The sequence below is a fragment of the Streptomyces sp. NPDC054770 genome (genome assembly GCF_053611985.1).
This window is the reverse complement of sequence record NZ_JBSHBL010000044.1, coordinates 1-97604: the sequence shown is the minus strand read 5'-3', so window position 1 is coordinate 97604 and position 97604 is coordinate 1. Positions and strand designations below refer to the sequence as shown.

General features: G+C 70.2%; 76 protein-coding genes and 10 pseudogenes. 41 read left to right on the top strand and 45 right to left on the bottom strand.

The annotated features are described in order from the left end of the window. The 3 genes from ACWGKQ_RS32140 to ACWGKQ_RS32130 all read right to left on the bottom strand — a co-directional run. Window positions 1-1603, bottom strand: a 1603-nt coding sequence (locus tag ACWGKQ_RS32140) for an MFS transporter (RefSeq protein ID WP_453295516.1), incomplete at its 3' end; no start/stop codon positions are given. 158 nt (window positions 1604-1761) lie between these two features. Next, window positions 1762-2760 carry a ketol-acid reductoisomerase gene (gene ilvC / locus ACWGKQ_RS32135; RefSeq protein WP_453295515.1) on the bottom strand — a complete coding sequence of 333 codons (999 nt, stop codon included), beginning with the start codon at window positions 2758-2760 and terminating at the stop codon, window positions 1762-1764. Window positions 2761-2833: 73 nt separating this feature from the next. Next, window positions 2834-4036 (bottom strand): PucR family transcriptional regulator, encoded by a 1203-nt coding sequence (locus ACWGKQ_RS32130; RefSeq protein WP_453295514.1) that lies wholly within the window; start codon window positions 4034-4036, stop codon window positions 2834-2836. A 385-nt stretch (window positions 4037-4421) separates the two neighbouring features. On the opposite strand from ACWGKQ_RS32130, the gene ACWGKQ_RS32125 reads away from it, so the two are divergent. After that, complete coding sequence (locus ACWGKQ_RS32125; RefSeq protein WP_453295513.1) at window positions 4422-5804, top strand: aldehyde dehydrogenase family protein; 1383 nt, start codon at window positions 4422-4424, stop codon at window positions 5802-5804. A gap of 44 nt (window positions 5805-5848) precedes the next feature. On the opposite strand, the gene ACWGKQ_RS32120 is transcribed toward ACWGKQ_RS32125, so the two are convergent. The 7 genes from ACWGKQ_RS32120 to ACWGKQ_RS32090 form a co-directional block, all read right to left on the bottom strand. Further along, window positions 5849-8719 carry a glycosyl hydrolase family 95 catalytic domain-containing protein gene (locus tag ACWGKQ_RS32120; RefSeq protein ID WP_453295512.1) on the bottom strand — a complete coding sequence of 957 codons (2871 nt, stop codon included), beginning with the start codon at window positions 8717-8719 and terminating at the stop codon, window positions 5849-5851. A 52-nt stretch (window positions 8720-8771) separates the two neighbouring features. Next, window positions 8772-9707 (bottom strand): ROK family protein, encoded by a 936-nt coding sequence (locus ACWGKQ_RS32115; protein ID WP_453295511.1) that lies wholly within the window; start codon window positions 9705-9707, stop codon window positions 8772-8774. After that, window positions 9704-9856: a hypothetical protein gene (locus tag ACWGKQ_RS32110; RefSeq protein ID WP_453295510.1), complete on the bottom strand. Its 153-nt coding sequence runs from the start codon at window positions 9854-9856 to the stop codon at window positions 9704-9706. The genes ACWGKQ_RS32115 and ACWGKQ_RS32110 overlap by 4 nt, the downstream gene beginning before the upstream one ends. Before the next feature lie 55 nt (window positions 9857-9911). Continuing rightward, window positions 9912-12566, bottom strand: coding sequence for a hypothetical protein (locus ACWGKQ_RS32105; protein ID WP_453295509.1), 2655 nt, complete (start codon window positions 12564-12566; stop codon window positions 9912-9914). After that, complete coding sequence (locus ACWGKQ_RS32100) at window positions 12563-13474, bottom strand: carbohydrate ABC transporter permease (RefSeq protein ID WP_453295508.1); 912 nt, start codon at window positions 13472-13474, stop codon at window positions 12563-12565. The genes ACWGKQ_RS32105 and ACWGKQ_RS32100 overlap by 4 nt, the downstream gene beginning before the upstream one ends. Next, the gene (locus ACWGKQ_RS32095; RefSeq protein ID WP_453295507.1) at window positions 13471-14376 is read right to left on the bottom strand and encodes a carbohydrate ABC transporter permease; all 906 of its coding nucleotides are present in this window, start codon (window positions 14374-14376) and stop codon (window positions 13471-13473) included. The genes ACWGKQ_RS32100 and ACWGKQ_RS32095 overlap by 4 nt, the downstream gene beginning before the upstream one ends. Before the next feature lie 67 nt (window positions 14377-14443). Then, window positions 14444-15718 carry an ABC transporter substrate-binding protein gene (locus tag ACWGKQ_RS32090; protein ID WP_453295506.1) on the bottom strand — a complete coding sequence of 425 codons (1275 nt, stop codon included), beginning with the start codon at window positions 15716-15718 and terminating at the stop codon, window positions 14444-14446. A gap of 167 nt (window positions 15719-15885) precedes the next feature. Here ACWGKQ_RS32090 and ACWGKQ_RS32085 point away from each other — a divergent pair, with 167 nt between their 5' ends. After that, window positions 15886-16908: a LacI family DNA-binding transcriptional regulator gene (locus tag ACWGKQ_RS32085; protein WP_453295505.1), complete on the top strand. Its 1023-nt coding sequence runs from the start codon at window positions 15886-15888 to the stop codon at window positions 16906-16908. A gap of 674 nt (window positions 16909-17582) precedes the next feature. Beyond that, on the top strand, window positions 17583-19490 hold the full coding sequence (locus ACWGKQ_RS32080; protein WP_453295504.1) for an FHA domain-containing protein: 1908 nt from the start codon (window positions 17583-17585) through the stop codon (window positions 19488-19490). A gap of 96 nt (window positions 19491-19586) precedes the next feature. Here ACWGKQ_RS32080 and ACWGKQ_RS32075 read toward each other — a convergent pair whose 3' ends face one another. The 3 genes from ACWGKQ_RS32075 to ACWGKQ_RS32065 all read right to left on the bottom strand — a co-directional run bounded on the left by ACWGKQ_RS32075 (window position 19587) and on the right by ACWGKQ_RS32065 (window position 23728). Next, window positions 19587-21014 (bottom strand): alkaline phosphatase family protein, encoded by a 1428-nt coding sequence (locus ACWGKQ_RS32075; protein WP_453295503.1) that lies wholly within the window; start codon window positions 21012-21014, stop codon window positions 19587-19589. A gap of 405 nt (window positions 21015-21419) precedes the next feature. Continuing rightward, window positions 21420-22304, bottom strand: a complete 885-nt coding sequence (locus ACWGKQ_RS32070) for a TetR family transcriptional regulator C-terminal domain-containing protein (protein ID WP_453295502.1) — start codon at window positions 22302-22304, stop codon at window positions 21420-21422. A 29-nt stretch (window positions 22305-22333) separates the two neighbouring features. Beyond that, complete coding sequence (locus ACWGKQ_RS32065; protein ID WP_453295501.1) at window positions 22334-23728, bottom strand: flavin monoamine oxidase family protein; 1395 nt, start codon at window positions 23726-23728, stop codon at window positions 22334-22336. Between the two features lie 203 nt (window positions 23729-23931). Here ACWGKQ_RS32065 and ACWGKQ_RS32060 point away from each other — a divergent pair, with 203 nt between their 5' ends. From ACWGKQ_RS32060 to ACWGKQ_RS32040, 5 genes are all read left to right on the top strand, one after another. Further along, window positions 23932-25488, top strand: coding sequence for an APC family permease (locus tag ACWGKQ_RS32060; RefSeq protein WP_453295500.1), 1557 nt, complete (start codon window positions 23932-23934; stop codon window positions 25486-25488). Window positions 25489-25610: 122 nt separating this feature from the next. Continuing rightward, the gene (locus ACWGKQ_RS32055; protein WP_453295499.1) at window positions 25611-27761 is read left to right on the top strand and encodes an acetate--CoA ligase family protein; all 2151 of its coding nucleotides are present in this window, start codon (window positions 25611-25613) and stop codon (window positions 27759-27761) included. Then, window positions 27751-28899 carry an acyl-CoA dehydrogenase family protein gene (locus tag ACWGKQ_RS32050; RefSeq protein WP_453295520.1) on the top strand — a complete coding sequence of 383 codons (1149 nt, stop codon included), beginning with the start codon at window positions 27751-27753 and terminating at the stop codon, window positions 28897-28899. Before ACWGKQ_RS32055 ends, ACWGKQ_RS32050 begins: the two co-directional genes overlap by 11 nt. A gap of 112 nt (window positions 28900-29011) precedes the next feature. Continuing rightward, window positions 29012-30025, top strand: a complete 1014-nt coding sequence (locus tag ACWGKQ_RS32045; RefSeq protein ID WP_453295498.1) for an NAD(P)H-dependent flavin oxidoreductase — start codon at window positions 29012-29014, stop codon at window positions 30023-30025. Between the two features lie 260 nt (window positions 30026-30285). Beyond that, complete coding sequence (locus tag ACWGKQ_RS32040; protein WP_453295519.1) at window positions 30286-31224, top strand: L,D-transpeptidase; 939 nt, start codon at window positions 30286-30288, stop codon at window positions 31222-31224. On the opposite strand, the gene ACWGKQ_RS32035 is transcribed toward ACWGKQ_RS32040, so the two are convergent. Beyond that, entirely contained in the window at window positions 31195-32115 is a 921-nt protein-coding gene (locus tag ACWGKQ_RS32035) for an EamA family transporter (protein ID WP_453295497.1), read from the bottom strand. The genes ACWGKQ_RS32040 and ACWGKQ_RS32035 overlap by 30 nt on opposite strands. A gap of 39 nt (window positions 32116-32154) precedes the next feature. Between ACWGKQ_RS32035 and ACWGKQ_RS32030 the strand changes: the two genes are divergently transcribed. The 3 genes from ACWGKQ_RS32030 to ACWGKQ_RS32020 all read left to right on the top strand — a co-directional run bounded on the left by ACWGKQ_RS32030 (window position 32155) and on the right by ACWGKQ_RS32020 (window position 34869). After that, entirely contained in the window at window positions 32155-32679 is a 525-nt protein-coding gene (locus ACWGKQ_RS32030; protein ID WP_453295496.1) for a MarR family winged helix-turn-helix transcriptional regulator, read from the top strand. A 146-nt stretch (window positions 32680-32825) separates the two neighbouring features. Beyond that, on the top strand, window positions 32826-33878 hold the full coding sequence (locus ACWGKQ_RS32025) for an ATP-binding protein (protein ID WP_453295495.1): 1053 nt from the start codon (window positions 32826-32828) through the stop codon (window positions 33876-33878). After that, a complete protein-coding gene (locus tag ACWGKQ_RS32020; RefSeq protein ID WP_453295494.1) occupies window positions 33760-34869 on the top strand; it encodes a hypothetical protein in 1110 nt (369 codons plus the stop codon). Before ACWGKQ_RS32025 ends, ACWGKQ_RS32020 begins: the two co-directional genes overlap by 119 nt. 59 nt (window positions 34870-34928) lie before the next feature. On the opposite strand, the gene ACWGKQ_RS32015 is transcribed toward ACWGKQ_RS32020, so the two are convergent. Next, window positions 34929-36389 (bottom strand): catalase, encoded by a 1461-nt coding sequence (locus ACWGKQ_RS32015; protein ID WP_453295493.1) that lies wholly within the window; start codon window positions 36387-36389, stop codon window positions 34929-34931. Window positions 36390-36800: 411 nt separating this feature from the next. On the opposite strand from ACWGKQ_RS32015, the gene ACWGKQ_RS32010 reads away from it, so the two are divergent. Further along, on the top strand, window positions 36801-37007 hold the full coding sequence (locus ACWGKQ_RS32010) for a hypothetical protein (protein WP_453295492.1): 207 nt from the start codon (window positions 36801-36803) through the stop codon (window positions 37005-37007). Between the two features lie 80 nt (window positions 37008-37087). Here the strand turns inward: ACWGKQ_RS32010 and ACWGKQ_RS32005 are convergent, their stop codons facing one another. Beyond that, entirely contained in the window at window positions 37088-38704 is a 1617-nt protein-coding gene (locus ACWGKQ_RS32005; RefSeq protein WP_453295491.1) for a sodium/solute symporter, read from the bottom strand. Next, on the bottom strand, window positions 38701-39177 hold the full coding sequence (locus tag ACWGKQ_RS32000) for a DUF485 domain-containing protein (protein WP_453295490.1): 477 nt from the start codon (window positions 39175-39177) through the stop codon (window positions 38701-38703). The genes ACWGKQ_RS32005 and ACWGKQ_RS32000 overlap by 4 nt, the downstream gene beginning before the upstream one ends. 671 nt (window positions 39178-39848) lie before the next feature. On the opposite strand from ACWGKQ_RS32000, the gene ACWGKQ_RS31995 reads away from it, so the two are divergent. Further along, the gene (locus ACWGKQ_RS31995) at window positions 39849-41033 is read left to right on the top strand and encodes a type III polyketide synthase (RefSeq protein ID WP_453295489.1); all 1185 of its coding nucleotides are present in this window, start codon (window positions 39849-39851) and stop codon (window positions 41031-41033) included. 34 nt (window positions 41034-41067) lie between these two features. Here the strand turns inward: ACWGKQ_RS31995 and ACWGKQ_RS31990 are convergent, their stop codons facing one another. After that, window positions 41068-43206, bottom strand: coding sequence for a SpoIIE family protein phosphatase (locus ACWGKQ_RS31990; RefSeq protein WP_453295488.1), 2139 nt, complete (start codon window positions 43204-43206; stop codon window positions 41068-41070). A gap of 200 nt (window positions 43207-43406) precedes the next feature. Between ACWGKQ_RS31990 and ACWGKQ_RS31985 the strand changes: the two genes are divergently transcribed. The 4 genes from ACWGKQ_RS31985 to ACWGKQ_RS31970 all read left to right on the top strand — a co-directional run bounded on the left by ACWGKQ_RS31985 (window position 43407) and on the right by ACWGKQ_RS31970 (window position 49533). Next, window positions 43407-43910, top strand: a complete 504-nt coding sequence (locus ACWGKQ_RS31985; protein WP_453295487.1) for a hypothetical protein — start codon at window positions 43407-43409, stop codon at window positions 43908-43910. Window positions 43911-43983: 73 nt separating this feature from the next. After that, complete coding sequence (locus ACWGKQ_RS31980; protein ID WP_453295486.1) at window positions 43984-44487, top strand: DUF1203 domain-containing protein; 504 nt, start codon at window positions 43984-43986, stop codon at window positions 44485-44487. 106 nt (window positions 44488-44593) lie between these two features. Beyond that, on the top strand, window positions 44594-44809 hold the full coding sequence (locus tag ACWGKQ_RS31975; RefSeq protein ID WP_189261894.1) for a DUF4177 domain-containing protein: 216 nt from the start codon (window positions 44594-44596) through the stop codon (window positions 44807-44809). 449 nt (window positions 44810-45258) lie between these two features. Continuing rightward, window positions 45259-49533 carry a discoidin domain-containing protein gene (locus tag ACWGKQ_RS31970; RefSeq protein WP_453295485.1) on the top strand — a complete coding sequence of 1425 codons (4275 nt, stop codon included), beginning with the start codon at window positions 45259-45261 and terminating at the stop codon, window positions 49531-49533. A 66-nt stretch (window positions 49534-49599) separates the two neighbouring features. Here ACWGKQ_RS31970 and ACWGKQ_RS31965 read toward each other — a convergent pair whose 3' ends face one another. Then, complete coding sequence (locus ACWGKQ_RS31965; RefSeq protein WP_453295484.1) at window positions 49600-50340, bottom strand: SDR family NAD(P)-dependent oxidoreductase; 741 nt, start codon at window positions 50338-50340, stop codon at window positions 49600-49602. Between the two features lie 119 nt (window positions 50341-50459). Here ACWGKQ_RS31965 and ACWGKQ_RS31960 point away from each other — a divergent pair, with 119 nt between their 5' ends. Then, window positions 50460-50951, top strand: a complete 492-nt coding sequence (locus ACWGKQ_RS31960; protein WP_453295483.1) for a MarR family winged helix-turn-helix transcriptional regulator — start codon at window positions 50460-50462, stop codon at window positions 50949-50951. Here ACWGKQ_RS31960 and ACWGKQ_RS31955 read toward each other — a convergent pair. The 4 genes from ACWGKQ_RS31955 to ACWGKQ_RS31940 form a co-directional block, all read right to left on the bottom strand. Then, complete coding sequence (locus ACWGKQ_RS31955) at window positions 50866-51093, bottom strand: VOC family protein (RefSeq protein ID WP_453295482.1); 228 nt, start codon at window positions 51091-51093, stop codon at window positions 50866-50868. The two genes, ACWGKQ_RS31960 and ACWGKQ_RS31955, sit on opposite strands and share 86 nt — an antisense overlap. A gap of 58 nt (window positions 51094-51151) precedes the next feature. After that, window positions 51152-51496 (bottom strand): hypothetical protein, encoded by a 345-nt coding sequence (locus tag ACWGKQ_RS31950; RefSeq protein WP_453295481.1) that lies wholly within the window; start codon window positions 51494-51496, stop codon window positions 51152-51154. Window positions 51497-51915: 419 nt separating this feature from the next. After that, window positions 51916-52446 carry an orotate phosphoribosyltransferase gene (gene pyrE / locus ACWGKQ_RS31945; RefSeq protein ID WP_453295480.1) on the bottom strand — a complete coding sequence of 177 codons (531 nt, stop codon included), beginning with the start codon at window positions 52444-52446 and terminating at the stop codon, window positions 51916-51918. A 104-nt stretch (window positions 52447-52550) separates the two neighbouring features. Continuing rightward, window positions 52551-53189, bottom strand: coding sequence for a hypothetical protein (locus ACWGKQ_RS31940; protein ID WP_453295479.1), 639 nt, complete (start codon window positions 53187-53189; stop codon window positions 52551-52553). Window positions 53190-53487: 298 nt separating this feature from the next. Here ACWGKQ_RS31940 and ACWGKQ_RS31935 point away from each other — a divergent pair, with 298 nt between their 5' ends. After that, the gene (locus ACWGKQ_RS31935; RefSeq protein WP_453295478.1) at window positions 53488-54849 is read left to right on the top strand and encodes a cytochrome P450; all 1362 of its coding nucleotides are present in this window, start codon (window positions 53488-53490) and stop codon (window positions 54847-54849) included. 334 nt (window positions 54850-55183) lie between these two features. Beyond that, window positions 55184-56800, top strand: a complete 1617-nt coding sequence (locus ACWGKQ_RS31930; protein WP_453295477.1) for an eCIS core domain-containing protein — start codon at window positions 55184-55186, stop codon at window positions 56798-56800. Between the two features lie 269 nt (window positions 56801-57069). On the opposite strand, the gene ACWGKQ_RS31925 is transcribed toward ACWGKQ_RS31930, so the two are convergent. Further along, a complete protein-coding gene (locus tag ACWGKQ_RS31925) occupies window positions 57070-57537 on the bottom strand; it encodes a hypothetical protein (RefSeq protein ID WP_356145419.1) in 468 nt (155 codons plus the stop codon). Between the two features lie 86 nt (window positions 57538-57623). Then, window positions 57624-58687, bottom strand: a protein-coding gene (locus ACWGKQ_RS31920; RefSeq protein WP_453295476.1) for an IS630 family transposase whose coding sequence is annotated in 2 segments (ribosomal slippage) — window positions 57624-58240 and window positions 58240-58687 — 1065 coding nt in all. Because the reading frame shifts where the segments join, the coding sequence is not laid out codon by codon here. A gap of 349 nt (window positions 58688-59036) precedes the next feature. Between ACWGKQ_RS31920 and ACWGKQ_RS31915 the strand changes: the two genes are divergently transcribed. The 3 genes from ACWGKQ_RS31915 to ACWGKQ_RS31905 all read left to right on the top strand — a co-directional run bounded on the left by ACWGKQ_RS31915 (window position 59037) and on the right by ACWGKQ_RS31905 (window position 60965). After that, a complete protein-coding gene (locus tag ACWGKQ_RS31915; protein ID WP_453295475.1) occupies window positions 59037-59633 on the top strand; it encodes a hypothetical protein in 597 nt (198 codons plus the stop codon). A 149-nt stretch (window positions 59634-59782) separates the two neighbouring features. Beyond that, the gene (locus tag ACWGKQ_RS31910) at window positions 59783-60238 is read left to right on the top strand and encodes a hypothetical protein (RefSeq protein WP_453295474.1); all 456 of its coding nucleotides are present in this window, start codon (window positions 59783-59785) and stop codon (window positions 60236-60238) included. A 157-nt stretch (window positions 60239-60395) separates the two neighbouring features. Then, on the top strand, window positions 60396-60965 hold the full coding sequence (locus ACWGKQ_RS31905) for a hypothetical protein (RefSeq protein WP_453295473.1): 570 nt from the start codon (window positions 60396-60398) through the stop codon (window positions 60963-60965). Between the two features lie 267 nt (window positions 60966-61232). Here ACWGKQ_RS31905 and ACWGKQ_RS31900 read toward each other — a convergent pair whose 3' ends face one another. Next, complete coding sequence (locus ACWGKQ_RS31900) at window positions 61233-62240, bottom strand: S66 peptidase family protein (protein WP_453295518.1); 1008 nt, start codon at window positions 62238-62240, stop codon at window positions 61233-61235. A 546-nt stretch (window positions 62241-62786) separates the two neighbouring features. Between ACWGKQ_RS31900 and ACWGKQ_RS31895 the strand changes: the two genes are divergently transcribed. Both ACWGKQ_RS31895 and ACWGKQ_RS31890 read left to right on the top strand, forming a co-directional pair. After that, window positions 62787-63275 (top strand): hypothetical protein, encoded by a 489-nt coding sequence (locus ACWGKQ_RS31895; protein ID WP_453295472.1) that lies wholly within the window; start codon window positions 62787-62789, stop codon window positions 63273-63275. Window positions 63276-63859: 584 nt separating this feature from the next. Beyond that, a pseudogene (locus ACWGKQ_RS31890) lies at window positions 63860-64090 on the top strand (ATP-binding protein); the annotation flags it as partial. Between the two features lie 104 nt (window positions 64091-64194). On the opposite strand, the gene ACWGKQ_RS31885 reads toward ACWGKQ_RS31890, so the two are convergent. Together ACWGKQ_RS31885 and ACWGKQ_RS31880 are read right to left on the bottom strand one after the other, a co-directional pair. Then, complete coding sequence (locus tag ACWGKQ_RS31885) at window positions 64195-64599, bottom strand: hypothetical protein (RefSeq protein WP_453295471.1); 405 nt, start codon at window positions 64597-64599, stop codon at window positions 64195-64197. A 41-nt stretch (window positions 64600-64640) separates the two neighbouring features. Beyond that, entirely contained in the window at window positions 64641-65066 is a 426-nt protein-coding gene (locus ACWGKQ_RS31880) for a DUF4259 domain-containing protein (protein WP_453295470.1), read from the bottom strand. A gap of 229 nt (window positions 65067-65295) precedes the next feature. Here ACWGKQ_RS31880 and ACWGKQ_RS31875 point away from each other — a divergent pair. Beyond that, a pseudogene (locus ACWGKQ_RS31875) lies at window positions 65296-65430 on the top strand (IS5-like element ISNeu3 family transposase); the annotation flags it as partial. Between the two features lie 184 nt (window positions 65431-65614). On the opposite strand, the gene ACWGKQ_RS31870 reads toward ACWGKQ_RS31875, so the two are convergent. The 3 genes and pseudogenes from ACWGKQ_RS31870 to pdxR all read right to left on the bottom strand — a co-directional run bounded on the left by ACWGKQ_RS31870 (window position 65615) and on the right by pdxR (window position 69373). Continuing rightward, window positions 65615-66277 carry a class I SAM-dependent methyltransferase gene (locus tag ACWGKQ_RS31870; RefSeq protein WP_453295469.1) on the bottom strand — a complete coding sequence of 221 codons (663 nt, stop codon included), beginning with the start codon at window positions 66275-66277 and terminating at the stop codon, window positions 65615-65617. Between the two features lie 471 nt (window positions 66278-66748). After that, window positions 66749-67529 (bottom strand): annotated as a pseudogene (locus tag ACWGKQ_RS31865) (IS5 family transposase). Between the two features lie 392 nt (window positions 67530-67921). Next, window positions 67922-69373: a MocR-like pyridoxine biosynthesis transcription factor PdxR gene (gene pdxR / locus ACWGKQ_RS31860; RefSeq protein WP_453295468.1), complete on the bottom strand. Its 1452-nt coding sequence runs from the start codon at window positions 69371-69373 to the stop codon at window positions 67922-67924. 116 nt (window positions 69374-69489) lie between these two features. Here pdxR and ACWGKQ_RS31855 point away from each other — a divergent pair, with 116 nt between their 5' ends. Next, complete coding sequence (locus tag ACWGKQ_RS31855; RefSeq protein WP_453295467.1) at window positions 69490-70083, top strand: TIGR03086 family metal-binding protein; 594 nt, start codon at window positions 69490-69492, stop codon at window positions 70081-70083. Between the two features lie 1334 nt (window positions 70084-71417). Here ACWGKQ_RS31855 and ACWGKQ_RS31850 read toward each other — a convergent pair. Continuing rightward, a complete protein-coding gene (locus ACWGKQ_RS31850) occupies window positions 71418-72407 on the bottom strand; it encodes a pyridoxal-phosphate dependent enzyme (protein WP_453295466.1) in 990 nt (329 codons plus the stop codon). Window positions 72408-72721: 314 nt separating this feature from the next. On the opposite strand from ACWGKQ_RS31850, the gene ACWGKQ_RS31845 reads away from it, so the two are divergent. Then, window positions 72722-73897 carry a cytochrome P450 gene (locus tag ACWGKQ_RS31845; RefSeq protein WP_453295465.1) on the top strand — a complete coding sequence of 392 codons (1176 nt, stop codon included), beginning with the start codon at window positions 72722-72724 and terminating at the stop codon, window positions 73895-73897. 579 nt (window positions 73898-74476) lie between these two features. Here the strand turns inward: ACWGKQ_RS31845 and ACWGKQ_RS31840 are convergent. Then, window positions 74477-75811, bottom strand: a complete 1335-nt coding sequence (locus ACWGKQ_RS31840) for an NAD-dependent succinate-semialdehyde dehydrogenase (protein ID WP_453295464.1) — start codon at window positions 75809-75811, stop codon at window positions 74477-74479. A gap of 134 nt (window positions 75812-75945) precedes the next feature. Further along, on the bottom strand, window positions 75946-76344 hold the full coding sequence (locus ACWGKQ_RS31835; RefSeq protein WP_453295463.1) for a hypothetical protein: 399 nt from the start codon (window positions 76342-76344) through the stop codon (window positions 75946-75948). A 189-nt stretch (window positions 76345-76533) separates the two neighbouring features. On the opposite strand from ACWGKQ_RS31835, the gene ACWGKQ_RS31830 reads away from it, so the two are divergent. Further along, window positions 76534-77157, top strand: a complete 624-nt coding sequence (locus ACWGKQ_RS31830; RefSeq protein ID WP_453295462.1) for a TetR family transcriptional regulator C-terminal domain-containing protein — start codon at window positions 76534-76536, stop codon at window positions 77155-77157. 103 nt (window positions 77158-77260) lie between these two features. Here the strand turns inward: ACWGKQ_RS31830 and ACWGKQ_RS31825 are convergent, their stop codons facing one another. The 3 genes from ACWGKQ_RS31825 to ACWGKQ_RS31815 all read right to left on the bottom strand — a co-directional run bounded on the left by ACWGKQ_RS31825 (window position 77261) and on the right by ACWGKQ_RS31815 (window position 81999). Beyond that, window positions 77261-78967: an MFS transporter gene (locus ACWGKQ_RS31825; RefSeq protein WP_453295461.1), complete on the bottom strand. Its 1707-nt coding sequence runs from the start codon at window positions 78965-78967 to the stop codon at window positions 77261-77263. Window positions 78968-79707: 740 nt separating this feature from the next. Then, complete coding sequence (locus ACWGKQ_RS31820; RefSeq protein ID WP_453295460.1) at window positions 79708-81162, bottom strand: WGR domain-containing protein; 1455 nt, start codon at window positions 81160-81162, stop codon at window positions 79708-79710. 336 nt (window positions 81163-81498) lie between these two features. Beyond that, window positions 81499-81999, bottom strand: coding sequence for a GNAT family N-acetyltransferase (locus ACWGKQ_RS31815; RefSeq protein WP_453295459.1), 501 nt, complete (start codon window positions 81997-81999; stop codon window positions 81499-81501). A 754-nt stretch (window positions 82000-82753) separates the two neighbouring features. Between ACWGKQ_RS31815 and ACWGKQ_RS31810 the strand changes: the two genes are divergently transcribed. From ACWGKQ_RS31810 to ACWGKQ_RS31775, 8 genes and pseudogenes are all read left to right on the top strand, one after another. Next, entirely contained in the window at window positions 82754-83122 is a 369-nt protein-coding gene (locus ACWGKQ_RS31810) for a hypothetical protein (protein WP_453295458.1), read from the top strand. Window positions 83123-83211: 89 nt separating this feature from the next. Next, on the top strand, window positions 83212-83508 hold the full coding sequence (locus tag ACWGKQ_RS31805; protein WP_453295457.1) for a hypothetical protein: 297 nt from the start codon (window positions 83212-83214) through the stop codon (window positions 83506-83508). Window positions 83509-83641: 133 nt separating this feature from the next. Further along, a complete protein-coding gene (locus ACWGKQ_RS31800) occupies window positions 83642-83956 on the top strand; it encodes a helix-turn-helix transcriptional regulator (RefSeq protein ID WP_453295456.1) in 315 nt (104 codons plus the stop codon). Beyond that, window positions 83953-85425 (top strand): helix-turn-helix domain-containing protein, encoded by a 1473-nt coding sequence (locus tag ACWGKQ_RS31795; protein WP_453295455.1) that lies wholly within the window; start codon window positions 83953-83955, stop codon window positions 85423-85425. The genes ACWGKQ_RS31800 and ACWGKQ_RS31795 overlap by 4 nt, the downstream gene beginning before the upstream one ends. A gap of 9 nt (window positions 85426-85434) precedes the next feature. Further along, on the top strand, window positions 85435-86004 hold the full coding sequence (locus ACWGKQ_RS31790) for a transcriptional regulator (protein WP_453295454.1): 570 nt from the start codon (window positions 85435-85437) through the stop codon (window positions 86002-86004). A 238-nt stretch (window positions 86005-86242) separates the two neighbouring features. Beyond that, window positions 86243-86620: a fic family toxin-antitoxin system, toxin component gene (locus ACWGKQ_RS31785; RefSeq protein ID WP_453295453.1), complete on the top strand. Its 378-nt coding sequence runs from the start codon at window positions 86243-86245 to the stop codon at window positions 86618-86620. A gap of 360 nt (window positions 86621-86980) precedes the next feature. Then, a pseudogene (locus ACWGKQ_RS31780) lies at window positions 86981-87103 on the top strand (ATP-binding protein); the annotation flags it as partial. Between the two features lie 126 nt (window positions 87104-87229). Continuing rightward, the gene (locus ACWGKQ_RS31775; RefSeq protein WP_453295452.1) at window positions 87230-87802 is read left to right on the top strand and encodes a hypothetical protein; all 573 of its coding nucleotides are present in this window, start codon (window positions 87230-87232) and stop codon (window positions 87800-87802) included. A gap of 295 nt (window positions 87803-88097) precedes the next feature. Here ACWGKQ_RS31775 and ACWGKQ_RS31770 read toward each other — a convergent pair whose 3' ends face one another. Together ACWGKQ_RS31770 and ACWGKQ_RS31765 are read right to left on the bottom strand one after the other, a co-directional pair. Beyond that, window positions 88098-88940, bottom strand: coding sequence for a DUF6461 domain-containing protein (locus ACWGKQ_RS31770; RefSeq protein WP_453295451.1), 843 nt, complete (start codon window positions 88938-88940; stop codon window positions 88098-88100). A gap of 267 nt (window positions 88941-89207) precedes the next feature. Then, window positions 89208-89300, bottom strand: a pseudogene (locus tag ACWGKQ_RS31765) (IS5/IS1182 family transposase); the annotation flags it as partial. 94 nt (window positions 89301-89394) lie between these two features. Between ACWGKQ_RS31765 and ACWGKQ_RS31760 the strand changes: the two are divergent. Then, window positions 89395-89775 carry a DUF6221 family protein gene (locus ACWGKQ_RS31760; RefSeq protein WP_453295450.1) on the top strand — a complete coding sequence of 127 codons (381 nt, stop codon included), beginning with the start codon at window positions 89395-89397 and terminating at the stop codon, window positions 89773-89775. Window positions 89776-89817: 42 nt separating this feature from the next. On the opposite strand, the gene ACWGKQ_RS31755 is transcribed toward ACWGKQ_RS31760, so the two are convergent. From ACWGKQ_RS31755 to ACWGKQ_RS31740, 4 genes and pseudogenes are all read right to left on the bottom strand, one after another. Continuing rightward, window positions 89818-91260, bottom strand: coding sequence for an NF041680 family putative transposase (locus ACWGKQ_RS31755; RefSeq protein WP_453295517.1), 1443 nt, complete (start codon window positions 91258-91260; stop codon window positions 89818-89820). Between the two features lie 133 nt (window positions 91261-91393). Continuing rightward, a pseudogene (locus ACWGKQ_RS31750) lies at window positions 91394-91672 on the bottom strand (AAA family ATPase); the annotation flags it as partial. 215 nt (window positions 91673-91887) lie between these two features. Next, window positions 91888-93081, bottom strand: coding sequence for a pentapeptide repeat-containing protein (locus ACWGKQ_RS31745; protein ID WP_453295449.1), 1194 nt, complete (start codon window positions 93079-93081; stop codon window positions 91888-91890). Window positions 93082-93259: 178 nt separating this feature from the next. Next, window positions 93260-93493 (bottom strand): annotated as a pseudogene (locus ACWGKQ_RS31740) (transposase); the annotation flags it as partial. A gap of 273 nt (window positions 93494-93766) precedes the next feature. Here ACWGKQ_RS31740 and ACWGKQ_RS31735 point away from each other — a divergent pair. Next, window positions 93767-94114, top strand: a pseudogene (locus tag ACWGKQ_RS31735) (transposase); the annotation flags it as partial. Here the strand turns inward: ACWGKQ_RS31735 and ACWGKQ_RS31730 are convergent. After that, the gene (locus tag ACWGKQ_RS31730; RefSeq protein WP_453295448.1) at window positions 94115-94285 is read right to left on the bottom strand and encodes a hypothetical protein; all 171 of its coding nucleotides are present in this window, start codon (window positions 94283-94285) and stop codon (window positions 94115-94117) included. Window positions 94286-94606: 321 nt separating this feature from the next. On the opposite strand from ACWGKQ_RS31730, the gene ACWGKQ_RS31725 reads away from it, so the two are divergent. Next, window positions 94607-95191: a hypothetical protein gene (locus tag ACWGKQ_RS31725; protein WP_453295447.1), complete on the top strand. Its 585-nt coding sequence runs from the start codon at window positions 94607-94609 to the stop codon at window positions 95189-95191. A 134-nt stretch (window positions 95192-95325) separates the two neighbouring features. Beyond that, a pseudogene (locus tag ACWGKQ_RS31720) lies at window positions 95326-96781 on the top strand (NF041680 family putative transposase). A 7-nt stretch (window positions 96782-96788) separates the two neighbouring features. Here ACWGKQ_RS31720 and ACWGKQ_RS31715 read toward each other — a convergent pair. Next, window positions 96789-97234, bottom strand: a pseudogene (locus ACWGKQ_RS31715) (IS5 family transposase); the annotation flags it as partial. Window positions 97235-97604 lie beyond the last annotated feature (370 nt).

The following is a 97604-nucleotide window of genomic DNA, read 5'->3' as shown; positions in this document are numbered from 1 at the left end:
CCCGTACGGCACCCTCGACGCCGTCCGTCGCGCCCGCCGCACCGCCGGTCCGGGCCGGCGCCACCGGGACATCGGCCTCCGCCACCGGCGGCTCCCGCCGGATCGTCAGGAACGCGACCACCGCGCAGACGCCCGCGGCCACCGCCCCGATGCGCAGGATGTCGTCGAGCCCCGAGGCGGTGGCCACCCGGGCCGCCTCGGCGACCGCCGGCCGCAGCGGTCCGGGTACCCCGGCCGCGGCCCGGACACCCGCGCCGGAACCGACCGCGTCGGACAGCGCGGCGATCGCGTCGTGCGGCAGCCCGGTGGCGGCGAGCCGCTCGCTCGTCGCGTCGGTGACCCGCCGCTGGAAGACGGAGCCGAGCACGGCGACTCCGGTGGCCAGGCCGATCTGGCGCATGGTGTTGACCGTGCCGGTCGCCATGCCGGCGCGCGAGGGCTCGGCCAGGGACAGCGCCGCGTTGGAGGTCGCCGCGCTCCCCGCGCCGAGGCCGACGCCGGCCACGACGAACCCGGCGACCAGCGCGGTCCACCCGGAACCGCCGTCGAGCCGGGCGGTCAGCGCCAGCCCGGCCGCCGTCACAGCGAGACTCCCGCCTATGGTCAGCCGCGGCGGGACGCGGTCGGCGAGGGCGGCGGTCACCGGCGCGGCGACGAAGGAGGCGACGGTCAGCGGCAGGAAACGCAGCCCCGTGGCCGACGGGCCGTAGCCCAGCGTGTTGGCGACATAGAGGGCCGCGTAGTTCATGGCCGCGACCAGCGTGGCCATCATGGCGAACACGGCGACCGAGACCCCCACGAACGACGGACGGGCGAACAGCCGCAGGTCCAGCATGGGTTCGGCGGTCCGCGACTCCCTGACGAGCAGCGCGGCCAGCAGGACCGCCGCCGCCGCGAAGAGCGCGAGGATCGGCGCCGACGCCCACCCCTCGTCGTTCCCGCGGATGACGGCCAGCAGCAGCGCGAACAGCCCCACGGTGAGCAGCACGGCCCCCGGCGCGTCGGTGCCGCGGACGGTGGCGGAGCGGGACTCCCGCAGCCGCAGCCGGCCCCCGGCCAGCATCGCCAGCCCGATCGGCACGTTGACCAGGAAGATCCAGCGCCAGCCCGGCCCCTGCACGAGGTAGCCGCCGACCAGCGGGCCCACCGCGGTGGCGGCGGCCATGGTGGCGCCGAACGCCCCGATCGCCCCGGCCCGCTCCCGTGGCCGCGGGAAGGCCTCGCCGAGCAGCGGCAGCGCCACCCCGAACAGCAGGGCGCCGCCCGCACCTTGAACGGCACGCGTGAGGTCGAGGGAGAGCGACGACCAGGCGAGCGCGCAGCCGAGCGAGCCGGCGGTGAACAGGGTCATCCCGGCGAGGAAGACCCGGCGCCGGCCGATGCGGTCGCCCAGGGTGCCCGCGGTGAGCAGCAGTCCGGCGAGCGGCACCGTATAGGCGTCGACGACCCATTGCAGGGAGCCCAGGCCGGCGTGGAAGTCCTCCTGGATGCTGCTGAGGGCCACGAAGACGACGGTGAGGTCGAGGAGGAGCATGAACGTCGCCGTGCAGACCACGACGAGGGTCCAGCGTCGGACGTTCCAGGTGGGGGGATTGTCGGACATGGCGGTCTGGTGTCTTCCGTTTCTTTCGGTCGGTGGGCCCGGGACGCGGGCAGGCGTCATCGCGCGAAGCGGTGTGCGCGTGCGGGGACGCGCGGCACCGGTCCGCGGGATCCGGGACGGTCAGGGGTGCTTCGGCCCGGGAGCACCGGGCCGGCGGCTCAGCGGCTCTGGTCCTCCCAGCTCATGAGCTTGCGCAGCTCACGGCCCGTGGTCTCCAGGAGATGCTCGCTGTCCGCCTTCTTGTACTCGTTGTACCGGGGCAGGCCCGCCCGGTACTCGGTCATCCACGCGGCCGCGAAGGACCCGTCCTGGATCTCCGCGAGGATCTCCTGCATCTCGTCCTTGACCGCGTCCGTGATGATGCGCGGCCCGGCGACGAAGTCGCCCCACTCCGCGGTCTCGGAGATGGACCGGCACATCTTCTCCAGACCGCCCTCGTACATGAGGTCGACGATCAGCTTGAGTTCGTGCAGGCACTCGAAGTACGCGACCTCCGGCTGGTAGCCGGCGTTGACCAGCGTCTCGAACCCGGCCTTCACCAACGCGCTGGTCCCGCCCGCCAGTACGGCCTGCTCGCCGAACAGGTTCGTCTCGGTCTCCTCGGTGAAGGTGCTCCGGACGACTCCGGCGCGGGTGCCGCCGATGGCCTTGGCGTAGGAGAGCCCGAGGGCCAGCGCGCCCCCGGTGGCGTCGTGGTCGACGGCCACCAGGCACGGCACGCCCAACCCGGCCTTGTACTGGCGGCGCACCAGGTGCCCCGGCCCCTTCGGCGCCACCATCACCACGTCCACGTACGCCGGCGGATCGATGAACCCGTAGCTGACGTTGAACCCGTGGGCGAACAGCAGCGCGTCGCCGGGCCGGAGCAGGGGCTCCACCACCGCGGTGTAGACCTCGGCCTGCACCGGGTCCGGTACCAGCATCATGACGACGTCGGCCTCGGTGGCGGCCTGCTCCGGGGTGACCACCCGCAGGCCCCGGGCCTCGGCCCGCACCCGCGAGGCGGAGCCCTCCTTCAGCCCGACACGGACGTCCGCGCCGGAGTCCCGCAGGGACAGGGCGTGGGCGCGCCCCTGGCTGCCGTATCCGATCACGGCGACCTTCCGGCCCTGGATGACGGACAGGTCCGCATCATCGTCGTAGAACAGTTCGGCCATGGCCGACTCGCCTTTCCTGGGAGTGGGGGTGGGAGGGGGAGTGGCAGGTGTTGGAGGTGCGCCAGGCCCGCGGTCAGGGGGTCTCCACCGTGCGCTGCGGGTTCTGCCGGAGCGCGTAGAGCGCGATGCAGAGCTCGGCGATCCCGTGCGGTTCGGAGGTCGAGCGGCCGGTGTACTCGGTGATCCGGCGGAAGCGCTGGCGCACGGTGTTCGGATGGCAGTACATGCGCCGGGCGGTCTCCTCGGTCGAGCCGCCGCAGGCCAGCCAGGTCTCCAGGGTGTCGAGCAGGACGTCCCGTTCGGCCTGCTGGAGGGCGTCGAGCGGGCCGAAGACATTGCGGGCCAGGCGCAGGCTGATCTCCGGCGCGGCCGCCGCGGCGACCGCCACCAGGCAGTCGTCGAACACGGTGACGGCGCAGCCGTCCGCGCGTCCGCCCTGCATGGCGGTCTTCGCGTACCAGAGGCTGGTCCCGGTGTCGTACAGGTCGTCGTACGGCGGGCTGACGCCGGTCCTGCTGACCGCCTCGCCCTCCAGCACCTCGACCAGCTGCTCGTACTGCCGGGCCGTGCCGAGCTGGACGATGCCGACGTGGGTGTCGGGACGCAGGTGCCAGACCGAGTGGATACCGCTTCTGCGCAGGGCCTGTTCGGTCCTCGCGAGCGGGTGGCGGCCGAACGAGGACACCTCGGCCGCGACCACCGCGAACCGGCCGTAGCGCGGCATCCGCAGCACGTCGATGGCCGCCATCAGCGTGCCGGCGTCGAGGCTGCGGTGGGTGAGGAGGGCTTCGAGCAGCGCGGAGCGCTCCTGCTCGGCGCTGCGGAGCAGCTCGGTGGTGGCCTCGCGGTGACCGGCGATGGTCTCCTCGATCAGCCGGTCCTGCACGGCCCAGATCGAGGACACCGCCGTGACCAGGCCCTCGTGGCCGACCAGGCCGGTCTCGGCCGCCTCCGAGATCAGCAGCTCCCAGATGAACCTGATGCCCACCCGGTAGCTGGCGATCAGCGTGGACTCCGGCACGTTCTGCCGGGCGCGCCTGCGACCGGTGTCGGCGCCGAGCTCGGGGTCGAGGGGGGCCTCCCCGGCGAGCGCCAGCAGGACGTTGCGCAGTTCCACTCGGCACGACTCGCGCAGTTCCTCCAGCGGAACGCAATTGCCGCCGTGGTCGCTGGCCTCGGACCGGATGCGGTCGGCCATGGCGTCGCCGAGCCCGTCCGCCCGCTCCAGGAGACCCGCGACCAGCTTGGCGAGACCCTCGGCCGGTCCGTCCGTCACCTTCACACCTCAGTTCAGTCCTGCCGCTCCGGTCCCGGGCGGTCGCCGGGTCGCCGTTCCCAGGATGATCGGCCGTACGTCCGGCTGTCGATGTGCCCCGCAACAGGCTTGTCCTGCACAGACAGTGGATTCTCACTGCGCCGCCGGGGCGTCGTCCTGGCCCTGTGCCCCGCTGCCATACTCCACCAAGATTTGCTTTACAAAGCAAGTACAGGCCTCCTAGGCTCTCGCCGGGAGGGGTACACAACTCGGTGTGGAGCCCGGTGCCGTGGAGGTAGCGACGCTATGTACGACAACGACGGGACGGCCCGGCACTGGATAGGGGGGGACGTGGCGGGGCTCGGCCGCTGTCTCCGAGTCGGTCAATCCGGCCAACGGCGAGGTCGTGGGGGAGTACGCGGACGGCGGGCGGCCGGAAGCGCTGGCGGCCGTGGTCGCGGCCCGCCGCGCCTTCGCCTCGACCGCCTGGTCCCTGGACCGGGACCTGCGCCGCACGGCGCTCTCCGAGACGGCGGCCGCCTTCGAGGCACATGCCGAGGAACTGGCCCGGGTCCTCACCGCGGAGAACGGCAAACTGCTCCGCGAGGCCCGGCTGGAGGCGCGGTCCGCGGTCGGCGCGCTGAGATACGCGATCGCGGGCCTGACCACCGACACGGGATCGATCGTGCAGACCGACCGGCACGTCTGGTTCAGCAGCCTGCGCGAACCGCTGGGCGTCGTGGCGATCATCGTGCCGTGGGAGTCGCCGATCGCGCTGTTCCTGCGTGCGCTCGGTCCCGCCCTGGCCGCGGGCAACACCGTGGCGGTGAAGCTGCCCGGGCAGACGGCACTGACCAACGCGCTGATGGCGCGCATCCTCTCCGAGGTGCCCTCGCTGCCCGCCGGGGTCGTCAACATGTTCACCGAGTCCGGCGACACCGGGGCCCCGTTCCTGGTTGCCTCGCCCGAGGTGGACGCGGTCAGCTACACCGGCAGCACCGCCGTCGGCCGGCTGATCGCCGCCACGGGCGCGACCACCCTGAAGCGGATGAACATGGCACTGGGCGGCAAGACCCCCATGATCCTCTTCGAGGACGCCGACCTGGACCACGCCCTGCCCCTGCTCACCCTGGGCCTCACCCTGGACGCCGGCCAGTTCTGCATGGCCGGCAGCCGCATCCTCGTCCACCGCTCCATCGCCGACCAGGTCCGCGAACGGCTCGGCGCCGCCCTGGAGTCGGTCGTCGTCGGTCCCGGGACCGACGAAGCCTCCCAGATGGGCCCGCTCATCGACCGGAACGCCGTGCGCCGGGCCGACGTCCTCGTCGAGGAGTCCCTCGAACAGGGCGGCAAGGCCGTCGTGCGCGGCGGACCGGTCACCGAAGGACCGCTCGCCGAGGGCGCGTTCTACCGCCCCAGCCTGATCGAGATCTCCGATCTCGACGCCGACCTCGTCCAGCAGGAGGTCTTCGCACCGGTCGCCACCTTCGAGGTCTTCGACGACGAGGCCGAGGCGGTGCACCGCGCGAACGCCACCGAGTTCGGCCTGTCGGCCGCCGTCTTCACCCGTGACGGGGACCGCGCCCGACGCGTCAGCCGCGCGATACGGGCGGGCACCGTCTGGACCAACTCCTGGTTCGTGCTGGACGAGGGCTTCCCCGAGGGCGGCTTCAAGCAGAGCGGCATCGGCCGGCTGCGCGGACCGCTGTCCCTCGCCGAGTTCCAGGAGAGCAAGACCTACGTGCACGTGACCCTTCCCGAGGCCGTCCGACCGCCGGTGCACCGCTGAGGTGGGCCGGCGGCAGCCGCCGGCCCACCCTCGGATCCCCGGTGTCAGCCGATGCTCACGTCGTCGACGTAACCGCGGTAACCGCCCGTGGCCCCCGAGTGGTCGAAGCCGAGGAGCACCTTGGCGACCGCCTGCCCCGCCTTGACCGCACCGAGGTCCACGGTCACGTGATTCCAGGTGTCCGGCGTGAGGTGACCGCACTGCTGGGCCGGATGGATCCCGTTGCCGGACTGGTCGGTGGCGCCGGAGTCCCGCAGGTCGCTGCCGTCGGTGAAGACCAGGTCGACGGCGACACAGGTGCTGTTGTCCGAACCGGCGTCCACCCATGGCGTGGTGGCGTCGGACTGCGGGAAGATCCAGTAGCTGAGCTCGGTGTCCTTGCGGACGGCGAGCGGCGCGCCGTTGAAGCCGTAGACCTGAAGGTAGGCGTGGTCGTACGAACCGCCGTTGGCGTAGCCCGAGTACATCAGCGCGGCGTCGCCCGTATGGGCCTGCTCGCCGGTGCGCACGGCCGCCTGGGGACCCGTGAGGCCGCAGCACAGGCCGGTGATGCCGTAGTTGCCGTCACCCTTGGTGTCGACGTTGTCGACGGTGTCGGTCCAGGTCGGCTGGGTCTGCCCGGTCTCGAAGCCGGTGGTCAGTGAGCTGGTCGTGGCGGCCTTGGCCGGCTGGGACAGCTCGTGCTGGATGGTGGCCCGGCTGGTTCCGGCCGGGGCGAGGTCGATGGTCTCGCCGACCGTGGTGTGCAGCTTGATCGTGGTGCCCGAGAGGGTTCCCCTGTGGACGCCGTCCGCGTAGTACTCCACGGCCTTGCCGGGCCAGGGGTTGGTGAAGGTGAGGTTCCGGCCCGACCGGCTGGTGATCCGGACGTATTCGACGGCGTTGTCGCGGATGCTGCTGGAGACCAGGAAGTCGTCGTAGGCGAGGAGGCCGCCGAACTTGGCGTTGGAGTTCGCGGGCCAGTTCGGGAACACCTTGATGTCGTGCTGGTAGGACTGGAGGAGCATCTCGTCGAGCCCCGAGGTGGTGACGTTGAGGTTCTCGACGCCGCCGCCGTAGTGGTGCACCGCCATGTTCGGGTACGAGTAGGCGGTGGCCTCGGAGTGCAGTTCCTCCATCAGGGTGCTGGGGTTGTAGCCGACCGCCGCGGCGGCCGCGTACAGCGTGGCCGGGGAGTTGTCGCTGTGCCAGTTGTTGAGCTGCGCGACGGTGTTCTGCGCGGTCTGGAGCAGGTCGGCGGAGCTGTTCAGCCCGACCTGGAGGCCGGGGTAGACGGCCTGGACGGCGACGTCGTTGCCGTCGGTGACCCAGCCGGAGCCCTCGGAGGTCTGCCGGAAGACGGTCTGCCCGTTCCTTGACATCGTGGGCAGCGGCGCCAGGTTGCTGTCGATGTGCTGCCAGGTGGGCACCAGCGAGCCGTTGGTGTGCAGGTCCTTGCTCATGTCGATCAGGCCCTGGAACAGCAGGTGCACCAGGCCGAGCGAGAGGATGCTGTTGGTCTGCGGGTAGACGCCGCCCTCCTGCGGCGCGTCGTTCTCGATGTTGTACGTTCCCGTGGCCGCGTCCCAGGTGAGGTAGTTCTGCCAGAACAGCCCGACCTGTTCGAGGTAGGGAAGGACCTTGCGCGCGTAGGACGCGCTACGGGTGTACTCGTACTTCATGACCATGTCGCTGGCGAAGTTCACGGCGTCGGACTTCTGGTTGTACAGGTCGTCGGCGGCGCTGGTGCCGTTGGGCGATATGCCCACGGGGTAGAGGACGCCCTGGTAGCCGGCCGCGGCGGCCTTCGCCTTGCCTCTCGGCATCCAGTCGAGGATCGGGTCGTCGTAGTTGCCCATCTGGGCCACGTGGTTGGTCGACAGCGTCGGGTAGAACGCCGCCTCGTAGTTGTAGTTGGCGTGGTAGTCGCCGTACCAGTTCATGGCCCCGGTGGTCCAGTTGCCCCACAGGCCCGGGGCGTACTTCCCGGCGCGCGAGACCGAGCCCAGCAGGTAGAGCGAGCCGTACCAGCTCTTCTCCACGGCCTGGTCGGGGATCTGCACGAACGACCGGGACCAGTACTCCCGCCACCAGGACTCGTGGGCGGCGTACAGCTTGGCCAGCGAGCCGCCGGTCAGCGCGGTCGCCTGCGAGTGGGCGACGGACTGATAGCGGGGGGTGTCGTGGCTGCTCTGGATCGCCGCGGCGACGGTGTAGGTCACGCCGGGCTTGAGGGTCAGGCTGATCCGGTTGCCCGACACGCTCGCGGCGGTGCCGCGCACGCTCGTGGCGATCCGGGCGTGCGGGTTGCCCGGCGCGTCCGTGGTGCCGGCCTGCACGTCGGCGTCGAGAACGCCGTCCTTGCTCGACGTCGCCGGGGACTTCCCGAGACCGTCCTGCACGGTGACGCTCGCCTGCTGGGTGTGCGAGCCGGACAGCCGCAGGGTGGTGACGAACAGGTTCCGGGTCGCCGAGACCCAGCTCGTGGACGACAGCTTCTCGCCGCCGAGCGTGTAGGTGCCCTCGACCTGCGCCTGCGCGATGTTCTGTACGACGTGATAGTCCGAGCCGGCCAGGCCCGGAACGGACAGCACGATCCGGCCCAGCGGTTCGATGCCGTTGGTGGCGGTGGAGAAGAAGTCGTTCTTGCCGAGGTAGAAGGTCTGGTCGTCGACGGAGCCGCCGACCGCGACGCCGACATCGCCGTTGCCCAGCAGCGGGGCGTCGACGGTCTCGCCGTTCGCCAGGTTGGTGGGCGGGGAGTTCCAGACGCCCTGGAACCCGGCCACGGTCGAAAGGGCCTGGGCCGCGGTGGGATCGCCGAGGGGTTGCGCGGCGGCGGATGCGCCGCTTTGGAGGGTGGTCAGGCCGAGGGCCACGAGGGCCGAGGCCATCAGGGCGCTGATGCGTCTCCGGTGGCGGGGTGAGGTTGTCACGGCGTGGTGACCTTTCTCTTGCGGTGTCCCGCTCCGCTTGGGCGGGGGTGTTTCAGTGGGGGTTGGCTGGGCCGTCCGGCCGGCCGCCGGTGGTGGCGAGGTAGGCGGCACCGAGCAGGGGTGCCTGGGACGGCTGGTGCGCCGGAGTGATGACGAGGCGCCCGGTGAGGGCCGGATCGGTGTCGGTGAGCCCCGCGCGCAGGGGCCGGGCGATGAGGTCCCAGGCGCCCGCGATGGCGCCTCCGACCACGAGGACGGTCGGTTCGAAGGCGGTGAGGATCGGTCCCAGCACGCGTCCCAGGGCGGTGAAGGCGCCGGTGAACACGCTTGCCGCGGCCCGGTCGCCGTGGCGGGCGCGGCGGGCGATGTCGCGGACGTCGGGCGGCGACGCGCCGGACGCCCGGCCGTAGGCGTGCCGCAGGGCACGTCGGGAGACCGTGTCCTCCAGCGGTCTGCCCGCGTACCGCAGGGTGTGGATGCGGCCTTCGGGCGGGACTCCGGGCCCGTGCCGCAGGATGCGGCCGTCGTGCAGGAAGCAGGAGCCCACACCGGTTCCCAGGGTGATCCCGGCGGCCCTGCGGTGCCCGCGCGCGGCCCCGGCCCACCATTCGCCGAGGACGAACGCGTCGGCGTCGTTGCAGAAGTGGACGGCGGTCGCGCCGGGCAGTGCCGCTGTCAGGGCGGCCCCCAGGTCGAAGCCGCGCAGGGCGTCGAACTTGCCGACTCCTTCGTAGTGCCCGATCCCGCTGTGGTAGTCGAAGGGTCCGGGCAGCGCCACGGCCCACCGGTGCGCGGACCGGCCGGTCAGGGGAGTGGCACAGCGTACGAGGGCGGCCAGTATCTCCTCGGCACTGCCCTGGCCGTCCACGGCCTCGCCGAAGGCCCGGCCGGCCACGAGCGTGCGGGTCACGGTGTCCACGTCGGCCGCGGTCACATGGGTGCCGCCGATCTCCAGTACCGATACGACGGCCGTGTCGCCGGCTCTCATCGCACCGGCGCCTTGTCGACGGCCACCGGGCCGCCCATGGCGAGGACCGGCCCCGGAGCGAGGCCGGCGAGCGCGTCCCGGTATCCGGTGCAGGCCTGCCCGGTGAAGCGGTGGCAGGGCTCGGGTGCGTGGCCACGGACTGCCGGCATGGCGATGTCAGCCTTTCTGCGGTGCGGTTCCTCGGACGGGTCGGTTTCGGGTCGCTCAGGCGACCGGGCCGAGATGCGTGAGCGTTCCAATGCCCTCGACGGACAGGTCGGCGGGCAGTCCGGCGGTGCGGCCGGTCCCGAACGCCGGGTTGATGTCGAACAGGGCCGAGAGCACCGCCTCGGCTCCGGCCGCGCCCGCGATGTTGTCGCGGACGGAGGTACCGCGTTCGGCCACGCGGGCCCGGAGCCGGCCGTCCGGCCCGGTGACGATCTCCATGGCCTGACCCCACAGCCCGCCCGAGGCGGCCGAGGACAGGTCGCGCAGGAGAGCGATCGCCCGGTCCCGACGGCCGAGGCGCGCCAGGCCGTGGGCGGTGATGCCGGGCCAGGCCGGGAAGGCACCGGCCGCGCCGTGGTCGGGACGGTCGGAGGCGGCGGCGATCGGATCGTCGGGACTCAGCGCCCGCATCCAGCCGCCCGCCAGCAGCCGGCCGGTGACGAAGTCGACCATCTCCCGCCGTACCCCCTCCGGGAGTTCGCGGTGCAGGGCCGCCGCGACCAGACCGAAGTCCAGACAGTGCCCGATGGTGTCGGTCCCGTCCGGACGGAGGATCCGCCAGCGGCCGGAACCGGCGTACAGGTCCAGCAGCGCGTCGGCCAGCCTGCCGGCCTCGGCCTCGGCCCGCTCGGCGTCCTCGGGCCAGCCGAGCCGCCGGTACAGCCCGGCCAGCGAGCGCGTCGAGGCGACGTAGGCGGCGTTGAAGGAGGCGACGACACCGGTGTAGGTGGGCACACACTCCAGCAGCTGCCACGGATCGGCACCGAAGTCGGCGAGCACGCCCCCGGTGGCCGCACTGCGCCGCTCGCGCCACCCCAGCCCGAGCCGCTCGGCATGCGCCAGGACGGTCGCCCCGCCGGTCGTCTCGTCCAGGAAGGCCAGGTCGCCGGTGATGCAGACGTAGTGCTCGATGAGCCTGAACAGGGCGTAGTCGGTGGAGCTGTAGGCGTTGCCCAGGGGCCCGCCGCTGAGATTCTCGACGCCGAAGGAGTCACCGTAGGGCCCGGCCAGGACCCGCAGCAGCCAGGAGCGCAGTCCGGCCGGTTCCAGCAGGGCGTACAGGCGGCTCCACTCGCAGTGGTCCCAGAAGTAGGTGGTGGTCGGTCCGAGCCGGGGGCCGCCGGTGAGGAACACCGGCTCACCGGGCCGGATCCGGGTGGTGCGCAGGTACAGCGCCTGCAGGGCCCCCATGTAGTAGGTGCGCGCGAGGCCGGCGTCCTCGGTGGTGAAGGTGGGCAGGTGCCCGGAGAAGTCGGAGTTGCCCGGGGTGAACATGGCGGCCCACAGCCGCTGCCAGCCGTCCCGGCCGGCCCGCAGCGTCGCCTCGAAGTCCTCGGCGGCGGTACGGGCCTGTGCCGCGACGGCGTCGGCGTCGGTTCCGTACGCGCACGCGATCCCGATGACCACGCTCTGCCCGGGCTCGATCCGGCAGGTCCAGGTCGCCCGGCGCCCGGCGCCCTCCGCCCGCAGCTCGCCGGCCGGCCCGGCGAAGGCGTAGGCGGCGCGGGCCGGCGACCGGGTGTCCGCGAAGGCGACCGTGCCGTCCCCGGTGCCGGACACCCAGCGGCGCGACTCGGTCCAGTGCCGGGTACGGGCGATCTCGACACCGGCGAGGAACATCACGACCTCGTCCGCCGCCACCTGTATACGAACGCGGTGCCAGCTCCCGACGGCGGGTTCGGTGTCGGTGAGCTCCCGCTCCCCGGTGATGCCGAGCCACAGCCGGCCGTCCTCGACACCGATCTGGAGCGAGTCGGGGTGGTTGCCATGGGTCAGCACGGTCCCGGACTGCCCCGCCGCGTCGAGCCGCAGCTCGAACTCGATCGTCAGGCCGGGGGAGAGCACGAAGGCGTCCAGGTTCGTCTCGCCGTCGGGAGTCAGCGCGATCGTCCCGTCGGCCCGCAGGATCACATCACCGCCGGCCCCCGCCACCCCGAGCCCGCGTACGGCCCCGGCCACGCCGGCCCGCGGCTCCGGCTCCTTGTCGTGGCTGACGTGCGCCGGGAGCGCGTCGTCCAGGAGCATCGGACCGTGGTCCTCGTCGCGCTGGATCCCCGGCACCCGGGGCCTGCCCAGCCTGAGCCGCCGCGCCGCCGGCGAGAGCAGGTAGTGCGGCTCGCCGCCGCCCGTGGTGGCCCGGATGCGCTCCAGCGCCATGAAGTCGTGGTGCATGCCGTGGTTCCACGGGCCGTCGTACAGCCAGCCGTATCCGACCTCGGCGTGGGCGGCCATCGCGAACAGGTCCTGGGCCAGCTCGACCGTCCTGGCCTCGTCGCTCTCGTTGGCGACCTCGATCCGCCACAGGAGCAGGTCCCGGGAGAGCGCCATCCGGGTGTCGGTGGTCAGCAGCAGCCCGTCCGGGCGACGGTGCTCGCGCAGCACGCCCCACGGCTTCCACAGGAAGCGCTGCGCGGCCGGGACCACGCCGTCCACGTGCAGTTCACCGGTGTGGTAGCCGAAGGTGAACGGCGGCGCGGCCAGCCAGGACAGGGAGGTCAGGTCGTGGTTCACGTGCGCCTGCCCCTGCTGGTTGCGCAGGGAGGGCAGGTGCGCGATCTCGTCCGCGCCGACCCAGTGCCCGGCGACATCCTCCAGGTCCGGCACTCCGGTCCGGCCGATGTCCACGGGTCCGGCGGCGGTTTCGACGGTCACTTGGTGGCTCCCGAGGTCAGTCCGGCGATGAACTGCTTCTGCAACGCGAGGTATCCGGCGACGGGAACGACCGCTGCCAGCAGCATCACGCCGAACAACTGGGCGTAGTTGGTGGAGAACTGACCGACCGACTGGTAGATCCCGGTGGTGATCGTCTGGCCGTGCAGCGGCCCGAGGATGAACTGCGGATTCATGAAGTCGTTCCAGATCCACAGCGACAGGAAGATCGCGACGGTCGCGGTGGCCGGGCGCAGCAGGGGCATGACGATCGTCCACCAGACCCGCAGGCTCCGGGCGCCGTCCACGGTCGCGGCCTCGACGATCTCGGCCGGGATCGACCGCAGGAAGCCGGAGTAGACGAACACCGCGAACGACAGGTAGCCGCCGCCGACGTTGGCGAGGACCAGCCCCGGATAGGTGTGGTCCAGGTGCAGGAAGGCCAGGATGCGGATGGTCGGCAGCAGCACCACCGCGGGCGGGATCATCAGGCCGGCGCCGAAGCACGCCAGCACGATCCGGCGCAGCCCGGCCGGGCGCCGGGAGAGCCAGAAGCTGAGGGCCGCGCCCAGCGGGATGATCAGCAGCACCGAGGCGACGACGGTGACCGCGGAGTTGGTCAGCCCGATCTGGACGATCCGGTCGGGCCGCGCGAGGGCGTCCGTGAGGTTGCCCGTCGTCGGCGGGGCGGGCGGCGCCGCCGGGTTCCGGATGATCTGGTCCTGCGACTTGAAGGCGTTGACGACCGTCAGGTAGACGGGACTGACGAAGGCCAGCGTGAGCAGCCCGGCCGCCACCAGATGTCCCCGTGAGGTCCAGGCACGGCGGCGGTCCCTGCCCGGTACCGGCACGGCCCCCGGCGCGGCTGCCCGCCCCCGGACGACGGGCCGTTGCGAAGTCGACGTGCTCACAGGTCCACCTCCCGGCGGCGCAGCACGGCGGTCACGGACAGCGCGATGACGATCGAGACGACGAGCAGGAGCATCGCGACCGCCGAGGCATAGCCGTAGCGGTCGTCCGTGAAGGCGAGCTGGATGATGTACAGAGCGGTGGACTGGGTGGAGTCGGCCGGGCCGCCCGAGGTGAGCACGGCGATGATGTCGTACAGCTTGAGCATCGTGATCAGCGAGATGGTGACGCTGATCGTGGTGCCCGGGGCCAGCATCGGGAGCGTGATCCGCCTGAACCGCTGCCACCGGCCGGCGCCGTCGACCATCGCGGCCTGGTACAGCTCGACGGGGATCGACTGCAAGGCGGCCAGGTGGACGACGGTGGTGAACCCCGTCAGCACCCAGGCGGCCACGATCCCGACGGACAGCACGGCCAGGTGCGGACTGCCCAGCCAGGTGATCGGCTTGTCGATGACGCCCAGCGAGAGCAGGACGTTGTCGAGGATGCCGTCCCGGGCCAGGATGTAGCGCCAGACGTAGCCGACGATGACACCGGACAGCACCTGCGGCAGGAACGCGACGGTCCGCATCAGCCGGAAGCTCAGCGACGTCCTGTTGAGCAGCATCGCGAACCCGATGCCGGCGGCGTTGGCCACCAGCGTCACCGCGCCGGCCAGCAGGAGGGTGAAGCCGAGACTTCCGGCCAGCGCGCTGTCGTGCGCCATCTCCCTGTAGTTGGACAGGCCGACGAAGTCGGCCCGCGCCAGCAGCGGGTTCTCGTTCGTGAGGCTCTTCCAGGCGCTCATGATCACGGGCACCACGATGAACAGGACGTACAGGCCCAGCGCGACGAACGCGATCGACCCCAGGGCGGGGTCGCCACGGCGCGGGCGGACTCGAATGGACACGGCTCGGGTGGTCATGGCTCTTTCCTCGGAGAAGATCGGCGGCCCCGGAACCGGCGGGCGGGCCCGGGGCCGCCGAGGTGGCTTACTTGGTCGCCGAGTCCCAGGCGGCGTCCAGCTTGGCCAGCTGGCCGTCGACGTCGTCCGACGAGAACAGCGCCTGACTGGCCGAGTAGAAGGCGTTGTTGAGCCCGGAGGGCATGGAGTCGTCGTTGGTCGCCCAGCCGATCGCCGAGACCTTCGTGTTCTTCTGGGTGACGTAGGAGTACGAGTCCTTGAAGACCTTGGTGACGTTGACGCCGTAGTCGTCCAGGGTCTTGTTCTTGAGCATCGGGAACGCGCCGTCACCCTCGATCAGCGCCTTGTAGTTGGCCGGGTCCAGCGACCAGGCCTCGGCGAACGCGGTCGCCTTGGCGGGGTCGGGGGTCTTGGCGCTGATCGCCATGGAGCCGCCCACCGAGAACGGCACCACGAGCGACCCGTCCTCGGTGGGGGTGAGGAAGGCGCCGAAGTCGTCGGCGTGGTCCTTGGGCACCGAACCGAGGAACCAGCTGCCCATCATGTACATCCCGGTCTTGCCGGACGTGAAGTTCGTGATGGAGTCGGCGTACTTGACGCCGAGGGCGCCGTCCTCGAAGTAGCCCTTCTTCACCATCGTCCGGTACTTGGTCACCGCGCCCTTGACGTTGGCGTCGGTGAAGTGGACCTGGCCGGCGTAGCGCTTCTTCAGCCAGTTCGGGTCCTTGCCCAGCACGTCGGCGGAGAGGATGCCCACCAGCGGCATGGACGCCGCGAACGGGTCGCCGCCGCCCAGCTCCACCGGGGTGATACCGGCGGCCTTGAGCTTGGCGCACACGGTCATGAACTGCGACCAGGTCTTCGGGGCCGCGCCGATGTGCGCCTTGGCGAACAGCTTCTTGTTGTAGAAGACCTCGGGGATGATCTGCGAGTTGGTCGGCGGGATGTAGACCTTGCCCTTGTAGGCGTTGCCCTGCGGCAGCAGGAAGTTGGCGTCCACCCACTTCTGGTCGTACGGCTTGAGCAGCCCCGCCGTCGCGAACGTCGACGGGGTGATCGACTGGAGCAGATCCGGGAACTGGCCCGACGCCTGCAGCTGCTTGGCGTACGCGTCCCGGTCCGTGCTCGGCGCGACGATCTTCTTCACCGTCACGCCCGGCACCTTCTTCTCGGCGTTGGCGATCGAGGTGTCCCAGAACTTGGCGGTCAGACTGGGGGTTTCGAAGGTGAGGTAGGTCAGGGAGCTGCCGCCGCCCTTCCCGCTCCCGGTCGACGCGGCAGAGCATCCGGTGAGGGCGAGCGCTGCGGCGAGGCAGACAACAGTAGGACGTTTGCGCCTCATGGAAGTCTCCTGAACGGACGATGCGGCCCGGCGGACGGGGCGGACCGGGGAGGATCGACGCCGCGGCATCCTTCGGGATAACGTTATCGCGAGGATAGAAGCGCGTTGCGGGAATGTGTCAAGGGCCGGTCTGATATCGGTCCGATGTTTCGAGGAGGAGCTGCCGGATGACGCGAGCACGGCGTGAGAGCGCGGGACGGCCCAAGCGCCCGACGATGGTCGACGTGGCGCGCGAGGCCGGGGTGGCCCTGCGGACCGTCTCACGGGTGGTTAACAACGACCCCACGGTGGGGCCGGAGTACGTCGCCAAGGTCGAGGCCGCGATCGCCGCGCTGAACTACGCCCCGGACGAGCGCGCCCGGCAGCTGCGCACCGGCGTCACCGGAACCATCGGCGCCGCGGTCCGCCGGATCGCCGAGGTCAACCCCGAACTGGCCGCCATCGAGCGCACCGCCCGCGACTCGGGGCTCACCCTCCTCGCCGCCTCCACGGACTTCGACGAGACCAGGGAACGCGACATACTGATCTCCATGTGCCGGCAGCGCCTCGACGGCATCATCGTCGAGCCGTTCGGCGAGAACCACGCCTACCTCCAGCCGGAGCTGGACGCGGGCATGCCGCTGGTGGCCATGGACCGCCCGATGAGCGGGATATCCGTCGACTGCGTCATGTCCGACAACGCCTCCGGCATCGGCATCGCCTTCCACCACCTGCACCAGCACGGCCACCGCCGTATCGCATACATCGGCGACAGCGAACGCGTCTTCTCGGGCCGGGAGCGCGCCGCCGCCTTCCGCGCCGCCCTGCGGGCCCACGGCGAAGGCGTGGAAGGGCTGGTGCACCCCGGGGAGATCACCCCCGAACGAGTGGCCGCCGCCCTGGACACCGCGCTGCGCGGCCCGGAGCCGGCGACCGCCCTGGTCACCGGCAACATGGACACCACGCTCACGGTCCTGCGGCGGCTCGGCCCGCAGGCGGCCTCCCGGCTGGCCCTCGTGGGTTTCGACGAGGTGCCCCTGGCCGACCTCCTGCAACCCGCCCTCACCGTCGTCGCCCAGCAGACCGCCGAGATCGGCCAGACGGCCGTCGAACTGCTCCGCGCCCGAATAGCCGACCCCGGACGCCCGGTGCAGACCGTGATCGTCCCGGTCACCTTGAAGGTCCGCGGCTCCGGCGAGATACGCGCCTGACGCACGGCCGCACGGCCCCACGGACGCCCTTTCGGGAGGCGGTGGCAGCTGCGTACGGAACGCCACCCGCCCGCCGTGCCCCCTGCGTGCGCCACGGTGAACAGCGCCCCGGGGCGTCCCGCACCGCCCGCCGGCGGCACTCCGATGGGTAGATAACGTTATCTCATCGAGTCCGGTCGGAAACCTTCTCGCTGCCCCCCGAGCGTTCGTTTCTCCGCCGCCCCGTGCAGGCCGCACGAGCCCACGCATCAGCCCGCACCGGGAGCGTCGTCCCGATCGCGGACGGCGCCGCGGCACCCGTCGAGGACTGGCAGCGCGGCCGATACGGCCCCGGGAGACGATGCCTGCGCTCCACGCTCATCTGCCCGTACCGCCCAGGGGGCTCTCCCGCGCACCGGCCGCCGTCCCACGCCGGCGCCGCCGAGCGCTGCCGCGGACCACTGGCCGAAAGTCGACCAAGTTCCCCCAGATCGGAAGGGATTGTACCGATGTGCACACTGGAAATACTTGGCTAAGCAACTATATGCTCCCTCATGGGGGCGGTTGGCGAACGAAGCCGTACGCCACCGTGCGGAACTGTGCCGCCGGTTGACTGCCGTCCGGCGTGGACTGGTCGACAGCGTCCGGTGGTGCCGCAGTGATGTCGAGATCATCCACTCCTGGAAGGAAGTGCCGTGGCACCGGTGCTCGTCGGGCTCGAAGGTCTGCTGGCGGGGGAGCGCATCCCGATCCTGGACACCCGCGTCACCTTCGGACGTAACGCGGAGAACACTGTCGTCATCTCCAGCCTCAGTGTCTCCCGCTTCCATGCGGAGATCGTCTTCGACCAGGACGAGGGCTACGTCCTGAACGACCTGGCCAGCAGCAACGGCACGCTGGTCAACGGGGACGAGGTGGAGTCCCGGCTGCTCCAGCCGGGGGACGAGATCACCCTGGGCGACCAGGAGTTCCGCTTCGAAGTGGCGGACGCGATGGAGACGCTGATGGCGCTCTCCCTGCCCCGCTCCGTCACGCACGCCGGGCAGGAGAGCGAACAGGGACCCGTACTGCAGGTCACCGTCGCCGGAGGCGGCCCCGTCGGCCTGTCCCTCGCCCTGCTCCTGGAGCACTTCCTCGGGCCCCAGGTGAAGATCACCGTCTACGACGGCAGGTGGCGCAAGCAGGGCCGTAGCGTCGTCTGGAAGAGCCAGGACGAGGGCAACGTACGGCGCCAGCAGGTGGTGACCGTACAGAGCCGCCAGTACCTCGCGTGGCCGGAGGAGGTCCAGGCGCGCCTCTTCGACCCGGAGCACTACACGGAGATGTGGCCCTCCGGCCCGGACTCGGTCGGCGACCACAGCCCGCGCAACATGCGCATCGCCTACATCGAGGACCGGCTGCTGGAACTGGCCAACGAGAAGCGGGACCGGATCCGCCTCATACCCGCCCGGTTCGACGCGGCGAAGGAGCAGGAGGCGCTCGCCAGCCAGCACGTGCTCGCGATCTGCGACGGCGGCCGGTCCCGCACCCGGGACCACTTCGCCGCCCGGTTCGGCAAGGCCGACGAGTCGATCTACTCCCTCGACGGCCGCCACCTCCAGGACGTCGTCCTCGGCCTGCGCGTGAAGTCCGGCCTGACCGACCCCATGGCAGTCCTGATGACGGTCGCCCAGAACCGCTTCCTGCTCAACTCGCTGCGCGGTGAGGGCTTCCTCAACATGCGGCTCACCGACGCCGAGGCGGCCGAGGTGATCGGCCTGGACCCGGTCCGCCGCGTGTTCGAGGAGTGCATTGCCTCGCGCCCGTGCCTGATGGACCGCGACGAGTTCGGCGACTTCCAGTGCTCGACGCACGGCACGCTGTTCCTGCCCGCCCTGGTCAAGGGGTCGGCCCTGTGGCGGCGGGTGCAGGAGGGGCTGCTGCTGTTCGGCGTCGAGGCCGACGACCTGTCGGCGGTCACCAGCTTCCGCCTGGACATGGTGCAACGCCCCCGGTTCTCCGCCGAGTTGCTGCCGCCCACCACCACCTCGCCGGGCACCTACGGCTTCCTGCTCGGCGACGCCGCGAACGCGATCCACTTCTGGCCCGGCCGCGGCCTCAACAGCGGCCTCGCCTCCGCCATCTCGCTGGCCCGCTCCCTCAACGGGGCATGGAACGGCAGGTCGTTCCGGGACGCGGACTTCCTGAGGCACGAGGCGGCGATGTCGATGCTGCAGTACCGGCACAAGAGCCGGGCGTGGAAGGCGATGGTCACCACCGACGACCGGGGCGTCACCTGGGCGATCAAGGACATCATCGGCCACGGCATCGACGGGATCCCCGAGGAGCCCGACCGCGAGGCGGACACCAAGACCCTGCTGGAGCGCATGCAGGCCATCCGCGACCGCCTGGCCCCCCGCCTGCCCGGCATGCCGGACGACGAGGCGATCCTGGAACGCCTGCGCACACTCCAGCCCGCCACGCTGCGCATGCTCGTCCTCAGCGGCGCCTGGGACACGCTGACGATGGGCGGCGAGGAGGTCGACATCGACATCTTCTACGGCCAGGACTCGTCCGCGGCCGCCGCGGCCGTGGAGGCACTCGAACCGGCCGCCCAGGCCTAGCACTCCGAGCACTCCCGGCATGCGACACCCCGCCCGACGGACTCCGCGGACCGGCGGGCGGGGTGTGCTGTCGACCCTGTCCCCGGGTACCGGAGGTCAGATGTGCGGGCGGTGGCCCTTCTCCTGGCGGGGGTAGGTCTGGTCGGCCTGGGGAAGCGTGGGCTTGGGGAGGGTGGCGACTTCCTCCTGCGCCTTCGCCAGCTGCTCGGCGGTGTTGTGGGGGAGACGGGGCGGGCGCGGGCGGGCGTCGCGGAAGCGGAAGGCCGTGGTGAAGTCACCGAAGGTCCGCCGGCGCCAGTCGCTGACATTGGGCTCCTCGACGCCGGTGAAGCGTTCGAGGAACTGCAGGGCGGAGGTGTGGTCGAAGGCCTCGGAGGCGACCCAGCCGCCGACCGTCCAGGGGGAGATGATGATGGCGGGGACCCGGAAGCCGCCGCCGATCGGCAGGCCCTGGATGAACTCGTCCTTCGTGCCCGACGGCGGTGTCGGCGGCGCCACGTGGTCGAACAGCCCGTCGTTCTCGTCGTAGTTGAGGATGAAGGCGGTCTTGCGCCACACCTTCGGGTTCGACGCGATGGCCTCGATCTTCGACGCCACGTAGTCGGCACCCGCCGCCGGCAGGTAGTCCGGGTGCTCCGACTGGTAGCTCGTGGGGCAGATCCACGACACCGTCGGGAGCCGGTCGTTGCGGGCGTCGTCCTCGAAGGTGCCGTGCGCCTGCGGGCGCACCCCCCGCTCGTACAGGTCGGAGCCGGGCTGCGCGTTCTTGAAGGACGCGAACTGCTCCAGCATGTTGGTGCCGTAGTCGTCTTCCTCCTGGTACACCTTCCAGCTGATCCCGGCGGCCTGGAGGCGCTCGGCGTACGTCGTCCAGCGGTACGGCGTGGGCGCCACGTTGCTGATGATCGGACCGCCCAGCGTGCCGCCCGGGTCGATCGAACCGGTCATCCACATCAGCCGGTTGGGCCAGGTCGGGCCGAACACCGAGCAGAAGTAGTTGTCGCAGATGGTGAAGGTCTCCGCGAGCGCGAACTGGAAAGGAATGTCCTTGCGCGTGTAGTAGCCCATCACGTACGGGCCGTTGACCCCGTCGGCCGCGCGATGGGCCGGCAGCCACTGGTCCATCTTGCCGCCGTTCCAGGCCTGGTGCTGGACCGACCAGGCGTGGCTGGTGGAGGGGATGGCCTGGGCGGACGACGTGTGGGTGTCGAGGTGGAAGGGCAGCAGGTAGCCCTTCGGGTTCACGGCGTCGGGCTGGTAGAAGACGGACCGTCCGTTGTCCAGCTTCAGCGCGTGCGGGTCGGCGAAGCCGCGGACACCGGAGAGGGTGCCGAAGTAGTGGTCGAAGGACCGGTTCTCCTGCATCAGCATGACGACATGCTCGATGTCGTGCAGGGAGCCGTTCTTCGGCGGCTCGGCGGCGACGGCCTTCTGGACGCTGGGCGGAAGGAGGGAAAGGGCCGCGGCGCCGCCGATCGCGCCGGCGGCGGAGCCCAGGAGTCTGCGACGGGTCAGTTCAGCCATGGATGCTCCATTCTCGGGATCTCCGACAGGAGAACCTTTGCGGGAGTGACGGCCGGCCCGGCCACAAGCACGGGCCGACGTTCACTCTGGGCCCCGGGAGGTGCGGTGCGTCAGGTGCGGCTCGTGAACTCCAGGCCAACGCGCGGAAGGACTTGGCCCGCCCATTACGTCCAACACCTGCTCGTTGCACGGGTGTTGCCGAGTGCTGAAAAAAGTTGGCCGCTACATGAATCTTGCGCGAGGGCACTCCGCTCCGCGCGCCTGCCGACTCTCCCGAACCCCCTGCGAATGTGAAGCAACGTCACGCGTCCGGCTGACGTCTCCTCCTGCACTGCCGGCTGCCGGCGGCGCATCGTGGCGGCAGCCGACCGCCCTGCCGGGCCCGGCGGCCCGGCACCGGGTGTCTCAAGGGGACGGCGAAGGCCGGTCGGTCAGGTGGAGGTGCGGTTCGAAGGCCCGCAGCAGGAGCGAGCGCATACGGTCCGGCTGCATCTCGGTCGAGCTGGCGAGAATCTGGATCGCCAGGCCGTCGACCATCGCGGTGAACCGGTCGGCGAGTGCCTCGACGTCCGCCTCCGGTGCCAGGCCCTCGGACCGGCACTCCCGCAGCAGTTCCACCACGACCCCGTACCAGCCCGAGTAGATCCGCCGCTGCGCGGGCCGCAACCGGGGTTCGAGCATCGCCTGGTTCCAGAACTGGATCCACACCGACCATTCGTCGATGTCGTCGGAGGCGACCGGCAGTTGCACCTCGATCAGGCGGCGCAGTTTGTCGCGCGCGGAACTCGCCCGGCCGAACTCCTCGTCGAGCCGGGTGCGGAACCGCTGCGCGTAGTACTCGAGCGCGGCGTGCAACGCGGCTTCCTTGCTCGGGAAGTGGTAGTGCACGGTCGCGGTACTGGTCCCGCAGTAGCGGGCGATGTCCGAGACGCGCACGTTGTGATAGCCGCGGCGTGCGATGAGCACGGTCGCGGCCTCGAGGATCTGGTCCCGCCGCTCCTGCGCCGTCACCGGCTGTGCCCGGTCCCGCCCGCTCTCGGGCGGGAGCACGGGCTCCGGGCCGGTTCCCTCGACCAGATAGTCCGTGGAGACTCCACAGGCCTTGGCGATGGCGGCGACCTCCACCTCGCGCAGCCGCCGGGTCCCGCGCAGCGCCTTGGACAGGGCGGTGGGGTCCATCCCGATCCGGTGGGCGAGTTCGCGCTGGGAGACGCCGGCCGCCCGGATCGCCGTCCGGACGCGCCCCGGCAGATCGGCGGCCGCAGCCGGCCGGTCCTCGATGCTGGTCATAACCCGGCCAGTATGTCAGGCAAGGCGGTTCACCCCTGCTGCCGGACAGCCGCGAGCGCGCCGATCACCTCGGCCGCGGCACGCTCACCCGACGAGATCGCCCCGTCGATGTAGCCGTTCCACACCGAGGCGGTCTCGGTCCCCGCCCAGTGGACGAGTCCGGACGGCTCCCGCCACCCGTCCCTCCCGTACCGGGTCCAGCCCCCCGGGGTCAGGAAGCACTCGTAGCCTCCGATGGTCCAGCCCGTCCGCGGCCAGATCTTCTCGACATAGTCGAGCGGCCGGTCCGCCCGGGTTCCGGCCACCGCGGACAGTGTGGCCAGCACCTCGCGGCGACGCCCGGTTTCGGTCCCGGCGGCCCAGCGGTCGAGCCGGTCGCCGTAGACGAACGCGACGAGCACGCCCCGCGAGGCGTCCTCGGGAGAGTTGTCGAACACCACGCCGACCGGGCTTTCGCCGTAGAGCGTCGCGATCCCGGAGCGTCCCGCCGCGCGCCAGAAGGGTTCCTCGTAGACGGCGTGCACCTTCGCGACCCGTCCCATCGGGGAGTGGCGCACCCAGCCGCGCCGCCCGGCGGGCAGCACCGGGTCGAACTCGATGCGCCCGACCGCCGCCGGAGGCACCGCGACCACCGCCCGCCTCGCGCGGATCTCGGTGTGGCCGGTGGTCACCGCCACCCCGTGCGCGGTCTGCCGGATCGAGAGCGCCGGATCGCCCAGCCGGATCCTTCCGCCCAGCGACTGTGCGAGCGCGCGGGCCACCGCGTCCGCCCCGTCCGAGAACCGGGCGTCCTGTGCGCAGCCGCTGGTCTCCATCAGCTGTTCGTACCCGCCGGCCGAGGCCACGTAGAACAGCACATGGAAGAAGGAGATCTCGCGCGGTTCGGCGCACCAGACGCCCTGCACCGCGAGTGCCAGCCGCAGCTGGGCGTCCTCGTCGTGGGTCTCCGCGCGGAAGAAGTCCTCGGCCGACCACGCGTCGAACTCCGCGAACCGCGGGGTGGACCAAGGCCGTTCGAGGTCGACGGTACGGGCGAGTCCGTCCAGCAGGGCGGTGACGCGTTCGTACTCCGCGATGCCCGGTCCGGCGTCCGGTGCGGCGCCCGCGTAGTCCACGCGCGTGCCGTCGGCGCGGATCTCCACGTGGCGCCCGGTCTCCCAGGTCGGGAACGTCCGGCAGCCGAACCGGGCCGCCAGCGCATGGAACCGTCGCTGGCTCGGCCCGATCCACTGACCGCCGAGGTCGAGGCGCACCCCCGACGGGCTCACCTGGCTGAACACGCGGCCGCCCACCCGGTCGGCGGCCTCCAGGACGACCACGTCGACCCCGGCGTCGGCGAGCCGCCACGCGGTGGTCAGCCCCGCGTATCCGGCGCCCACGACCACGACCTCGGTGTCGACGGCAGAAGCTTCTCGTGTTGTCACGCCGGTCACCGTGTCGCAACTCTGACTCTTCAGTCAAGATGCCTTGCGAAATTGCGATCCAGGCCTTGACAGCAACTCGGGCCACGGCCAGGCTGACTCGCCAATCAGGCATTGCGTTTTGTTGTCGATACCCGTAGGCGACTAGATCGGGAGTTGCAATGGCCTCAGATTCGCAACATCAACAGGACTCTCGACGGGGCCGGGTGTCGGCACCCGCGCCGGAGCCCCACCGCGTCGGCGAGACCCTCGACGGAGAGTCCACGGGCAAGGGCCTGCGCTCCGGCGCGCTCGGTATGGCAACCAGCCTGATCCTCGCCGTGGCCTCCGCGGCGCCCGCCTACAGCCTCACCGCGACGCTGGCCTTCGTCGTCGGATACGTCGGCTTCCAGGCCCCGGCCGTGGTGGTGCTGGCCTTCGTCCCGATCCTGTTCGTCTCCTTCGGCTATGCCGCCCTCAACCGGCGTGATCCGGACTGCGGCACGATCTTCACCTGGGCCACGCGGGCACTGCATCCGAACCTCGGCTTCCTGGGCGGCTGGGCGATCATCGCCTCCTTCGTCCTCGTGATCGGCAGCCTCGCCCAGGTCGCCGGACAGTACGTGTTCCTGCTGGCGGGCGCGGACGGCATCGGTTCCGCACCGGCGGACTGGCGCGTGCTGCTGGCCGGACTCGGCTGGCTCGCACTGATGACCCTCGTCTGCTACCGCGGCATCGAGATCGCGGCCGCGGTACAACGGGCCCTGCTGTTCCTGGAGTTCGGCATGCTCGTGGCGCTGTCCGTCGTCGCCCTGGTCCGGGTGTACGCCGGCACCGCGCCGGCCGGGACCCGACGGCCGAGCCTGTCCTGGCTCAACCCGTTCGAGGGCGCGTCCATGAGCGCGTTCGTCAGCGGCCTGGTACTGATGCTGTTCATCTACTGGGGATGGGAGACGGCGCTCACCGTCAACGAGGAGACCGCCGACCGGCACCGTGTCCCCGGCCGTGCCGCGACCTGGTCCACAGTGCTGCTGGTGGCGCTGTACCTCGTCGCCACGTTCGCCGCGATCTCGTTCGCCGGCATCGGCGACACCGGGATCGGCCTGAACAACCCGGACAACTCCGGGGACGTCCTCTACGGCTTCGGTACCGCGGTGTTCGGGGCGAGCGGTCTCGGCTCGGTGCTGTGGCACCTGCTGATCCTCATGGTCCTCACCTCGGCGGCCGCCTCGACGGAGACGACCGTCCTCACCCTGAGCCGCACCATGCTGTCGATGGGGGACCAGGGCGCGCTGCCCCGCGCACTGGCCCGGGTGCACCCGCGCTTCCGCATCCCGCACGTGGGCACGATCGCGGTCGGGGTCATCGGCGCCGTGGTGTACGTCGCGATGAACTTCCTCGGCCACGGACTCGTCATCGGCGACGCGGTGTCCGCCTGCGGGGTCCTGATCGCGTTCTACTACGGCCTCACCGGCCTCACCTCCGCCTGGGTGCACCGCACCGAGGGGCGCGCCGCAGCGGCGGGTCTCTGGCTGAGCGTCGTCCTCCCCGCGATCGGCGGGGTGGTCCTGCTCGCCGCGGGTGCCTGGAGCCTGATCCAGGCCTGGGATCCCGCCAACAGCGGTACGAGCTGGGCACTCCCGTTCTCCTCGGGCACCCGCGTCGGCGGCACGTTCGCGATCGGCACCGGGACGATCCTGCTGGGACTGCTCGCCCTGCTGATCTGCCGACGCCGGTACCCCGGCTTCTTCGAACGCCGGCCGACCGCCGCGGCCCACACGTGAGACCGGGCCCGCCTCCGCTCGGCCTGCCGCGCGAGCCACCCCTCGACACCGAACGGGACCCGGCCGGAATGGACGGGTCCAGGACCTCCGCACCCGTGCCCCCCGCATCCGGGAGACCACCTGTGTCCTTTCCCCAGGCCTTCGTCGACCCCTCGTCCATCGCTGTCGTCGGTGCCACCGAGAACCGCGCCAAATGGGGTTACTGGCTCGCCACCGGCGCCCTCGCGGGAGCCCGCCGACGACAGGTGTGGCTGGTCAACCGCCGCGCCGCACAGGTCCTCGGCCGGCCCTGCCACGCCACGGTGGGCAACCTGCCGGAGCCCCCGGACCTCGTCGTCCTGTGCGTGCCGCCGGAACACGTCGGCCCCGTCGTCCGGGACGCCCTCGCCAAGGGATGCCGAGCGTTCCTCGGGATCACCGCGGGACTCGGCACCGACGAGGCCGAACTCGCCGCGATGCTGCGCCGGGCCGGCGCACGGATGATCGGGCCGAACAGCCTCGGGTTGTTCAACGCCGCCACGGACCTCCGGCTCGCCTGGGGGAACTTCGCGCCCGGGAGCCTGGCGATCGTCTCGCAGAGCGGTCAGCTCGGCTCCGAGATCGCCGGTCTCGGCGCCCGGGCCGGTCTCGGCGTCTCGCGGTTCTACTCGGTCGGCAACCAGCTCGACGTGGGAGCCGCCGAGGTACTCGAATCCCTCGTGGCCGACGAGCACACCACCACGGTGGCGCTCTACCTGGAGAGCTTTGCCGGGGGCACCCGGATCGTCAGTGCCCTCCGCTCCCTCCGCCGGGCCGGCAAGCACGTGCTGGTGCTCGCCACCGGTGCCAGCGAGGGCAGCCGCCGGCTCGCGCGGTCCCACACCGGGTCGATGACCTCGCGGCTCGACGTCGTCGACGCGGCGTGCCGCGCCGCCGGAGCCCTCCGGGTGGCGACGCCGCGCGAACTCGTCGACGTGGCCCGCCTGCTCGACGTGACCGCTCCGCCGAACGGGCGCCGAGTCGCGATCATCAGCGACAGCGGCGGTCAGGGCGGGATCGCCGCCGACCTCGCCGCCGCCCGGGGACTCCGCGCGCAGGTCTTCACCGACCGGCTGCAGGACGCCCTGCGCGCTCTGCTCCCCGCCGCGGCGGCGGTGTCCAATCCGGTGGACCTCGCGGGCGCGGGGGAAGCGGATCTCCAGGTCTACGCGAAGGTCGCCGAACTGGTGGCCGCCTCCGGAGAGGCCGACTCGATCGTCCTGTCGGGATATCTCGGTCGCTACGGCGAGGACGCGCCGAGTCTCGTGGGCGCCGAGTCCGCCGTGATGGACCGCCTCGGCCGCCTCCACCGGACGGACGCGGCGCGCGTACCCCTGATCGTGCACAGCATGAGCACCGCTTCGCCCGCGGTCGCCCGGCTACGGGAGCACCGCGTCCCGGTCTTCGACACCATCGACGCGGCCCTGGGCGCGCTGGACCGCGCGACCCGTCTGGGCGGGCAGCCCCGGCACGCCCCTGCGGTCGAGCCGACCGGAGCGGCTGTGCCGGAGCCCGGGTACTGGGCGGCCCGCGCGTTCCTGACGGCACTCGGCATCGCGATGCCCGAGGCGAGGCGGGTCACCGAGGTGGCCGGGTTCGCGGAGGCCTGCGCGGGCCTGCGACCGCCCCTGGTCCTCAAGGCCGGCTGGATCGAGCACAAGAGCGAACACCGGGCCGTCAGAACCGGACTGGGGCCGGACACCGCCGCGGCGGCGTTCCGCGAGATGTACGAGCGGCTCGGCCCGGGCGAGTACGTCGTGGAGGAGCAGGACACCCGGCCGGGTGTCGTCGAGATGCTGATCGGCGCCCGCCGGGACCGTGACTTCGGTCCGACCGTGACCGTCGGCCATGGCGGGGTCCACGCCGAACTCTGGCGGGACGTGTGCGTCGAGTTGGCACCGGTCGACCGGCACACCGCGGCCGGGATGCTCGACCGGCTGCGCTCGCGCCGGCTCCTGGACGGGTGGCGGGGGCAGCCGGCGATCGACGTCGAGGCACTGATCGACGCGATCGTCGCCGTGTCCGAGGCGATCGCGGCCACCATCGGTGTGGCGGACATCGAGGTGAACCCGATCCGGGTCGGACCCGAGGGCGCCCTGGCCGTGGACGCACTCGTCGTCACCCGCTCCGCACCAGAAGTCGTGGCAGAAACCGCACCAGCAGCCGCATCAGAAGCCGCACCGGAAGTCTCCGGGGAGACCGGCCACCGGGAAACCACCGAGAAGCAGGAGAAGACGCGTGAGCATGTCCACTGAACCCTGGCCGCTGACCGATGAGCAGCGAGCGATCGTCGAGCTGTGCCGGGAGTTCGCCGCGAACGAGATCCGGCCCCGTGGACGCGAGGTCGACGAGCGTGACATCGAGTCCCCCCTGGACATCTTCCGGGCCGCGGCCAAGGTCGGCATCACCGACTTCATGCTGCCCGAGGAGTACGGCGGGGGCGGATTCACCGATGTCGTGACCCAGTGCCTGGTCCAGGAGCAGATGTGCTGGGGCGACCCGGGCATCGGCAACTTCGTCTGCTCCAACGGCTTCTTCGCCGATCCACTGCTCGAACTGGGCACCGACCGCCAGAAGTCGGAGTGGCTGCGTCCGCTCGCCGGTGCGAACCCGCTCTACACCGCGTTGGCGACGACCGAACCGGGCGCGGGTTCCGACGCCGCGTCCATCGCCACCACCGCCGTCCGGGTAGACGGCGGCTACTCGATCAGCGGGCAGAAGGCGTGGATCTCCAACGCCGGCCTGGCCGACCAGTACGTGGTCTTCGCCAAGACCGACCCCGCCCGGGGGTCTTCGGGTGTCACCGCCTTCCTGCTGCGCAGGGGTGCCGAGGGGATGACGTTCGGCGAGCCCATGCGCAAGATGGGCCAGCGTGCCATCGTCTGCCGCGAGATCTTCTTCGACGAGGTCTTCGTCCCCGAGTCCGACCGTCTCGGCGACGAGGGGCAGGGCTTCCGCGGCCTGATGAGGACGTTCGACATCTCGCGCATCGTGCTGGCCGCCGCGGCGACCGGAGCGGCGCGCGCGGCCTACGAGTACGCGCTCCAGTACGCCAGGGAACGCAACCAGTTCGGCAAGCCGATCATCGAGCACCAGGCCGTCGCGTTCCGGCTGGCCGACATGGCGACCCGCATCGAGTCCGCCTGGCTGCTCACCCTGCACGCGGCACGCCGGATGGACGCCGGAGCCGACGCCACCAAGCTTGCCGCCATGGCCAAGCTCCAGGCGTCGGAGACCGCGATGGCCGTGACCTGGGGGGCCGTCCAGACACTCGGCGGATGGGGCTATTCGCGCGAATTCCCGGTCGAGCAGTGGATGCGCGACGCCAAACTCGAGGAGATCGAGGAGGGCACCTCGGACATCATGCGGCTGATCATCTCGCGACGTCTCTGACCACGACCGCGGGCGGTCCGCTCCCGCGGCGCCGCCCGCTCCGCCGGCTCTGCCAATGGGAGCGGCACAGCTCTCGCGACAGGAGCGACACGGCTCCGGCAACAGGAGTGACATGACTTTCCAGAACGAGTTCACGGAGATGTTCGGGGTCGAACACCCCATCGTGTGCGGCGGAATGCTCGCGGTCGGCACCGCGGAGCTCATCTCGGCCGTCGCGAACGCCGGCGCCCTGGGGTTCCTCAGCGCGCTGACCCAGCCCACCCCGGAGGCGCTCGCCCGGGAGATCGCGCGGTGCCGTGAACTGACCGACAAGCCGTTCGGCGTCAACCTCACCATTCTGCCCACCATCGAGCCGGTGCCGTACGACGACTACCGGTCGGTCATCATCGACTCGGGCGTGAAGGTCGTGGAGACGGCCGGCAGTAACCCTGCACCGCACCTGCCGGCGTTCCAGCAGGCCGGGGTGAAGGTCGTGCACAAGGCCGTCGCCGTCCGGCACGCGCTCAAGGCCGAGGCGCTCGGCGTCGACGCCGTCAGCATCGACGGATTCGAGTGCGCCGGGCATCCAGGCCAGGACGACGTCCCCGGCCTCGTCCTGATCCCGGCCGCCGCCCGCAGGCTGCGCATCCCGATCATCGCGTCGGGCGGCTTCGGCACCGGCGCCGGCCTCGTCGCGGCCCTCGCGCTGGGGGCGTGCGCGATCAACATGGGTACCCGGTTCGAGGCGACCGAGGAGGCGCCCGTCCACCCGAACGTGAAGGCGCGGATCGTCGCGAACGACGAGCGCGGGACCCAGATCGTGTTCAGGGAGTTCGGCAACACCGCCCGGGTGGCGCGGAACTCGGTCTCGCAGGACATCGCCCGCCTGGGCGCGCGCCCAGGGGCCGCCTTCTCCGACGTCGCCGCACTCGCCTCCGGGAAACGCGGCAGGCAACGGGTGCTGCGTGAAGGCGATGTCGAGGGCGGGCTGTGGTGGGCCGGTCAGGTCCAGGGCCTCATCGACAGCGTGGAGAGCTGCGAGACGGTGGTCCGCACCATAGTGGCGGACGCCGAGACCATCATCCGCGGCCGCCTCGGGCGGCAGCTCGTGCTGTCGGCCGACACGACCCCGGCCGCGGCCGGCTGACCGGTTCACACCGCGCAGGCAGACCGACGGGCTGTTCGACCGCTGTCGGTCGGCCCGCCTCGGGTTCCTCGGCGGTTCCCGTACGGTGCCACGTACCCGCGTCTTGATCCAAGCTTTACGTGCCGGGCGGAACTACCAACCCCGCTCAAGGTGTCTGACGGACAGTGGGGCCTGTCGAGGCCGCGGAGCACGATGAATGAGTGGGGCAGGGCGTGGGACGGCGCAAGGGCGGCATAGGCATCGCAGTCGGTACGGTCGCAATGCTGGTGGGGGTGACCGCCTGCGGCGGGGGCGGCAGCGACAAGGCGAGCGGGGACGATGCGAAGGCGTCGGGGAAGCCGAGCGCGAGCGCCTCGCCCAGTCCCACGAAGCCCGCGGGTCCGCCGATGCTGCTGGACACCATCACCCCGCAGACGGGCACCACGGTCGGCGTGGCCATGCCGATCTCGGTCATCTTCACCAACCCGGTGGCGGCGAAGGCACGGGCCACGGTCGAGAAGCACATGAAGGTCAGCACCTCGCAGCCGGTGGTCGGCGCCTGGCACTGGATGGGTGACCGGCGGGCCGACTGGCGGCCGAAGACGTACTGGCCCTCCGGCACCAAGGTGAAGATCGACGCCGACATGACGGGCGTCAGTAACGGCAACGGACGCTACGGTGTGCACGGCTACACGCACACCTTCACGATCGGCGACGACGTGCGGGCGGACGTGTCGGTGACCAACCACACCATGAAGGTGACCCGCAACGGCCAGGCGGTGCGCACCCTGTCGATCAACGCGGGCAGCGCCCAGTATCCGACGTGGGACGGCACGATGGCCGTCATCGACAAGCAGGAGAAGGTCCACATGACCTCCTGCAGCGTCGGCATCAGCTGCGACAAGGGCAGCCCCAACTTCTACGATCTGACGCTGCCCTGGGACGTCCACCTGACCCAGTCCGGCACGTACGTGCACTACTCGACCGGTGACCCCAACCCGGGCAGCGGCAGCGCCCGCGGTTCGCACGGCTGCGTGCACCTGTCCCTGTCGGACGCCAAGTGGTTCTACGGCCAGGTCAAGCAGGGCGACCCCATCACGATCACCGGCTCGCCGCGGGGCAAGGCCCCGGCCGACAACGGCTACGCCGACTTCAACCTGGGCTGGGACCAGTGGCTCACGGGCAGCGCGTCAGGACAGGAGACGACTGCGGCTCTGTGACCCACGGCGGGGCGGGCGCCGGTTCTCCTCCGCGGAGGGCGCGCCCGCCCGCCTGGACCGGCCGAGGACGACTCCGGTCAGGACCAGGACCAGTCCGCACAGCTGCTGAACGGTCAGCACCTCGCCGGCGACCACCGTGCCCAGCAGCACGCCCGTGACGGGGTTGAGCAGTCCTATCAGCCCGACCGTTCCCGCGGACAGGTGCCGCAGACCGGTGAACCAGGCGACGAAGGCCAGCGCGGTGGCGACCAGCGAGACGTAGCCGAACGCGAGGACCGCCGGTGCGGAGAGCGCCGGTGGCGCACCCTCGACCACCGCGGCGACCGGGAGCAGGAAGAGACCTCCGGCCGTGAGCTGCCAGGCGGTCGAGGCGAGCACGTCGGTACCGGCGCTCCACCGTTTGGTGAGGACGTGCCCGAACGCCGACACCAGCATGGCGGCGGCCGAGGCGAGGACTCCCGGCACGCTCGTGCCCTTCACCCCCGTGAGCAGCATGAGACACACCCCGCCGAGTCCGACCACGGCGCAGGCCAGTTGCGCGGAGCGGGGCCGCTCGGACACCAGGGGCCAGGCGACGAGCATCATCGTCAGCGGGGACATGGCCATGACGGTCGAGGCGACGCTCGTCGGAAGCAGCTGGGAGGCCGCGTAGACGAGGACGAAGAACACGCTCATGTTGATCAGCCCCAGCACTGCGGACCGCCACCACCAGGCGCCGCGCGGCAGCTGTCTGCGCAGGGCGAGCAGGACGAGGCCGGCGGGCAGCGCCCGCAGGGCGGCTCCGTAGAGCGGGTGGTCGGCCGGCAGGAACTCGTGTGTCACGTAGTAGTTGGCACCCCAGGCCACCGGTGCCACCGCGGTGAGCGCCACCCAGCGCGAATTAGCTTCCATGGAAGTTAATATAGCTTCCCGGGAAGCTATCATGGGCGCATGAAGCACGGTGAACCGACCGACCGCGTGGCCCGCATCCAGGCCGACTGGCGCCGCGAGCGGCCCGACGTCGACATCACGCCCCAGGGAGTGATCGGCAGACTGCACCGCCTGGCCGGCCGGCTCACCGAGGAACTCTGCCTCGTCTACGGCCGCTACGGCCTCAGCGAGGGGGAGTTCGACGTCCTGTGCGCCTTGCGCCGCGCCGGGGAGCCGTACGAGCGGGCGCCCGGGGAGCTCGCCGCGCACACCATGGTCACCACCGGCGCGATGACGAAGCGGATCGACCGCCTGGAACGGGCCGGGCTCGTCACCCGCCGCCGCTCCGACGACGACCAGCGCGGCCGCATCGTCGCCCTCACCGCACCCGGGCGCGACCTCATCGACCGGGCCTTCACCGACCACATGCGCAACGAACGCCACCTGGTGGACCTGCTGACGCCCACCGAGGCCGAGGCGCTCGAGACACTCCTCGCCGGCTGGCTCTCCCGCATGGAGGGTGCCCGCACTCCCGGCGGCGAGTGACGCACCCGCCGAGGCCGGTTCACTCGGGTGGGTGATCCTCGCGCACGCACGGCAGCGCTCGTTCCAGGGTAGGGGCCGGGGCCACGGGCCACGCGGCAATGCTTTGATCCGCTCATCGCGCATCGGCCCGCCACGAGGATGGGGGCATGGTGCGGATGATGTGGGACGCGGAGACCTCGTTCGTCGGCCGGGCGGCTGAACTCGACCTGATCGCCTCGGTGATGAGCAGGAGCAGACTGGTCACCCTCAGCGGCGCGGGCGGGGTCGGCAAGACCCGGCTTGCGCAACGGGTCGTGTCCCTGGGCGAGGCGGCCGAGGGCAGCGCAGAGGTCGCCTGGGCCGACCTCTCCCCGCTGCGCAACGCACACCTCCTGGCGTCCACCGTCGCGGACGCGCTGGGGCTGTCCGACCACACCGCGCGGCTGCCGGCGGACGCGATCTGCGCGTGGATCGGCGACCGCCGGACGCTGCTGGTACTCGACTCGTGCGAGCACCTGCCGGCCGAGTGCCGCGACCTGGCCGGCGATCTGCTGACGGCCTGCCCGAACCTGACCATCCTGGCCACCAGCAGGGAACCGTTGCGCGTCCGCGGCGAAACGGTCGTCGGGATCGAGCCGTTCGCCTCCACGGAGGAAGCGGTCGCCCTGTTCGCCGACCGGGCCGCCGCGGCGGGCAGCCCGCTCAGGGACGACAGCGACCGGCAACTGGCCGCGAGCCTCTGCGATCAGCTGGAACGACTGCCGCTGGCGTTGGAACTCGCGGCCGGGCAGTTACGCAGCCTGTCCCTGCCGGACCTCTGCGCGGGCCCGTACGCGGCGGTGGACCTGCCCCGGACACCGGCGCGCAGATGGCCGCCACGGCACTCGGCGCTGCGCACCACCATCGGCTGGAGCCACGAACTGTGCACCCCCCCTGGAGCGGCTGCTGTGGGCGCGGCTCTCCTACCTGCCGGCCTCCTTCGACGACGGCCTCGCGGGACAGCTGGCCGGCGGCGGCCCGCTCTCGCCGAGCGACGTCGGCTGGACTCTCGTCGCGCTGTGCGACAAGTCCGTCGTCATCCGGAGGGACGGAACGTACCGGATGCTGGACGCCGTACGCGAGTACGGCCTGATGTGGCTGTCCGAGCTCGGCGGCGAGCGGGAACTGGCCGACCGCCACGCCCAGTACGTGCTCGCCCAGACCCGGCAGGCCCATCGTGAGTGGTTCGGTCCGGCGCAGCGCGGCTGGTACCGGCGGATCGGGTTCCTGCACGCGGACATCCGGCTGGCGGCCGATCATCTCCTGGCGGCCGACCCGGCCGCCGCGCTGGAGCTGATCGGCAACGTCACCTTCTTCTGGGTCTGCTCCGGGTACCTGTACGAGGCCCGCCGGTATCTGGAGAAGGCGACCGTGCCGGCCGTCCGGGTGCGGAACGAGACGTGGGTGCAGGGACTGTGGAGCCTGGGACTGACCCTGACCCTCCAGGGCGAGCAGGCCGCCGCGCACGAGACGGCCGCCGCCTGCCGGCGCACCGCCACCGCCGTCCTGGACGCCGAGGGACTGGGGCGAGCCGCCTACCTGGACGGGCTGCTGCACCTGCTGGAAGGACGCCCCCTCGCCGCGGTGAACGGTGTCGAGGCCATGGAACCGGGCACCGCCCTCTCCCACCCGGAGCACCTGACCGCACCGGCGGTCCTGTGCCGCCTGGTCCACGTCTTCGGGCTCACCGGATCCGGCCGCCTGGACCAGGCCCGGCAGGAGGCACTCGAACTCCGCGACCTCTGCGCCGCGCTGGACGAGCACTGGACCCGCTCCTACGCGGAACACCAGCTGGCCCTCATCGCCTTCCTCACCGGGCGGGCACCCGACGCCGTACGCCATGCGCGGGCCGCCCTCGACGCCAAGCGGCCGATCGGGGACGCCTTCGGGATCGCCATGGTCATGGACCTCCTCGCCATCGCCCTCGCCGACACCGGAGAGGAGCCCGCCGCCGCTTACGCCTTCGGCGCGGCGGCCCGCTTCTGGGAGACGGTCGGACACCCGCAACGCGGCACACCGGAGATGGCCGCGCTGCGCAACGAGTGCGAGGACAGGCTCGTACACCGCATGGGACTGAAGCGGTACGGCCAGACCTTCCGACGCGCGGCCACGAGCGACGCACGCTCACTCGTGGCCTGGGGAGCGAACGGAGGACCGGTGCCCGAGGAGTGACACGTCGTTCAACTCAGGCGGAAGACCTGTGCCGTGCGGCCGCCGACGGCCTCGCGGTCCTACCCGTCGGCCTTGGCGCGTACGCCGTCGGCGATGCGCTTGCCGATCGTCTCGTCGATGTTCGACCAGTAGGTGAAGGCGCGCTGGAGGACGGGCTCGGTGACGCCGTCGAGGAGATGGCCGACGACGTTGTCGACCAGACGGTCGCGGGCGGCGTCGTCCAGCACCTCCCGTACCAGCGTGCCGGGCTGGCCCCAGTCGTCGTCCTCGGGGTGGGAGACATAGGCGGCGCGGACGATCTCGCCGTCCGCCTCCCAGGTGGGCGGCGGCCCGAAGCGGGCGGGGTCGGCGGCCGGACCGCCCTTGGAGTTCGGGGCGTACACCGGATCGGAGGTCTTCCGGTAGGCCATCGCCCCGTCCTTCGAGTAGCTGTGGACGTCGACGACGGGCGCGTTCACCGGGAGCTGCTGGTAGTTGGCGCCGATCCGGTGCCGGTGGGCGTCCGCGTAGGAGAACAGCCGCGCCAGCAGCATGCGGTCCGGGCTGGGCCCGATCCCGGGGACGAAGTTGTTGGGCTGGAACGCCGCCTGCTCGATCTCGGCGTGGTTGTCGGTCGGATTGCGGTCGAGGGTCATCCGGCCGACCGGGACGAGCGGATAGTCACGGTGCGGCCACACCTTGGTGAGGTCGAACGGGTTGAAACGGTAGCCGGCAGCCTCCGCGTACGGCATGAGCTGCACGTACAGGGTCCAGCTGGGGAACTGGCCGTCACGGATGTGCTCGAAGAGGTCGCGCACGTGGTAGTCCGTGTCGACGCCGGCCAGCCGGTCGGCCTCGTGCTGGGTGAGGAACTCGATGCCCTGGTCGGTCTTGAAGTGGTACTTCACCCAGAACCGCTCGCCCTTGGCGTTGATCCACATGTACGTGTGGGAGGTGTAGCCGTTCATGTTGCGCCAGGTCCGGGGGATGCCGCGGTCGCCCATCAGCCAGGTCACCTGGTGGGCGGACTCCGGGGAGAGCGTCCAGAAGTCCCACTGCATGTCGTGGTCGCGCAGGTTGTTGTCGGCGCGGCGCTTCTGGGACCGGATGAAGTGCTGGAACTTCATCGGGTCCTTCACGAAGAACACCGGCGTGTTGTTGCCGACCATGTCGTAGTTGCCCTGGCTGGTGTAGAACTTCACCGCGAAGCCGCGGGGGTCGCGCCAGGTGTCGGGACTGCCGCGCTCACCGGCGACCGTCGAGAAGCGGACCACCAGGTCGGTACGGGTGCCGGGCTGGAAGACGCCCGCCATGGTGTACGCGCTGACGTCGTCGGTCACCTCGAAGCGACCGAACGCGCCGCTTCCTTTGGCGTGCGGCTGGCGCTCGGGTATCCGCTCCCGGTTGAACTGCGCCATCTGCTCGATCAGATAGGCGTCCTGCAGCAGGACCGGACCCCCGGGCCCCACGGTCAGCGAGTGCTCGTCGCTCTCGACGGGGGCACCGGAGTCGGTCGTGGTGAGGGGTGGTTTCTGCGTCATGGCTCTGCCTTTCTCCGCACGGAGCAGGGGGATGCCGGTTTTCGCGGGTCCTCGCGGGTCCTCGCGGGCCTTTGCCGGGTCCGCCGGTGTCCGAGATGCCGGACAAGTGCACCCGCGGCCTCGCCCCGGGACGGCGCCGCACAGGTTTCTGCGCGTCCGCCCGTCCGCGCGTCCTCGCATCCTTCGTGTCCGGAGCCTTCCGGCTCCGTCGAAGCGGGTGACCCTGTGGCAGCGAGGCAAACACCGTGCGCCCGGCGCCCGGGCCCGGTGCCGACGACGGCCCGGCCCGGCTCTCCGGCATCCAGCGTGGTCCCACCGGGCCGGAGCCGCCACTCGGAGGACCGGGGCCGTTTTCCGAGGTGAGCCGCTGCCGGTCGTGTCCCCGGCCGGGGGACGGTCGTTTCTCAGGGCATGAAGAGGATCATCACTGCCACCGCGCTCGCTCTGACCGGCCTGGCGCTCGCCGCCCCTGCCCACGCGGACGGATCGGCCCCCGGCCCGTCCCGGGACCTCGCCACCAAGGTCGCCGGGGCGCTGCCCAAGGCCGCCGTGGCGGGTCTCAATGCCGCTGCGGCCTCCATGACCACCGGCCTCCAGGACCGGCCCCCGGCCAAGTAGGCCCGGCCTGCCACCTCGCTCCCGTCCCCGCCCCGGGGCGGGGACGGCCTGTCCGGCGCGTGCCCGCGCCTGACGAAGCCCTACGGGGACGAGTGCCGCGGGGGCGCCCCGGTGAGCAGGTGGCGTTCGTGGGACGCGTAGCGACTGCGTTCGCGGTCGGTGGCCCGCCGGCCGGCCAGCACGGTGGTGAGCCAGCCGGTCAGGAAGCCCGCGGGCACGGAGACGAGCGCGGGCGTGTTGTAGGGGAACCACGCGAAGTCGGCGTCCGGGAAGGCGGACAGCGGTGTCCCGGAGACCAGCGTGGTGCCGGGGGTCAGGGCGAGCACGCTCAGCGAGCCCACGACGAGGGTGGCCAGGAGCGCCGTACGTGTGTACCGGCGCCAGAACAGGGTGTAGAGGAGCGCGGGGGCGATCGCGGAGGCGCCGAGGGTGAAGGAGACCGTCGCCAGGGGCTGAAGGCTGCGGTGCTGGGCGAGCACCGCCAGCAGGACGGTGGGGACGCCGATGACCAGGGCGCTGCACCGGGCGAGAGCGAGTTCCCGGGCCGGCGCCGGGGGAGTGGCGCGGGACGCCGTCAGGTCGTGGGCCAGGGTGTTGGCGCAGGCCAGGGTCATGCTCGCGACGGAGGCGAGCAGGGTGAGGAAGACGGCGGTGGTGACGGTGGCGAAGAGCAGGCTCTCCGGCCGGGACAGGTCGGTACCGAACGCGGCGCGGGCGCCCAGGAGGTAGGCGGTCGAGCCGTGCGCGTCGGCGGCGGCGATGCGGTCGTGCCCGACCAGCGCGGTCGCGCCGGTGCAGATCAGCGTGAGCATCAGGATGAACAGGGTCACCGAGGAGACCGCCCAGGACATCGCACGGCGGACCTGGCGCGGCGTGCCCGCCGTGTACATCCGCATGGTGACGTGCGGCAGGCAGGCACCGCCCAGCACGATGGCGCACTGGGTGCTGGCCATGTCCAGAGCGGGATGCGGGCTGCTGGAGTACTGGAGCCCCCAGGTGAGATAGGCGTTGCCCGCCCCGCTCCGCCGGGCCGCCGCGTGGAACAGCGCCTGGGGCTGCCAGTCGAAGGCACGCAGGATCAGTACGCTCACGACCAGCCCGGAGCCGAGCAGCGCCACGGTCTTGATGATCTGGACGAGCGCGGTGCCGGGCATCCCGCCCAGCGCCGCATAACTGATCATGAGGACCCCGGCTCCGGCCACGCACCCGTCCCGCATGCCGGTGTTCGAGAACCCGAGGACGTACGCCAGGAGTTCACCGACCCCGGCGAGCTGGACGACCATCATCGGGACCAGCGCGGCGAGGGTGACCAGGCAGGCCGTGACACGTACCGACCGGGCCGGGTGGCGACGGGCCAGCGCGTCGCCCATCGTGTAGCGGCCGGTGTTGTGGAGGGGTTCGGCCAGCAGGAACATCAGCAACAGCAGCGACAGCAGGGCGCTGAGGGCCAGGACGATGCCGTCGTAGCCGCACAGGGCGATGATCCCCCCGATGGTCAGGACGGTGGCGGCGGAGATGTAGTCACCGGCGACGGCCAGCCCGTTGCGCAACGGCGACAGGGACCGGTACCCGGTGTAGAACTCGGCGAGGTCGTCCGCCTCCGGGCCGGTGAGCACGCACAGCAGCAGCGTGAGGGCGACGACCGAGCAGAACGCGACGAGGGACCAGGACTGGGCGGAGCCGCCCAACCCGGTCACGGCGCTTGCTCCCGGTCGGCGCCGGTCGCGTGATTCTGACGGCGGGCGCGGCGTGCCAGGGGATCCACGAAACGGCGCGCGGCGGCCTCGTAGAGGAGGACCGCGATCCAGGTGACGGGAATCTGGGCGAGGGCCAGGAGCAGCCCGGTGGGCAGGCCGCCCGGGCCGGGGCGGGCCATCAGGGAAGGCGCCTTGACGGTCAGGGTGAGGAAGGCGGCGAAATAGCCGAGCGCGGTGATGGTCGCCACCCGCCGGTGCCAGCGGTACGCCCGCCGCAGCAGGCGCAGGGTGCGGTGGGCGCCGGCCCGAGGGCCCGCCGGACGGTCGTCGTACGGCTCCTGACCGGTCGACCAGGTCGGAGACGGGTGGTCCGGACGGTCGTTCGGGCGGTCGTACGTGGGGCCGTATACGGGACCGTATGTGGGGCCGTACGACGGCCGATTAGAGGGTAAATCAGGCACATCATAGGACATTTCGGCAACTCCTCGGTGGGGGCCGCGCCCGGCCGTGGCGGGGCCGCGAGCGGGGAGAGCGGTTCGGGCGACCGCACACCGTGCGGCCGGGAGGTCGTGGGAAGCCGTATGCGCCGGTCTGTCCAGGACGCCGAGTCGTGCGTCGCGGTCGGGTGGGCAGGGAGTCATGGTCTCGGGCATGGGCGTTGTCCGCCAGAGGTGCGGCCGGAGCGGGCGGGGGAGGTCCGCGGCGCGTGAGGCTGACGTCGGGATCTCTGCCGGGGGCGATGAAGCATGGGCGGAGCGCGGGGTGGCGCGATTGATTCGAAAAGTGCGCCGTCGCACACCTCATGAGCCCCAGGCTGCCCGCCGGTTGGCCCGCCCGTGCGGGGCGCTGCTGTGACGCACTTCATGGGCGGCGCCGGTCCCGGGCGGTGGCTCGATCCGCACCTTCCCCAACTTCCCGAAGGTGTAAGGAGTTTGCACGGCAACGATCAGGGCCGGACGGTCGCGCATCCCTGTCGCCCAGCCGCAGAACGGAACCGGCATGGGTTTATTGGTACATGAGGCACCCCAAGAGTTGTCGAATGCGAAGTACATTGCAATGACAGCGTCTTGACCCCGCTCTGCAAAAACAGGCAGGTTTCGGACACTTCACATCATTTACGGGCTTTCGGCGAAAGATGCGTGTTATGGGCGCCTATCTGTGTCCTCCAGTCGTGGTACAAGGCGAACATGTCGTGAAGACCGAGGAGATCCTGGCGGAGGTGCGCGGCCGGCATCCGCGGGCGCCGTGGCTGCCCCGGATCGACGGCATCGCGGCGAGCACCGGAATCGAGTCCCGCGGGTGGATGCTTCCGCTGGAGGCGGCCGCCGCGCCCGGCACCGGCACGGGCCTGCGAACTCCGGGCGCCGGCCCGGCCCGTACGGCACTGGCCGGCCACGGGTTCACCGACGACGAGGTGAACCGCGCGCTCGCCGCGCTGGAGGCGATACCGGCGCCGCAGACCGTCCAGGAGCGCACCGCACCGGCCTGGGCCGCCGTGCAGACGTACGGCGAGCGCGCGGCCGGCGAGGCCCTTCGGGCCGCCGGACTGGACACCGCCGACGTCGACTGCCTGATCACCAGTCACTCCACCACCCCGGCCCTGCCGGGGCTGGACCTCTCCCTGCTCAACCGCCTCGGACTGCGCAGCGACGTCCTCCTCCTGCCGGCCACCCAGTGGGCCTGCATCGCCGGCACCCGATCGCTGGCGCTGGCGGCCGACCTGGTCGCCGCCGACCCCGACCGGGTGGTCCTGGTCGTGATATCCGAGGCACTGAGCACCACCTACCAGCCCGCCGACGACACCCTGGAATCACTCATCGTCCGGCTGCTGTTCGCGGACACCGCCGTCGCCGTGGTGGTCACGGGCCGCCCCCGCACCGAGTCGGTCCTGCGACTGGACGCGGTCTGGCACCACACCCTGCCCGGCACCACGGACCTGCACCGGCTGGAGACCCGGGACGACGGCACGCACTTCGTGATGGACCGCCGGGGCCCGCGCGCCGTACAGGAGACCGTGACCGAGATGTGGAGGTGGCTGCGGGCGCGTCACCAGGACGACGGCGACTCCTGGCATCCCGATCTGCTGCTCGCCCACCCGGGCGGGACGCGGGTGCTGGAGTACATGGAACAGACGATGCCCGACTCCTGGCCGGAAGGGCTGCTGGCCTACAGCCGGGACAGCTACACCACGGGCAACCGCGGCGGTGCCGCCGTACTCGACATCCTGCGCCGTGCGCACGACGCGGGCCAGAAGTCGGGCAGCCGTACGGTGCTGTACGCGGCCGCACCCGGACTGACGGCGACGGCCGTCGAGGGGGAGTGGCTGTAACCGCGGCCCGCCCCCGCTCAGTCGGGTGAGGGCGCTAGGTTTCCAGTTCCGCCCAGACGGCCTTGCCGGTGTCGGTCCACCGCACCCCCCAGCGCGTGGTCAGCTTGTGGACGACGTGCAGGCCCCGCCCGCTGTCGTCGAGCGGATCCCCTCGGCGCTGCCGCGGCCTGCCGTTGCCCGTGTCGCCGACCTCGCAGGTCAGACGTCTCCCGGCCCGCACCAGCCGCACCGTGACCGGCCCGGTGCCGAACCGGACGGCGTTGGTGACCAGTTCGCTGATCACCAGCAGCATGCCGTCCCGGGCCTGCTCACCGGTGTGCCAGCGGCGCAGGAGCGGAGCGGCCAGCGCGCGGGCGCGGGCGGCGGTGTCGTCGCGGGCGGGCAGGTGCCAGGTGGCGGCGTCCCGGCCGCGGCGGCCGGCCATCCGGGCGAGCAGCAGGGTGACGTCGTCGCGCAGCGGCTCCTGCGGGGCCAGCCTGGCGACCACGCGACGCGCGGCCTGCTGCAGATCGTCCCAGGGGTGCACCTCGCGCACCACGTTCGTCAGCCGGCCGATGCCGTCGTCGATCGAGGCCGCCGGATCCTCCACCAGGCCGTCGGTGTAGAGGACCAGGAGCGAGCCGGGCGGCACGGCGAACTCGTGCACGTCGAACGGCTCCCGTACGACGAACTCGGCGCCCAGGGCCGGGTGCGGCTGCGCCGCGACGGTCTCGACGGAACCGTCGGGATGGACGAGGACCGGGGGCAGATGACCGGCGTTGGAGATCGCCACCCGGTGGTCGACCGGATCGTAGACCGCGATGCAGCACGTCGAACCCAGCGCGCTGTATCCGGCCGCCAGCCCCGCGTCCGTGTCGTCCAGGAGCGTGACCGTCTCGTCCAGCCGCTCCAGCACCTCCCCGGGCCCCAGCCCCGCCGACAGCAGCGCACGGGCCTCCATGCTCAGCTGGCCCATGGCCGCCGCCGCCCCGAGACCGTGCCCCACGACGTCACCGACGACCAGCGCGGTACGGTCGCCCGGCAGCGGAAAGCTGTTCACCCAGTCACCGCCGACGCCCGCACTGTCCGGGGTGGTGGGCTCGTAGACACTGGCGACCTCGATGGTGTCGCTGCCGGCCCGCGGCAGCAGCCGCCGCTGCAACGCCAGGACCTGGGCGTGCTCACGCTGATGCTGGCGGGCCAGGTCCACGTGCCGGGCGGTCTTGGACACGAGCTCCTGCAGGTCGAGCAGCTCGGCGTCGCGGAAGAGACACTCCGGCCGCCGCCAGACCTCCGTCACGCCCAGCACGATGGGCCCCGGCATGCCTTCGGGGCCGTCCACGACCAGCGGGATGCAGGCGACACTCACCGGCCGGTTGCCGGGCACCAGGGCGCGCACCAGCTGCGGGTCGTCGAGCGCCCGCTCGATCGCCGCACGGTCGGGAAGGACGACGGCGTGCGGAACGTCGTCGCGCATGACCGCACCGGCCAGCAGACGGCTCGCTTCACGGGGAAGGTTGTCGCCGGGAGTCAGGTACCCCTCGGGCCAGGCCCGGTCCGGCACCAGGGCCGCCCGCCGCAGCCGGATGCGCTCCTGCGCCTGATCGGTGACCGCCTCGCCCGTCCACACGGCGTAGTCGAGGTTGACGGCGGCCACGTCCCCCCAGGCCAGCAGGGACTGGGCCAGGGACTGCGCGGTCTCCCCGATGTCCAGGGACGTCCCGATCGCGGCGGCGGAGGCGTACAGGTGCAGCCGCTTGGCCATGGCGATCAGGGAGACGGTCAGACCGTCCTGCGGAGGCGCGGCCGGCAGGATGCTCATCGAGACCACCAGCTCGGTCCCGTCGTCCCGCCGAAGGCGCTGCACCCGGGCGACGTGCGCCTCTCCCGTCTCAAGGACCCTTTGCAGCCGTTTCATCACCATCGGCACGTCCTCGGGCGGTAGCAGCTCCGCGAAGGCGGACCCCGGGGCGGCATGCACCCTCGCGAACGGGGCGGCGTTCAGATTGGATCCGCTGACCCTCAGATCCCGGTCGAGACCCACCACGCCCAGGATCTGCTCCCCGCTCTCGGACTCCTCCGCCGGACCGGCAGCACCTTCGGTCGCCACCGTGTCTCCGCCCTTCGGGATGTAGTCCCCCAGGGCGCCGCTGACCGTGTCGAACGGCGAAGCAGAGGAGGGTGTGGGGTCCATGCAGCTCACACAGCTCGCTGACTCCGGCACGTACCGGCAGATCTTCCCGAGTCCATGCGGTCGAGCCCCGAGAACCCCCGACCGCACACCTCATGAGTAACACAAATACCCTGCTCACCGAAGGGGTAAAAGTGAGCAAAAGAACACAAACCGTTAGTAACGTCGGGTGTCGTTGCAAAGGTTTCTTTGGAGAAGGCGCCGTGACGGCCACCAGGGCCGCCGAGCCGACGGACGAAGGGCAGGGCCGGGAGAAGCCCTGGCGGGCGACGGCGGCCTTCACCTCCTGGCCCGGCTGCGCGACGGACCCCGAGGTGCAGGAAGCCGCCACCGCGCTCAGCCTCGCGATCGTCGAGCGCTACTTCACCGAGGCGACCCGCTGGCTGGAGAACCGGCACAACGAACCGGCGGACTGGCAGGAGGCGGCGCCCCTGGGGGACGCCACGATCTTCGTCACCGCCGCCGAGCTCAAGGAACTCGACGAGAAGGCATGGGAACTGCTCCGGCCCTACGTCAGCCGGGCCGGGCACCCGCAACAGCGCCCCGCCACAGCACGCCGGGTGTCGTACGTCCACTTCGGCCACCCGACCCGGGAGTTCGAGACGCAGACGCCGGGCGAGACGGAGGACCCGCACCTAGCGGACCGGATCCCCCAGATCGCCCTGCCCCTGCTCGCGGTCCTGGCCCTCCGCCGGCAGGCCCGGTGACGGGCGGGCCGGGCGAACAGCGGAGTCCGTTACCCGCCGGCGACCCGGACCGTGGCGGGCCACGCTGAACGGCATGACCACCACCTTTCCTCCGCTGCCGATCCATTCCGCGGTCCTCAAGGAACTCCGCGTTCGTGACGACGCCGGGAATCCGCCACGGCCGTACGCCGACGACGAAGGCGACGCGCCACTGCGCTGCTGCCTGCGATCCAGTACCGCGGGAGAGCGGATCGCCCTGATCTCCTACGCCCCGCTGCGCCGTTGGGCGGCGCAGACCGGCGTCGATCCCGGGGCCTACGACGAACAGGGGCCGGTCTTCGTCCACGCCGAAGACTGCGGCGGCCCGGCCGGAGGGGACCCCGGCTACCCATGGGCCCGCCCCGGCGCCCTGCGCGTCCTGCGTCGATACGACAACCGAGGGCACATCACGGGCGGTCGCATGCTGGAGCTTCCCGACGACGCCCAGGCGGCCTTCGCGCACGCGCTGGCCGAGGCCTTCGCCGACCCGCGGACCGCCCAAGTACACGTGCGAGCCGTCGAGTACGGCTGCTACCACTTCCGCGTGGACCGCCCCTGAACGACAAAACGGAGGCCGGCGATGCGCCGAGGCCCCCGGGGATGATTGTCTGACCCTGGCCAATCCCATCCCGACCCGGCTCCGCCGGCAGGAGGACCCCGCAGTCATGAGCAGTGCCTACGCCTACGAATACAAGGTCGTCACCTTCCGGGAGTCGCTGATCGGCGACGCACTGGACAGCGACAAACTGGAGAAGGTTCTCAACAAGCACGCCGAGGACGGCTGGTTCCTCAAGGCCATCACCTCCGCCGACGTCAAGGGCCGCATAGGTCCCGGAGCCGTCGAGGGCCTGCTCCTGACCTTCGAGCGTCCCCGCGGCTGACCGGCACACAGCCGACAGCAAACCGAACGCCCCCCGACCCACTGAGGTCGGGGGGCGTTCGGCGTTTACGCAAGAACTTGCGCTCATTGCGTTTGCTTGCGCTCTGAGGCGCAAGTGCGTCGCATGGCCTGTGCGGGGGCCCAGCCATGCGTACCCACCTCAAGTGCCCTCCGGTGTCCGCACTTTGGCCGCTCGCGGGCTTCGAAAGGGGCGCTCGCGCCGCCCCCGGCGTCGGGGTGTGGGTGCTACTGGTGAAATTTGTGCAGTCCTGGCAGTAGACGCACTCACAGCGCTCTGTAATATTTCGATGAAACTGTGCAAGATTCTGCGCATCGACTTCCCCATCCACCACGCCTCTCTGCACCACACCTTTCTGCACCACTCCGCCAGGAACGAGCCGCCCTCGCCGCCCCCACCGGCGCGCGAGCCTCCGCAGGAAGTGACCCCGCATGACTCGACACAAGCCGAGATCCTGGAGACGGCGCGCGGCGACCGCTGCGCTCGCCTCCGCCGTCATGGTTCTGGGCCTGCCCGCCGTCGGCGCACACGCGGCAGGCGGCCCCAACGCCGCCGCGGACGCCAGGACCACGGCAGGCAGTGCCCGCGCCGCACACGCGGCCGTCAACGTCACCGACGGCGACACCGACACCTACTGGCAGGCCGGAAAGAAGTCGGCCCAGTGGGTCCAGACCGACCTCGGACGGACCGAGCGGGTCCGCGAGATCGTGCTGCGGCTGCCCGAGCACTGGCAGACCCGCAAACAGACGCTGGCGCTCCAGGGCAGCCCCGACGGCAAGACCTTTGCCACGCTCAAGTCGTCGGCGCAGTACGTCTTCGGCCCCGCCGACGACAACACCGTGAGGGTCTCCGTCCCGGCGACCCTCACCCGGTACGTACGGGCCGACTTCAGCGCCAACTCGGTCGCCGGCACCGCCCAGCTCGCCGAGCTGCAGGTCCTCACGACCGCCGCCTCGACCCCCAACCTCGCCCTGGGCAAACCCTTCAGCGAGAGCGGGCACGCCGACGTCTACGGCGCGGCCAACGCCGGTGACGGCGACCGCAACACCTACTGGGAGAGCACCAACAACGCCTTCCCGCAGTGGCTCCAGGTCGACCTCGGTTCATCGGTCAAGGTGAACCAGGTGACGCTGCGGCTGCCCAGCGGCTGGCCGAGCCGCAACCAGACGCTGAAGATCCAGGGGTCCACCGACAACCAGAACTTCACCGACCTCACGGCGTCGAAGGCGTACGCCTTCAACAGTTCCAACGACCAGTCGACGACGATCTCCTTCGACGCGACCACGACGCGGTACGTGCGGGCGCTGTTCACCGCCAACGACGGCTGGCCCGCCGGGCAGGCGTCCGAGCTGGAGGTCTACGGACCGGCCACCGGCGACACCCAGGCGCCCAGCGCGCCGTCCAACCTGGCCTACACCGAGCCGGCCACCGGACAGATCAAGCTGACCTGGAACGCGGCCACTGACGACACGGGCGTGACCGGCTACGACATCTACGCCAACGGCCAGTTGCGGGCGAGCGTCGCCGGGAACGTCCTGACCTACACCGACACCCAGCCGGCCGGCACCGACATCACGTACTTCGTGCGGGCCAAGGACGCCGCGGGCAACGTCTCCGCCAACAGCAACAGCGTCACCCGCAAGGGAGCCAGCGGCGACACCCAGGCCCCCACGGCCCCCGGCAACCTCGCCTACACGCAGTCCGGCAGCGACGTGAAGCTGACGTGGCAGGCGTCGAGCGACAACGTCCAGGTCACCGGCTACGACGTCTACGCCAACGACCAGCTGGTCAAGAGCGTGGCGGGCGACGTGACGACGTACACCGACACCCCGTCGGCGACGGCCACGGTCACCTACTACGTGAAGGCGAAGGACGCCGCCGGGAACGTGTCGGTCGCGAGCAACAGCGTCACCCGGCCCGGCTCCGGCGGCGGCTCCGACCTCGCCCAGGGCAAGCCCATCGAGGCCTCCTCGTACACCTTCACCTACGTCGCCGCGAACGCCAACGACGGGCAGATCGGCACCTACTGGGAGAGCGCGGGCGGCGCCTACCCGGCCACCCTCACCACCAAGCTGGGCGCCAACGCCGACCTCAGCCAGGTCGTCGTCAAACTCAACCCGGACCCGGCCTGGTCCACCCGCACCCAGAACATCCAGGTGCTCGGCCGCGACCAGGACGCGACCGACTTCACCAGCCTCGCCGCGGCGAAGGACTACACCTTCAACCCGGCCACCGGCAACACCGTGACCATCCCGGTCTCCGGCGCAGCCGCCGACATCCAGCTCAAGTTCGCCTCCAACACCGGCGCCCCGGGCGGACAGGTCGGCGAGCTCCAGGTGATCGGCACCCCGGCCGCCAACCCGGACCTCAAGGTCACCGGCATCACCAACTCACCCGCCGCCCCCGTCGAGTCGGACGCCATCAGCCTCTCCGCGACCGTCACCAACAGCGGCAGCAAGGCGTCCAAGGCCACCGACCTCAACTTCACCCTCGGCGGCACCAAGGCCGCCACGGCCGACGTCCCCGCCCTCGCCGCCGGTGGCTCGGCGACGGTCACGGCGAGCATCGGCACCCGGGACGCGGGCAGCTACCCGCTCGGCGCCGAGGTCGACCCGTCCAACAAGGTCATCGAGCAGAACGAGGGCAACAACACCTTCACCCGCTCAGACGCCCTCGTCGTCAAGCCCGTCTCCAGTTCCGACCTGGTCGCCGCACCGGTCGCCTGGACCCCCTCCAGCGCCTCGGCCGGCGACAATGTCGCCTTCACCGTCGCCCTCAAGAACCAGGGGACGGTGGACTCCGCCTCCGGCGCCCACGGCGTCACGCTGACGGTCCAGGACGCGAACGGCGCCACCGTCAAGACACTCACCGGCTCCTACAGCGGCACCATCGCCGCCGGCCAGACGACCGCACCGATCAGCCTCGGCTCCTGGACGGCCGTCAACGGCAAGTACACCGTCAAGACGGTCATCGCCGACGACGCCAACGAACTGCCGGTCAAGCGCACCAACAACACCACCACACAGCCCCTGTTCGTCGGCCGCGGCGCCGACATGCCGTACGACATGTATGAGGCCGAGGACGGCACGGTCGGCGGCGGCGCCAAGGTCGTCGGACCGAACCGCACCATCGGCGACATCGCCGGCGAGGCCAGCGGCCGCAAGGCGGTGAACCTCGACGCCACCGGCGAGTACGTCGAGTGGACCACCCGCGCCGCGACCGACACCCTGGTCACCCGCTTCTCCATCCCGGACGGCAGTGACGCCACCCTCGACGTCTACGTGGACGGCCAGTTCCTCAAGGCGATCGACCTCACCTCCAAGTACGCCTGGCTGTACGGCAACGAGACCGCCCCCGGCAACTCACCCGGCTCCGGCGCCCCACGCCACATCTACGACGAGGCGAACCTCCTGCTCGGCAGGACCGTCCCGGCCGGCTCGAAGATCCGCCTCCAGAAGGACGCGGCCAACACCGCCGCCTACTACGCCATCGACTTCGTCAACACCGAACAGGCGACGGCGATCCCGAACCCGGACCCGGCCGCGTACACGGTCCCGGCCGGCTTCACCCAGCAGGACGTGCAGAACGCCCTCGACAAGGTCCGCATGGACACCACGGGCAAGCTCGTCGGCGTCTACCTGCCCGCCGGTGACTACGACACCTCCAGCAAGTTCCAGGTCTACGGCAAGGCGGTCAAGGTCGTAGGCGCCGGGCCGTGGTTCACCCGCTTCCACGCCCCCGCCTCCCAGGAGAACACCGACATCGGCTTCCGCGCCGAATCCACGGCCAACGGCTCGACGTTCGCGGGCTTCGCCTACTTCGGCAACTACACGTCCCGTATCGACGGTCCGGGCAAGGTGTTCGACTTCTCCAACGTCTCGAACATCACCATCGACAACATCTGGGCCGAACACATGGTGTGCCTCTACTGGGGCGCCAACACCGACAACATGACCATCGAGAACTCCCGCATCCGTGACACGTTCGCCGACGGCATCAACATGACGAACGGCTCCACGGACAACCACGTGGTCAACAACGACGCCCGCGCCACGGGCGACGACAGCTTCGCCCTCTTCTCGGCCATCGACGCCGGCGGCGCCGACGAGAAGAACAACCTCTACGAGAACCTGACCTCCACCCTCACCTGGCGCGCGGCGGGCATCGCCGTCTACGGCGGCTACGACAACACCTTCCGCAACATCCGCGTCGCCGACACCCTCGTCTACTCCGGCATCACGATCTCCTCGCTGGACTTCGGCTACCCGATGAACGGCTTCGGCACCGATCCCACCACGATCGAGAACGTCTCCCTGGACCGGACGGGCGGCCACTTCTGGGGCTCCCAGGTCTTCCCCGCCATCTGGGCGTTCTCCGCCTCGAAGGTCTTCCAGGGCATCAGGGTCAACGACGTCGACATCGACGACTCCACCTACGGAGGCGTCATGTTCCAGACCAACTACGTCGGAGGCCAACCCCAGTTCCCGGTGAAGGACACGATCTTCACCGACATCTCCATCACCAACAGCAAGAAGAGCGGCGACACCTTCGACGCCAAGTCCGGCTTCGGTATCTGGGCCAACGAACTCCCCGAACCCGGCCAGGGCCCCGCGGTCGGCGAAGCCACCTTCCGCAACCTGCGGATGAGCGGCAACGCCCAGGACATCCGCAACACGACCAGCACCTTCAAGATCAACATCGAGTAGGTCCCGGACGAGGAGAACCGGTACGGGGCCGCCCCCTCAACAGGGGACGGCCCCGCGCCGGCGCCATCAGGCAGTCATTCCACCGTCGACCAACAGGTCGGTGCCGGTCACGTACGACGCCTCGTCGGAGGCGAGGAACAGCACCGCGGCGGAGAGCTCCGCGGAATCCGCGAAGCGGTCCATCGGCACGCGCAGGCGTTCCTGCGCCTGGGCGTCCTCGTCCCACGTGGCCTCCAGGAGCGGGGTGCGCACAATGCCCGGGCAGACGCAGTTCACACGAACGCCCGCGGCCGCGTAGTCCTTGGCCGCAGCCCGCGCGAGACCCCGCACACCGAACTTCGACGCCGAATACGCGACATTCGGGGTCCTGCCCTGGAACCCGGCCGTGGAGGAGATGTTCACGATCGACCCGCCGCCTGCCGCCACCATGCCCGGAATGACGGCGTGCATTCCGTAGAAGGTGCCGTTCAGGTCGACGTCCACCGTGCGGCGGTAGTCGGCGATCGAGAGCTCCGCGGCGGGGAGGAAGGGCCCCGCGACACCGGCGTTGTTCACGAGCACAGTGATCGTCCCGAACTCGCGCTCGGTCTCTGCGACCAGCGCGGCCCACTGCTCCGGGTCGGTCACATCCAGACGGACGAAGCGAGCGGCATCGCCGAGCTCGGCGGCGAGCGCACGGCCCTCCGTCTCCAGGATGTCGGCGATCACCACGCGCGCGCCCTCGGCGACGAAGGTCCGCACATGGGAGGCCCCCATCCCGAGTGCTCCACCGGTGACGACAGCGACCTTCGACTCAAGTCGGCCCATTCGTTCTCAGTCCTTTCACGGCGGGCTCGGCGACTCGCGACGCCGCGACCCTGACTAACTGCTCCCAGATGGGACTGTAGCATCTGGGAGTAAATGGCGACCGGGTAGCATCAGGCGATGTGATCAGGGATTCCAGCGACCTCCGGGCAAGCAGCAGGCGCGCGCTGGCCACCGCCCACGGTGTCCACGTCGGGATGTCGCTGTTCCTCGCGTGGCGCATCTCCGACCGCAACTTCGCCGACGCGCTGAGCGAGTACGAGCTCACACCGCGGCAGTACAGCGTGCTGCTGTCCCTCGCCGCCGACCAGCCGCTGACCCAGACCGAGCTGGTGAACCGCGTCGGGCTCGACCGCTCAGGGATGGGACGTCAGATCGACGACCTCGAGCAGCGGGGTCTCGTCGAACGGCGCCGCAACGAGACCGACCGGCGCGCCCACGCCGTCAACCTCACCGATCTCGGCCGCGCACGCCTCAAGACCGCCGACGCCGCCGTCCGGCGCACGATGACGGAGGTGTACGGCGTGCTCAGCGAGGAAGAGCTGCAGGTACTCGACCGACTCCTGACCCGCATCGTCGAAGAGGCCCCGAGGACGACCGAGCCCCCCAGGTGAACCGGACCGCCACCTGGCCCCAGGGCTGGGTTGTCGGCGGCTTGAGGATCTCAACGCCCCGGGCCGGCAGCCGTTCGTGGCGTGCGTCCACGTCGGTGACCTGGAACTCCAGCGTGAAGCCTCCGCCTGCTGCGGTGGCCATCGAGCCGGGCAACACACGCGGGTGAAGGGGTCGCCCTGGGGCGCGAACTTTTTCGGCCTCAGCTCACCGTGTATTTCAGGTTGTACAGAGCTCCGGCTCCGGTGAATTGCTGTTGTATCTCTCCGTGGCCGGCTTCGTCGGCTCTGATGAACACTGATCCCAGGAAAGACGGCGGCAGACCAGAACCCGGATGTGCTGCGTGCAGCGCCACTTGGACGTCACTGTCGGAGATCGGCAGGAAGATATCCAGATCCTCCGTGTCTCCTTGATGGATCGATATCGTTCCGTGATCGGGAAAGAACTGGACGCCGTCGACCCTGCTCATGACTATCTTGTCCTCCCCGTCAGCGTCCTCGGACTTGACTGCGGTCAACTCCACAAGCTTGGCGAGAAGGTCAGACATGAGATCCTCCAGCTGATACTCGAACGATTCAATCGGCCGCCCCTCTGAGTGGCAGCCTCGCGACTATCTGCTATGCAATAGATTATCTCTGCTCGATACGCTCAGCAATCGCTGGCGTTACTGGTACGCCGCGCTCAGGTGTTCCTGGGCAATTCGGCGTCGGCGGCGGGGTTCTACAGGCCCCGGCAGCGTGCTGGCGGGGCCTGCATCACGGTGGAGTCCACCGGTGTCCCAGTCGATCGCGCCGTCCGCGTCGGCGGCCGCCTGGGCCACTTGCCGGTGGTCCCACCACCGACCGCACGGGCTGTCGCTCACCGGCAGCAGCGGCTCCAGCTGTGCCCACTGCCCGTCCGGCGGATCTCCCCGCCTGGTCATGCTCCGGACGCCGACCCAGGCCGGTGACCGGACACGGCCCGGCGTCAGGACGCGGCAGCAGCCCGCAGGTCTTCGGCCGTCAGCAATGACAACAGGCTGATGCCCTCTGCCTTGAGGGCCTCGGCACCGCCTTGCTCCCGGTCGATCACGCACAGCGCCTCATCCACCTGCGCGCCCAGGTTCCGCAGGTCCGTGGTCGACAGCACGATCTGCCCACCGCTGGTGACGACGTCCTCGACGACCAGCACCTTCCGGCCCGCAACCTCCGCACCCTCGGCCAGACGGCACGTGCCGTACGGCTTGGCCTGCTTGCGCACGAACGCGCAAGGAAGGCCCGTGTGTCGGCCGAGCGCGGTCACGACGGGGATGCCGCCCATCTCCAGGCCGGCCAGCACCTCTGTGCCGGACGGAACCAGAGGGGCCATCAGCCGGGCGATCTCGTCCAGCAGGACGGGATCCGCCTCGAACCGGTACTTGTCGAAGTACTCCGTGGCGGTACGTCCCGACCGGAGCGTGAACCGGCCGGTCAGATGAGAGGCGGCATGGATACGGCGAGCAAGGTCAGCATTCGTCACAGGCAATCACCCTCCCATCCTCCCCACCTGACCACCACACTGGCTCCCCCCTCCGGGGTTCGAGCCAGCCGCTTCCGTATAGGTGAGCCGGCACGAGTGAGTTGTCACCGACCGGCGGATGACCGCCCCACCGCCTTCTGCGCGTCGACTGCCGCCAGCACCGCGTCGGCCAGCTCTGCGGCGGACCGTCCATCACCCGCGTCGATGCGATCCATGTCCAACCTGTCGAGGGCATCGATCATGAGTGTCTGGTAGCACTCTGTACGGGCCAGGAACTTGTCCATCAGGTGCTGTTCCTCGTCTGTGGCTGCCTCATACCGGCCCGCTGCATGAACGCGGGCGCGTATCACGGTGTCGTCCGCGGTGAGCCACACGGCGGCCGTGTGCGGGATCCGCAGCCTCGCGACGCGCACGGGCCAGAGTGCCGACCCCTCCAGGACCAGGCCCGTCCTGCCGCTGCCCTCGACCGCATGGGCCGTGATCAGCTCCTCGATGCGGGGCCACAGCCGATCGTAGTGGCCGAGTACGGACGTGATCAGTTCGTCGACCGTGAGCGATCCGTAGTGTTCGGCGACATGGGCCGGCACCTCCCGCTCCGGGGTTCTCCAGGGTCGTCCGGGGTGCCTGGCCAGTCCGTCAGTAGTCAGGCACTCGAACCTGAGTTTCTCCGCCACCGCTTGGGCAACGGTCGATTTCCCGACGTTCGACGTCCCGCCGACCAAGACCACCCGCACATCGCGCATGGCGAGGACCCTACTGATCCTTGCCGAACGATGCCTGCGGCCCCCGGAGACAGCCGACGCAGCAAGCCAGTCTCAGGCACCCGTGGGCTGCCCGGTGGGAAGAGGGCCTGCCTACTGCCGAGCGGCGAACCTTCGTACTGCGCGATTCCGGGAGGGTTCCGACCGAACTCCACGCTTGCCTATGGGACGTGGGGTACCGGAGCGGAAGCCGCGAAGGAAACGTGAAGGTCTGATTGGCGTGATTCAACTCCTGGGAAGTCATACAGGCGCTGTGATCATCGCGAAGGGAGAACGGCTTGTGACGCTCGTAGCGCCTCCTCCGATCCCGAGGGCAGCCCGGTCACTTCCCTTCCTGGGGCACACTGCACAACTGCTCCAGGACAACCTCGCTTTCATCGCCTCCCTCCGTGACCAGTACGGCCCACTGGTCGAGATCAGTCTCCAACCGGGCTCGCGGACCATCGTGGTGCAGGACCCGGCACTCATACGGATCATGCTCACCGACCTCGCTCCTCGCCTCGACAAGGGCCGCTTCTTCGAGAAGATGGGCGGTCTCATGGGCGAGTCCGTGGTCACCGCCTGCGGGCCGGACCATGTGCGCAGGCGCCGCCAGCTCCAACCCGCGTTCGCCCGAACCGAGATCGTCCGCTACGTCGACGTCATGCGGACCGAGACGGCCGCCGTCGTCGACGGCTGGAGCAGCGGTCAGGTCGTCGACGTACGCGAGGCGATGGTCGGCCTGTCACTCGACATGCTGACGAAAACCGTCTTCTCCGGCAGCATCGTTGGAGAAACGTTCCGTCAGCTGCGCCGCAACTTGGCCATCGTGATGAACAGCGTGGGCATGCACATCATGCTTCCCGACTGGGTCGCGCGCCTGCCGCTGCCGATGAACCGGCGGTTCGCCCAGGCCCGCGACGCCGTACGGGCCACCGTCCACGAGGCAGTCGCCGACCTGCGGGCCGGGGGAGAGCGCGGCGGCGACATGCTGTCCACGCTGCTGGAGGCCGAGGACGAGGCGACCGGCCGACCGCTGAGTGATGCGCAGATCTCCTCCGAGATCCTCACACTCGCGGTGGCGGGAACGGAGACGACGGCGAGTGTGCTGTCGTGGGTGCTGTACGAACTCGCCCGTCAGCCCGACATCGAGGACCGCGTCCTGCACGAGTTGAACGTGGTCCTCGGCGACCGTCCCATCGCCTTCGACGACATCACGCGGCTGCCCTATCTGAACCGGGTCATCACCGAGGCGCTGAGGCTCCACCACACCGGTTGGATCGTGACCCGGCGTACCCTCACCGAGATCACGCTCGGGCAGTGGACGCTTCCCGCCGGCACGGACCTCGCCTACTGCCAGCATGCCCTGCACCGTGACCCGGCCCTCTACCCTGAGCCGTTGCGGTTCGATCCGGACCGGTGGCTGGACGCGTCCCAGTCACCACCGCCGGGAGCCTTCCTCCCCTTCGGGGCCGGCAAGCACAAGTGCCTGGGAGACAGGTTCGCGACCACCGAACTGATCACCGCGGTGGCCACCATCGTGCGGCGCGTACGGTTCTCGCTCGCCCCCGGCCAGACCGTCCAGCCGGTGGCACGCGCGACGGTCCGCCCAGGGACGATGCTGATGACAGCACAGCTACGCCATCCCTCGGCCGGCAAGTAGGCCACGGACCAACGCGCCGGCACTCCGCCGGAGAGGACCAGGCACCCCCGATGCCACCGGCCGTCCATGGCTGGGGCGTGCCGCCGGTCAGCGACCGGGACCGCAAATGCGGGCAGGAGCACTTGCCCGAAAGCGCGGTCGTGTTGGCCGTCAGGACGGGACCTGGTGCGTCAGGAGTGCCCCTGCGGCTCTTCAGTCACAGCGGTGGTCCCGGGTAGAACGACAAGAGGCGAGAGGACGGTACATGCAGTCATACGCACGCTCAGACACGGGGCCCGAACGCGACGGGGAATCGGGCTCTTCTCTCCGTCCGGCCACCTTGCGTCCGACCGCGGTGGACCGACTGGCGTACCTCCAGGCGACGGCGGGCAATGCGGCGCTCGCCCGCGCCGTCCAGCGCGACCGGCACCAGCACACGGCCGGCTGCGGGCACGGCGCGGAGGAGGACGTCGTCCAGCGGGACACGGTCGCCGACGCCCTGCGCTCGCCGGGCCGTCCGCTGGACCCACGCATCCAGAAGCACGCGGAGCGTGGGCTCGGCATCGACCTCGGCCATGTCCGGGTGCACTCCGACGCGGTGGCCCAGCGCTCGGCGGTGCAGCTCAGCGCCCGCGCCTATACCACCGGCAGTGACATCATCGTCGGTCCGCAGGGTGCGGACGACGAGACGATGTACCACGAGCTCACCCACGTCAAGCAGCAGGCGGCCGGTCCGGTGGCGGGCAGCGACGACGGGTCCGGGGCACGGGTCTCCCACCCCGACGACCCCTTCGAGCGTGAGGCCGGCGAGAGCGGCCGCCAACTCGCCCGGGGCGCCGGCCCCGACCTCGCGACACCGGCGACGGACCGCGCGGATGCCATGTCGGACTCCGCTCCCGTACAGGCGAGTGCGGCTTCCGTGCAGCGGTATGTCGAGATCAGTCCGGGCGACGGCGGCTACCCGACCAAGCAGCCCGACAACTGGGACTTCGCCCGGCAGACGAAGAACGACCAGGGCAGCTGGTTCGACGAGCACGACCCGCCCACCCCGCACTACGTGTACGAGGGCGCGGTCCCGCTGCGGGTGTCCGACGACTTCACGCTCGCCGTTCCGTACGCCGAGGCGAAGGCCGAGCCGAAGACCTTCTTCGCCACGGACGCGAAGATCTCCGCCGCCAACAAGGATCTGCCGGGCAGATCGAAGGGCAGGGGCATATCGCTGACCAAGACCGGCCGTTCGCTGAAGTTCGACGGCGGCGGCCGCAAGGTGCAGCTCTTCGAGGTGCAGCCGAAGGCGCGGTTGCAGAAGAACGGTCCGAAGACCAAGGGCCTGGAGGTCCGGGTACCACAACGCTGCAACGACATGGCCACGTTCGTGACCGGGCAGTCCGCGCTGGAGAACAGGGGCACCAACAAGTACTGGGTCACCCTGGGCAAGGCGCTGGACGTGCTCACCCCCGGCCAGAACTACGCGGCCGACATGGAGAACGCCCTGGAGAACGAAGACGTCGAGACCTACAAACGGCTGACGTCGTCGATGCCTCGCGCCTTCCAGGACCTGATGGCGAGCGACCCGGACCGGATGGAAGAGGCGCTGCGCCATGTGGAGATCAACCAGCACGCGCCGATCCCGAAGGCCGGCGGCGTCATGATGGTGATGGGGCAGGGCGACGAGGCGCAGGAGGAAGAGGCCAGGAAGGCCAACCGGGCGGCGCGCGAGGCGGGCACCGAGGATCCGCACTACGCCTACCACTTCGCCGGTGTGGTGGCGAAAAGCGGCAGCGACTACGTCACGATGGAGAACTACGCCCGCGAGCAGCCGCAGGGCAAGTCCACGCACAGCGGCGGCGACCCCCTCTGGTACTTCCGGATGTACGGCAAGCCGAACCCGCAGTCCTGGCACAAGACCTGGGCCACGGAGGGCGCGACCGGACTGGTGGGTGCGAAACTGTCGATCACGTTGAACGGCTGAGGGCTTGGCTCAGGCCCCGCGGTGGGCGGGTCATGCGGGGCTCGATCGATGACCACGCGGTCGTCGTCGGTCTCTCGCCGCGGCACCGACGGCCCGCCCTCTGCACTCATCTCACGGTGACCGCCGAGGCCGCCGCGACGGCCGCCCCACTCGTCGTCGGCATGTCACCTTCCCGAGCTCTTGTCCGGTGCGGACTACGACGCCACGAAAGCCGCGGGCATCGACTACTGAACTTGAACTCGTGATGTCGCCTCGCGGGCTGAGGTGTGTCAGATGTGGGCCCTGATTTGCTGCACTGGATGTCCGAGTGCGTCCCCGATGGCGTTCAGTTCCTCGTCGCTGAACCAGGCGCGCTCGGGGTTCCAGATGGCGATCTCGAATCGAGCGAAGCCACAGGGCCAGTCGTAGTCCAGTGCGTCCAGCGAGGTCGCGGTGCCGCAGCAGGGGACCACCACGGCGAGGGTTGCGAAGCCGTCGTCGCAGTGGGCTTCGAGTAGGTCGCCCCACCACTCGGTGTCGATCGACGCGCCGCAGTGGGGACAACCGATCTTCTGCAGATTCTGACCACAGTCGACAACGGTGAGTGTGTCGTGCCAGGTGACGTCGATCTCGACGTCGACGCCGCCGGGGAGCCCGGGGGCCAGGTCCTCCACGATCGACGCAGTACGGTCAGCCGCGGCCTGCTCGGGCTGCCAGTGCGGGTCGGTCGGAATGACAGAGAGGACGTCGTCGCTCATGGGCTCACTCGATTCGTCGGGCGGGAACCTCATCCAGGCGACGCGATGCTACTGATCACGCGTGCGGGTGGCAGGTTCCCAGCTGGTCACGCGTCGAGGGCCAGACCGGTGCCGGTGAGACAGCCGTCGAGCAGCTGGGGCCGATACTGCAGCATCTTGAGCTTGCGTTTCACGGTCCGGGTGATCTGCTCCAGGTCGGCGGCGCCGAGGTTGCCGAGGTCGTGCTTGACCAAGGACCGCACGCCGTCCTGCGGGTTCAGGTCCGGGGCGTAGGCAGGTAGCTGGAACACCGTGAGCCAGTCGGTGTTCGCCGCGAAGAACTCGCGTAAGTCTGCGGTCAGGTGAATGCGGACGTTGTCCCAGACCAGCACGATCGGACCACCCAGCTGGATCCGGGCGCGGACCAGCAGGTCACGAAAGTCTCGCGAGCCGAAGCCCTTGGGCTGGTTCTTGCGTCCGCGGTATTCGCGGACTGCGTAGATCAGCCGCGACCGCTTACCCGCCTTGTAGCAAGTCATGCCCACCATGGACACCCGGCCCGAGCCTCGGCCTCTGACGCGCACCACCGGGGTCTGGCCGATTCGGCCCCAGGTCCTGGCGTGCGGCGGCGTCAGCGACTGGCCGGCCTCGTCTTCGAAGACGATCCAGCCGTTGCATGCCGGCGCGGTGCTCTTACCCGCGGCCAGACCTGTTTCTTCCGCAGCTCCACCTCGTCATCGTCACGCTCGATCGCGCGGCGAGCGGGCTGCTGCCACGACCAGCTGTGACGCTTGAGCAGTCGCCACGTGCCCTCCACCGTGTACGAGATACGGAAGATCCGACCGATCAGTTTCTTGACCCGCGCCAGGGTCCATCGCTGGTCAGCCCAGCCGTGTGCGAGCGGTCCGCGCTCCAACTCCCGCTCCAACCTGGCGACCTGGGCAGCACCGAGCCTCGGCCTACCGGGCGACCCCTTCGAGGCGACGCCAGCCACCCCACCCTCACGCCACTGCCGCCGCCACCGTTCCACCGATCTTTCTGACACCCGCAGAGTGGCGGCGATGGCCTTGTTCCTGTCCCCTGCTTCGAACCGAGCCACAGCATCCAGCCGCACTCGCTCCCGGGCTTCCCTCTCGGTGTCGGTCAAGCCGCCACCCTGCGCGTACCTCACATCCCAGGGCTACCGGTACCGACACCCAGCTGTCAGGCGAACGGCACCGACATCACTCAATCAAGTTCAATAGCTGATTTGTTCCGGTGGGTCAAGTCACGATCTGTCGGAGCGTGACTCTGTGGTGTCGGCGGGGCTTACTTGAAGTGCGGGCCTTGCCGGATGGGAAATCCGGAGTGTGAGTGAGGTAGTCCGGTGGGACGGGAATCCCGGTGAGGGTTTTCTTTTTCTGCTGGAACCGCAGGCTGTCCTGGCCGGATGGTCCGGTGTGAATGGTTCACTGATTATCGTCCGGAATCGGTTTTCCGGGGCAGGTAGAGAAATCCCATGTATCGACAGGAGAGAGTCCATGACCCGTATTTTTCGCTTCAGCAGTGGTGTCCGTTCCGGTCGGCGGGGCTTCGGCCTCGCGGCGCTTGCGGCCTCGGCCGTGGTGGTCACCGGGGGTGTTGTTCTTCCGGTGTCTGCCGCGGTGGCCGCCCCGATGCCCGCGGCGCATGCCGTGAGCTTCGTCCAGGGTGGCGGGGCCGGTGGTGACGGGGGTGCCGGTGGCGGCGGCCTGATCGGTGGCGGTGGGGGCTCGGGCGGCTCCGGCGGCGGCAGCGTGCTGGGTACCGGCGGTGACGGTGGCAGGGGCGGCAACGGAGGCGACGGCATCCTGTCCGGCGGTGGGGGCGGCGGTGGCGGCGGTGGCGGTGACGGTGTCGTCGGCGGCAACGGCGGCTCGGGCGGCAATGGCGGCGGCGGCCTGTTCGGCGGCAGCGCAGGCTCCGGCGGCTCCGGCGGCGACGGCATTGTCAAGGGCGGCAACGGAGGCAGGGGCGGCAACGGCGGCTTCGGTGTCTTCCAGGGCGGCAGCGGCGGCAAGGGCGGCGCAGGCGGGCTCGGCGTCCTCTTCGGTGGCTTGGGCGGTGCCGGCGGCTCCGGCGGCGGCAGCATCTTCTGACCGTCTCGCCCTGGTGGGGCGGAGGCCCGCGCGGCCTCCGTCCCACCCCCCCGGCCCCCCGAGGGCGTCATTGACCAGTGCGCGGTGCCGGACGGTCGGCGCAGCGCCCGCGGAACCACCACCTCGATCAAGGAATACGGAGAATCCCCATGTCCAGAACTCGCTGGCAGCGTCCGCTCGTCCTGGCGGTGGCTTCGCTGGCCCTGGCGGCGGGCACTGCGTGTGCCGCCCAGGCGGCGCCGGGCGTCACGACAGGCATCAGTCAGACGGCTCCGGCTGCCTCGTCCCACTGCGGTCAGGGCGGCGAGGGCGGCCGGGGTGGGGAAGGCGGGCAGGGCGGTGCACCCGGCCGACCGGGAGAGCCCGGAAAACCGGGAAAGCCTGGTTGCTTCGCGTTCGGTGACCTGCCCGACAAGCCCGGGTCGGACCTGACGGGCATGGACAGGATACGGATCGTGCTGACCGTGGAGTCCGGACAGGCGAAGAAGGCCGACGTCGTCAAGAAGTACAAGATCTCCGGGAAGGAGTTCGACACCTGGAGCAAGCAGTTCCACGACGGGGACTGGACCGCTCTGCTGGGTCTGAATTCCCTCATCGGATCCTGAGGAAATTTCCCCGATATCCCGGCCCGCTCCGGTGCGGGCCGGGATATTCCTGTCAAGCCCCGAGTTCGCGGGTCGTGACGGCACGGCCCATGACCGGGTTTATTGGATGCAGCGGGAATTGCGGTACGGAAAACAGTTCTTTGGAAAGGGGAATGCCATGGGTACGCGTTCTTGGAAGGTCCGTCTCGGTCTCACGGTCTCGGCCGCGCTCACCGTCGGTATGGCGGCCGGCGCGCTGGCACCGGCCGCGACGGCGGCGCCGCAGGACCGTACGGCCGCAGTGGCCGCCGGGCAGTTGACCGCAGGCAGCGCCCGGCCGGGCGGCGGAAGCCTGTCCGGTGGCAGCGGGTTCGGCGCTGTCGAGGCGGGCGGGGGCAGTGTGCGGATCGGTGACCGGGTGTGTGCGGGCAACTGCAACGGGACCGTCAACGGAAGCAACGGCAGCCAGGGCGGGATCTGCGCCGGACTGTGCAACGGCAGCGGGGGCGGCGGCACCGGCGTGCCCGGTGCGCCCGGTCGTGAAGGCGGTACCGGCGGCGCGGGCGGGATCTGCGCCGGGATCTGCGGTCACAGTGCGGGCGGCGGTACCGGTGGCACGGGCGGGACTGCGGTGGGTACCGGGGACGGCGGCCGGGGCGGCACGGGCGGCACCGGCGGGATCTGCCTGGGGCTCGGCTGTGAGAGCGGTGGCATGGGCGGCGCGGGCGGCACCGGCGGCAAGGGCTGACGGACCATGCCCGGACAGACGAGAAGGGCTGCGACCCGCTGTCGGTTCCTCTGCCGGGCGCGCCACTCTTCGAAGGGCAGAAGGGGGGCGCGGCGACAGGCTGCCGTCAGGGCCCTGTGCCCTGTGGACCCGGTGCTTGTTGGCCACGCGCCTCGAAGCGGCCCCGTCGGTGGGCAGGAGGAGCTTGCTGCTCATCTGTGCCGGTGGTGTCATGGGCAGTCCTGGCCGGCCTTCCGCCGAGGCTGCCGGCGCACATGGATGTGTCGCTCAGCCGCTTGCTCCGGTCGCCGCGGGCGGACACACGGCCGGTTCGAGCAGCGACAACGTTCGCTGCTGCGCGTCGAGGGCGGCGCGGATGCCGACCGGCATCGGCAGGTTCGGGCCGGCGTGTCCGAACTCGACGTTGCCCAGGACCGGGATGTCACGGTCGCCCAGGACGTCGAGGACGATCTCGGCCAGGGACGGGGACGCATCGGGTGAGTCGAGTCCGTCGATCGCGTGCGGGATGCCCACGACCATGCCGCAGATCCGGTCGAGGATGCCGGAGTGCCGCAGTACCTGCAGGTAGCTCCATACATACGGCGCCTGGCCGCCGGTCTCCTCCCAGAACAGCACCGCGCCGTCGAACCATTCGAGCGGCAGCGCGTAGCGCGTCGCCTGTGCCAGCACGATGCGATTGATCACCCCGCCGATCAGCCGGCCCTCGGCGCGGCCGGCACGCCAGCACTCCCACGCCGTGCCGGCCGGCAGGGAACCGATCGCCTCGCCGCCGGTGAGCAGCGTCGAGTAGAGCCTTTCGAGTTCCGCTCTGCGCGCTGCGGGTACGGCCTGCCAGTGCCCGCCGAGCCCTGGGGTGGCCAGGTCCGCATGGAAGCCGACCAGTCCCGTGCGCGCGTAGAGCACGAGATGCAGCAGCGAGATGTCGCTGTAGCCGAGGATCGGCTTGGGATCGGCAGCGATCGCCTCGATGTCGATCAGATCGAGGTAGCCGAGTGCCGTCTGACCGCCGTCGTGCGCGATGATCGCGCGCACCTCGGGATCACGCAGCAGCGCATTGAACTCCGCGGCGATCTCCGCGGGTGCGGCCGCGCTCCACCAACGGCCCCGCCCAGCTTCGAGCAGCGGTGCCCGGCGCACGCGGAACCCCATCCGCTCGAGCACGGCCACCGCCTGCTCGAGGTCGGGCTCGTACACGGCATGGAGCGGCCCGGACAGCGATGCGACAACGACGAGATCTCCGGGCCTCAGAGCACGGGGCCGAAGCAGCTCGGGCAGCGCGGTATCGGGCACCGAGGCAGTATCCCGGCCCCCTTCGGCACCACGCGACACATTTACCGGGCGGCAGGCGGTCCCTGCCCGCACACCCGGGCCGCTCCCCGCCCCTGAGCCGCCACGGCGATCCTCGGTGAAGTCCCCGTGCTCAGGGATATCCGGGCCGGTCCTCTCGCACGGGCGCCGTCCGCACCCAACGGTGCCTCGTGCGGCGTGCTGCATCGGCCAGGGCCAAGTCGCGGACAGTGGGCAGCGGGCAGCGGGCGGACGCTCGGCGCGCACGGGGTCGCACCCGCGCACCGGCCCTTGGCACCCAGTCCAAAGCCCCTCGCTCGGAGACGGGACCCGCCCCGGAGCCGGTACGCCGTTCCCGCCTCTGCAGACAGCACAGCTGCGACACGTGCCGCGGCTTCGTCGGCCAGCGCTCCGGGCCGGCCCTGCACGCCTTCATGACAGCTTCGTCGTCGCTGCGCGCGGATCGGTCCTGGGCCTGCCCGTTACCGGCAAACCCGTGCCGGCCTGGTAGAAACTCTTCAGAAAGGGAGGGCCATGGGCGGCTTCAAGTGCGGATGCGGCAACGTCTTCAGCGGTTCCCGCAACCCGAGTCAGCAGTTCCGGCTCGTCCCTGACGAGCTCTTCGACCAGATCGCCTGGCCCGCCCCTGCCGATCTCGGCACCCAGGAGCGGCAGCGGGCCGTGGAAGCGTCGTTCTCGTCGCTGTACGTCTGCGGGAACTGCGGGCGCCTTCACAGGGACGGTGAGAGCGGAACGGTCATCTCGTATGTCGCAGGTGACTGTCCGCCCCGCATCTGGGCCGACTTCACCCTGCGGGACGGCATCGGCCGGGTCCTCCTCTGCCAGGACAGGAGCCTGGCTGACATCCGCCGGCAGAAGCTTCTCCTCAACCCGCCTCTGCCCGTGGTCCTTTACGACGGATCGGGTGCCGAGGCGTCGGGGGAGGCGGAGTTCGGCCTGGACGCCTGCGGCAGCTACGACGAATCGCTCTGGGCGGTCAGGCTGGACGACCGCTCCACCTGAGGATCCGGTGGCGGCGTCGCGGCCGGGGACGCAGACCCGCACCACGGCCATGGGCGGCTCCTCTTCAGCCGTTTCCCACCGACAAGGCCGCAGGCTGGGCAGGCCAAGGGCTCGTGCAGGTCGGGGCGTCGTTCCCGGCGTACGGCCAGGCATCTGAACGGTGCTGGCGCGAGAACGCCTGGCCGACGACGTGACGGAGCCTGCCCAGGCCTTTGACGCCCTGGGCGGCGTTGCGGGAGATCACCGGCAGGATCCGGCGCCCGCACAGCTCCTGGCGGTTGCGGCTGGCGTCATATCTCCCGTCGCCGAGCAAGGCGTCGGGCCGACCGGGCTTCCCGGCAGCCGGCGGAACCCTTTGGCCAGGGCCAGGGTCCGGGTGACCTCATCGACGCCGGTGGCGGTGGCGGTGACCGGGGCGGGGCCCCACGGCCGTCACACCCAATCCCCGATCCCCGATCCCCGATCCCCGATCCCCGCCTTCATCTCCGCACACAGGGGGCTCCAGACGTCCTGCCGACTCCTGTTGGGGCCTGTTGGGGCTGGGGGCGGCCGAATCGGCTTGTCCCGCGGACACGGCTCGCCGCGAATGGGCCAAGAAGGGCAAGCCGTTCTGCCTGATCGGCGATTCCGGCACCGGCAAGTCCCACCTGCTGATCGCCCTGGGCACGGGGGCTGCGATGCATGGCTTCCGCGTCCGCTACGTGCAGGCCGCCAAGCTCGTCAACGAGCTGGTCGAAGCCGCCGACGAGAAGCAGCTGTCGAGGACGAGCGCCCGCTACGGCCGTGTCGGTCTTTTACGCATTGATGTGCTCGGCGTGCATCCGAACCCGCAGCTCGGAGGTGGCCGGCCTGTCGCTGAGCCATAGGGGTTGGGGATCCCCGTCGCCTTCATCGGGTGTGATCATCCGGCCGGGAGGCATCACTGAGCGGCTCCGATCAGGCGGTCACGGAACTGCTGGAAGGCATGCCGGCCTGATGCTTGCCCCGGCGTGATCAGGTCGCCGTCTGCGCAGTCGAGGACTTTGCACTGCAGTGCTTCGGCCAGACGGAAGACGGGCGTGAGCATGTCGTCGCCGGAGCCCTGGACGTGGAGCATGATCGAATCCACTGGGTCTTCCGAGCCGATGTCGAGTTCGATCGACCACGTGGGACCGGAACGTTCGCCCCACGTGGGGTCCGAGATATCAACGCCGGGAACGGCCTGGGCGACAGCCGCGAGCACGTCGCGTCGCCGGCCCAACGGGTCCGCAGGGCAGTCGGCAGGAAGCTCGTGGATCGAGGTGATGTCGTCGGGCAGGCGGAGGAGGAGCAGGTCCCAGCTCATGGTGGCCTTTCAGGCAGGACTCAAGCAGCAGTTGCGGTGGGTCAGATCACGCCGAGCTGTTCTCCGGGAGGCCGTGGCAAAAGCACGTTCCGCAACTGGCGCATGTTCGCATGCCAGGTGCCGCCATCCGGCTCGGCCCATAGCTCCATCAGCTCGGACGGCTCGGTCATGACACGGTCGAGGGCCCGGAGGGCGAGATCGCGCAGGCCGGTGAGATCGGGAAGGGGCTCTTTCGGCCCATAAACCGGATCGGCAGGCTCACCCCCCGGACACTGCGCCGCGACGAGGGCGGCCGCGGCCACCGCTACATCTGATGCGGGCGCTTCGAGGTAGTCCGCAGTGTCGATCGCACATGTGAAAGCACTGCGAACGATGCCCTCGCGTTCGCCTGCGAGTGCCTCGTCAAGGTCGCCGCAGAAGTCCGCCGCGGTGTCGTTGTCGAAAGGGCCGGCGTCCCAAGTTCCCATAGAGTCTCCCGATCATGGCGTTGACCGGGGAATCCTGACAGAGGCCACTGACAGCGGCCGCACGGTCCGGACCAGGCTGAGCAGGAACTGCGGACCGGTGTGGTCGAACTGCTTTGGAGGGCGGGTCGCGGAAGAAGCGTGCCAGCTGTCCGGCTTCGGCAGCGAGGCCACTGCGCTGCGCGAGACACTGGGGACGGCACGTACGCGTGCACTGGGCTGGCCTGCCGGCGGAGGCGGTGCGGCAGGTGAAGGGCTCGGCCGCTCCCGTGGGGGGCTGACCACCAAGGTCCACCTCGCCTCGGACGCCAGGCGTCGTCCGTTGTCGCTGGTCATCACGCCAGGCCAGCGGGCGGACTGCACCCAGTTTTTTGGCGGTGAAGGAGAAGATCCGGGTGCCCAGAACTGGGTTGAGGCGTCCGCGTCGCACGCCTGACAGCGTGAGTGCCGACAAGGCGTACAGCAACCGCGCCACCCGCTACGACAAGCGCGGATACGTCTACCTGGGCACCGTTACCGCTGCCGCAGTCATGATCTGGCTCCGGTCGTGATCAAGACTGCCCAGCCCGGTTGCCGGCGCCCCAGAAGAACGGGCCGGCTGTCGGCGTAACTGTGATGTCCCAGCCGAGTTCGCGAAGCTGTCTTTCCAGCTCTGCCGGCTCATACGGAACTTTTACGATGCGGTAGGCCGTCCCATCAGGGGTGCGCCGCTGGATGGTGGACGATGCCGGGCCCCCGACGAGCTCCTGTGGCGTTCGGTAGTGGTCATCGACGAAGAACACCCGGCCCTGCGGCGTGAGGGCAGCGGCCACCAGAGACCAGAATGACTGGAATCGCCTGGCCGGCACGTGCGAGAGCCAGCATCCCATGAAGACGACGTCATAACGGCGGTCAGGTTCCCAGGCGAACAGGTCAGCCTCGACGAATCTCACCTGGGCACCATCAGAGACGCGGCCCGCGGCGATCGCGAGCATTTCCGGGGACGCATCGACGGCAGTGACGTCGCTGGCGTGGCGGAGCAGCTGAGGGGTCCAGGTACCGGGACCACAGGCCAGTTCCAGCACGCTGCCCGCCGGCCGGAACGCGTCGAGCGCCTCCGCCAGTTCAGCGCCACCGGGAAGATCGAGTAGCTGGTCAAGATAGTCCGGCGCAAGGGCGCTGTAGTAGGCACGCTGTTCGGCCAGGAGCCGTTCCTGAGTTGATCCGGTGTTCATAGCGCCACTGTGGGACTTGTCCCAGGGGCAAGGTCAACCCTCAGAAGGAGTGGCCAGGGTCTGTCCGGCGGATCATGGGAGGGAGCTTCGTGGGCTGCTCGTTCGATCTCCCGCTGCCTTGTGCACCAGGAGCCCCAGCCGCATGCTGACGAAGTGGCTGTGTCCGATGAAGTGCGAGCAATGTGTTTCACGTCGTTTTCCCCTGAAGAGGTGGATCTCGCACTGCGGGTCCTGAAGACATACGACGGGGAGGAAACGGACCAAGTGCATCGAGCTGTAATCGCCTTGAGCGGTGGCAACTTGTACAGACTCGCTTCCTGGGTCAACGGGGTCACGCCGCCGCTCGGTCAGCTCTTCTGGATCGCCGGCGCCATGCAGCCAGACGCTACCGAGAGGCAGGTTTCCGCCGCCAGGTGGCTCAACAGCTTCTATGACAAGAATCGCCTGGCTCCGCCTGGGGAAGCGGGCTGATCAAAGGCGGAGCCACAGGCGGATCGAGGCCGCTGTGACCGTTCCCTGGAAGACGTAGGATCGCTCGTCGCAGCGTGTGGCCAGAAGCCCGTGAGTGCTTGAGCCTGTTGATCGTGCGCTCCACCTCATTGCGGCGCCGGTACATCTCCGGGTTGATACCAGTGGGTCGACCACCGTCTCTGCCTCGACGTTGGCGGTTGGCACCCTGATCTCTCGGCTCGGGAATGGTGTGCTTGATCTGTCGCCTCCGCAGGTAGCGGCGATTCCTGCGTGAGGCTGTCGCCCCAGTGGCCGGGAGTAGTCGGCAGGGCCAACGGTCGTCGGCCGCCCTCACCAGCGAGGTGGATCTTGCTGGTGAGGCCGCCGCGGGAACGGCCGAGACCTTCGTCGGGGTGGTGCTGGCGCGGGACCGAGCGCCTCTTGGGGATTCGCGGCACCCGGCGAGGCGCCCCGGCCGCATGCTGATGAGCCCGGCAAGAGGTGGAGTCCACACTCACCATGCTCCAGTCGATGCGTTCTTGGGCATCCGCGTCGGCAAGGACGGCCCGGAGAATCCGATCCCAGGTTCCGTCTGCCGACCACCGGCGGTGCCGCTCATAGACCGTCTTCCAGCTACCGAACCGCTCCGGCAGGTCCCGCCACGGTACCTCGGTGCGACCCGGAACAAGATCCCGTTGATCACCGTACGGTGATCACTCCACCGACCGCCCCGGCGACCGGACTTCGGCAGATGTGGCACCAACCGCGCCCACTCATCGTTCGTCAGATCGCCGCGCCCCACGCCCAGAACAATGATCCCGACGCAGGGCGAGCAACATGATCCGCCGGACAGGCCCCAGGTCGTGTCCGCGAAGTGGGTTGGTAGTTGGTCGGTTCGTGGTGCGTCGTCATGAGCTGACTGATCAGGCGTGGGCGGTGATCGGGCCGTTGCCGGCTCCGTCACTGTCGCCTGTCTCCGGTTCTGGCTTTCTTGATCTTGCGGATACGGCCTAGGGCGGTTTGCGGAACACTCACGCACATGGACCCTGGCTCGGGGTCTGTTCCTGTTGGCCGGTGTTCCGTTGAGAGTGCCCTGTTCGGTTTCGTCAGGGCCGGAGAGGTCGTGCAGAGCCGGCCGTCCGGGCTCGGCTGTCCAGTACCGGGCTCGGGCCGCAGCCAGGCCTCTGCAGCTGTTCAGGGCTCTCTTGGCTCGCCGAGTGTGCGCTGGAGGCCTGGCTCGATGTCCGGGGTGCTGATCGAGCCGTAGCCGAAGACGAGGCCAGGGCGTGCAGAACGGTCTGCAGTCACCTCTGCCAGGGTGTGGACGGCCACGCCGGATGCGCGGGCCCGGCGTGTCCTTGCTGCGAGGTTACCGGGGTCGGCGAGGGGGCCCCGGGTGAACGCGGTCACGTGCAGGCCCGCGGCGGTCGGCACCGGCTCTGCCAGGTCTGCGAAGCGGTCGGTGAGCGTACCGACAACGACCTGGTGGCGGGCCGCGTATGTGTGCTGCATCCGGCGGATGTGCCGGGCGAGCAGCCCGTCGTCGACGAAACGTGCGAGCGCCGCCTGTGTGGCGACCGCCGTATGCCAGTCGGCGGCGTACTTGGCGGTGCGCAACGCCGTGCGCAGCGCAGCGGGCGCCACCAGGAATCCGACTCGTAATGAGGGCATCATCACCTTGGAGAACGACCCTACGTAGATGACATGGCCGCTCCGGTCCAGACTCTGCAGCGTCTCGACGGGCCGTCCGCCGAACCGGAACTCGCTGTCGTAGTCGTCCTCGATCACTGCCGCGCCGTGGCGCCGCGCCCACCGCAGCAGTGCTGTTCTGCGTCGCAGTGACATCGGCATGCCGAGCGGGAACTGATGGGCAGGGGTGACGTACACCGCACGGGTGTCCGGGGGGATGGCGTCCACCAGCAAGCCCTCGGCGTCCACCGCCACGCCCGTGACCACGGCACCCTGCGCCAGGAACGGCAGCCGGGCCGGCGGGTAGCCGGGCTGTTCGACAGCCACCCGGTCGCCCGGTTCCAGTAGCACCCGCCCGATGAGGTCCAGGGCCTGCTGCGTGCCGGTGGTCACCAGCAGGTCGTCCGGGCCGGCCCGCACCCCGCGGGAGAGCCCGATGTGCCGGGCGAGCGCGGCCCGCAGCCCGGCATGGCCGGCAGGATCGCCGTACCCGACGGCCCCGGCCCCTGACAGGCGCAGTTCCCGGGCGATCAGGGGACGCCAGGCGTCGTACGGGAAGAGCCGGGCGTCCGGCAGACCGACCCGGAAGTCATAGGCCGCCGCCACGGGCCCCGTGGCCTCCGGAGCGGCCCACGGGGACAGACCCGCCCACAGGGCACGGGGGCGCAGTCCTGGGCCGGTGGCGTTGGTGGCGGCCGCGGCCTCGCGCGCGGGCAGGCCCGCCGTCCGCACGTAGGTACCGGAGCCGACCCTGCTGTCGGCGTAGCCTTCGGCGACGAGCCGTTCATAGGCGACACCGACGGTGTTGCGGGCCACCGCGAGACGGCGGCTCAGCTCCCGGGTCGCTGGCAGCGGATCGCCGGGCCGCAGCAGTCCGTCGTGGATCGCGGTGCGCAGCTGGCGGTAGATCTGGCCCGACAGATCGCTCTGCCCGTCGAGCCTGACGTACACGTCCATCTCGGCCTTCCGCCGGCGGCTCGGCTGTTGCCAGCCTTCAGTACGGCAATTGGCTCAGTCATCTGACACCTTATTGGACCTGGAGCCGGACCGCTGGGTGATCCTACGCTCTGGCCATGGACATGCGGCAACTCGACCGCCAGGCACTGCTGTTGACCGGGCAGCTCGTCTCCCGGGTGAAACCCGGTCACTTGACGCGGGCGACACCGTGCGTGGACTGGACCCTGTACGGGCTGCTCCGCCATCTGGTCACCCAGAACAGGGGGTTCACCGCCTCCGCCCACGGTGCGGGTCAGCCGTGGGCCGTATGGCGAGAAGGCGACCTCGGCGACGACCCGGCCGGTGCATATGAGGCGTCGGCGGACGAGGCCACCGCGGCGTTCGCGGAAGACGACGTACTCGAGCGGCAGTTCGCACTGCCGGAAGTGGGCGAAGGCTTCGCAGTCCCCGGAAGGACAGCGATCGGCTTCCACCTGCTCGACTACGTGGTGCACGCCTGGGACATCGCGGTGACGATCGGCGCCCCATGGGAACCCGCCGCCGAACTCACCGCCGCCGCACTGCGTGTCGCCGCCCTGGTCCCGGACGAAGGCCGCGGGCCCGGTGCGCCCTTCCGCCGACGGCTCGCCGTCCCCGACGACGCCCCGCCGGCCGGCCGGCTGCTCGCCCTGCTCGGCCGTGACCCCTCCTGGACACCCGAGCCGTACTGAATCTGTTCTATACGGTGTGAACAGGTTTCGCGGTCATGCTCTCGGCCCACCCCACCCTCGTAGGGCGAGCCCGCCGTCCCCTCCGCGAGCAGCGACCGGTCACCGCCGACGCCTGGCCGGCATCGGGGTGCTCGGTCAGGCAGTCGCAGGAAATGCCCACTCAGACGGCAAAGGCCGGCGTCCGCCGAGTTCGAACGGGCTGAGGAGGGACGCCGGATTGGACTGCGGATCCGCGTCATCGGCCGGGACTTCGCCCACGGGGACTTGCTGCTTCTGCCTCTGCCCTTCACGGGGATGTGGCTCGGCCGAGGCGCTTGCCGTCATCGAGAGAGGGGACCGGACACCGCAGTCCCTCGCGTCAGGAATCAGGCCGTTCCTCCTCAGGGCAGTGCTGTCAGCCAACCGCCTCCGGGCGGGGGAACGAAGAAGTGGGACAGTGTCGGCCGGGGGCGGACGTGCGCGTCACGCGGGGTGAGGTTTCCTGCGGGGTCGGAGGCGAGGGCGGGCTGCTCGGTCCTCGGCGTACCGTCCAGTCATCGGCTGTCCCTTCGTCGGCCGATGGCGCGTTCCTGGCCGTGGATGGTGTCACGGTCTCGGAAGTCGGTGGCGAGTCGGACGTGGTGAATGACTTGTTCGGGGGCGCCGAGTTCTGCCTCGACATCTGGCGGGTCACGGAACGGCACCAGGCCTCGGTGCCGTGGTCTCGACGGTGGTATCGAGTGGGGGTATTCGCTGTGCGGGGTCGGGGTCCACAGCGCCTGAAGCTGCGGTCCACCCGCATCGTGGGGCTCGTGACGTGACGGCTGCGCGGCGCGGTGGCTTCGTCTGCGCGTCCTCTGTGCGGTCGAACTGTCCCGACCACCGAGGTCCGGCCGGGTGTGACCTGGGCTTTGCCACCGGTCCCCGCACGTTCCTCGGCCGCCTGCTGCATGGCGTCCCGGGCTCCCTTGCCTGCCGCGCGGCGTGGTCCGTCGTCGCAGACGGCGTTGCCCGGGTGCTGCTGCCCGGCGTACGGACCCGCGGCAGCACGGGCGGAGGCCGCAGGGAGCGGTAGGGCCTGCGGGATCTGCGGGCGGTCCGCCGGCTGGCGGGCGCCTGGGACGGTGCGGACCTGGGTGCGCTCGTACCGATCGAGCCTCCCGTGCGGTTCGGGTTCGGCTCGGTGCCGTGCCGACCCGCTCTCACCCGGGTCAGCACGGCGATCGAGGCGGAGTGATGCCTTCCTGTCCCGGCCGGCGTCAGGACCGGTGGCTCATCGACGCAAGGAAGATCTCCACGCTGTGAGTCCGTCATGCCGGGTCTGTTACCCGTGTGGCATGCTCCACGCTGTCCGGTCACATGACACGGGCCGCGAGAACCTCTCCGGCCTGTCGTAGTGCCTCTTGGTGGCGGAAGAGCCCGGGGAGTCCTCCGGTGTGGACGAAGACGGTGCGGTCATCCGGGCGGATGTCCCCCTCGCGTACGGCTGCGACGAGCCCGGCCATGGCCCGTCCGGTGTAGACGGGGTCCAGGACGGGTCCCTCGGTCCGGGCGGCGAGGAGGACGGCCTCCGCCACCGGTTCGGTGAGGCGGGAGTATCCGGCCCCGACCTGGTCGAGCCGCAGCCGTGGCCGCCGCGGCGCGGGGGAGGGCGTGTACAGCTCCGTCAGGAGCAGGCCGAGTGTGTGTCCCGGATCCGTCACGGCGCCGCAGTGCACGCCCAGGACGCGGTCCTCGCCCAGGGCGCGCGCCGGCCCGGCCGTCGTCCCACCGCTGCCCAGCGCGACCACGGCGGTAGCCAGGTCGGGAGCCTGCGCGAGGAGTTCACGCCCGCCGTCGACGTGGCCGAGGGCGCCGACGGGGCTCGAGCCACCGAAGGGAATGAGTGCCGGAGCCGCGTCCTGGTCGCGCAGTCCCGCGGCGGCACGGTCGAGGACGGCGGCGAGTTCGGCCCCGTCGACCGCGCCGGCCCATACGACCCTCGCGCCGAGGAGGCCGTCGAGTGCCAGATTGCCCGTGGCCGTGCCGGTGGGCCCGCCCGCGAGGACGAGTACGACGTCCATGCCGGGCCGGGCCCCGGCCGCCGCGGTGAGGCGGGCGTGGTTGCTCTGCGGCGCCCCGCTGGTGACGAGGGTGCGCGCACCCTCGGCGAGGGCTTGTCCGCAGGTCCACTCGAGCTTGCGGACCTTGTTCCCTCCGCCGCCGAGCCCGATGAGGTCGTCCCGTTTGATCCACAGGTCGTCCGGCCCGAGTCCCAGGGCCCGTGCGAGCCGAGGGGCGGGTTCGAGCGGTGTCGGCCAGGAGGCCAGGGTGACCTTGCGGTGCGCCTCGTGTAGCGGGCCCATGTGCCGACCCCTTCGTCTCCGTGCCCGGGTGCCGGTCCCGGTCCCGGTCCACCCCATGCTTTCGCGAGGACGCGCCCCGCTCATCTCCGTGGCCCTACCACCGACTCCGGCCGCCCGCTCCGGCCGCCCGCTCCCGCTCCCGCTCCCGCGCCGACGCTCGCGGCCGGGCCACCCGGCGCGGCCGGGTCCACGCGCCGGGGCCGGGTCCACGCGCCGGGGCCGGGTCCACGCGCCGGGGCCGGTGAACGGGCGGACAGGGCGCCGTGGTTACGATGCTCCGTGAACCGTTTCCCTCCTTCCGGCCGGACACGGCGATGAGTACCGCGGTCTCGTTCCCCCTCGGGGCCTCGACCACGCTCGCCGAACTCGCCCGGGATCCGCACCCGCGCCTGGCGTTGCTCCGTGCCCATGAGCCGGTGTCGTGGCTGCCCGAGCTGAACGGCTGGCTGGTCACCCGCCGTGATCTCGGGCTGGATGTGATGAGGGACTCCGCCACCTTCACCGTCGACGACCCGCGTTTCACCACCGCCCGGGTCGTGGGACCGAGCATGCTGTCCCTGGACGGCGCGGCGCACACCCGCCACCGGGAGCCTTTCGCGGCCCCCTTCCGGCCTCGAAGGGTGCACGACAGCTTCGCGGCGTTCATAGAACGGGAGACCGACCGTCTCATCACCGCACTGGAACCGGCGGGCGCCGTCGAGCTGCGCCGCGCCTTCGCCGGTCCGCTGGCGGTGGCCGTCGTCACCGACGCTCTCGGGCTGGTCGGGGCGACCACCGGCACGGTGCTTTCCTGGTACGACGCGATCGTGCGGTCGGTCTCGGACATCACCGAGGGCCTGGAGGCGGGCCCGGCGGGTTTCGCCGCGTACGCGCAGCTACGGGCCGCTGTCGAGGCAACCGTCGCCGACCCGCACGCCTCGTCGCTCCTCGTCTCCGCAGCCGGGCAGCTGGATGTGCCCGAGGTGGCCTCCAATGCGGCGGTGCTGATGTTCGGCGGCATCGAGACGACCGAAGCGATGATCACCAACGCGCTGCTCCATCTGCTGCAGAATCCCGCTCAACTCGCCTTGGTGGAGGCTGATTCCGGCCTGCTGGACGGAGCCGTCGAGGAGTCCCTGCGGCTGGAGCCCGGCGCGGCGGTGGTGGACCGCTACGCCACTCGCGACACCGTGCTCGGCCCGGCCGCCATCCGCCGCGGCGACCTGGTCAGCGTCTCTCTGACAGGCGTCAACCGTGACCCGGCCGTCTTCGCGGACCCGGACCGATTCGACGTCCGGCGCGCCGAAGCCCGCCTTCAACTGGCCTTCGCCCACGGCCCGCACCACTGCCTCGCCGCCCACCTGGCCCGCCTGGAGACCCGCATCGCTGTGCAGCGCCTGCTCGAGCGCCTCCCCGGACTCCGTCTCGACCCGCAGCGGCCCGCGGCCCCGTACGGCCTGGTCTTCCGCAAGCCGGCCGCCCTCCACGTGCTCTGGGACGTTCCGGCCTGATGACCATCGACGGCCGAAGGCCGACCGGCGTTGGGGCGGCCGGGGTGGTACTCGGGCAGGTGTCCTGGTGCACGGCGTGGCGGGCGTCCGTGACGAACGAGTGACTGCATATCCGAGTGGGCTCGCGAAAGGGTTGTGTGGTCCGCTCTGGTCGTGGCCTTCTCCGCCGGTATCTCCGCCGGTATCTCCGCCGGTATCTCCGCCGGTATCGCTGCCGGTATCGCTGCCGGTGCGGAGAGGGCTGTACCCGGGCCGGTGCCCACCTCACGGAGATGAAGACGGTCAGGGTCAAGGTGACCGTCACGGCGGATTCGGCTGGTGGAGACTTGGTGAGCTCCGACGGCGGCGGTGGCGGCTGTACCTGCTACGCCGGCTGCACCGCCGCCCGCGCTGGCGGGGTTGCTCCCGTCTGCGGGGGCGACCCCGGGGTACGGCTCGTATCTCGGCCGGGGCGGCGTCGGGTACGGCTCGTATCTCGGCCGGGACGGCGTCGGCGTCGGCGACGGTGTTGCCTGCGCATGACCGCGGCAGGCCGGCCCGGGGGAGGGGGTTAGGAGGAGGGCCTGCCACCGCAGGGGCTCAGGCCACCGTGCGGATCAGCTTCTTGTTGGTGAACTCCTCGATGCCGAGCCGGCCGAGTTCCCGGCCGAAGCCGGAGCGTTTCACCCCGCCGAAGGGCAGCTCGGCGCCCTCCGCGCCGACACCGTTCACGAAGACCATGCCGGCCTCGATGCGGTCGGCGACCCGGGCGGCCTGTTCGGGGTCGGTGGTGAAGACGTAGGAGCCGAGGCCGTAGGGGGTGTCGTTGGCGATCCGTACGGCGTCGTCCTCGTCGGCGGCGGGGAAGACCATCGCGACCGGTCCGAACAGCTCCTGGCGGGCGGCCGCGTGCTCGGTGGTCAGCCCGGTGAGCACGCCCGCCGGGAAGAACGCGCCCTGCCGTTCGCCGGAGCCGTGCAGGGTGGCGCCCTGCGCCACGGCCTCGCGGACCTGCCGGGCCAGGGTCTCGGCGGCGGCCGCCGAGGAGAGCGGCGCCCCGGTGGCGGAGTCGAGCAGCCGGGCGGTGAACCGCTCCACGAACGTGTCGTACAGGTCCGCCACGACCACGAACCGCTTGGCGGCGTTGCATGCCTGGCCGGTGTTGTCGAGGCGGGCGGCCACTGCGGAGTCGACCACGGCGTCCAGGTCGTCGGTGGACAGCACCACGAACGGGTCGGAGCCGCCGAGTTCCAGGACGATCTTCTTCAGGTGCCGTCCGGCGATCTCGGCGACGGCGGCCCCGGCCCGCTCGGAGCCGGTGAGCGAGACCCCGTGCACCCGGGGGTCGGCGATCACGTCGGCGATCTGCTCGTTGGTGGCGTACACGTTGACGTACGCGCCCGCCGGGAAGCCCGCCTCGGCGAAGAGCCGCTCCAGCAGCGCCGCCGTACCGGGACACTGCGGGGCGTGCTTGAGGACGATGGTGTTGCCGGCGGCGAGGTTGGGGGCGGCGAACCGGGCGACCTGGTAGGCCGGGAAGTTCCACGGCATGATGCCGAGCAGGACGCCCACGGGACCGCGCCGCACCACGGCGGTGCCGGCTCCGGAGGTGACGTGGAGGGGCTCGTCGGCGAGGAACTCCTCGGCGTGGTCGGCGTAGTAGTGGTAGATGTCGGCGCAGAAGCCGATCTCGCCCTCCGCCTCGGTGAGCGGTTTGCCCATCTCCCGCACGATGCTCGCGGCGAGTTCGGCGCTGTGCTCGGCGTGCAGGTCGCCCAGGCGGCGCAGCAGCGCGGCGCGTTCGGCCACGGAGCTGGTCCGGCCCCAGGTGCCGGCGGCATGGGCGGCGTCGACGGCTGCGGTGACCTCGGCGTCGGTGGCGGTCGGGTAGGTCTCGACGACCTCGCCGGTGGTGGGGTCGGTGACGGCGTACATGGTGCCTCCAAGGGGCGGGGGACGAAGGGGAAGCCGGGGGTCGGGGTTCGGGCCGGCGGACCACACCGCGACCTCACGCATGTCCGGGCCCGTCCCGGGGCCGGGAACGGCGGCCGGGGAGGGTGGGGACGACATCAGGAGGCCTTCCTTTCTTCCGTGCGGGGCGTGGGTGCCGGGCCGGCGGGCCTGGTGCGGGGCCGGAAGGGCTTGACCGGGTCGCCTTCGAGCAGGTTGGTCCCCAGGTGCGGCCGGCTCTCGCCGGGGCGGGCGACCGTGGCCGGCGACGCGACCGTCGAGGCGAGGCAGAGCCGGCCGGCCGGCCCGGCGAGGGCCCGGCCGGCCGTCGTACCCGCAGGCAGACACCTCCGGCGGCCGCGAACCGGGACGGCAGCCCCGCGTGGGCCACGGCGGCGAGCAGCTGCCCGGGGATGGCGACGGCCACCGCCCGCGGCCCGGGTCGGCACGGTCGGTCCCGGCGCCTTCCGGCAGCCGTATCCGGCGGGCTCACCGGCCTCGGTGGGGGAGTCGTTCACGTGGGTCTCCTGACGGTGCTGCGCCGACGGCCCGGCCCAAGAAGGCGCGGCCCGGCACGGCCGACGAGGCCCGTCGCCCACCGGCCGCTGCCTCGCCGCACGGCTGTGAGCGGCGGTTTTTGGCCGATCCCGCTTATTGGGCGGTCAACCAATTGCTTTATTGGTCGCCCACTCAATAGCATTCGCCGTATGACGTCAAGAGCCCCGGGCAGGCGCGTCCGCAAGGCGCCTGCCGAACGCCGCAGCGAGATCGTCGCCACGGCGGCGCGGATCGGGCTCACCGAGGGCCTGGAGTGCGTCACCCTGCGCCGGGTCGCCGACGAGCTGGGCGTCCGGCCCGGACTCGTGGGCCATTACTTCCCCGCTGCGGACGAGCTGGTCGCCGAGGCGTTCACCCACGCCACGATGGCGGAGCTCGACACGCTGGTGCCGCCGGAGCCGGACGACCCCCTGCGCACCTTCCGGAGGTTCTTCGGCCTGACCTCGAGCGCCGACTTCGACGACGTCAGCAAGCTCTGGCTCAACGCGCGGCACCTGGCGCGCTACCGTCCGGTGCTGCGCGACCATGCCGTGAAGCAGGAACTGCTGTGGTGCCGGCGCCTGGAGGAGCTCATCACCGCCGGGGCGGCGGCCGGGGTCTTCGCCTGCGCGGATCCCTGGGGCGCCGCCACCCGCATTCTCGTCGCGATCGACGGCGCCAGCGCCTACATCAACACCAGCGCCGGCCGGCGCAGGACGCCTGTGGCGGACATGCCGCGTACCGTGGCCGAGTCCGAACTGGGCCTGCGGCGCGGCATGTTCCTCACCGGCTGAGCTCTTCTCCCGCGCACGGACGACCGCCCGAGCGCGGTATGCGCCCCACCCGCCGACCGCATTCGTGCCGCAGGCGGCCAGGTCCTGCGCCCGCTGCCCTTGCTCACTCCTCGGCGGCGGCGAGGAGGGCCAGCTCGCGGTTGACCGCAGCTTGGTGCGCCTCCGCGTCCATGCGCGCCTTCTTCGGGCTCCAGCGGCCCGCCATCACGAAGACGAAGGGCAGGAACAGCACCTGGCCGCCGACGCAGATCCACCACCAGTTGCGCCATTCGCCGGGCCCGTCCTTCGACGCCTTCTGGACCTCGGCGCCGTACTCCTGCAGCACCTTCAGCTGCGGCGCCGCCTTCTGCACGACGGCGAGGTTCTGCGCGCCGACCTCCCGGACGGCACGGGCGCTGAGCGCGGGCGGCACGGTGGCCGGGGTGTACTTGTCCAGCTCGGCGAAGAGCTCCGGGTGCGCGTCGACGACGGCCAGCGCGGGCGCCGCCTTGGCCGAGGCGGCGGTGACCTCGGCGCCGTGCTCCACGAGCGGGGTCACGGAGGTGACCAGTACCGGGATGAAGGCCGCGGAGACGGCGACCACGATGCGCACCGTCCAGCCCCACACGGCCAGGCCCGCCGCGGTCGCCGCCGGGTTGTGCTTCTCCACCGTCTCGGTGAAGCTCGCCATCCAGGGCGCGTAGGCGATGCCGCTGAAGACGCCGATGCCGGCGAACAGCCAGGCGAAGGTGTGGTAGTCGGTGGCCGGGTGGGTGGCACGGGTGGCGAAGACCGCGGTCACCACGACGGAGCCGGCCGCGCCGACGATCATGAAGGGCTTGCGGACCTTCAGCCGGTCCGAGAGCAGGCCGACCAGGACCAGGGCGATGGCGTTGGCCGCCCAGTACCAGTTGGCCAGGGCGTTGGTGCGCTGCTCGCTGTAGCCGAAGAGGGTCGCGAAGTAGACGACGAAGTTGCCGACCGCCGCGTAGTACAGCAGCAGGAACACAGCGATGGCGAAGGCCGAGCCCAGCACGTCCAGGCGCATCATCTGCCGCCACTCGCCACGGCGTACCGCCTCGGTGTCCAGCCCCTTGGCGCGCGCCTCGACCAGTGCCCGGTCCCGCAGCGTCACCATGATCTGGTCGCGCAGCGCCGGGGACAGCTCGCGCAGCGCGAAGACCGCGACGACGAAGACGACGGCCCCGGCGGTCGCCGCATAGCGCAGTTCGTCCTGCCAGGTGGCGCGGTCGAGGGTGTTGCTGGTGACGGTGGTGACGACCAGGGAGCCGATGACCGGGCCCATCGTCCAGTACCCCATCGCGGTGGCCCGGCCGAGTTGCGGGGAGAAGTCCCTGATCAGCGCGGGAGTGGCGACCAGCACGATGCCCTCGATGAAGCTGACGAGTGCGAAGAGCACCAGATAGGTGGTCTTGTTCGCCGAGTTCGGCAGCCCGAAGAAGACCAGCAGCGCGGCGATCAGCAGCCCGTAGACCACCAGATTCGCCCGGCCCCAGCGGTCCGCCAGACCGGCCACGAGCGAGGCGAAGGCCCCGATCGCATTGCCGATCACCGAGACCCAGATGAAGTAGCGGTACGTCATGCCGAAGTGCGTGATGATCGATGTCGCCACCGCGTACTGGATGTACAGCATGTAGTACAGGACGACAGTGGTGACGACCACGATCGCGAGATACGCCATGCGGCGACCGGTGGGCGGATAGTCCGCCAGTTCGCGGCGGAACAGCCGGGCCAGCGGGCCGCGGGCGCCTGTGGACGGTGCATCGGGCGCGGGTCTGTCGGCGTCGAACGGCGTCGTAGCGGCGGACATACGGCTCCTCCCAGGGATACCCGGAAACCAGGTGCTCGCGTGGATGCGGCGGGAGTGCGCGGCGGCCCGGCTCCGAGAGCGTGGCCAGAGGCTAGTACCGACTAGTCGGTACGCCTAGGGGGCTGCACGAGTCCGTTCACCTGCTTCATCCCCGGCCGCTGATCCGCCCAGAACCCCGGCCGCCGGCTCGACCTTGATCGCCTCCGGCAGGACGCCGCTGTCACCCGCGCGTGGGACGGCTGCGCGGCCGGCGAGGTGGTCTCTGGGACGGGCGCCGCAGCGGCCGGGCGGGGAACGCGGCAGGCTACCCGGTCGGGCGCGAGGAAACCACTGCGTAGGCGCCCCACGGGAGAGACACGGGGCGGACGCCGACCTCCAAGGCGCCGGGAACCGGGGCGGCAGCAGCCGCAGGACGGCACACGTGCGGAGGCGAGCCTCGGCCGCGCCCGGCGAACCGCGGCCCGCCCTGGACGCCGTCCTGGCAGTAGGCCAGGCCCAGGTGAGCGGCCGTCAGCGCGGCACCGCGGCCTCGTCACTGGCTTCAAAGCACCCCGCACCCGCAAGCTCACCCCGCACAGAAGGAGACCAACCGGGTCCCCGCCGCCGGACGCGCCCCTGCGGAGCACGGCTTCGCCCCCTGAAGACCGGGAGGCCCCCCGAACAGCGTCAGCGGACCGGGACCGACTGAGCGAGCCGCTCAGCGCCACCACCCCATCGAGCATCTCGTCGACTGGGTTCGGTCAGAGCAGTCGCCGGATGTCACCGCGTACCCGGTAGAAGCCGCCGGCCGCCGTGTGCAGGGAGTCCACGACATAGCGGGCCCCGGGCTCGCGTATCGCCCGTGGGAACTGGACGTTCAGCGACTGGTCGTAGCCGTCGGACACGACGTGCACCCGGATTCGGCCCGGCTCCTGGACGCACTCCACGACGATCGCCCCGGTGGGCGCCTGCGCGATGGTTGCCACCGCGCCTACGGCCGTGGCCGGTGCGTAGGCCGGCATCGCCGCGGCCAGCTTGATGTCCCGAGCCACCGGCACCGTGCCCTGCTGGGCCGCGGTGACGGCCGCCTCGCTCGCGTCCACGCAGACCAGCGAGCCGTCGGTGGTCACCAGGTAGAGCCGCTCGTCGTGGTACTGCATCGACAGCGCCGAGCCGCCGCCCGTGCCCAGCTTCCACAGCCGGGTGCCGTCCTGCGCGAAGCAGTAGACGGACGAGGACGCGTCACCGGCGAACACGAACCGCCCGCCGGGCGAGGCCGCGCACGAGTACACGGCGCTGTCGCAGGTGTACGTCACCTCGATCGCACCGGTCGCCTTCGACAGCCGCTGGACCGCCTTGTGGGCGGTACCCGCATACACCACGTCGCCGTCCTGCCAGCCGAACAGCACCCCTCCCTTGGTGGGCGTGTGCCACAGCTCCCGGCCGCCGTCGGGGGCGTAGGCCGTGACGCCTCTGGTGTGGCCGTGGTAGACGGCCCGTTCGTCGGCGCGGACCATCCAGGCCTGCTCGCCCTGGCTGCGACGGGCCCACTGGTGCTCGTCCTCGTGGTCGATGACGGTGAGCCGGCCGTCGCGGTCGGACACGTCCAGCACGCCCTCGTGGATGTCCAGCCAGAAGATGTCGACGTCCGCCGCGATGTCGTAGGCCACGAACGGCAGTTTCGAGGACAGGTCGTACACCCTGCCGTCGTCACAGCCCGCGTAGATCCAGAAGTCGTCGGCGACCAGGCACTTCACGCCGTCCGGCAGACTGAAGCGGGCCAGCACGCCGCCCTCGTGGTCCAGGGTGTACACATCGCCCGACTGGTTGCCGACCCAGCAGCGGTCGTCGTCGACATGGATGCCGAACGCCGCGGAGCCGGTGCGAAAACGCCAGAGCACGGGCGCGGCGGAACGCGCGGTGGAGGGGGCCGAGGCGACCTGACGCCGGGTCACCGAACGCGGCGCGCGTTGTCCCTGTACAGCGGGGGCGTACCCCTTGCGGACCTTCTCGCCGACCTTCTTCGCGGCAGCGGCCCGTGCCTTCTCCGCCGTCGCGAACGTCGTCGTCTGCGTCTGTCCCTCGGCGCCGATCCGGCCGTACCGCACCGTCACGACCAGGTCGGCGACGGTCACCTCGTAGAACTTGTGCGCGGCACCGTCCTCCTGGGACAGCTCCAGATACGTCGTCGACACCGCGGCGGAACCGATGGACATGGCAGACCAAACCCCTCCCCGTAACGGATCCGCCGTCTGTCCCGCGGATCCCACTGATCGAACCGTAGGCGGAGGCACTGACAACGGCCTTCGTGGAACGCCCTGCCAGGCCACCGGGGTCGAACGCACCCCACCGGTGATCACGGACTGTGCCCGCGGCCCGTGACTGTCGGGCCGCAAGCGGCACTCGTCCCGCTCAGGCGCTGCACGCCGGGGATTGCTCCAACGACCTGCGGTCCCGGTGCAGCGGCCTGGCCCGATTCGCCTCTGGCCCCAGGCGATCCGGCCTGCCAGGGTTACGTGCCCGACGAGTTCAGACGGCCGGAACGCCCTCCCCTACGGCAGAGAGCGAGTGAGCCACACCAGTTCGTCACGGTCATCCGCCGACACATGGTCGCGCTCGAACCCGAGCTTTTCGAGGACACGGAACGACGGCACGTTCCAGGGGCGCACGGTCGCCCACAGCCGCTTCCGCCCGGTCGTGGTCGCGGCGTCGAGCACGGCGAAGGCTGCCTCGGCTGCGTAGCCCTGTCCGTGCACTCGCCGGAACAACTCGTACGCGATCTCCGGCTCGTCGGCACAAGCCCGACCGACGGTGAGCCCGCAGTACCCGATGAAGTCGCCGGCATCGCGGCGGACGACGGCCAGCAGAGCAATCCCGGTCAGCGCCGATGCGGAGCGCTGCTCCTCGATCATCCGCCGGTTGTGCTCGGTCGACGGCATACCGTCGCCCCGTTCGGCAACAAGCATGCGGTGGGCCTCGACATCGGACTCGGTCCACGGACGCAGCGTCAGCCGAGCGGTTTCGAGTCGGGGCGGCATCGGCGGATACGGCATGGCAACACACTGGCGACGCCCGGCCTGCACACCTGAGTGACATCGAAACCCACCGGCATTCAGAGGCCAAGCAGACCTTCCGACGACATCCGAACTCAGTGACAGACAAGACTCGTTGAGAGTCACGCAGGCAACCGGGCCGCTCAGTTCTCCAGGAGACGCCGACGCCACCGCCCGCACGCACCCCACGGACTCGCCACCATGAGGTGAGGACTGACGGGAACAGTCCGGTGGTCGAATGCGGAGTCGAGCTTGGAAACGAGGCTGCCGAGTTCCTCTCGAGGACGGCGGGGAAGGCACGACAACTTGTCCTCCGGGTGGTCTCGTGCCACGAGAGGATCACAGCACTCGCAGGCCGTAACCGGATCCGGCAGCACGCGTCTTGGCTGTCTCGGACACCAGTGGCACTCGGCCAGGGCAGCAGCCACAGCCCCTGGCCGCAGTCGGGCCTCTTCCACCTTTCCGGATCGCTACGCGAGTTGCCGCAGTCACACCGCGGACCCGGCGAACCGGATGGGGGCGGCCTGGGAGCTGCGGGGGGGGGGCATGCGGCGTACGGACTCGGGGCGGCCGCCTGCGCGGTCAGGGCGGCATGTGCAGCGGCACCGGGAGGCGGGAGCGGGACCGCGGGACGGCTCGAGTGCGAGTGGCAGCGTGTGTGTGGCTCGTGGCTGGTGGCGAGCATGCTCAGTCCGGGGCAGCGGGGCAGCAGTGCCGTGACCAGGTGGGCCGCGGCGTCGGTCAGGTGCTCGCAGTGGTCGATGAGCAGCAGGCTTTCCCGGCCGTCGAGCCGGTCGAGGAGTACCTCGGTTTCGTCGCTGTCGCTCCGGGTGCGGGTCTCTGGCGTCGTGCCGGCGTGCAGCCCGGTCCCGGTGAGCAGGGCGGCGCCCACCTTGGCCGGTTCGGTGACCGGGGCGAGGTCGGTCATCCGGGCTCCGTCGCGGTAGGCCTGGCGCCGGTGGCGGGCGGCCTCGACGGCGAGCGGGGTCTTGCCGGCCCCACCGGGACCGGCAACGGTGACCAGGCGGCCTGCGGCGAGGAGTGTGTCGATCCGGGCGAGGTCGTCGTGGCGTCCGGCGAAGCCGGTCAGCGGTGCGGGCAGGTGGCCGGCCGTGGTCCGTGAGGGGCCGGCTAACGGGGCGGGCCGCTCGGTGTGCAGCAGGCGGAGATGGCGTTCGCGCAGGGCGGCGCCCGGGTCGGCAGCCGACCGCTGTGACAGCCCGTCAAAGTGCGGTGCCGCGGCCGGACGTGCCCGCCGGCGCGCCGGGACCTGCCCGGCACGGGGTGCTGCCGGCCATCCTGGCCGAACAGCCCGCGCCCCAGGCCGGTGTCCGGGAGCGCCTCGCACGGGCCGGAGGCCGCTTCGACGCCCGCCTCGACGGACGTCTGCTCACCGTCGTGCGTTCCGCAGCCCGGCCGTCACCGAGCCGGCAGGACCTGGCACCTGCGTCCCCGCCCCGCCCCGGTCGCAGCAAACAGTCCGTCGCCACCGTGCACCCACCGCCCTGACCCGAAGAGCCGTGCCACCGAACCGGTCCGTGCTGCTCCCGTGCGGGACGTGCCCCCCCGGTGCCGATGCGGAAGGCCACGCGCTTTCACCAATTTTCATGCCCAAAATGCATAGATCGTCTAGGGTGGCGTCATGAAGATGACGCTCGGCGAGCGCGTGCGGGCAGCCGCAGCCGCCCTCATGCAGATCACGGGGGAGTCCCAGGCAGACCTCGCCGCCGCCCTGGGCGTCAGCCAGACGCAGATCAGCCGCCGCCAGTCCGGCAGCGCGGCATGGAGCCTGAACGACTGCGAAGCCCTCGCCGCGCACTACGGGATCGACGCCCTGGACCTGCTCGCCGGCCCCACCCGGGCCTGCGACACCCTGCCCCCTCACCGGCGGCGCACCCCGCCCCCCGCACCCCGCCGCACCACCCCCGCCCCCGCCGCCCAGGGAACACCACGATGACCGACTTCGACGCGATCGACGCACTCCTGGCCGGCGCCCGCCAACCGGCCGGCCTGCCCCCCGCCGAGCAGCGGCGCGCCCTGCGCCAGGCGCTGAACCTCTCGCGCACCCAGGTGGCCCGGGCACTGGGAGTGAGCCCCTCCACGGTCGGCGGCTGGGAACAGGGACGCGATCCCAGCGGCGGGATCCGCGAGAAGTACGCCTACTTCCTCGCCGGCGCCCAGGAAAGACTGCACACCCAGGCCGAAACACCACCCCGCCCCGCCACCGGCCCCTCCGGCCGGCACAGCACCGCCCCGGCGGACGAAGACGAACCCCTGCCCGCCCCCCAGCCCTGCGTCCTGTGCGGAGCACCCGCCACCGACCAGGTCGAGGGCTACCCGCAGCACCTCCACCCCGCCGACTGCACACCCCCGCCCCCGAACCCCCCCGACACACCCCACCCCCAGACCCCCGCCCCCGCCGCAGCGCCCCACGGCCACCCCCGGGCCCCCGCCCGCCCCCGCACCCCCCCGCACCGGGGCCGCACCCACGACCTGATCGCACGGGCCGTCCACGAAGCCCTCGCCGCGCACGGCGGCGACCTGGGGGCGGCCGCCGCCGAACTGCAGCGCCGCGCGATCCCGGACGCCATGGCCCTGCTGGACGCCTGCCGCACCGGCGCCCGCTACGACATCGTCGGCCATCCGCCGCTGCCCGGCATCCTCCGCAAGAAGTCCGCCCACGGCGCCGACGAGGTATGGGAGGCCCGCCCCCACTGGACGCGCCTCGAGGCGCCGCCCGGCACGGCAAGCGAGGTGACCGCCCTCGACATCAACGGCGCCTACCTCTCCGCCCTCAAGACCCATCTCCCGCTCGGCGCCCTCGAATACTCCACCGGGAACGTCCACTCCCGCCGCCGCTCGGGAATCCACCTCATCACCCCACCGGAATGGGACCACCACCCCTACCTCCCCAACCCCCTGGGCAACCGCGAGGAACCGGGCCCCGTCTGGGTCACCGAACCCACCCTCCGCCTCCTCCAGCGCCTCGCCACCGAACCGTACGGCCCCCTGTGCGACCCCCCGGTCATCCATGAATCCTTCACGTCCGGATCGACGGAACAACTCTTCGAGAAATTCCGCCAGACCCTGCGCGACGCCCGCGAAAAAGCCATCACCGAAGACGACGAAGTCACCCTGGAATACGTGAAATCCATGTATTCTAAGTTCGTGTCCACCATGGGAGAGTCGAACTACAACCGGGAACTCTACCGCCCCGACTGGATGCACATCATCCGCTCGCAGGCATTCGTCAACCTGTGGCTCAAAGCCCATAAAGCACACACAGCCGGACTCGCCGTCATGCGGGTCATGGGAACCGACGAACTCCACATCGCCGGCGACTGGCGGCAGGTATTCACGGAAGGGCGCGACGTGGCACAGGTAAAAGTGAAAGACGTCTACACCCTCCCCACCGGCCGGCGGTAAGAGCCCTACATGCCCGACAGGACACACGACTTCGGACACTACGGCGCCGCAGGCCAACGCGGCAGCGAAGCCGCAGCCCGCGTACTCGACTCCCTCGCCGGCTACATCGCCACCCCCGTCACCTCCACCCGCGGCCTGTCCGCCCGCCTGCGCTACCTCACCCGCTCAGCCGCCGGCCACGACGCCATACGCCAGGCCGGCATCACCGTCACCCCCCGCACCCTCAAGGCCTGGCTCGCCGGCAAACAGCGCCCCAACAAGGCCAACCTGGCAAAAATCGACGCCGCCTACCGGACGCTGCGCCGCCACAACGTCGCCCGCTACCTCCTCAAGCGCCTCAACGCGGGCGGCGGAACCCGGGTGGAAATCCACCCCCTCGACCAGAGCCACGTCCCCATTCCCCACCAACGCGTCCTGGAATACCGCCGACTGAACATCCGCACCTGGGACGCCATCATCGACGCCTGGACCAAAACAGACGCCCGGGCCCTCGACGACGCCTGGATCGACCAGATCGTGGGCCTCGGCTCCCAGTGGGGAAAATACGAGTACGTCACCTCCGTGGGATTCGCCGCCTGACAACCCGCCTGGACGCCGCCTCGAAACCCAGGCGCATACAGCGCTGACTGGCCAGAGCCCGCGCCAAGGACCGGGGCCTGAGCGTCGGCGACTACATCGCCTCCCTCGTACGGGACGACGCCGACGGGCTACGGCAGCGAGGCATGGACGCCGCACGGCGCTTCCTCGACGAGCACCAGGCCGTCTTCGACGAAGCCGAAGACGCAGACCAGCACACCCCCGGAGCGCACGCCGCCTGATGGAACTGCACATCGACGTCCCCTGGATCCTCCAGGTCGCCGAGCTCGCCGGCGCACAGGACCCCGCCCCCGACGACTACGGCGTACCGGTCGCCGCAGTCGCCGCCCACCGCGCCGAACTGCTGGAACAGCCCGTCTACGACGGCCCTTACGCCCGGGCCGCCGCCCTCGTGCACATCCTCGGCCGCTGCCGCTGGCTGGAGCACTCCAACACGGCCGTCGCCGCCGCAACCGGCGTGATGTACCTGGAAGCATCCGGCATCTCCGTCAAACCCACCCACAAAGACGCCGTCGCCCTGCGCGACCTCCTGCGCGACCCCACATGCACCGCAGCGACAATCGCCGCCCTCCTGCGCACCTGGCCCCAGACCACCTGACTGCGCTCCGCACAGCATGCCGCCGCTGCACACGTGCACACCCGGAGTCTGCCCGCGTCCCGCCGGCGCCCGACCGGACGCCGACAGCACCCTCTACCCACACCACCCCCTGCGCCAGCAGGGCAGAGCGTGAGTATCCGCGACCCGCTGCCGATCAGCCCCACCCGTCGCCGTCCCCGTCCCCGTCAAAGAGACCCGCCTGGGTACCGTGCGTGAGACCAGGCCTGCCATCCGGCTCCGGGGCCGACGGCCCCGGCCAACGCACGACGGAAACGCAGCCCTGAGCCCGGACAGCGGCTGACGAGCACCCAAGAGACCGAGGAACTCCTCAGCCGCCCAGCCGATCAGTTGCCCCTGCCGCGACCCTTCACCGACCCCCGGCTCTGCGCGGCCATCGTCGATCGTCTCACCTTCAACGGCACCATCATCGAGACGGGCACCGAGTCCTACCGACTCGCCCAGACCAGAGCAAAGCAGCAGCGAGGCCAGCGATCGCGTGGAGATCACTGCCGTCCCCGGCAGACTGGGGAGCTTGTGCATGGCTTGCTGCTGGTCGCCGATTGACATGATGGGCGCCGGCAAGATCTCAGGTGTCTCCAGGGGGCGACTATGACGTTCACGACCGCAGGGGATTCCGGAGTCGCCGATGGTGACGAGTGGTCCTATGCACCGACAGTTGGCGCTGGACCGCTCCGGTTCGGTATGACCGTCGACGAAGTGGTCGAGGCAGCTCAGGTTCTCGGCCAGACGAAGGTCAGTGATTGCGCTCGACACCACAAAGCCTTCTCGCCGACGTGGAAGATCGAAGTCCACCGTCAGGGGGCGGCTTCTTGTCTGCTGGCCGTCACGGCCTACGTGAGCCAAGCCGCGGGACTGTTCTGTATCGCTGCAGACGCCGTGACCGGTCCTCAGGTCAAATACGACGGAATCCCGCTGGTCGGGAGGGACCTGTCGGAGCTGGAGAACGACATGATCGCGTATGCCGAGGCAAAGGACGTGTACTTTCGCTACAACGTCGACGGTTGCGCAGGGCCGGATGATCCCGGGGTCGTCATGTGCGGGCAACCCGCCGGGCAAGTCCTGCGGTCGCGTCCGTTGTTCATGGTGACACGCGACGGGGCGAATACCGAATGGGACTCGATGCCTTCTGAGGAGTACCGCCACGGTCAGTCACAGACCTGACGCGGTGTGACTCGTAACAGGGGGCCGCCGTCCCATCGTCGGCTGGGGCCACGCGAGACCGGGGTCGAGTCCGGATTACTGAGCTCACTGATCAGACTCATGCCCGGACCATCCGGCAGAGCACTGACAATGGTGCACGAACAACTAGCACACCAACAGAAAGACGGAATACGCATACAGATAGGGGAGTTGGGCCTGAAATCTGGTGCTCGATGCGGCGCAGGACCTGGCTGGAGCGTTGCAGGCAGGCCGGGCAGGACCGCCGTAGAGCGGCCCGCAGAGGGCCCTCGCCTCGCTACTCACCTGTCTCGCGCTCCGAACAATCCACAGCCGGCGGCCCGTCGTAGGTAATCACGACCGGCGCATCTGCCTCCGCCCGTGCGCGGTCCGACGCCGCCGCGATCTCCTCGTAGGTCCATTCCCTGTACAGGCGCTCCCCATAGGCATCGGTGATGTCGATGACCAAGCCGGTCCACTCCTCGGCAGGCTGCTCGGGGACGAGCCCCAGCTCGTACGTAGCGTCCCGGAGGAGAGATTCGGTGACGCGTATGCCCGTGAGCCTCTCAGCCAGAGCGAGGACCGCCGCCTTCCCGTCGACATCCGGGACGCTCTCGTCGTGCTCTCCCTCAAGAGTCAGAGGGAAGCCGACCTCCCGCAACAGAGGAACCAGCTCATCGGGGGTGCTGCCAGCACGCGACGAGGGACCCTCGAACGTCGTACGAAGCTCACCGTCCTCGAACCAGTGGAAGAAGTGCATAGGCTTGCCGCCATTGCTTGAGTGCGCCACGACCCGGCCGCCCTTCGACAGCGCCTCCACACACGCGCCCGCGATCCCCAGGCCGCCGTCGAAGCCGAGGACGAGCGTCCAGTCGCCGTTCTCGCCCGGAGCACTGAAGGCGCCCGCGACATAGGACTCGTCCCAGTAGTCGTAGCCCACCTCGGCACGGTGGGCGTCGTCCGCCTCGATCAGCCCGGCCGTTCCCTCCCCGGTGCCGCGTGCTTCCGCCTCCATCGCGCGCAGCACCTCGCGCACGCTCCGCCCCCGTATCAGTGTCAGGGTGTATCCGCTGTCCATCATGTGACGGAAGAGCGGCGAAGTGCGGATCCAGGCATAGTCATGTGCGGTCACCAGGTTCATACCGCGCAGTGTGCCCGATGCCTCTGACAACGCCCGCCGCAAGCCAGTACCCACAACTGGTCCCCGGGCCCCACCGCCGAAAACGAGCCAGGCCATGGTGCGTTCGACGGTCCAGCGGTGCCGGCCCAGCCATAGAGCTCGCCGGGCTGGCGCCGCCGACGGACAAGGGCAGACCGGTCCGCTCGGTGATCAAGTAGATCTTTAAGCCGTACTTGCCTCGGTCCACAGGATTCGAGCCTGTCAGGTACCCCCTTCAGGGCTCGCATGCAGCTGCACCACCAACTTGCCAAAGGTGCGCGAGCTCAGCCCGGTGAAGGGGGCTATCCAGGACGGCTCCGACGCCGTGATCACACCAGCCACAGCAAGATCATTCCACTGTCGAGTGGCCAGCCAGAGCGGGCCCGCACTATGGAAATCAGACGACCGCGCCCGGCGCATCGTTCAGGATGACCCCATGAATCAGGACCTGGTGGCGTTCCTCAACGCACGGCTGGATGAGGAGGCCGACTTGGCTCGGCGCTGCAAGGGTGACGGGCGCGGGGAGTGGACCGCCCATGGACACACGGTGGACTTCGGGCAAGGAGAGCTGCCAGGTTTCCATCCCACCGCCGCCCTGCACGTGGCGCTGCATGACCCAGCCCGCGTGCTGCGGGAGGTCAAGGCCAAGTACCGCGTGCTCACCCGCCACGTGCTCAGTCCAGCCACGGACGACCCCGAACTACCGTGGGACAACCGCGTTGACTGTCAGTACGACGGCGAGACCTGGCCATGCGACGACCTGCTCGACCTCGCCGCCCCCTACGCCGATCATCCTGACTACCCCCGACGAGCTTGAGACAGAGATCGTTTACAGGACAACCCTTAGCTTGTTCTTTATCTACCAGGATCTGCCAGGTCGGCCGATGGCCTTGAGGGTTTCGGGGCGTTTGACAGTCTTGCCGACGTCGTAGCGGGGTGCCCGGTGTCTGTTCTTGGCGCCGGGTGGCCGTCCGGGGCCGGCACCTCGGAGTTTGGGAACCCCGGTCGGGCAGGCGAGGTGAGCGCGGATGTTCCTGAACCCGCGGCGGACTCGGGCCGGGGTGAGCCGGTCGGGTGTGGCAGGTTTCTCCCAGGGGTGGCGGAGATCTTCGGCGAGGGGCCGGGCGAGCCGGAGCTGGGTGTGGGCGACGATCAGGATCCAGGTCCAGCGGTCCGCGGCTTCGGGGGTACGGAGTTTCGGTGTGGTCCAGCCGAGGGTCTGTTTCGCGAAGCGGAAGGTGTGCTCCAGATCAAAGCGGCGGAGAAATGCCTGCCAGAAACGGTCCACGTCGTCCGGGGTGGCACCGGTCTTCGAGGACCATAACCACACCGGCGGAGCGTCTCGTTCCTTCGACAGGTGCTCGACCTTCAGCCGGATCAACGTGCCCTCAACCAGGGGTAGTTCACCGTCGTGGTCGAGCCAGGACGAGCGGTGGGTGAGCCTTGGGTGGACTCGGTCCCACGCCTGGGTCTCGGCCTTGCCGTAGTTGGCGGTGTCGGTGACGGTGGTGATCGCGGGCTCGGGCCAGGTCTCCGGCTTGGTGAAACGGAATTCCGGGCCGTGCTTGGGCGGCCGGCCGTTGACTCCGTGCATCCGCGGTGGTTTCGGCAGACGCATGACGCGGTCGGAGCGGACTCGGCCGACCATCTCGACGGGCAGGTCGCGCAGGACCCAGGCCAGACGGGTGACGTCGTAGCCAGCGTCGCTGACGATCACGATATGCGGGTCCCCGGCCTGCCACTGGCCCGCGGCGATGAGCCGCTCGACGACACCCCGCAGCTGGGCGGCGGTGACCGCGGTGGCGTCGTCCACCGGTCCGAGCCGGACCACGTCCAGGATCGCGGTCCAGGACGTGGCGCCAGGCTCCAGCACGGCCACGAAGGAGTAGGGCCAGCCCGGAATGAACTGTGACGCCGTCTTCGCACGGCCGTAGACGTGGCAGAACAACCGCTCGGCCGAGCACGGCGCGTCCGAGCGAAGCCACGGCGACACGTCGACCGCCAGCACCAGGCACCCGCCGTCGAAACGCGGCAGCGACAGCCCGCACAGCACCGTCCGCAGCCGATCCATGTCGATCCGGCCGTGATTGAGACCGCCGTACATCGCTCCGTGCCCACGACGATGCTCGGGCAACAGCGTCAAGTCCACCAGGGACTTCACCGCGCCGTCCGCACACAGCACCGCATCGGCCAGCTCGAACAATTCGTCGCGCCGAGCGGTCAGACACTCGTAGAACTCGCCTCGGAAGCGTGACGCTTCCGCGAACGCTTTCCTCCGGACAGCAACTGGCAGCACACTCACCCTCACGGCCTTCGTCGTGGTCACGTGCACCTTGGCCGGAGCACAGGATCAGACGAAGGCCGCCCCCACGTCCGGCGAATCCCCAGGTGAGCGACTCAGTACGAGACACCGTTCGAGGCCGGAAGAAATAGAACAAGCTGAGGAAGAAGTGGTGGACGTCTATGCCCGCATCCCTCAACGCGCCGAAGATCTCGCCGACATAGCCAGGGTTGACCAAGGTCATGGGGGTCAGGACCGGGCGGCGATACTCCTCGACAAGTCCTACCGCCAGGTCGGCGACCTGGCGTCGCCAGAGCCGAAGGTCCTGGAAGTCGCCGGTCGGCACCTCCACGATCTCCCGCAGCACATAGCCGACCATCTCCGGGTCATAGTTGAGCGCCTCGCCGTGTTTGGGACGGGTTAGCGTGTGCACGCGAACAGACCGGGCGTCCCACTGTGACTGTGCGTGTCAGTTGGCGGTGTTCGCCAACTGACGCCAGGTCAGATCATCGGATAACACCAGCGGCGCAAGCCTGCTGTCGCCCATCCCCACAGCAGACCGCCAACCATCAGCCCCGTCACCGCCCAAGCCGCGGTCCGAAACGGAAGACGACTCAAGTGGCGATGGGCGAACTCAAAACCGGCTCACTAGGGGCCTGCCGTCGCCTTCTTCACATCTGGGTCCGCGGCGAGACGCTTCGGCAGTCGGGTGTCCTTGTCGAGCTTCGCGAACAGGAGTTGTTGCACGGTGATGTTGACGCTTCTGTCCGGCATGTCTTTGTAACGGCCCACCGTGGAGGCGTCTACCAGATCCGCCCCCCGCAGATCAACCTCGGAGGTGTCCGCTCCAGTGAAGTCGGCGGCACCCAGCGTCGCACGACGCAGGTCCGCCTTGTTCATCCGTGCGTTGCGCAGGTCCGCACCCGTCAGGGTCGCGTCCCGCAGATCGGTGAGTCCGAGCTCGGCCTTCTGGAGATCCACCACAGGCATGACGGCCTCGCGCAGATCCGCGAACGACAGTTTGGCGCCACTCAGGTCCGTACCGTCCAGGGACGCGGCGCGCATATGCGCGAGCGTGAGCGTCGCCCCGCTCCAGTCCGAGCCGATCACGTCGACATCCCGCAGCTCCGCACCGGTCAAATTCGCTCGGTGCATCACCATGTCGGCGAGCCTCGCGTCACTCAGGTTGGCCTCGGTCAGGTTGGCCTCACTCAGGTCCGTGCCGTCGAGGACCGTGTCGCGCAGGTCGGTGTGGCGGAGATCCGCTCCCGTCAGGTCGGCGTGACTGAGATTGACATGACGCAGATAGGCCCCCCGGAGGTCCACGACGGCCGTACCGTCATGCCGACCGTCCCTGGCGCCCAACACCGACAGGGCCGCCGCGACATCCCGGTGCGGAGACGCCGGGGCGGGTACTTCCTTCGTCGGTTTCGGGGCGTGCGCGCGTATATAGGCGGACAGGACGTCGATCACGGTGGGCTGGTCGCGCGGGGAGTCCTGCATGATGCGCTGGAGAGCGTAGACGCCGCCCAGGCGCACATCCTCGGAGTCGTCGCCGATGTGTTCGACGGCCGCGTTGAACCGGTCGGCTATCTGTCCTTCCCGCGTGATGTGCTGCTCGCTGTCGACCTGCCTGATCGACACCCAGGCGAAGGCGGCAACGGCGAGGGAGGCAGTTGTGGCCAACAGCCCGACGGAGCGCTCCAGACGGGCCCACCAGCTCGCGCCCTCGGCGCCACCGCCGGCCTCGGCAGAGCGGGAACCGCCGCCCGCGGCCGAGCCGGTGAGCGCGCGGTGCCGCTCAGCGGCTCCGGCGCGCTGGCCCGGCCGCCGCGCTCCCAACGGTGCCCGAGCTCGCGTGCCCCGCGGCTGCCGCCTCCGCCCGGCGATGCGCTGGAGTTGCGCGCGACGCGCTCCTGGCCGCGGTGTTCCCCTCGTCGTCATGAACACCAATGTGAACCACCGGCGGGCGGCACACCAACCACCCCTCCCTCCTTAGAGGTCGTTTTCTCCCAACGTTTCATCCCGCAATGCAGATTTGATCCGTTGGTGTCGGGTCACGCCAGGAGATGGTGGCTTCGCCTGTGAGGCGGCGGGCCATGAGGTCGGTCATCGCCAGGTGGATCATGGCTTCGGATCGGGCGGGCAGGGTTTCGTAGTCTCGGGCCAGGCGGCGGTGGAGCATGAGCCATCCGTAGGTCCGTTCGACCGCCCACCGTTTCGGTATCGGGGTGAATCCCCTGGCCCCGGGGCTATGGGGGCGACGCCGGAAGGCTGGCGCCATAGTGTCCTCACCGAGGAAGGCGGGATGCTCTGCGGACGCCTTGCCGACGTGGCGGCCAACACCGATCCAGCCGAGGCACAGGCCGCCGTGGCTGCCATGGTGGTGGGACTCGCACGCGGCTTCCACGAAGCTGACGTCGATGTGACCTGGGATCCGCCCAGGGAACCCGGGTCCTGGACAGCTCAGGTCACCGTTGCCGCGTCCCCACCGAGCGCCTGAAGTTAAACGACAAGCTGACTGGCGGCAACCCTCGACGACGTCACCCAGCTCCTGCCCCTGCTCGACGCAATCCCACCGGTCCGTGGTCGCGTCGGCCGCCCGCGTCACAGACCCGACTCACTCTTCGCCGACCGCGGCTACGACCGCGATATCTACCGCAAGCCGGTCCGTGGTCGCGGCATCGTGCCGGCCATTGCCCGCCACGGCACCGGCCTCGGCATCTACCGGTGGGTGGTCGAGCGCACCTTTGCCTGGCTTCACGGCTTCCGACGCCTACGCATCCGCTGGGAACGACGAGCCGACATCCACGAAGCGTTCCTCAGGCTCGCCTGCTGCCTCATCTCCCACCAACAACTCGGCTTGCTGCGTTAGCTACTGCCTTTCCGTAGCAGCCCTAAAGCCGCGATCTTGGATTACCGGGGAGGCTTCCTGCGCGGTGGCAACCCATGCATCAATCTCGTCATGGGACGTCCTGATGGCACTGATCGGCTCTTCGAGCACGGCCAGCTTCGGCTTGCGGACATTCAGGCTGAGCTGCCCCATCGACACCTCTTGGTACGACATGCGCAGCTGCCATCAAACCCGCATGAGGTAGCGGCGCTCCTGCGGCTCGCGGTCGTCTGCAAGGCGATCATGGGTAGCGGACTGGACACGCCATCGCTGCTCATCGTCACGAAAACCAGTGCTGGGATCCGTCAAGGTCACTGTCGGACAATGGAAACCAGACGCTGAACAGGTCGTTCCGTTAGGACCTCTTTAACAGGCCATCTCATTTGGCATGCTCGCTAAGCTTGTTCTTTAAGGTCTGAGCCTGGCGGGTCCTTCGGGGAAGGGGTGTCGTTCTCCCGTACTACAGTCCGGTTCGTGATCGATGCTGCCCGCCGCAATGCTGCGGATGACGATGCGCTTCTGGATAGGCTGCACGCCCTCGCGTGGGGCGGGGCGGGGGTGGTGCCCTCTCCTGGCTGTCTTCCGGACGAACCCTTTCCGCCACTTGCGATGGCCGAGGTCGAGCGCGTGGAACGGAAGCTCGGGTATCGGCTCCCCTCATTGCTCCGGCGCATCTACACCGAAATCGGTGACGGGGGGTTCGGGCCAGAAGGCGGCCTCGCGTCGCTGACGCCGCGCCGCATTCCGCACTGGCATGTGGCGGACTGGCCTTGCGCGACAACCATCCATGCCGAGCGCCCGGGGTGGGGGCCGGCGGCGTCGTGGTTCTTCTTGACGGGCGGCGGCTGCACCATGGAGTGGTACGTCTCGCTGATAGCGGTCGATCACCCGGTCTTGCTCTGGGACGCCGATGGCTGGGAGCCGGACTGGGGCCAGGACCCTCACGACGGACTGCGGTACGCGGCGCCGTCGTTGCGCCAGTGGCTGTGGACCTGGGCGGACGGAGGCAATGTGTGGGATGAGGTGCTGGCACAACCCGAGCAGCCGCTGAGCATCTGAGCTGGGCAACAGGTGCCGCGCTCGAACGGTGAGTCGTACGCCGTCACTCATCTGGGCATTGACCGGGCAGGCAGACGGCCCCCGCATGATCATGCGTTCCGTCACAGAACCGCGATCACTCAAAGGCCGCAGGGGTGAGTCTGCTGCAACACGATGCCCGCCGAGACGCGTTTGGCTTCGCGTCACACTTCCGGAAGGACTTGTTCGACTGCCTGACCACGCGCGGGGATGAACTGTTTGAGCTGGTGGACGCGTTGCTGTGCGCGGATGGCCCGGTGATGTCGCCGGTGGACCTGACGCTGGTGGCCGAGCACCGGCGTGGGCACGGCGCAATGTACGAGGCGTTGAACAGTGGGAACGTGGACGTGCCCCGGCTGCGGCAGGTGCTGGCTGGTCTGCCGATGCCGCGGGCCGCCGACGGGCGCCTGGTCCTGGCCGTCGACGTCAGCAACTGGCTCCGCCCCGACGCGCCGACCAGCGCGGACCGCCTGTTCTGACATGTCTACGGTCGCAGCGGACGGTCCTCGGACCAGTTCATCCCTGGCTGGCCGTACTCGTTCGTCGCCGCCCTCGAATCGGGCCGGACGTCCTGGTGCCAGCTCCTGGACGCCGTCCGTCTTGGACCCGAGGACGACGTCGCCGAGGTCACCGCTGCCCAGCTCCGCCGGGTGGTCACCGACCTCATTGAGATGGGCCGCTGGCATGTCGGCGACCGCAACATCCTCATTGTCTTCGACGTCGGCTACGACGCCCCACGCATGGCCCACCTCCTTGACGGGCTCCCCGTCGAGGTCCTTGGACGCATGCGCTCGGACCGGGTGATTGCGACGGCCGACGCCCTCGCTCAAGGAGTACGCCCTGGCCTATCCCCAAGGCGGGCGACCGCCGAAGCACGGCAAGGAGTTCCGCTTCGCCAAGCCTGAGACCTGGGGCGATCCGGATGCGGCAACCGTGCAGGTCACCGACCGGTACGGCACCGCCCGCGCGATGGCCTGGGACCGCATCCACCCCCGCCTGACTACCCGCTCCGCATGGATCGACCACACCGGCGAACTCCCCATCATCGAAGGCACGCTGATCCGCCTCCAGGTCGACCGCCTGCCCGGCGGAGGCGACCCGCTGCCCCTCTGGCTGTGGTCGTCGGCCACCGGCCTGAACAGCGAGGACGTCGACGTGCGCTGGCAGGCGTTCCTGCGCAGGTTCGACATCGAACACCTCTTCAGGATGATGAAACAGACTCTCGGGTGGACCCGTCCGAAGCTGCGAACCCCCGAGGCTGGCGAGCGCTGGACCTGGCTGATCATCGCCGCGCACACCCAGATCCGTCTTCTGCGCGACGCCACCGCCGACTTGCGGCGGCCGTGGGAGAAGCCCGCCGAGCCCGGCCGGCTCACCCCGGCCCGAGTCCGCCGAGGGTTTCGGAACCTCCGCCCGCACCTGGACTGTCCGGCCCGTGCACCGAAACCCTCAACTCCCGGCCCTGGCAGGCCATTTGGCTCGAAAAACCGGCGGCCCGCCACCCGCTACGACGTGGGCAAGACCGCGAAACGACCCGAGAGCATCACCGAACGAAACCGACTCAGACCTTAAAGAACAAGCTCAGCAGAACCGCGAGTGGTGTGCCGTTCCCGTCGGTGATCACCTGATGTTTGGAGCTGGCCCGGCCTCGGTCGACCGGCGAGGGGCTCGTGTGCTGCCCCCCCTTTTAGGGCTCTGACACGGGAGGAGTTGACTACGCAACGGGACCAGTCCAGCCGTGAGGCAGCGTTGAGCTCGGCCAGCAGAACCTCGGGCAGCCGCTGCCACATGCTGGCCTCGTTCCAGTCCCGAAGCCGCCGCCAGCACGTGATGCCTGAGCCGAAACCGAGGTCCTGTGGCAGGTACTCCCACTGGATCCCGGTGTGCAGCACGTACAAGATCCCGCACAGCAGCTCCCGATCCGGCGACGGTTTTGCGGCCCGGATACCGAAACCTGCGCTCAAGCCCTGGCAGCAGCGGCTCCAGGTGATCCCACAACTCATCCGACACGATCCATGGCGGCATCCCCACACCAGACCGAACGCGCAACTCCCGCGTCAGACAAGACAACCAGAGCTGATTCACCTCATTGTGTTAAACCCTGTAAGGCAATTGACGGGGAATTAATTCTCTCCGAGAAATGCGAGTCTTGAGAACCCTAAAGGGAATTATTTAAATGTGTTATTTGGAAATTAACTGACGGAACGTCAGACTGGAAGCAGGACGGGTCAGGGCCCTTGTGTAGGTGCGTCTTTTAGGAATTCGCGGAGCGAATTCCTTCGGTGTCACGGAGTGACACCGCATCAACTTCCTTGCGGAGCAAGGAAGTTAGGCCGCGTAGCGGCCGGTGTCTTCCGGCCCGTAGGGCCGGCGCGTCGTGCCCGCGGAGCGTGGC

Bases quoted from the DNA above. Each gene is read 5' to 3' on its own strand.
- ilvC (WP_453295515.1), bottom strand. From the start codon at position 2,760: ATGGCCGAACTGTTCTACGACGATGATGCGGACCTGTCCGTCATCCAG.
- ACWGKQ_RS32115 (WP_453295511.1), bottom strand. From the start codon at position 9,707: ATGAGAGCCGGCGACACGGCCGTCGTATCGGTACTGGAGATCGGCGGC.
- ACWGKQ_RS32110 (WP_453295510.1), bottom strand. From the start codon at position 9,856: ATGCCGGCAGTCCGTGGCCACGCACCCGAGCCCTGCCACCGCTTCACC.
- ACWGKQ_RS32095 (WP_453295507.1), bottom strand. From the start codon at position 14,376: ATGACCACCCGAGCCGTGTCCATTCGAGTCCGCCCGCGCCGTGGCGAC.
- ACWGKQ_RS32090 (WP_453295506.1), bottom strand. From the start codon at position 15,718: ATGAGGCGCAAACGTCCTACTGTTGTCTGCCTCGCCGCAGCGCTCGCC.
- ACWGKQ_RS32085 (WP_453295505.1), top strand. From the start codon at position 15,886: ATGACGCGAGCACGGCGTGAGAGCGCGGGACGGCCCAAGCGCCCGACG.
- ACWGKQ_RS32075 (WP_453295503.1), bottom strand. From the start codon at position 21,014: ATGGCTGAACTGACCCGTCGCAGACTCCTGGGCTCCGCCGCCGGCGCG.
- ACWGKQ_RS32070 (WP_453295502.1), bottom strand. From the start codon at position 22,304: ATGACCAGCATCGAGGACCGGCCGGCTGCGGCCGCCGATCTGCCGGGG.
- ACWGKQ_RS32050 (WP_453295520.1), top strand. From the start codon at position 27,751: ATGTCCACTGAACCCTGGCCGCTGACCGATGAGCAGCGAGCGATCGTC.
- ACWGKQ_RS32045 (WP_453295498.1), top strand. From the start codon at position 29,012: ATGACTTTCCAGAACGAGTTCACGGAGATGTTCGGGGTCGAACACCCC.
- ACWGKQ_RS32040 (WP_453295519.1), top strand. From the start codon at position 30,286: ATGCTGGTGGGGGTGACCGCCTGCGGCGGGGGCGGCAGCGACAAGGCG.
- ACWGKQ_RS32035 (WP_453295497.1), bottom strand. From the start codon at position 32,115: ATGGAAGCTAATTCGCGCTGGGTGGCGCTCACCGCGGTGGCACCGGTG.
- ACWGKQ_RS32030 (WP_453295496.1), top strand. From the start codon at position 32,155: ATGAAGCACGGTGAACCGACCGACCGCGTGGCCCGCATCCAGGCCGAC.
- ACWGKQ_RS32025 (WP_453295495.1), top strand. From the start codon at position 32,826: ATGGTGCGGATGATGTGGGACGCGGAGACCTCGTTCGTCGGCCGGGCG.
- ACWGKQ_RS32020 (WP_453295494.1), top strand. From the start codon at position 33,760: ATGCTGGACGCCGTACGCGAGTACGGCCTGATGTGGCTGTCCGAGCTC.
- ACWGKQ_RS32015 (WP_453295493.1), bottom strand. From the start codon at position 36,389: ATGACGCAGAAACCACCCCTCACCACGACCGACTCCGGTGCCCCCGTC.
- ACWGKQ_RS32010 (WP_453295492.1), top strand. From the start codon at position 36,801: ATGAAGAGGATCATCACTGCCACCGCGCTCGCTCTGACCGGCCTGGCG.
- ACWGKQ_RS32000 (WP_453295490.1), bottom strand. From the start codon at position 39,177: ATGTCCTATGATGTGCCTGATTTACCCTCTAATCGGCCGTCGTACGGC.
- ACWGKQ_RS31995 (WP_453295489.1), top strand. From the start codon at position 39,849: ATGGGCGCCTATCTGTGTCCTCCAGTCGTGGTACAAGGCGAACATGTC.
- ACWGKQ_RS31990 (WP_453295488.1), bottom strand. From the start codon at position 43,206: ATGGACCCCACACCCTCCTCTGCTTCGCCGTTCGACACGGTCAGCGGC.
- ACWGKQ_RS31980 (WP_453295486.1), top strand. From the start codon at position 43,984: ATGACCACCACCTTTCCTCCGCTGCCGATCCATTCCGCGGTCCTCAAG.
- ACWGKQ_RS31975 (WP_189261894.1), top strand. From the start codon at position 44,594: ATGAGCAGTGCCTACGCCTACGAATACAAGGTCGTCACCTTCCGGGAG.
- ACWGKQ_RS31970 (WP_453295485.1), top strand. From the start codon at position 45,259: ATGACTCGACACAAGCCGAGATCCTGGAGACGGCGCGCGGCGACCGCT.
- ACWGKQ_RS31965 (WP_453295484.1), bottom strand. From the start codon at position 50,340: ATGGGCCGACTTGAGTCGAAGGTCGCTGTCGTCACCGGTGGAGCACTC.
- ACWGKQ_RS31955 (WP_453295482.1), bottom strand. From the start codon at position 51,093: ATGGCCACCGCAGCAGGCGGAGGCTTCACGCTGGAGTTCCAGGTCACC.
- ACWGKQ_RS31950 (WP_453295481.1), bottom strand. From the start codon at position 51,496: ATGTCTGACCTTCTCGCCAAGCTTGTGGAGTTGACCGCAGTCAAGTCC.
- ACWGKQ_RS31940 (WP_453295479.1), bottom strand. From the start codon at position 53,189: ATGCGCGATGTGCGGGTGGTCTTGGTCGGCGGGACGTCGAACGTCGGG.
- ACWGKQ_RS31925 (WP_356145419.1), bottom strand. From the start codon at position 57,537: ATGAGCGACGACGTCCTCTCTGTCATTCCGACCGACCCGCACTGGCAG.
- ACWGKQ_RS31915 (WP_453295475.1), top strand. From the start codon at position 59,037: ATGACCCGTATTTTTCGCTTCAGCAGTGGTGTCCGTTCCGGTCGGCGG.
- ACWGKQ_RS31910 (WP_453295474.1), top strand. From the start codon at position 59,783: ATGTCCAGAACTCGCTGGCAGCGTCCGCTCGTCCTGGCGGTGGCTTCG.
- ACWGKQ_RS31905 (WP_453295473.1), top strand. From the start codon at position 60,396: ATGGGTACGCGTTCTTGGAAGGTCCGTCTCGGTCTCACGGTCTCGGCC.
- ACWGKQ_RS31895 (WP_453295472.1), top strand. From the start codon at position 62,787: ATGGGCGGCTTCAAGTGCGGATGCGGCAACGTCTTCAGCGGTTCCCGC.
- ACWGKQ_RS31885 (WP_453295471.1), bottom strand. From the start codon at position 64,599: ATGAGCTGGGACCTGCTCCTCCTCCGCCTGCCCGACGACATCACCTCG.
- ACWGKQ_RS31880 (WP_453295470.1), bottom strand. From the start codon at position 65,066: ATGGGAACTTGGGACGCCGGCCCTTTCGACAACGACACCGCGGCGGAC.
- ACWGKQ_RS31870 (WP_453295469.1), bottom strand. From the start codon at position 66,277: ATGAACACCGGATCAACTCAGGAACGGCTCCTGGCCGAACAGCGTGCC.
- pdxR (WP_453295468.1), bottom strand. From the start codon at position 69,373: ATGGACGTGTACGTCAGGCTCGACGGGCAGAGCGATCTGTCGGGCCAG.
- ACWGKQ_RS31855 (WP_453295467.1), top strand. From the start codon at position 69,490: ATGGACATGCGGCAACTCGACCGCCAGGCACTGCTGTTGACCGGGCAG.
- ACWGKQ_RS31850 (WP_453295466.1), bottom strand. From the start codon at position 72,407: ATGGGCCCGCTACACGAGGCGCACCGCAAGGTCACCCTGGCCTCCTGG.
- ACWGKQ_RS31845 (WP_453295465.1), top strand. From the start codon at position 72,722: ATGAGTACCGCGGTCTCGTTCCCCCTCGGGGCCTCGACCACGCTCGCC.
- ACWGKQ_RS31840 (WP_453295464.1), bottom strand. From the start codon at position 75,811: ATGTACGCCGTCACCGACCCCACCACCGGCGAGGTCGTCGAGACCTAC.
- ACWGKQ_RS31830 (WP_453295462.1), top strand. From the start codon at position 76,534: ATGACGTCAAGAGCCCCGGGCAGGCGCGTCCGCAAGGCGCCTGCCGAA.
- ACWGKQ_RS31825 (WP_453295461.1), bottom strand. From the start codon at position 78,967: ATGTCCGCCGCTACGACGCCGTTCGACGCCGACAGACCCGCGCCCGAT.
- ACWGKQ_RS31820 (WP_453295460.1), bottom strand. From the start codon at position 81,162: ATGTCCATCGGTTCCGCCGCGGTGTCGACGACGTATCTGGAGCTGTCC.
- ACWGKQ_RS31815 (WP_453295459.1), bottom strand. From the start codon at position 81,999: ATGCCGTATCCGCCGATGCCGCCCCGACTCGAAACCGCTCGGCTGACG.
- ACWGKQ_RS31800 (WP_453295456.1), top strand. From the start codon at position 83,642: ATGAAGATGACGCTCGGCGAGCGCGTGCGGGCAGCCGCAGCCGCCCTC.
- ACWGKQ_RS31795 (WP_453295455.1), top strand. From the start codon at position 83,953: ATGACCGACTTCGACGCGATCGACGCACTCCTGGCCGGCGCCCGCCAA.
- ACWGKQ_RS31790 (WP_453295454.1), top strand. From the start codon at position 85,435: ATGCCCGACAGGACACACGACTTCGGACACTACGGCGCCGCAGGCCAA.
- ACWGKQ_RS31785 (WP_453295453.1), top strand. From the start codon at position 86,243: ATGGAACTGCACATCGACGTCCCCTGGATCCTCCAGGTCGCCGAGCTC.
- ACWGKQ_RS31775 (WP_453295452.1), top strand. From the start codon at position 87,230: ATGACGTTCACGACCGCAGGGGATTCCGGAGTCGCCGATGGTGACGAG.
- ACWGKQ_RS31770 (WP_453295451.1), bottom strand. From the start codon at position 88,940: ATGAACCTGGTGACCGCACATGACTATGCCTGGATCCGCACTTCGCCG.
- ACWGKQ_RS31760 (WP_453295450.1), top strand. From the start codon at position 89,395: ATGAATCAGGACCTGGTGGCGTTCCTCAACGCACGGCTGGATGAGGAG.
- ACWGKQ_RS31730 (WP_453295448.1), bottom strand. From the start codon at position 94,285: ATGGGGCAGCTCAGCCTGAATGTCCGCAAGCCGAAGCTGGCCGTGCTC.